Source organism: Lysobacter sp. TAB13 (assembly GCF_052113885.1).
GTDB classification, from domain to species: Bacteria; Pseudomonadota; Gammaproteobacteria; order Xanthomonadales; family Xanthomonadaceae; genus Lysobacter; species Lysobacter gummosus.
In genome coordinates this window covers 630,961-733,591 of the sequence record NZ_JBFRDR010000001.1, presented here as the reverse complement: position 1 = coordinate 733,591, position 102,631 = coordinate 630,961, and the positions used below count along the sequence as shown (strand labels likewise).

88 protein-coding genes and 1 tRNA gene (1 of these 89 cut by a window edge) are annotated in these 102,631 nt (G+C 65.8%); 43 read left to right on the top strand and 46 right to left on the bottom strand.

Annotated elements, in window-relative coordinates; translation table 11 throughout:
* Positions 1–1,103 precede the first annotated feature (1,103 nt).
* A complete protein-coding gene (locus tag AB4Y92_RS02825; RefSeq protein WP_441818260.1) occupies positions 1,104–3,410 on the top strand; it encodes a hypothetical protein in 2,307 nt (768 codons plus the stop codon).
* Between the two features lie 30 nt (positions 3,411–3,440).
* Here the strand turns inward: AB4Y92_RS02825 and AB4Y92_RS02820 are convergent, their stop codons facing one another.
* Positions 3,441–4,778, bottom strand: a complete 1,338-nt coding sequence (locus AB4Y92_RS02820) for an MFS transporter (RefSeq protein ID WP_441818259.1) — start codon at positions 4,776–4,778, stop codon at positions 3,441–3,443.
* A 49-nt stretch (positions 4,779–4,827) separates the two neighbouring features.
* Complete coding sequence (locus tag AB4Y92_RS02815) at positions 4,828–5,526, bottom strand: methyltransferase domain-containing protein (RefSeq protein WP_441818258.1); 699 nt, start codon at positions 5,524–5,526, stop codon at positions 4,828–4,830.
* Positions 5,527–5,912: 386 nt separating this feature from the next.
* Between AB4Y92_RS02815 and AB4Y92_RS02810 the strand changes: the two genes are divergently transcribed.
* Both AB4Y92_RS02810 and AB4Y92_RS02805 read left to right on the top strand, forming a co-directional pair.
* Complete coding sequence (locus tag AB4Y92_RS02810; RefSeq protein ID WP_441818257.1) at positions 5,913–7,103, top strand: glycosyltransferase family 2 protein; 1,191 nt, start codon at positions 5,913–5,915, stop codon at positions 7,101–7,103.
* A 10-nt stretch (positions 7,104–7,113) separates the two neighbouring features.
* Positions 7,114–7,779 (top strand): polysaccharide deacetylase family protein, encoded by a 666-nt coding sequence (locus AB4Y92_RS02805; protein WP_441818256.1) that lies wholly within the window; start codon positions 7,114–7,116, stop codon positions 7,777–7,779.
* A 50-nt stretch (positions 7,780–7,829) separates the two neighbouring features.
* Here the strand turns inward: AB4Y92_RS02805 and AB4Y92_RS02800 are convergent, their stop codons facing one another.
* The 7 genes from AB4Y92_RS02800 to AB4Y92_RS02770 all read right to left on the bottom strand — a co-directional run bounded on the left by AB4Y92_RS02800 (position 7,830) and on the right by AB4Y92_RS02770 (position 14,627).
* A complete protein-coding gene (locus AB4Y92_RS02800; protein ID WP_441818255.1) occupies positions 7,830–8,258 on the bottom strand; it encodes a hypothetical protein in 429 nt (142 codons plus the stop codon).
* Between the two features lie 59 nt (positions 8,259–8,317).
* Entirely contained in the window at positions 8,318–9,481 is a 1,164-nt protein-coding gene (locus tag AB4Y92_RS02795) for an OmpA family protein (RefSeq protein WP_441818254.1), read from the bottom strand.
* 37 nt (positions 9,482–9,518) lie between these two features.
* The gene (locus AB4Y92_RS02790; RefSeq protein WP_441818253.1) at positions 9,519–11,435 is read right to left on the bottom strand and encodes a hypothetical protein; all 1,917 of its coding nucleotides are present in this window, start codon (positions 11,433–11,435) and stop codon (positions 9,519–9,521) included.
* A gap of 3 nt (positions 11,436–11,438) precedes the next feature.
* Entirely contained in the window at positions 11,439–12,071 is a 633-nt protein-coding gene (locus tag AB4Y92_RS02785; RefSeq protein WP_441818252.1) for a DUF3617 domain-containing protein, read from the bottom strand.
* A 479-nt stretch (positions 12,072–12,550) separates the two neighbouring features.
* On the bottom strand, positions 12,551–13,489 hold the full coding sequence (locus tag AB4Y92_RS02780) for an XVIPCD domain-containing protein (RefSeq protein WP_441818251.1): 939 nt from the start codon (positions 13,487–13,489) through the stop codon (positions 12,551–12,553).
* A gap of 15 nt (positions 13,490–13,504) precedes the next feature.
* Positions 13,505–13,942, bottom strand: a complete 438-nt coding sequence (locus tag AB4Y92_RS02775) for a DUF6393 family protein (RefSeq protein ID WP_441818250.1) — start codon at positions 13,940–13,942, stop codon at positions 13,505–13,507.
* Positions 13,943–14,550: 608 nt separating this feature from the next.
* Positions 14,551–14,627 (bottom strand) — tRNA-Pro (locus tag AB4Y92_RS02770).
* A gap of 246 nt (positions 14,628–14,873) precedes the next feature.
* Between AB4Y92_RS02770 and hisS the strand changes: the two genes are divergently transcribed.
* The 3 genes from hisS to AB4Y92_RS02755 all read left to right on the top strand — a co-directional run bounded on the left by hisS (position 14,874) and on the right by AB4Y92_RS02755 (position 19,164).
* A complete protein-coding gene (gene hisS, locus AB4Y92_RS02765; RefSeq protein WP_441818249.1) occupies positions 14,874–16,262 on the top strand; it encodes a histidine--tRNA ligase in 1,389 nt (462 codons plus the stop codon).
* Between the two features lie 330 nt (positions 16,263–16,592).
* On the top strand, positions 16,593–18,491 hold the full coding sequence (locus AB4Y92_RS02760) for an HAL/PAL/TAL family ammonia-lyase (protein ID WP_441818248.1): 1,899 nt from the start codon (positions 16,593–16,595) through the stop codon (positions 18,489–18,491).
* 115 nt (positions 18,492–18,606) lie between these two features.
* Complete coding sequence (locus tag AB4Y92_RS02755) at positions 18,607–19,164, top strand: prolyl hydroxylase family protein (RefSeq protein ID WP_441818247.1); 558 nt, start codon at positions 18,607–18,609, stop codon at positions 19,162–19,164.
* On the opposite strand, the gene AB4Y92_RS02750 is transcribed toward AB4Y92_RS02755, so the two are convergent.
* Positions 19,109–19,255: a DUF6053 domain-containing protein gene (locus tag AB4Y92_RS02750; RefSeq protein ID WP_441818246.1), complete on the bottom strand. Its 147-nt coding sequence runs from the start codon at positions 19,253–19,255 to the stop codon at positions 19,109–19,111. The genes AB4Y92_RS02755 and AB4Y92_RS02750 overlap by 56 nt on opposite strands.
* 42 nt (positions 19,256–19,297) lie before the next feature.
* Positions 19,298–21,163: a sensor domain-containing diguanylate cyclase gene (locus AB4Y92_RS02745; protein ID WP_441818245.1), complete on the bottom strand. Its 1,866-nt coding sequence runs from the start codon at positions 21,161–21,163 to the stop codon at positions 19,298–19,300.
* A 308-nt stretch (positions 21,164–21,471) separates the two neighbouring features.
* Here AB4Y92_RS02745 and AB4Y92_RS02740 point away from each other — a divergent pair, with 308 nt between their 5' ends.
* The 9 genes from AB4Y92_RS02740 (at position 21,472) to hisIE (ending at position 29,339) form a co-directional block, all read left to right on the top strand.
* A complete protein-coding gene (locus AB4Y92_RS02740; RefSeq protein WP_057942509.1) occupies positions 21,472–21,783 on the top strand; it encodes a YerC/YecD family TrpR-related protein in 312 nt (103 codons plus the stop codon).
* 84 nt (positions 21,784–21,867) lie between these two features.
* Entirely contained in the window at positions 21,868–22,782 is a 915-nt protein-coding gene (gene hisG, locus AB4Y92_RS02735; RefSeq protein WP_057942510.1) for an ATP phosphoribosyltransferase, read from the top strand.
* Positions 22,783–22,790: 8 nt separating this feature from the next.
* Positions 22,791–24,110, top strand: a complete 1,320-nt coding sequence (gene hisD / locus AB4Y92_RS02730) for a histidinol dehydrogenase (RefSeq protein WP_441818275.1) — start codon at positions 22,791–22,793, stop codon at positions 24,108–24,110.
* Between the two features lie 68 nt (positions 24,111–24,178).
* On the top strand, positions 24,179–25,282 hold the full coding sequence (gene hisC, locus AB4Y92_RS02725) for a histidinol-phosphate transaminase (protein ID WP_441818244.1): 1,104 nt from the start codon (positions 24,179–24,181) through the stop codon (positions 25,280–25,282).
* Positions 25,283–25,287: 5 nt separating this feature from the next.
* Positions 25,288–26,535: a histidinol-phosphatase gene (hisB, locus tag AB4Y92_RS02720; RefSeq protein WP_441818274.1), complete on the top strand. Its 1,248-nt coding sequence runs from the start codon at positions 25,288–25,290 to the stop codon at positions 26,533–26,535.
* On the top strand, positions 26,535–27,143 hold the full coding sequence (hisH, locus tag AB4Y92_RS02715) for an imidazole glycerol phosphate synthase subunit HisH (RefSeq protein ID WP_057942512.1): 609 nt from the start codon (positions 26,535–26,537) through the stop codon (positions 27,141–27,143). The genes hisB and hisH overlap by 1 nt, the downstream gene beginning before the upstream one ends.
* Before the next feature lie 2 nt (positions 27,144–27,145).
* A complete protein-coding gene (gene hisA / locus AB4Y92_RS02710) occupies positions 27,146–27,895 on the top strand; it encodes a 1-(5-phosphoribosyl)-5-[(5-phosphoribosylamino)methylideneamino]imidazole-4-carboxamide isomerase (RefSeq protein ID WP_215059148.1) in 750 nt (249 codons plus the stop codon).
* Entirely contained in the window at positions 27,889–28,680 is a 792-nt protein-coding gene (hisF, locus tag AB4Y92_RS02705) for an imidazole glycerol phosphate synthase subunit HisF (RefSeq protein ID WP_235109723.1), read from the top strand. The genes hisA and hisF overlap by 7 nt, the downstream gene beginning before the upstream one ends.
* A complete protein-coding gene (gene hisIE, locus AB4Y92_RS02700; RefSeq protein ID WP_441818243.1) occupies positions 28,680–29,339 on the top strand; it encodes a bifunctional phosphoribosyl-AMP cyclohydrolase/phosphoribosyl-ATP diphosphatase HisIE in 660 nt (219 codons plus the stop codon). The genes hisF and hisIE overlap by 1 nt, the downstream gene beginning before the upstream one ends.
* A 185-nt stretch (positions 29,340–29,524) precedes the next feature.
* Here the strand turns inward: hisIE and AB4Y92_RS02695 are convergent, their stop codons facing one another.
* Positions 29,525–30,319, bottom strand: a complete 795-nt coding sequence (locus AB4Y92_RS02695; RefSeq protein ID WP_441818242.1) for a hypothetical protein — start codon at positions 30,317–30,319, stop codon at positions 29,525–29,527.
* A 248-nt stretch (positions 30,320–30,567) separates the two neighbouring features.
* Here AB4Y92_RS02695 and AB4Y92_RS02690 point away from each other — a divergent pair, with 248 nt between their 5' ends.
* The 4 genes from AB4Y92_RS02690 to AB4Y92_RS02675 all read left to right on the top strand — a co-directional run bounded on the left by AB4Y92_RS02690 (position 30,568) and on the right by AB4Y92_RS02675 (position 33,783).
* On the top strand, positions 30,568–32,232 hold the full coding sequence (locus AB4Y92_RS02690; RefSeq protein WP_441818241.1) for a calcineurin-like phosphoesterase C-terminal domain-containing protein: 1,665 nt from the start codon (positions 30,568–30,570) through the stop codon (positions 32,230–32,232).
* Between the two features lie 35 nt (positions 32,233–32,267).
* Positions 32,268–32,822: a YdeI/OmpD-associated family protein gene (locus AB4Y92_RS02685; RefSeq protein ID WP_441818240.1), complete on the top strand. Its 555-nt coding sequence runs from the start codon at positions 32,268–32,270 to the stop codon at positions 32,820–32,822.
* A gap of 194 nt (positions 32,823–33,016) precedes the next feature.
* Complete coding sequence (locus tag AB4Y92_RS02680; RefSeq protein WP_237049860.1) at positions 33,017–33,481, top strand: type II 3-dehydroquinate dehydratase; 465 nt, start codon at positions 33,017–33,019, stop codon at positions 33,479–33,481.
* Between the two features lie 14 nt (positions 33,482–33,495).
* Positions 33,496–33,783: a hypothetical protein gene (locus AB4Y92_RS02675; protein WP_441818239.1), complete on the top strand. Its 288-nt coding sequence runs from the start codon at positions 33,496–33,498 to the stop codon at positions 33,781–33,783.
* Here AB4Y92_RS02675 and mtnC read toward each other — a convergent pair.
* The 5 genes from mtnC to AB4Y92_RS02650 form a co-directional block, all read right to left on the bottom strand.
* On the bottom strand, positions 33,744–34,439 hold the full coding sequence (gene mtnC, locus AB4Y92_RS02670; RefSeq protein ID WP_148648808.1) for an acireductone synthase: 696 nt from the start codon (positions 34,437–34,439) through the stop codon (positions 33,744–33,746). The genes AB4Y92_RS02675 and mtnC overlap by 40 nt on opposite strands.
* A 135-nt stretch (positions 34,440–34,574) precedes the next feature.
* On the bottom strand, positions 34,575–35,132 hold the full coding sequence (locus tag AB4Y92_RS02665) for a 1,2-dihydroxy-3-keto-5-methylthiopentene dioxygenase (RefSeq protein WP_441818238.1): 558 nt from the start codon (positions 35,130–35,132) through the stop codon (positions 34,575–34,577).
* Entirely contained in the window at positions 35,129–35,767 is a 639-nt protein-coding gene (locus AB4Y92_RS02660; RefSeq protein ID WP_215059165.1) for a methylthioribulose 1-phosphate dehydratase, read from the bottom strand. The genes AB4Y92_RS02665 and AB4Y92_RS02660 overlap by 4 nt, the downstream gene beginning before the upstream one ends.
* 115 nt (positions 35,768–35,882) lie before the next feature.
* Positions 35,883–37,319, bottom strand: a complete 1,437-nt coding sequence (locus AB4Y92_RS02655; RefSeq protein ID WP_441818237.1) for an amino acid permease — start codon at positions 37,317–37,319, stop codon at positions 35,883–35,885.
* Positions 37,320–37,569: 250 nt separating this feature from the next.
* Positions 37,570–39,066 (bottom strand): amino acid permease, encoded by a 1,497-nt coding sequence (locus tag AB4Y92_RS02650; RefSeq protein ID WP_441818236.1) that lies wholly within the window; start codon positions 39,064–39,066, stop codon positions 37,570–37,572.
* A 185-nt stretch (positions 39,067–39,251) separates the two neighbouring features.
* Between AB4Y92_RS02650 and AB4Y92_RS02645 the strand changes: the two genes are divergently transcribed.
* The 4 genes from AB4Y92_RS02645 (at position 39,252) to AB4Y92_RS02630 (ending at position 42,648) form a co-directional block, all read left to right on the top strand.
* Entirely contained in the window at positions 39,252–39,905 is a 654-nt protein-coding gene (locus tag AB4Y92_RS02645; protein ID WP_441818235.1) for an NUDIX hydrolase, read from the top strand.
* The gene (locus AB4Y92_RS02640) at positions 39,902–40,240 is read left to right on the top strand and encodes a hypothetical protein (RefSeq protein WP_441818234.1); all 339 of its coding nucleotides are present in this window, start codon (positions 39,902–39,904) and stop codon (positions 40,238–40,240) included. Before AB4Y92_RS02645 ends, AB4Y92_RS02640 begins: the two co-directional genes overlap by 4 nt.
* Before the next feature lie 175 nt (positions 40,241–40,415).
* Complete coding sequence (locus AB4Y92_RS02635; RefSeq protein WP_441818233.1) at positions 40,416–40,838, top strand: GFA family protein; 423 nt, start codon at positions 40,416–40,418, stop codon at positions 40,836–40,838.
* Between the two features lie 502 nt (positions 40,839–41,340).
* Positions 41,341–42,648, top strand: a complete 1,308-nt coding sequence (locus tag AB4Y92_RS02630) for an esterase/lipase family protein (protein WP_441818232.1) — start codon at positions 41,341–41,343, stop codon at positions 42,646–42,648.
* Between the two features lie 52 nt (positions 42,649–42,700).
* Here AB4Y92_RS02630 and AB4Y92_RS02625 read toward each other — a convergent pair whose 3' ends face one another.
* The 10 genes from AB4Y92_RS02625 to AB4Y92_RS02580 form a co-directional block, all read right to left on the bottom strand.
* Positions 42,701–43,318: a class I SAM-dependent methyltransferase gene (locus AB4Y92_RS02625; RefSeq protein WP_441818231.1), complete on the bottom strand. Its 618-nt coding sequence runs from the start codon at positions 43,316–43,318 to the stop codon at positions 42,701–42,703.
* A gap of 33 nt (positions 43,319–43,351) precedes the next feature.
* The gene (locus tag AB4Y92_RS02620) at positions 43,352–44,185 is read right to left on the bottom strand and encodes an AraC family transcriptional regulator (RefSeq protein ID WP_441818230.1); all 834 of its coding nucleotides are present in this window, start codon (positions 44,183–44,185) and stop codon (positions 43,352–43,354) included.
* Positions 44,186–44,350: 165 nt separating this feature from the next.
* Positions 44,351–46,468, bottom strand: coding sequence for a phosphocholine-specific phospholipase C (locus AB4Y92_RS02615; RefSeq protein WP_441818229.1), 2,118 nt, complete (start codon positions 46,466–46,468; stop codon positions 44,351–44,353).
* A gap of 277 nt (positions 46,469–46,745) precedes the next feature.
* The gene (locus AB4Y92_RS02610) at positions 46,746–47,207 is read right to left on the bottom strand and encodes a GNAT family N-acetyltransferase (protein WP_441818228.1); all 462 of its coding nucleotides are present in this window, start codon (positions 47,205–47,207) and stop codon (positions 46,746–46,748) included.
* A 150-nt stretch (positions 47,208–47,357) separates the two neighbouring features.
* On the bottom strand, positions 47,358–47,924 hold the full coding sequence (yeiP, locus tag AB4Y92_RS02605) for an elongation factor P-like protein YeiP (RefSeq protein ID WP_441818227.1): 567 nt from the start codon (positions 47,922–47,924) through the stop codon (positions 47,358–47,360).
* A 135-nt stretch (positions 47,925–48,059) separates the two neighbouring features.
* Positions 48,060–48,830: an SDR family NAD(P)-dependent oxidoreductase gene (locus AB4Y92_RS02600; RefSeq protein WP_441818226.1), complete on the bottom strand. Its 771-nt coding sequence runs from the start codon at positions 48,828–48,830 to the stop codon at positions 48,060–48,062.
* 271 nt (positions 48,831–49,101) lie between these two features.
* Complete coding sequence (locus tag AB4Y92_RS02595; protein WP_441818225.1) at positions 49,102–49,668, bottom strand: hypothetical protein; 567 nt, start codon at positions 49,666–49,668, stop codon at positions 49,102–49,104.
* Between the two features lie 4 nt (positions 49,669–49,672).
* Positions 49,673–50,284: a hypothetical protein gene (locus tag AB4Y92_RS02590; protein WP_441818224.1), complete on the bottom strand. Its 612-nt coding sequence runs from the start codon at positions 50,282–50,284 to the stop codon at positions 49,673–49,675.
* A gap of 187 nt (positions 50,285–50,471) precedes the next feature.
* Positions 50,472–50,954 carry a GNAT family N-acetyltransferase gene (locus tag AB4Y92_RS02585; RefSeq protein WP_441818223.1) on the bottom strand — a complete coding sequence of 161 codons (483 nt, stop codon included), beginning with the start codon at positions 50,952–50,954 and terminating at the stop codon, positions 50,472–50,474.
* Between the two features lie 112 nt (positions 50,955–51,066).
* Positions 51,067–51,624, bottom strand: a complete 558-nt coding sequence (locus tag AB4Y92_RS02580; protein WP_441818222.1) for a hypothetical protein — start codon at positions 51,622–51,624, stop codon at positions 51,067–51,069.
* 342 nt (positions 51,625–51,966) lie between these two features.
* On the opposite strand from AB4Y92_RS02580, the gene AB4Y92_RS02575 reads away from it, so the two are divergent.
* The 4 genes from AB4Y92_RS02575 to AB4Y92_RS02560 all read left to right on the top strand — a co-directional run bounded on the left by AB4Y92_RS02575 (position 51,967) and on the right by AB4Y92_RS02560 (position 55,490).
* On the top strand, positions 51,967–52,893 hold the full coding sequence (locus tag AB4Y92_RS02575; protein WP_441818221.1) for a hypothetical protein: 927 nt from the start codon (positions 51,967–51,969) through the stop codon (positions 52,891–52,893).
* Between the two features lie 91 nt (positions 52,894–52,984).
* Positions 52,985–53,203: a DUF4287 domain-containing protein gene (locus AB4Y92_RS02570; protein ID WP_441818220.1), complete on the top strand. Its 219-nt coding sequence runs from the start codon at positions 52,985–52,987 to the stop codon at positions 53,201–53,203.
* 164 nt (positions 53,204–53,367) lie between these two features.
* Positions 53,368–54,786 carry a hypothetical protein gene (locus AB4Y92_RS02565; protein WP_441818219.1) on the top strand — a complete coding sequence of 473 codons (1,419 nt, stop codon included), beginning with the start codon at positions 53,368–53,370 and terminating at the stop codon, positions 54,784–54,786.
* A 188-nt stretch (positions 54,787–54,974) separates the two neighbouring features.
* Positions 54,975–55,490 carry a hypothetical protein gene (locus AB4Y92_RS02560; RefSeq protein WP_441818218.1) on the top strand — a complete coding sequence of 172 codons (516 nt, stop codon included), beginning with the start codon at positions 54,975–54,977 and terminating at the stop codon, positions 55,488–55,490.
* Positions 55,491–56,026: 536 nt separating this feature from the next.
* On the opposite strand, the gene AB4Y92_RS02555 is transcribed toward AB4Y92_RS02560, so the two are convergent.
* The 4 genes from AB4Y92_RS02555 to AB4Y92_RS02540 all read right to left on the bottom strand — a co-directional run bounded on the left by AB4Y92_RS02555 (position 56,027) and on the right by AB4Y92_RS02540 (position 63,458).
* Positions 56,027–56,272, bottom strand: coding sequence for an XAC0095 family protein (locus AB4Y92_RS02555; protein WP_441818217.1), 246 nt, complete (start codon positions 56,270–56,272; stop codon positions 56,027–56,029).
* A gap of 628 nt (positions 56,273–56,900) precedes the next feature.
* Complete coding sequence (locus AB4Y92_RS02550) at positions 56,901–57,464, bottom strand: energy transducer TonB (protein ID WP_441818273.1); 564 nt, start codon at positions 57,462–57,464, stop codon at positions 56,901–56,903.
* A 228-nt stretch (positions 57,465–57,692) separates the two neighbouring features.
* Positions 57,693–58,061, bottom strand: a complete 369-nt coding sequence (locus AB4Y92_RS02545) for an STY0301 family protein (RefSeq protein ID WP_441818216.1) — start codon at positions 58,059–58,061, stop codon at positions 57,693–57,695.
* A 621-nt stretch (positions 58,062–58,682) separates the two neighbouring features.
* Positions 58,683–63,458 (bottom strand): RHS repeat-associated core domain-containing protein, encoded by a 4,776-nt coding sequence (locus tag AB4Y92_RS02540; RefSeq protein WP_441818215.1) that lies wholly within the window; start codon positions 63,456–63,458, stop codon positions 58,683–58,685.
* A 419-nt stretch (positions 63,459–63,877) separates the two neighbouring features.
* Here AB4Y92_RS02540 and AB4Y92_RS02535 point away from each other — a divergent pair, with 419 nt between their 5' ends.
* From AB4Y92_RS02535 to AB4Y92_RS02525, 3 genes are all read left to right on the top strand, one after another.
* A complete protein-coding gene (locus AB4Y92_RS02535; RefSeq protein WP_441818214.1) occupies positions 63,878–64,504 on the top strand; it encodes an energy transducer TonB in 627 nt (208 codons plus the stop codon).
* Between the two features lie 350 nt (positions 64,505–64,854).
* Positions 64,855–65,040, top strand: coding sequence for a DUF6229 family protein (locus tag AB4Y92_RS02530; RefSeq protein ID WP_057942542.1), 186 nt, complete (start codon positions 64,855–64,857; stop codon positions 65,038–65,040).
* 109 nt (positions 65,041–65,149) lie between these two features.
* Positions 65,150–68,020, top strand: coding sequence for a type 2 lanthipeptide synthetase LanM family protein (locus AB4Y92_RS02525; RefSeq protein ID WP_441818213.1), 2,871 nt, complete (start codon positions 65,150–65,152; stop codon positions 68,018–68,020).
* Positions 68,021–68,167: 147 nt separating this feature from the next.
* On the opposite strand, the gene AB4Y92_RS02520 is transcribed toward AB4Y92_RS02525, so the two are convergent.
* The 3 genes from AB4Y92_RS02520 to AB4Y92_RS02510 form a co-directional block, all read right to left on the bottom strand.
* The gene (locus tag AB4Y92_RS02520; RefSeq protein WP_441818212.1) at positions 68,168–68,845 is read right to left on the bottom strand and encodes a class I SAM-dependent methyltransferase; all 678 of its coding nucleotides are present in this window, start codon (positions 68,843–68,845) and stop codon (positions 68,168–68,170) included.
* A gap of 92 nt (positions 68,846–68,937) precedes the next feature.
* Entirely contained in the window at positions 68,938–70,398 is a 1,461-nt protein-coding gene (locus AB4Y92_RS02515) for an FAD-dependent monooxygenase (protein WP_441818211.1), read from the bottom strand.
* 231 nt (positions 70,399–70,629) lie between these two features.
* Complete coding sequence (locus AB4Y92_RS02510) at positions 70,630–71,028, bottom strand: RidA family protein (protein ID WP_441818210.1); 399 nt, start codon at positions 71,026–71,028, stop codon at positions 70,630–70,632.
* A gap of 141 nt (positions 71,029–71,169) precedes the next feature.
* On the opposite strand from AB4Y92_RS02510, the gene AB4Y92_RS02505 reads away from it, so the two are divergent.
* Positions 71,170–72,096 carry a LysR substrate-binding domain-containing protein gene (locus AB4Y92_RS02505; RefSeq protein ID WP_441818209.1) on the top strand — a complete coding sequence of 309 codons (927 nt, stop codon included), beginning with the start codon at positions 71,170–71,172 and terminating at the stop codon, positions 72,094–72,096.
* 40 nt (positions 72,097–72,136) lie between these two features.
* On the opposite strand, the gene AB4Y92_RS02500 is transcribed toward AB4Y92_RS02505, so the two are convergent.
* From AB4Y92_RS02500 to AB4Y92_RS02485, 4 genes are all read right to left on the bottom strand, one after another.
* Positions 72,137–73,192 carry an alpha/beta fold hydrolase gene (locus AB4Y92_RS02500; RefSeq protein ID WP_441818208.1) on the bottom strand — a complete coding sequence of 352 codons (1,056 nt, stop codon included), beginning with the start codon at positions 73,190–73,192 and terminating at the stop codon, positions 72,137–72,139.
* A 193-nt stretch (positions 73,193–73,385) separates the two neighbouring features.
* The gene (locus AB4Y92_RS02495) at positions 73,386–74,276 is read right to left on the bottom strand and encodes an RNA polymerase sigma-70 factor (protein ID WP_441818207.1); all 891 of its coding nucleotides are present in this window, start codon (positions 74,274–74,276) and stop codon (positions 73,386–73,388) included.
* An 87-nt stretch (positions 74,277–74,363) separates the two neighbouring features.
* A complete protein-coding gene (locus AB4Y92_RS02490) occupies positions 74,364–74,780 on the bottom strand; it encodes a cupin domain-containing protein (RefSeq protein ID WP_441818206.1) in 417 nt (138 codons plus the stop codon).
* Positions 74,781–74,879: 99 nt separating this feature from the next.
* Positions 74,880–75,359 carry a carboxymuconolactone decarboxylase family protein gene (locus AB4Y92_RS02485; protein WP_441818205.1) on the bottom strand — a complete coding sequence of 160 codons (480 nt, stop codon included), beginning with the start codon at positions 75,357–75,359 and terminating at the stop codon, positions 74,880–74,882.
* Positions 75,360–75,541: 182 nt separating this feature from the next.
* Between AB4Y92_RS02485 and AB4Y92_RS02480 the strand changes: the two genes are divergently transcribed.
* The 7 genes from AB4Y92_RS02480 to AB4Y92_RS02450 all read left to right on the top strand — a co-directional run bounded on the left by AB4Y92_RS02480 (position 75,542) and on the right by AB4Y92_RS02450 (position 81,250).
* Positions 75,542–75,802 carry a sigma factor-like helix-turn-helix DNA-binding protein gene (locus tag AB4Y92_RS02480; protein WP_441818204.1) on the top strand — a complete coding sequence of 87 codons (261 nt, stop codon included), beginning with the start codon at positions 75,542–75,544 and terminating at the stop codon, positions 75,800–75,802.
* 5 nt (positions 75,803–75,807) lie between these two features.
* The gene (locus AB4Y92_RS02475; protein ID WP_441818203.1) at positions 75,808–76,842 is read left to right on the top strand and encodes a LysR family transcriptional regulator; all 1,035 of its coding nucleotides are present in this window, start codon (positions 75,808–75,810) and stop codon (positions 76,840–76,842) included.
* 167 nt (positions 76,843–77,009) lie between these two features.
* The gene (locus AB4Y92_RS02470; protein WP_441818202.1) at positions 77,010–77,780 is read left to right on the top strand and encodes an SDR family oxidoreductase; all 771 of its coding nucleotides are present in this window, start codon (positions 77,010–77,012) and stop codon (positions 77,778–77,780) included.
* A 97-nt stretch (positions 77,781–77,877) separates the two neighbouring features.
* Positions 77,878–78,387, top strand: a complete 510-nt coding sequence (locus AB4Y92_RS02465) for an Ohr family peroxiredoxin (RefSeq protein WP_441818201.1) — start codon at positions 77,878–77,880, stop codon at positions 78,385–78,387.
* 159 nt (positions 78,388–78,546) lie between these two features.
* Entirely contained in the window at positions 78,547–79,689 is a 1,143-nt protein-coding gene (locus tag AB4Y92_RS02460; protein ID WP_441818200.1) for a putative glycoside hydrolase, read from the top strand.
* A gap of 114 nt (positions 79,690–79,803) precedes the next feature.
* On the top strand, positions 79,804–80,091 hold the full coding sequence (locus AB4Y92_RS02455) for a hypothetical protein (protein WP_441818199.1): 288 nt from the start codon (positions 79,804–79,806) through the stop codon (positions 80,089–80,091).
* A gap of 97 nt (positions 80,092–80,188) precedes the next feature.
* Positions 80,189–81,250 (top strand): DUF5694 domain-containing protein, encoded by a 1,062-nt coding sequence (locus AB4Y92_RS02450; RefSeq protein WP_441818198.1) that lies wholly within the window; start codon positions 80,189–80,191, stop codon positions 81,248–81,250.
* A 238-nt stretch (positions 81,251–81,488) separates the two neighbouring features.
* Here AB4Y92_RS02450 and AB4Y92_RS02445 read toward each other — a convergent pair whose 3' ends face one another.
* Positions 81,489–82,412, bottom strand: coding sequence for a LysR substrate-binding domain-containing protein (locus AB4Y92_RS02445; RefSeq protein ID WP_441818197.1), 924 nt, complete (start codon positions 82,410–82,412; stop codon positions 81,489–81,491).
* Here AB4Y92_RS02445 and AB4Y92_RS02440 point away from each other — a divergent pair.
* The 5 genes from AB4Y92_RS02440 (at position 82,390) to AB4Y92_RS02420 (ending at position 94,153) form a co-directional block, all read left to right on the top strand.
* Complete coding sequence (locus AB4Y92_RS02440; RefSeq protein ID WP_441818196.1) at positions 82,390–83,334, top strand: hypothetical protein; 945 nt, start codon at positions 82,390–82,392, stop codon at positions 83,332–83,334. The genes AB4Y92_RS02445 and AB4Y92_RS02440 overlap by 23 nt on opposite strands.
* A 221-nt stretch (positions 83,335–83,555) precedes the next feature.
* A complete protein-coding gene (locus AB4Y92_RS02435; protein ID WP_441818195.1) occupies positions 83,556–84,164 on the top strand; it encodes an NAD(P)H-dependent oxidoreductase in 609 nt (202 codons plus the stop codon).
* Positions 84,165–84,462: 298 nt separating this feature from the next.
* Positions 84,463–85,011 carry a fasciclin domain-containing protein gene (locus AB4Y92_RS02430; RefSeq protein ID WP_441818194.1) on the top strand — a complete coding sequence of 183 codons (549 nt, stop codon included), beginning with the start codon at positions 84,463–84,465 and terminating at the stop codon, positions 85,009–85,011.
* A gap of 182 nt (positions 85,012–85,193) precedes the next feature.
* Complete coding sequence (locus AB4Y92_RS02425) at positions 85,194–93,923, top strand: GH36-type glycosyl hydrolase domain-containing protein (RefSeq protein WP_441818272.1); 8,730 nt, start codon at positions 85,194–85,196, stop codon at positions 93,921–93,923.
* Positions 93,920–94,153, top strand: a complete 234-nt coding sequence (locus tag AB4Y92_RS02420; RefSeq protein WP_441818193.1) for a hypothetical protein — start codon at positions 93,920–93,922, stop codon at positions 94,151–94,153. Before AB4Y92_RS02425 ends, AB4Y92_RS02420 begins: the two co-directional genes overlap by 4 nt.
* A gap of 28 nt (positions 94,154–94,181) precedes the next feature.
* On the opposite strand, the gene AB4Y92_RS02415 is transcribed toward AB4Y92_RS02420, so the two are convergent.
* From AB4Y92_RS02415 to AB4Y92_RS02385, 7 genes are all read right to left on the bottom strand, one after another.
* A complete protein-coding gene (locus AB4Y92_RS02415; RefSeq protein ID WP_441818192.1) occupies positions 94,182–94,514 on the bottom strand; it encodes a hypothetical protein in 333 nt (110 codons plus the stop codon).
* Positions 94,515–94,601: 87 nt separating this feature from the next.
* Positions 94,602–97,160, bottom strand: a complete 2,559-nt coding sequence (locus AB4Y92_RS02410; protein WP_441818191.1) for a sensor domain-containing protein — start codon at positions 97,158–97,160, stop codon at positions 94,602–94,604.
* The gene (locus AB4Y92_RS02405; protein ID WP_215057708.1) at positions 97,157–98,056 is read right to left on the bottom strand and encodes a hydroxymethylglutaryl-CoA lyase; all 900 of its coding nucleotides are present in this window, start codon (positions 98,054–98,056) and stop codon (positions 97,157–97,159) included. The genes AB4Y92_RS02410 and AB4Y92_RS02405 overlap by 4 nt, the downstream gene beginning before the upstream one ends.
* A complete protein-coding gene (locus AB4Y92_RS02400) occupies positions 98,053–98,712 on the bottom strand; it encodes a hypothetical protein (protein ID WP_441818190.1) in 660 nt (219 codons plus the stop codon). Before AB4Y92_RS02400 ends, AB4Y92_RS02405 begins: the two co-directional genes overlap by 4 nt.
* A gap of 9 nt (positions 98,713–98,721) precedes the next feature.
* Positions 98,722–99,390 carry a hypothetical protein gene (locus AB4Y92_RS02395; protein ID WP_441818189.1) on the bottom strand — a complete coding sequence of 223 codons (669 nt, stop codon included), beginning with the start codon at positions 99,388–99,390 and terminating at the stop codon, positions 98,722–98,724.
* 124 nt (positions 99,391–99,514) lie between these two features.
* Positions 99,515–100,267, bottom strand: coding sequence for a hypothetical protein (locus tag AB4Y92_RS02390; RefSeq protein ID WP_441818188.1), 753 nt, complete (start codon positions 100,265–100,267; stop codon positions 99,515–99,517).
* A gap of 633 nt (positions 100,268–100,900) precedes the next feature.
* A protein-coding gene (locus AB4Y92_RS02385) for an acetyl/propionyl/methylcrotonyl-CoA carboxylase subunit alpha (protein WP_441818187.1) crosses the window boundary here: on the bottom strand, positions 100,901–102,631 show its 3' portion. The gene runs 288 nt beyond the window's last position; 1,731 of the gene's 2,019 nt are visible here — the last part of the coding sequence; its start codon lies beyond the right edge, outside the window; its stop codon occupies positions 100,901–100,903.

Here is a 102,631-nt window from a genome sequence, read left to right as displayed (position 1 = left end):
ATGCCCAATGTGGCACCTGCCTGCGTCGGCATCGCACTCGTGGCTTTTGACTCGAAACAGCCAAAGCGTTTTCTTTGGTTACTTTCTTTGTCGCTTTGGACAAAGAAAGTGACCCGCCGCTCCATGGCGGAAGCTTTAGGCGTTTGATCCTGCTCTCGCTCTCGCTCCCGCTCTTGCTCTTGCTCTTGCTCTTGCTTGAGGCTTCTTTTGCTCGTCATTCCCGCGAACGCGGGAATCCAGTGCCTTTCGTGCGAGAACGCTTGAAGTCGCTGGATTCCCGCGTTCGCGGGAATGACGGTAGGTGGGAGTGCACAGGTTTGGTTGTTTCGATCAGGGGCTTTCCGGTTCCTTAGAAGCTTCAAGCAAGATCAAACGCTAAAAGCGAGAGCAAACGCTAAACGCTTCCGCCATAGAGCGGCGGGTCACTTTCTTTGTCCAAAGCCACAAAGAAAGTAACCAAAGAAAGGGCTTTAGGCTGTTTCGAATCAAGAGCCACGAGTGCGGTGCTTGCGCAGGCAGGTCCCGCAGTGGGCATCCTGCCCACGGCGGGACCCGGCGCACGTCCATGTGCGCCGCCCTTCGGGTGTCCCTGGTCTCGCGAGTAACAAGCTGCGCCCAGCCAGAGCAAGTGCAAAGTCACAGCCAGAGCAAGTGCAAAGTCGCAGCAAAAGCAGAGCCTGGGCAAGAGCAACGTCACAGCAAGAGCAAAGCCGGGGCAGGTGCAAAGCAGGTGCAGGTGCAGTGCCAGAGCAAGTGCAGCATCGGAGCAAGTGCAGAGCCGGCACGATTGCAAGGCCAGCGCAATCTCAGATCCAGCCGAACTGTTAGCCCCTCATTACGCCCTGTGACGCCCTACGCGGTTTAACGCCAATCCTAGACGCCGGTCGCGACCCGTTCGATCGCCCGCTGCGAATCCTTCCCGCGATGTCCCGATATCGCCCCCTCTTGTTCCTACGAACGCACGCGCGAGCGCGCTAGTGTCGGACGGTCAAACGCCGCCGCGCACCGCGCGACGCGCTTTGTCGGGGACGCTCGATCGACGGCGCTTTCGTTAGGGAAGCGTTCGACCCACCACGCGGAACGATTCCGCAAACGAGGCTGATATGGATACCACGGGACGTAAACGTTCCAGCCTGCGGCGCTATGCCGTGGCGCTGGCGACGAGCCTGCTGTTCGCCGCGCCGCTGGCGCAGGCGCAGAATTTCGAGGCGGTCTACGGCGAGGCCGACAGCAGCGAATTCGGCGAAGACGTGAAAGCGGTCAATGTCTGCGGCGGCGGAGGCTCGGTGCTGGTCGGCACGCGCAATCGCGGCGACCTGCAGGACGTGCAGGTCAGCCGCGTCGATAACAACGGCGTCGAGCTGTGGCAGAAGACCTACAACATCGCCGGCAGCAAACGCTCGCTCGGCCAGGCCATCACCGAGCTCAGCACCGGCCGCGGCTTCGCCGTCACCGGCGGCGTGTGGCTCGGCGAGGGGCGCTCGATCTACGTGCTGCAGATCGATTGCGAAGGCTTTCCGAAATGGACCACGGTGCTCGAAAACGTAAAGCGCGAGCAGTTCGCCAGCGGTTACGACATCATCGAAGGCCTGGGCGATCGCCACTTCGACCTGATCCTGGTCGGCGAGGAAAACTCGCGCGACAACAAGCGCAAGTGGGGCCGCATCGCGCGCCTGGACAACGGCGGCGGCGTGCTGTGGAACCAGTTCTACGATGGTCTGGACCGCTGGCCGGAACTGCGTTTCCGCGCGCTGACGGAAAACATCGCCGCCAGCGGCGCGCCGACCGATCTGGTCGTGGCCGGCAATTCGGTCTCGCCCAGCGGCCTGAGCAGCGGCCTGATGTTCCGTACCGATTTCAACGGCACGCCGGTGTGCAGCACCGCGCTCAACAACTCCGATCAGTCGCAGGCCTTGTTCCATGGCGTCACCGCCCTGCGCAGCCGCCAGTTCACCGGGCAGTCGGTGCTGGTCGGCCTGAATTCCAAGATCGACAACACCGGTGTGCAGGCCTATCTGACGAGGTTCGCCGCCGGCTCGTGCGCGGTGGTCATGCAGACGCTGTGGGCCGACCCCAGCGGTCAGGCCTTCCGCGCCTATGACGTGCTGGAAACCAACGACGTCGGCGGTTCCGGGCCGCAACTGGCCCTGGCCGGCACCCTGGGCCAGCCGCAATACGGCGCGGTGTTCGCCGCGTCGATCGGCAACCTCGACGACACGCCGCTCAACGTCAATCGCTTCGGCATCGGCAAGGAGATGCTGGTCGCGATCGACCTGAAGTCCAGCGACCGCGTCGTCGCCGCCGGCTCCACCTTCAGCGACTACGTCGGTGTCGGCGATCCGCAGGACATGTACCTGGTGCAGACCGATCCGACCCTGGGCACGTTGTGCGACAAGCCCTGGGACCCCAAGGTCAAGCGCGTGGAGTTCAAGCCGCAGGACGTGCAGGCGCAGTTCGCGCGGATCGAGCCGTTCGAGCGCGTGGACACTCCGTACGTGCCGGTGCACGGCGCCGACATCGTGTGCGAAGTCGATCCGCCGGAGAATTGCCCGGGCGTGATCAACAACGGCATCGTCCAGCTGGGCGTGCACAACACCGGTTATCTCAATATCGAATGCCCGGCGATTCCGCGTTCCAGCGGCACCAACGGCGGTTCCCTGGTCGGTCTGCGCTACATGCCGACCAACGGCGACGCCGCTTCGCCCGGCTCGCCCTGCGAGGGCTGGGGCGTGGCCAGCGCCGATCTTGGCATCACCGGCGATACCTCGCGCTGCTACGGCGTCAACAACATGGCGGTGGTGTCGTTCGTCTACACCACATCGACCGCGACCTCGGTGGTGGACGTGGGACCGAGCAAGACCTTCCGCGTCACGCACAAGTTCACTCCGGTGCCGGCGACGCCGTATCTGTACCGCGTGGACGTGAGCATCCAGAACAACGGCAGCCAGAACGTCGCCGATCTGCGCTACACGCGCGGCATCGATTACGACGTGCCGCCCAATACGTTCTCCGAGTACATCACCCTTGCCGGTTCGTCCAGCTATGTGCTGGCCTGGAACAACAACGGCTTCAATGTGTTCAATCCGCTGGGCGGCAACAGCGGCACGTCCGGGCCGTTCACCGACTTGGGCGCGGGCGATCAGGGCGCGCACATCGATTTCAAACTCGGCGCGCTGTCGCCCGGCAAGACGCTCAGCTTCGTGACCTACTACGGCGCCGCGCCGACCGAGCCGCTGGCGTTGGGTGCGTTGTCCACGGTGGGCGCGTCGGTGTACTCGCTGGGTCAGGCCAATTGGAACGGCACCGGCAATCCGCTCGACAATCTGCCCGATCCGTTCGGCAACTACGGTTTCACTTCGGGGGAACCTGCGACCTTCATGTACGGTTTCGACGGCAAGTCGCCGCGCTGATGCGCGGTCGGCGGTCGCTATAGATCGAAGTCACGCCGCTCCGGGGACGCGAGTCCCCGGAGCTTTGTTTTGGTGCAGGCTTGGCAGATGCAGCAAGGCCAGCAGCGCCACGCCGAGGATCGACCAGGCCAGCGTTTGCGCGGTCTGCGCCCAATGCAGGCGGTCGATCATCGCGCCGGTGGCCAAGGTCGCCAGCGGCATCGCGCCCATGGTCGCGGCCGAGAACCAGGTCATCTCGCGGCCCATGCGCCGCGCGTCGGCGCTGCGTTGCAGCCACGACAGCGATTGGATGCCGTAGTAGTTCGAAGCGCCGGCCAGCAGGCCGAACGCCAGCAGCGCCGACGACAGCGGCCACCACGATTGCGCCGCGGCGTAAGCGCTCCAGGCGAGCAGGCCGTAGGCGAAGGCGGCGACGGCCCAGCACAGCACAATCCTGCGCAACACCGCCGCCATCGTCGGCGGCACGCCCGGCGCGGACAGGCCGGCGGCGGCGAAGATGCCGGCGAACTGGGCGAGGTAGATCCACAGGTAGCGCGTGTCGTGGCGTTGCACCAACAGCACGGGCAGCAGGATCTGCACGGGACCGAACACCAGCACCGTGCTGGACAGCAGATAGAGGTAATAGCTGCGCGGGATAGCCGATGCAGGCGCCGCCGCGACGTGGTCGGCGACCTCGGCCGCATCGTCGTCGCGCACGTCCGCCACCCGCCGCCGCACCGGCCCGCGCCGCCGCACCGCCGCGATCAACGGCAACGACAGCGCCACGCAGACCGCATCGATGGCGAAAGCGATGGCCAGCCCGCGTTCGCCGTCGGCAGACAGGATCAGGCTGCCGGCCAGCATCGGCAGCGCCATCGTCGCAAGGCTGGAGGCGACCGCGAACACGGCGTTGCCGGCGGGCAACAGGCCCTTGCGGATATACAGGCCGAAGCAGGCGCGCCCGGCCGGATACGCCACCGCCCAGACCAGTCCGCCGATCAGCGCCAGCAGATAAATCAATTCGATAGTGATCAGCCCGAACCACGTCGTCGCCGCCAGCGCGGCGTTGATCGCGACGTACAGCGCGCGGCAGCACCACAACACCCGGGCCGGATCGGCGCGGTCGAGGAATCCGCGCAACGCGAACAGGAAGGCCAGACTCGGCAAGGCTTCGAGCGTCGCGGTCAGGCCCAGGTCCAGCGCGTGTCCGGTCAGGCGCATGACCAGGAACGGCAGGGCGATGAGGGTGAAGCTCGCGCCGAGCGTGGTGATCAGATTGTCCAGCAGCAGCCAGCCCAGGCGCGGGTCGCGGCGGCCGAGCCGCCACAGCCGCGCGGCGTCGCGCAGGCGTTGGCGCGGGCCGCGGCGGCGGAGCGCGAGGGTATTCATCGTCCGCAGTGCGACGGTCGCGGCCGAGCCGATCGCCGCCGCCGCGCGTTCAAGACCGCTTGGCGGCCGCGCTACGCGCGCGGCGCAGGAAGAACAATTCGTCCTCGCGTTCGACGCTGAGCTGGTAGGCGGCGGCGATCGCGCGCAGCTTGCCCGCATCCAGGCGCCAGACCGGTTCGACATCGTCCACGCCGACATCCAGCGTCCACTGCATGCCCAGCCAATGGGTCAGCACGAAACCCTCCGGCTTGAGCAGGCGCACCAGCGCTTCGAAATAGCGTTCCAGGTGGCGCTGGCAGCAGGCGAAGCTGGCCAGGTTGTTGTCGAGGATGCAGTCGAAGCTGGCCGGCTCGAACTGCTCCGCGAAGGCCAGGCTGTGTTTGTTGAGCAGATGCACCGAGTAGTCGCGCAGGCCCAGGGCGCGGCCGTGCTCCCATTCGTTGCGCGCCACCGTCACCGACACGATCCGCCGCGCCTTGCCGGCCAGCAACCGGGCGACCGAGGAATTGCCGGTGCCCACGTGCAGCACGTCGCGGCCGTCGAGCGCGGCGCCGGCCAGCCAGCGGTTGATCGCGGCCTGGTCTTCGGTGGGCTCGCAAGCGGAGTAATCCAGCAACGGCCAGCTCGCGCGCTGGTCGGCGGCTTCGTGCGTGTCCACGTGCGGCTCGCGCCCGCAATCGATGCGCTGCGCGCCGATATCGAAGCGCGGACTGAACGCGGACGCGCGGAGGGAGGCGGACTCGGTCATGGTTGGGTTTCGCGAAGAAGACGATGCATCTTGATTCTTCATCGATCGGCGAGGACATGTCGAGCGACCGCGCACGCAACGATCGCGGAACTGCATGGCGACGTCACAGATTAAATCGGTCTCAGCTTTCATTCTTGCTTGCGAAAGCGCGGCAACGCATCGCGCTCGTGTGGTCGAAGTCGTTTCAGTTGAAATGTTCCGCCTGCAAGTTTTCAAGTCACCTCTCCCAACCCGTTAGTTCTAGCACCTGGCGTGCGGGCCCGCGAACGCGGCCACCCGTATCGACGCGTCCGGTCTGGCAATCAGATTTGCGAGTTCGCAGCCTGTGGCCGCGCGCATGCGCGCGCGCCGACGGCGGCGCTCGTACTGCCGGATGCGCGCCGCCCATGTTCAGCCAGTTCGTCCTGACCGGTTTCGTCGGTTTCTCCACCCTGGTACTGCTCGCCTGCCTGATTTTCCTGGCCGGCTGGGCGTGTTTCCGATTGCTGCGGCGGCCGGCCTCGCGGACGCTGGCGCACTATCCGTTCGTGTCGATCCTGGTGCCGTTCTACAACGAGCCGGTGGAGTCGTTTCTGACCACGTTGGAGGCGATCGAGCACAACGTCTATCCGGGCCGGTTGGAAGTGTTACTGGTCGATGACGGTTCGACCAATTCCACCGCCGCCGCGGTCGCGCAGTGGCTCGCGCAACCCAGGCTCAAGGATTACCGACTGCTGTCGCGCGAACGCAACGGCGGCGCCAAGGGCCTGGCGCTGGATGCGGCCTTGCCGCAGATATCGCCCGATTCCGACGTGGTCACGGTGATCGACAGCGACACGGTGATCCTGCCCGGTGCGCTGCGCAACGCGGTCGAGGCCTTGTACTCCTCGCCGCGCCATGCCGCCGCCTGCGGCCTGATCGTGCCGGCCGGGCGCAACACCTCGTGGCTGCACCGGCTGCAGTTCTACGAACACATCGGCGCACTGGCGGCGATCCGTTACGTGCAGAGCAAGATCGGCGTGGTCAACGTGGTCGGCGGCGCGTTCTCGTTGCACCGCACTTCGGTCATCCGCGAACTCGGTGGCTGGGGCGAGTGGCTGGTGGAAGACATCGCCTGGACCTGGCGCGCGTTGGCGCACGGCTATTCGATCGCCTACGCCTCCGATGCGATCGCCTACACCATCTGTCCCACGACCTTCCTCGGCCTGTTCCGCCAGCGCCGGCGCTGGGCGCGCGGACGCCTGGAATCGTTCCGCGTCGCCTGGGGCATCTCGCGCGCGCGGACCATGAAGATGCTGCCGTGGTGGCTGCTGTGGGCGCAGTCGGCGCTGGTGCCGACCTTGCTGCTGCTGATCGCCGGCGCGCTGGTGTATCGCAGCCATCATCTGCTGGTGGTGGCTGCGCTGAACTGGCTGCTGATGGCGGTGCTGAATTTCATCTCGGTGCTGCATTCGCGCACACTGCTGCAACTGCGGCCGCGGGACATGCTGCTGGTGTCGGTCTACAACACCGTGATGGACGTGCTGATCCTGCCAGCCAACGTGATCGGATTGATCGACGAACTGCGCGGTGGGCGCAAGAGCTGGATGACTCGCTGAGGCCGCTGGCATGGAATGGCATCGATTTCTGCACTCGCGGCCGCGGGCTTATCTGGGCCGCGGCGACGGCTCGCGACGCGCGCTCGCGTTGACCTTCGACGACGGCCCCGGCCGGGCCACGCCGGCCTTGCTCGATGCCTTGCGCGAGCTGCGGGTGAGTGCGAGTTTCTTCTGCACCGGCGCGGCGGCGAGCGAGCATCCGCATTTGATCGAACAACTGCTGCGCGAAGGCCACGAGGTCGGCAATCATTCGCAGACCCACGCCGATGCGCGCGGCTTCGGCGCCCAGGACTGGTTCGCGCGCGAAGTCGCACCGGCGGCCGTCTCGTTGCGCGCAGCCGGGCTCAGTGAGAACCCGCGCCTGTTCCGTCCCGCCTACGGCGAGATCGACGAAGCCCAGTTCGATGCCTTGGCCGAAGCCGGCTACGCAGTGATCGGTTGGTCGGTGGACCCGCGCGACTGGCTGGAACCGGGCGCGCCCGGTTATGTGTCGTGCGTGGTCGAATCGGTGTTGGCGCGCATCCATCCCGGCGCGATCGTCCTGCTGCACGACGGCGACGATGAGCAGGGCCGCAGCCGCGAGGGTATCGTCGATATCGTGCGGCAGCTGGTGCCGGCGCTGCGCGGGCAGGGTTATGAGTTCGTGCGGGTGAGCGAATTCCTGCCGGCCGGCTGAGATCGCCGCCGAGGTATCGGCCGCCTCATCGCCAGCGCCCGCGGCACTTATCAGCGGATCGGCGACAAGCGGCCCGCACGCACACGCACGCGATCGCCCTCGCGCAGGCGCTCGGACCGCTCATCCTGCCGCAACTGCATGCGGCGCCCGTCGTCCATGCGCACGGTGATGTCGTAGCCGCGCGCACGCTCATCGTCCCGATCGTCGTCGTCTTCATCGCTGGCGGCATCGCGCGCCGCACTGGCGACGGTGGCGACGTCGCTGTCGATATGGCCCAGGGCGACATCGCCCAGGGCATTGCCGACCGCGTGCATGACCGCGTTGCTGCGTTGGCGCCGCGCCGCCGGTTCGATGCGGGCGATGGTGCCGCAGTCGCGGCAGGAGGCGTAGTCGTCCGCGTCGCGGCTGGCGGCGGATCGGTTGGCGGCGCCGGCGCTCGCGCTCAGGCACAGCAACAGCAGGACACTGGATACACGCATGATCGGGCGCTCCTGGCAAAGGCGCTTGAAGGGGGAGGGGAGCGGATGAGCGGCGGCGCTCACAGCTTGGCCAGTTCTACGCGCCGGTTCTTGGCGCGACCGGCGTCGCTGACGTTGTCGGCGACCGGCTGGGTGTCGCCCTTGCCCTGCGGAAGCAGGCGCGCGCCGGCGATGCCGTAATCGCGCGACAGCGCCAGCACCACGGCGTCGGCGCGGCGCTGCGACAGCGCCAGGTTGTAGGCCGGCGTGCCCTTGTTGTCGGTATGTCCGATCACCGCGACCTTGAGCGAGGCGTCGTCCTTGAGCAGTTGCGAGATCTGATCGAGCTGCGGCTTGGACTCGGGCTTGATCACGGACTTGTCGAAGTCGAACAGGATCCCGTACACGGAGATGTTGCCGGTGTGGGCGATGGCGCGGGCCATCTCGGCGGCGCTGGAGGTCTTCACCTGCACCGGCGTTTCCTTCACCTGGGTGGGATGCTCCTGGATCTTCGGCTCGCGGTCCTGGATTTTCGGTTCGCGATCGGTCACCGCCGGTTCCTTGCGCTCCACCACCGGCGCTTCCGCCGCCTTCGTCGCCGCGACCGCTTTCACCTTGTCCGCGTCCATCGACTTGGTCTCGACCACGTCCACCAGCACGCGCGGCAGGATGTGGCCTTCGTCGCTGTCGCCGGCCAGCAGCGCGACATAGGCGACGCCTTCCGGCCGCGTCGCCTTGTACAGGCCGTAGCGCGCGTGATTGGCGTAGTGGCGGCCGTTGTCGGCGATGTCGAAGTTGTCGAGCAGATCGCCGAGCTGGCTCGGGTCCTTGCGCGAACCGGCCAGACAGGCGTTGTCGTTGCAGGCGTAGACCTGTTCGAAGCCGTTGGCCTTGAGCTTGGCTTCGTAGTTGCGGAACAGTTCCAGCGAAGAACGCTCGGCCGGCGCCTCGTAGCGGATGCGGGTGTGGCGGCCTTCCAGCTTCAGCCATGCCGCGCCGGAGCGGTCTTCCAGCGCGTCGCGTTCGACCATCGATTGGTAATCGACCGGTGCCTGCAACAGCGAGGCTTCATCGAACTGCTGTTGCTTGTAGGCGCGGATGGTCGCGCCTTCGTAGCGGCCGACCAGCGGATGGTCCTGGCCGGTCTCGGCCGAATCCTGCGCCTGCGCGGCGAAGCACGCCGATACCGCCAGCGCCAGCCCGAGCAGGCCGGCAAGACGAGAGGGGGAAGTGAGCGTGGTCATATCGCGATGATTCCTGGGTTTGATGGAAGAAGGATCGTTACGGGCAAGAGGGGTTGCAGGCCGTCACGTCCACGGTGAATTCGCCATGGGTCCGGTTGGTGTCCCGTTGGCGGGCGAAGTGCTGCTTGATCTGCATGACGTCTTTCTTCGCGCCGACCCGGGTCACCACGAACTCGGCCGGGCCGTCGTTGAAGGCGCGCTGGAAAATCGTGTACGCGCCGGGGTAGGGCAGTTCGTAGTCGGTCACGTTCGGGAACATCGACAGCGGCGAGAGCGTCACCTGTCTCACCGTCGTGTACTTGTCCTTGAAGTCCATGACCGCCGGCTGCAGTTCGATGCGCAACCGGTCGCCGCGCAACTCGCCGCGCACCGGAATGCGGAAGAACGCCGGCGCCAGCGAACGCACCATCGTGCCGCCCTTGTCCATCATGATGCTGCCCGGGTCGTAGCCCGAGTAATCGCCGTCGTTGAGCATGTTGCCGGCGAGCGGTTCGATGCGGGTCTGGTGGAACACGGTGCCTTTCGCGAATTTCGGGAACAGCACGCGGATGGCGTCGTCCTTCGACTTGAACAGCGAAGCGTTGCCGATCAGTTCGCCGCTCAGCGCGATCGCCTCCCCCGTGGCGCCTTTGGGATAGCGAAGGACCAGCAGCCCGCTGGTCTTGATGCGGAACCACCACCACGGCGTGCCGATCTTCGACACGATGCCCTTCATTTCCGCCGCGACCGGGCCGGTGAAGGTCTGGCAGTAACGGTCGAAATAGCGATTGGCGGCGTAACCGACCAGATCGTTGGCGACCTTCGGCAAGGCCAGGCCGCTCCAGCCCGAAGCGTAGGTCAGCGAAAGCTTCCACAGGCTTTCGATGGTTTGCTGCACGGCCGGCACTTTGTCCGCGCCCGAGATTTGGCCGATCAGCTTGGTCGGCACGTTCTCCTTCAGCCAGCCCTCGATGAGTTGCCCTGGCGTGGTGACCAAGCCCAGGCTGAAGTCGACGAACTTCAGCGCATTGATGACGATATCGAGCTGATCGCAGACCACGTTGCCGTGCTGCAGCTTGGCCAGCACCTGTTTGGATTGCTGGTTGGACTGTTTGGCTTTCTCCTGCCATTCGCTCAGCTGGCGGCGCAGCGGCTCGGCGGCTTCGCGAATGCGCGGACTGAGGCTGCGCAGGCGGTTGAACGGTTCGACCGATTTCACCCAGCCCGGCGCTTGTCCGCGCGGCTGCGCGGACTGCATGGCCTTGCGCAACTCATCGAGCTTCTTCTTGAACTCGTCCTTGGCCGGCGAATCGGGCAGCGCCTGGATGTGTTGATCCACCAGATCCACGGTCTGGTACGTGGTCTCGGACAGTTGTTTGGCTTCCTGCTCGATTTCCTGCGGCGACAAGGGTTCGCACAGCGTGACCGGGTCGACCACGTCGAATTCGCTCTTGGCGCTGACGGCGCCGGCATTGGCGAGGATCTGATGCGTGCCGGTGACGCTGGGCGTGTAGACGGTTTCGAACGTGCCCGAGTTGCGGATCGCGACCTGCAAGACGGTCGGCGGTTGCGGGCGCGTCTGCTCGCTCATGGTCTGCGCGCCGGTGTCCAGTTCCTGCGTGCCGGCGGGGCAGCCTTGATCGGGCGGGCCGGGCGGTTCCTTCTTCTGCCGCGAGGTGACGGTGACCGACAAGGTTTTGCCGGCCAGCGCCAGCGAGGCGACGCCACGGATCTTGACCGGCCTGCCCATGGCGGTGGTGTAGGGCTGGCCGGGCACCGGCGCGGTCCAGGCCTGGCCCAACGCGAGATCGCCCGGGACGGCTTCCACATACAGATCGACATCGCGCGGCTGCATCGCCTGGACGCCGTCGTCGGCGCCGTCCGCGGGCGGCTGCGCCATGGCGGCGGGCACGGTCAACAAGGCGCCGGCCAGGCAGGCGGCGATGCGGGCGCTGATGCGCGAGGTCGTCGTCATGCCTCAGCTTCCGCTCGCGGCCGAGATCAGCGCCGCCGGCAGTTCGGCCGCATGCATCTCGTCCTGGCCGTAGGCCTGGGTGTAGACCTGGCCCGGGGCTTGCTCGGGCCGGCAGCGGCCGACCCATTCGGCGAAGTGGCTGCTCTTGTCGCTGCTCTCCACCGCCGCCGTGCCGCGTTGGACGACGACATCGCGGAAGTAGAGGTTGTTGCTGTCGATGCGCACGCGCGAGGTGACGGTGCGATCCGGGTAGCGGCATTGGGTGGTGCCCAGGTACAGGTCGGGCTTCGGGGTGGCGTCCTCGATGCTGCATTGGGCCTGCCTCGCCGGCGGCGGCGGCGGGTCGATCAGCGCGGCGCTGGCGGCGTCGATGCACAGGTAGACCTTGCCGCGTTCGCTCAGGGCGTCGAACTGCGCGCCTTCGATCCGCCACAGGCCGGGCTTGAGCCGGGTCTTGGTCGCGCCGGCGGCGGCCGAGGCGAGCGTCTGCGCCGATGCGGTCGCCGCTTCATGGATCTTCCAGCCGATTCCCGCCGGCGCCGGGTTGGCGGCATCGGCTCCGAGCTGACCGCAGCCCAGGCCGGAGGCGGCGATGGCCAGCGTCAGGACGAGGGCGGAACGGGTCTTGGCGGTCATGGGAGTCTCCGGGAGCGGCGGCGCGGGGGAGCCGTCGATGGGCGCCACCGTAGTGAGCGGCGTCGGCGCCGGCCCGGAGGAAAATTTCCTTTTTTTGTGATTTTTCTTTTGTTGGAGCGGGAAATACGCGCGCATAGCGACCGGCCGCACGTTTTCGCGGTGACGGCGGGATGGGGAGATGCGGCCGGGTGCGGGCGACTTGCTGGCGAAGCTGCGCGGCATTCCGGCGGTGGCGCCGGCTGAAGCAGGGACTATGAATCCGCGCCGCGGTGCCGATGGCTACCGATGCGCGGCGGGCGGGTTCATGAGTTCATCGGGGCGAGCAGGGCTTGCCTGCCCGCCGGGATCGCCGGTGCGTCTCGGCAATCGCGCTCCCGGCATTGCACCGGGAGCGAATGCGGCGCTCGCGACGGCATCGCTTCAGCGACCACCGCGCGCAACCCGCGGGAAAGGGCGGGCGTTCAGCGCCCGCCCGTTTCTCAGCCGCTCATCCGCGGTCCGCTGCGGCTGGGTTCGTCCGCGTTTTGCGACAGCGCCAGCGAGCGTTGCTGATCCTGCTGCTGGTTGGCGGCATCGAGCTTGTGCAGGTTGTCCGCCAGCGGCTGCTTGACGGCCTCGGCCTTGTCCACATGCGGCCGCAACACGTCCATCTCGTTGCCCGGGTTGGTCCACATCGCGAACACGTTGCCGTTGGTGGGGCTGGGGCGGACTTCCTGGATCTCCGGCAGCGGCGGCGTATGCAGCTTGGCCTTCACGGCCAGGGCGCCGGCGATGCGTTCCTTGTCCTGCTGGTTGTCGTAGACGCCCGCGCCCGGGCCGAGCTTGTCCAGGCCGGCCAGGGCCTGCTTGAACAACGGGTCGTCGCGAAGCGCCGCTTCGCGCTGCGCATCGGCCGGATTGGCGTCGTTGGCGCTGAAGGTGCGTCCGGAATTGCCCAGCCCCGGCACCGTGGGCTTGATCGATTCGTCCAGCGCGCGACCGGAGGCCGGCGCCCAATGGCCGAAAAAGCCGTCGTTCTTCGGTTCGGGCTGGCGCGCGTCGCGCAGCACGCTGTCGGCCAGGGTGTTGGAATTCTGCAGTTGCGGGTCGTAGGGGTACTTGTCGTCCTTGGCCTGGGCGTTGGTCACCATCTGTTCCCAGGTCTTGGACAGATCCGGCCCGCTGGCGATCAGCTCGTGATACTGCTTCTGTCCCGCCGCGTTGGGATTGGTCGGGTGGTCGGGATTGGTCGCATCGAAAGGCAGATTGGTCTCGACCTGCATGCGTCCGTAGGGCAAGCCCGCCTCGGGCTCCCCGGTCCAGCCGCTGATGGTGTGCTGGTTGCCGTCCTTGTCGGTGTAAAGAAGGTACTTGTGGTGATAGTCCTTCCCCAGCGCCGATCCGATATTGCGGTATCCGACTTCGATTTTCTCGTCCATGGCCGGCTGCCTTCCTTATTGATTCTTGAGATGGACCGCGGCGACTTTCGCCAGCTTGCCGCTGGGGTCGAAGCTGAAGGTCATCACGACCGAGCGGGCGTCCGGATCGAGCATCGCCTGCCCCTTGTTGTCTCGCACCACCAGCTTGTCGGCCGAGTCTTCGATGATCTTCGAGCTCGGCGAGGACTTGAACGAATCGGCGACCGCGGCCTTTTCGGTTCCCAGCGGAATGTGCTTGACGACGATGGCGCTGACGTCGAGTTGCTCGAAGCGAACCGGCTTCGGCGAGGAATAGATTTCTTCCAGCATGTCGTGAACTCCTGATTTCATGGCCCTATCCCGCGTCAGATTAGCGTTTTGCGCGCCCGCCATCCCGCAGGACGACAGCGGCAGCATTGCGGCGGCGGCGATCGCGAAGGACATCGTCCAGCCGGGTAACTTGCGTGTTGCCATTGGGATCTCCTGCCGCATTACGGGCAATGCGTACGCCGAGTGTAGAACCGCTTCGTCGCGCTTGCCCAGGCGCCGGGCTCATTGTCGTGGCCGCAAACGCCCAGTGCGATACGCAAAGCGCGAGAACTGCGAGCGATGTCTCGCCGCGCCGGATCAGCTCTTGCGCACGCACGCCGCGCAGGCCTGTGCGTACACGCGGACCAACTCGCGCTTCAGCGCGGCCTGTGTCTGCGCGATCTGCGCTGTATGCGAGGGCGGCGCGCTCGAAGCGGCGGGCAGAGCGTCGTGCCGCTGCGCTGACTGTTGGCCGGACCGAGCCGGCTCGTGCCTGGGCAATTCCTGGAAGGGATCCGGTCGCCGTGTCATGCGCCTGTCCGTCTGGGAGGTGAGTCGAATCTAGCACCGGGGCGGGGCGGTATGCGGCGATGGTCTTGCCGCACACGGCCTCTGCGTTGACGTGTCTTGTCGTGGCTGGCGGACGAGGCGGATGTTGCCTCGCTCGCGCGTTGCGGGAGCGACATTCGCGACGAGGAATGCGCGATCGATCGATTGATCTGGGCCGGAAAACAAAAAAGCCGGCGCAAGGCCGGCTTTTCGCTTGAATCTATTGGTCGGGGAGACAGGATTCGAACCTGCGACCTCTACGTCCCGAACGTAGCGCTCTACCAGACTGAGCTACACCCCGACTTCGTGAGCCGCAAATTCTAACGATACCCACGGGGCCGGCGCAAGGGGGCGGTGCGAAGAAAATCGCGGCGACGCCCCCAGAGCCAGCTGCGACGGTGTTTTTTGCCTGGATGCCGGCCGCGGCGCGAGCCATGGACGGGGGCGGACGTTAGACTATCGGCGGCGCTCAATCCGCCGGCGCCAGCGCTGACAGCGCCGCCGGCCACGCCCCGGCCCGCAATCGACGTACGTATTGGAGTTTCGCTTGATCAAGCCTCGCACCCCGCCCGGGGTCATGGAGCTGTTGCCCCGTGACCAGATCGCGTTTCAGCGCATGCTCGACACGATCCGGCGCAATTTCGAGCGTTTCGGCTTCCTGCCCGTGGAAACGCCGGTCATGGAACTGACCGAGATGCTGCTGACCAAGTCCGGCGGCGAGACCGAGCGGCAGGTGTATTTCGTCGAATCCACCGGTTCGCGCGAGAAGAGCGCGCAGGCCGGCGGCGCGGCGCTGCCGGAACTGGCGCTGCGCTTCGACCTGACCGTGCCGCTGGCGCGCTACGTCGCCGAGCACGAGCATCACCTGGCTTTCCCGTTCCGCCGCTACCAGATGCAGCGCGTCTATCGCGGCGAGCGCCAGCAGGCCGGCCGTTATCGCGAGTTCTACCAGTGCGACATCGACGTGATCGGCAAGGACTCGCTGAGCGTTCGCTACGACGCCGAGCTGCCGGCGGCGATCTATGCGGTGTTCTCCGAGCTCGACATCGGCGCCTTCACCATCCAGCTCAACAACCGCAAACTGCTGCGCGGCTTCTTCCAGGCCCAGGGCGTGGAAGACGGCGAGCTGCAGGCGCTGGTGTTGCGCGAGGTCGATAAGCTCGACAAGCGCGGCGTCGAGTACGTGCGCGACACCCTCACCGGCGCGGACTTCGGTCTGTCGGCGGACGCGGTCGCCACCATCCTGGGCTTCGTGGAAACGCGTTCGACCTCGCACGCCGACGCCCTGGCCAAGCTGGCGGCCCTGGGCGAAGGCAACGACGCGCTGCGCGAAGGCGTGGCCGAACTGCGCGAAGTGCTGGAGCTGATCCGCGCGCTGGGCGTGCCGGAGCAGAACTACGCGCTGAATTTCTCCATCGCGCGCGGCCTGGACTACTACACCGGCACCGTCTACGAAACCACCCTCAACGATTTTCCGGGGCTGGGGTCGATCTGTTCGGGCGGGCGTTACGAGAATCTGGCCAGCAACTACACCAAGTCCAAGCTGCCGGGCGTGGGCATCTCGATCGGCCTGACCCGTTTGTTCTATCAACTGCAGAAGGCCGGCATCGTCAGCACCGCCGACAGCAGCGTGCAGGTGCTGGTCACGCAGATGGACGACGCGCTGCTGCCGCACTGCCTGGCCCTGGCCAACGAGTTGCGCCACGGCGGCCTCAACACCGAAGTGGTGATGGAAGCCTCCAGGCTCACCTCGCAGTTCCGCTACGCCGACCGCGCCGGCATCCGCTTCGTGGTCGTGCTGGGCGAGGACGAAATCGCCAAGGGCACCGCGACGGTCAAGGATCTGCGACGCGAAGACCAGTTCGAAGTGCCGCGCGCCGAGCTGGCGCGCACGCTGCGGGTCGAGCTGGAACAATCGCGGGTCATGAAGAAATAGGCATGCTGCAAGCAGGCATGCGCAAGTCGGCCGGATGCGCGGGCCGTGCCGTCGTCGCGGATCGCACGATCCCGGCGCCGGCCGTTCGCAAGTCCGGTCATCGGAGCCACGCACGCGCAGGCGCGCGCGGCTCCCGTCACCTGGTTCGCCTTGCGCCGGATCGCGATCCGGCATCGGGGCGGGCCGATTCCACGCCGCGGCGAGCACCTGCCGCCGCGGTTCCCAATGTTGCATTGACGCACCGACTCCCGAGTACGCTCGGCCGGGTTTAACCGTTCGCGGTCAGACCCGCCGTTCAGATGATCGCCAGGGTGCGAGGCGAGGTTACAAATGAACAAGATTCAGCTCGACGGCCGTTCGCTGACGCGGTCGCAACTCGTCGCCGTGGCTTACGGCGCCCAGGTCGAACTAGCCGCGGCGCAGCTGTCGGCGGTGGCGCGCGCGGCGGATTTCCTCGCCGAGCAAGTGCGCCGCGAGGAACCCATCTACGGCGTGTCCACCGGCTTCGGCAGCAACGCCGACCGCCTGCTCGGTTCGCATCATCTGCGCGATCAGCTGCCGGGCGCGAAGCGCTCGCAGGAAACCCTGCACGAAGAACTGCAGCGCAATCTGATCGTCACCCACGCGGTCTGCGTCGGCGACGCGTTCGCTCCCGAGATCGTGCGCGCGATGCTGTGCATCCGCGTCAACACCTTGATGCGCGGCCACTCCGGCATCCGCGTGGAGACCTTGCAGGCGCTGACGGCGATGCTCAACGCCGGCATCGTGCCGGTGGTGCCGCAGCTGGGTTCGGTCGGCGCCAGCGGCGATCTGGCGCCGTTGTCGCATCTGGCGATCGTGCTGCTCGGCGGCGGCGAAGCCTTCTTCGAAGGCGAGCGCATGCCCGGCGCGCAGGCGCTGGAACGCGCCGGCCTCAAGCCGGTCAAGCTGTCGTACAAGGAAGGTCTGGCGCTCAACAACGGCACCGCGCAGATGTTGGCGTGCGGCGTGCTCGCGCTGGCGCGACTGGAAGACATGCTCGACACCGCCGATCTGGCCGCGGCGATGACCATCGACGCCTTCGCCGGCCGCCTGGGCGCGTTCGCAGAAGAAGTTCATGCGCTGCGCCCGCATCCGGGCCAAGTGCAGGTCGCGGAGAATCTGCGCAAGCTGCTCGACGGTTCCACCCTGGCCGATATTCCGTATCACCTGGTGCCGCGTTTCCGTCCCTGGCTGCCGCAAAGCTGGGACACCGAGGCGGCGCAACAGCTCAGCTTCGACATCGGCTGGGACTGGGTGCCGTTCGGTCAACGCCACGGCCGTGAGAAGTTCTACAACCGTTTCCGTCCGTTCCGCGGCGGCAAGAAGCATCAGCCGCAGGACAGCTACTCGCTGCGTTGTATCCCGCAGGTGCACGGCGCGGTGCGCGACGCGATCGCGCAGGCCGCGCGCGTGCTGGAGATCGAACTCAACTCGCTGACCGACAACCCGATCGTGTTCCCGGACGCCAAGGCCGAGCACGTCGAGCAGCAGGTGATCTCGGCCGGCCATTTCCACGGCATGCCGCTGGCTCTGGTGATGAGCTACGTCAAGGCCGCGATCCCGGTGTTGGCGAGCATCTCCGAGCGTCGTCTCAACAAACTGGTTGATCCGGCCACCAACGACGGCCTGCCGGGCTTCCTGATCGGCAACGAAGACGCGACCGAGTCGGGCCACATGATCGTGCAGTACACCGCCGCGGCGATCGTCAACGATCTGGCCAGCCGCGCCCATCCGGCTTCGGTCTATTCGATTCCGACCAGCGCCAATGCCGAAGACCATGTGTCGATGGGCGCCAACGAGGCGCGTCATGTGCTGGCGATGGCGGACGATCTGGGCAAGGTGCTCGCGCTGGAGCTGTACACCGCCGCGCAGGCGCTGGATCTGCGTCGCGACATGATCAACGCTGCGCGCGATCTGGCCGATCGCGCCGACGCCGCCACCTTGGCTGCGAAGGTGTTCGGCGGCCCGGCCGCCGATTCGGCCGAGCATGCCGGCTTCATCGCCGAGGTCGAAGGCTTGCGCGCCGAGTTGTCGGCGGCGGCCGAGTTCCGTCCCGGCCGCGCGGTGGCGATCGCGCATGCGAAGCTGCGCGAGGCGATCGCGTTCCTGGATCACGATCGCGCGCTGGACGGCGAAGTGGCGACGGCGGTGCGGCTGGTGCGCGACGGCACGGTGTTGTCGGCGGTGCGTGCAGGTATGCGCGACTGACGCAGCCGCGTGCGGTTACCGGGCCCCTCTGCCGCTGGCGGTAGAGGGGCCGGGTTGAGAGGCGTCCCGCGTTCTTGCTCCGTGTCCATCATGTTCGCCCCGCTTCGAGGCTGTCATGAACACCATCCGCCACAACGATCGCGTATTCACGGTAGAAGCCCTGCTGGCGCCGGAAGAATGCGCGCAGTTGATCGAACTCGCCGAACAGCATGGCTTCGAAGCCGCCGGCGTGCGCACGGCGGCCGACAGCCAGAAGCCGATGCCGCATGTGCGCAACAACGAACGCGTGGTGTTCGAATCGGCGGAGTGGGTCGAGCGGCTGTGGCAGCGCTTGCGCGCGGTGGACTTGCCCGAGCTCGACGGCCATCGCGCCGTCGGCCTGCCGCGCGCATTGCGCTTCTACAAATATCACCCGGGCCAGCGGTTCCGCATGCACAAGGACGGCCCGTGGATCGAAGACGGGCTGAGTAGCCGGTTGACCTTCCTGGTCTATCTCAATGAAGGCTTCGTCGGCGGCGATACCGACTTCCGCCAGTTCCGCGTGGTTCCCCGGACCGGCGATGCCTTGTTGTTCGTGCACGACACCTGGCACGAAGGCGCGGCGGTGGAGACGGGGATCAAGTACGCGCTGCGGTCGGATGTGATGTACGCGCCGCTCCGAAGTCTTTTGTAGGAGGGGCTTCAGCCCCGATGCTCTTTTCTCGGATCGCCGGAATGATGCGCCTCAAGCAACGAAGCTTGGTGGCTATCTGAGCGAAAAGCATCGGGGCTGAAGCCCCTCCTACAAAAGATCTCGTGCTTTCAGCTCAAGCCGCCGCCGCGCCCCAGACCCGCACGCAATCGCGCCCCTCGGCCTTGGCCAGATACAGCGCCTGATCGGCGAACTGCAGCGCCGCTTCCACGCCCATGTCAGAGTCCGGGGTGATCTCGTGCACGCCGATGCTCGCGGTCACCGGGATGTCGTGGCTGCGGCTGGGGCAGGGCTGCGAACGCAGGCGCAGGCGCAGGTCTTCGGCCACGCGCGCGCCGCTGTCCAGGTCCAGGTCGGGCAGCACCGCGACGAATTCCTCGCCGCCGAAGCGGGCCAGCAGGGCGTGTTGCGGAATCAACACTTGCGCGATCAGGCCCGCGGCCCAGCGCAAGCATTCGTCGCCGACCAGATGGCCGTGGTGATCGTTGATCTGCTTGAAGTGATCCAGGTCGATCATCATCAGCACCAGCGGCCGGCGTTGGCGCCGCGAGCGATGCAGCAAGGCCTCGAAGGCTTCGCGGAAATGACTGCGGTTGTGCAGGCCGGTCAGACCGTCGCGCTGCGAAGTCTCGCGCAGGCGCGTGTGCGCGTCCTCTAGTTGCTCCAGCGTGCTGCGCAGCTCCATGGTGCGTTGTTCGACCTTGTGCTCCAGTTGCTCCTTGGCCTCGCGCACCACCCGCTCGTTCTCGTTGCGCAGCGAGGCGTAGCGATAGCCCAGCGCCACCGACAGCAGCAACATCTCCAGCGCCGAGCCGATCTGCACGCCGTATTCGGTGATGAACATCTTCGGCAGCAGGTCGAAGGCGATCGCCGCGAACATGCCGGTGCCCAGCAGGAACGCCGACCACGCCAGCAAGAACAAGCGCGCCGGCTTGTAGCCGCGGCGCAGCACCACGATGGTTTCCACCGCGATCCAGGCGATGCTCACGAACACCGCGGCCGAGGCGATCGGCGTGGCGATGCGATACGGAATCTGCGTGGCGGCCAGCCCCAGCAGCACGAAGAACGCGATCATCCCCAGGCCGACCCGGTCGCCGAAGCGCCATCGCTGCGCGAGCCCGAGGAAATTGCGCGCGAACTGCTGCATGCCGACCTGGGCCAGGCAGATCGACAGCGGCACCGAGTGATCGGCCAGCCACGGCGAGTTAGGCCACAGGTATTCGAAGCCCAGGCCGTTGAGGGTCAGCAACACCAGGCCGAACGCGCAGATATGCAGCAGGTACCAGAAATAGCTGCTGTCGCGCAGGCTCAGCCATAGCACCAGGTTGTAGAAAAACAACGCGACCAGGATGCCGTAGTACAGGCCGATACCGAATTGCGCATCGCGCGCCAGTTCGGTGAAGGCATTGGGCGTGTACAGCGTCAGCGGCACCTGCATCGAGCTTTCGCTGCTCACCCGCACATAGATATCGACGATGCGGTCCGGCGGCAGATCGATCTGGAAGTTCGGATGGCGGTAGCGGATGGTGCGCGAACTGAACGGCAGGCTGTCGCCGCCGGCCTGATGCGCCACCGCGCCGTCGCGCGGCCGGGTGTACACGTCCAGGCGGTCGCTGAGGGCGAAGCCCTGCACCAGCAACCAGTGCGGCACCTCGGCGTTGCGGTTGAGCGCGGCGATGTGAAACCAGTAGGCGCCGCGCTGGAAACCGAACGAGCTGTTGTTGTTCGGCACCGGCTTGAAGCGGCCCTGCGCCTGCAGGCGTTGCGCGCCGGCCAGATCGAGCGTGCCATCCAGGTCGTGGTGGTAAGCGGTGAACGGCGCCAGCGCGACCTCGCGGGTGGACCGGTCCAGGTCCAGCACGCTCTGGGCGAGCGCCGCCGGGGTCCAGCATGCGGCGAGCAGGCACACCAGCGCGAGCAGCCACGCGCGCGAAACGGCGTGGCGCGGGCGGCGCGAGGTGGGGGAGGGGATCGTATTCATCTTCCTTGGTCGGTTCCGACGCAGGCCATTGCGTCGCGGCGGGGCGGGGCGTTCGGGGCTGAGGAAGGTATGGCTCGGGCGCATGCCTGAATTCTTAACGCAAATTCATCGCCAATCAGGCCGTCTTGACGACCGTTCGGCGGATCGTTAATGTATTAACGCGTTAGTACATTAATGCGCTTGTGCGGGCTCGGGCCAAGTCCCGGCCCCGAAGCAGGCGCCTTCCCACCGTCTTCCACGCTCCAGTCCGGCCGGCCGCAAAGCCCGACGGTCCGCTCCGAAAGCCACGCCGGCAAAGGTTCTCCACGATGAAGCGCCGCTCCACCGACAGCGACCAGATTGAAGATTCCATCGCCGACCTGGCGATGGCGCTGGCCGCGTTGCGCACGCCCGAACAGGTGCGGGCCTTCCTCGAAGACCTGTGCACGCCGGCCGAGCTGGAAGCGATGAGCGACCGCTGGCGGGTGGTGCCGCTGCTCAGCGAAGGCGTGCCTTACCGCGAAATCCACGACCGCACCCAGGTCAGCGTGACCACCATCGGCCGCGTCGCGCGGGTGTTCGAACGCGGCGCCGGCGGTTATGCCGCGGCCCTGCACCGGCGTGCGGCGCGCCATCGCTGACCGCCGCGCACTTACCTATCGCGCGCGCCGCCGGCCCGCCGCCTGTCTTCCCCCATCGCCCGATCTTCTTTCCGAGACCCGTTCATGAGCCCTCCCGCCAGCGCCGCAGCGCGTGACCGCCTGCGCATCGCGATCCAGAAGTCCGGCCGTCTGGCCGAACCGGCGCGCGCCCTGCTCGCGGCCTGCGGCCTGAGCTGGCGCGAAAGCCGAGACCGCCTGTTCTGCTACGGCGAAACCCTGCCGGTCGACCTGCTGCTGGTGCGCGACGACGACATCCCCGGGCTGATCGCCGACGGTGTCTGCGATCTGGGCGTGGTCGGCCGCAACGTGCTGCTGGAACAGGACGGCGACCGCCGCGGCAGCGGCCGCGCGCCGGCGTTCCGCGAATGGCGCCCGCTCGGCTTCGGCGGTTGCCGGCTGGCGCTGGCGGTGCCCGACGCGTGGCAGTGGGAAGGCCCGCAGCAACTGGCCGGCAAGCGCATCGCCACCAGTTATCCGGCGCTGCTGTCGCAATGGCTGGCCGAGCAGGGCGTCGATGCGCAGGTGGTGCTGTTGTCGGGCTCGGTCGAAATCGCGCCGCGTCTGGGACAGGCCGAGGCGATCTGCGATCTGGTTTCCAGCGGCGCCACTCTCGGCGCCAATCAACTCAAGGCGGTGCAGACGCTGATCGAAAGCGAGGCGGTGCTGGCCGGGCCGATCGACGGCTTCGACGACGTGCGCGGCGAACTGGCCGACCTGCTGCTGCGCCGCCTGGACGGCGCGATGCGCGTGCGCAACAGCAAGCTGCTGATGTTCCAGGCGCCGCGCAGCCTGCTCGACGAATTGCTGCCGCTGCTGCCCGATGCCGAAGCGCCGACGGTGATGCGCCTGGACAGCAGCGACGACATCGCCCTGCAGGCGCTGTGCCACGGCGCGGTGACGTGGCAGCGGCTGGAAGAACTCAAGCGCGCCGGCGCGCGCGGCCTGATGGTGCTGCCGGTGGAGGGCATGCTGGCATGAGCGGGTTGATGCAGCGCTACGACTGGAACGCGCTGGACGCCGGCCAGCGCGCCGGCGTGCTGCGCCGGCCGGCGCAGGAAACCCGCCAGACCACCGCCGAGGCGGTCGCGGACATCCTGGCCGCGGTGCGCAGCGAAGGCGACGCGGCGCTGCGCCGTTACGCGGAACGCTTCGACGGCGGCGCGCCGGAGCGCTTCGGCGTCGGCGAGGACGAATTCGACGCCGCGCAGGCATCGCTGTCGCCGCAATTGCGCGCGGCGATCGACGAAGCCGCCGAGCGCATCCGCCTGTTCCACCAGGCCGGCATGACCCAGCCGTATGAGTTGGACACCGCGCCGGGCGTGCGCTGCGAACGCGTGCTGCGGCCGATCCGCCGCGTCGGCCTGTACGTGCCGGCCGGCTCGGCGCCGTTGCCGTCTACGGCGCTGATGCTGGGTGTGCCGGCGTTGCTGGCCGGTTGCCGCGAGGTCTCGCTGTGCACGCCGCCGCGCCGCGACGGCAGCGCCGATCCGGCGGTGCTGTACGCGGCGCGCTGCTGCGGCATCACCCGCGTGTTCAAGGTCGGCGGCGCGCAGGCGATCGCGGCGATGGCCTTCGGCACGCAGAGCATCGGCCAGTGCGACAAATTGTTCGGCCCGGGCAATGCCTTCGTCACCGAGGCCAAGCGTCAGGTCGCCCTGATCGAAGGCGGTGCCGGCATCGACATGCCGGCCGGGCCGTCGGAAGTGTTGGTGATTGCCGATGCCGGCGCCTATCCGGATTTCGTCGCCGCCGATCTGCTGTCGCAGGCCGAACACGGGCCGGATTCGCAGGTGATTCTGCTCAGCGACGATGTCGGCCTGCTCGACGCGGTCGATGCGGAGCTGGAGAAGCAACTGGCCAATCTTTCGCGCGCCGACACCGCGCGGATCGCGCTGCGCTCCTCGCGTTCGATCCGGGTCGATTCGATCGACACCGCCCTGGAGGTCAGCAACCGCTATGCGCCCGAGCACCTGATCCTGGCGCTGCGCGACGCGCGCGCGTGGCTGCCGGCGGTCGAGGTCGCAGGCTCAGTGTTCCTCGGCGACTTCGCCCCGGAAGCGCTGGGCGATTATTGCAGCGGCACCAACCACGTCCTGCCGACCAGCGGCGCGGCGCGTTACGCCGGCGGGCTCAATGTCGCCAGCTTCCAGGTCGCGATCACCGTGCAGGAAGTGCAGGCGCACGGCCTGGAGGCGATCGGCGGCTGCGCGATGGAACTGGCCGCGGCCGAAGGCCTGGACGCGCACCGGGCGGCGGTGGCGATCCGCCGCGAGCATCTGCGCCAGGGCGCCGGCTCACGCGCCTGAGCGCGCCGGACCGATACGATAGGCACGCGGCAACCCCACGCTTCAAGATCGGGCACGAAGAACCAGACATGATCGACGACAACCCCATGAACCTGTTGCGCGAAGACCTGCGCGATTTCGCCGGCTACAGCTCGGCGCGCAGCGAAAAGCGCAGCGGCCGGGTCTGGCTCAACGCCAACGAAGCCGCCTGGCCCAGCGTCGCCGACGGCGAGGGCGCGGTACGCCGCTATCCCGATCCGCAGCCGCAACGCTTGCGCGAATGTCTGGCCGAACTGTACGGCTGCGCGCCGGAGCAGTTGCTGGCCGGCCGCGGCAGCGATGAGGCGATCGATTTGCTCGTGCGCGGCTTCTGCCGCCCCGGCGGCGACTCCATCGTGATCACGCCGCCGACCTTCGGCATGTACGCGGTCAACGCGCGCCTGCACGGCACCCGCATCGTCGAAGCGCCCTTGCGCGACAGCGCCGAGGGTTTCGTCTGCGATTTCGCCGCGATCGCGGAGGCGGCCGAACGCGAAGCGGCCAAGCTGGTGTTCCTGTGTTCGCCGGGCAATCCCTCCGGCACCTTGTTGCCGCTCGATCAGATCGAAGCGCTGGCCCAGCGCCTGCGCGGCCGCGCGATGGTGGTCGTGGATGAGGCCTATATCGAATTCGCCGACGGCGACTCGGCCGTGAGCGCGCTCGCGCGCCGGCGCAACATCGCCGTGCTGCGCACCTTGTCCAAGGCGCATGCGCTGGCCGCGGCGCGGATCGGCAGCGTGATCGCCGATGCCGGCGTGATCGCCGCCCTGCAACGTTGCCAGGCGCCGTATCCGCTGCCCACGCCGTGCGTGAATCTGGCGCTGCGCGCGCTGGCCGAGGTGCCGCGCAATACCACCAAGGCGCGCATCGCCACCGCGATGAGCGAGCGCGAGAAGTTGCTGCAGGCGCTGCGGGCGATGCCCGGCGTGCGCCGGGTGTATCCCTCGCAGGCCAATTTCCTGCTCGCGCGCTTCGACGATCCGCAGGCCGCGTTCGACGGTCTGCTGGACGCCGGCGTGGTGGTGCGCGATTTCCGCCACGCGCCGCAGCTCGGCGACGCGCTGCGCATCAGCCTGGGCACGCCGGAGCAGAACGCGGCGGTGATCGAAGTGCTGAACCGGGTGGCGCGCGCTTCCTGCGGAGCGGCGGCATGAGCGGGTTGACGCCGATCGTGTTCGTCGATCGCGACGGCACCTTGATCGAGGAGCCGGCCGATTTCCAGATCGACAGCTACGCCAAGCTGCGGCTGGTGCGCGGGGTGATCCCGGCGATGCTGAAACTGCGCGACGCCGGCTATGAGTTCGTCATGGTCACCAATCAGGACGGCCTGGGCACCGACTCGTTTCCGCGCTGGAGTTTCGACGGCCCGCATCAGCTGATGATGCAGATCTTCGAAAGCCAGGGCATCGTGTTTCGCGAAGTGCTGATCGACACCAGTTTCCCCGCGGAGAACCTGCCCACGCGCAAGCCGGGCATCGGTCTGGCGCTGCCGCTGCTGAAAGATCGCGGCATCGATTGGCAGCGCTCGGCGATGGTCGGCGATCGCGAGACCGATAACGGTTTCGCCGCCAACCTGGGCATCCGCGCGTTCCAGCTGCGCACCGAGCAGTTCGGCGGCGAGTGGGACTGGGCCGGCATCGCCCATGCGCTGGCCGACCGTCCGCGCACCGCGCGGGTGCGGCGCAATACGCGCGAGACGCGGATCGAGGTCGCGGTGGATCTCGATCGCGTCGCCGATCCCAAGGTGCACACCGGGCTGGGGTTCTTCGATCACATGCTCGAACAGATCGGCAAGCACGGCGGTTTCGCGCTCGAGCTGCGCTGCGAGGGCGATCTGCATATCGATGAGCACCACACCATCGAAGACAGCGCGCTGGCGCTGGGGCAGGCGCTGCGCGAAGCGTTGGGCGACAAGCGCGGGATCGGGCGTTATGGGTTCGATCCGCGGGCAGGGATTGGCGGCGAGGCGGTTGCGGCTGAGAGCGAATCCCCCCTGGCCCCCCTTTTTCAAAGGGGGGAAGGCGATCTGGGTGGTGCGCAGGGTGGGGAAGGCGAGGTGGGCGATACGCAAGACGCGCAGGGCGACGCGAGCACGCCGCAAGCGCAGGAATTCGTGCTGCCGATGGACGAAACCCTGGCGCGCGCCGCGCTGGATTTTTCCGGGCGGCCGTATTTCGTGTTCAGCGGCAGCTTCGCGCGCGAGCGGGTCGGCGACTTCCCGACCGAGCTGCTGCCGCATTTCTTCCGTTCACTGTGCGAAACCGCCGGACTCAATCTGAACCTGAACGTGGAAGGTGATAACGATCACCACAAAATAGAGGCCTGCTTCAAATCGGTGGCGCGCGCACTGCGTCAGGCGATCGCTCGTCAAGGGCGTGAACTGCCGAGTACCAAAGGAGTTTTGTGATGACGGTTGTAGCTGTCATCGATTCAGGGGGGGGGAACATCGGCTCAGTGCGTTATGCATTGGAGCGGCTGGGTGCGCGTTCGATTCTGACCGCGGACCCCGCGACGATCGCCTCCGCCGATCGCGTGATCTTGCCGGGTGTGGGCGCCGCCGCCCCCGCGATGGCAAGACTGCGCGAACTGGAACTGGTTGCGACGATCCGCCGCTTGCAACAGCCGCTGCTCGGGATCTGCCTGGGCATGCAGCTGTTGTACGAGTCCTCGGAGGAGGGCGAGGTCGAGTGCCTCGGGCTTCTGCCGGGCCGGATCACCAGGTTGCAACCAGGACCAGGAGTACGTGTGCCTCATATGGGATGGAATCTCCTTCAGAAGCATGAATCGGCCGGCGCCCAGCGCCTGCTTGCCGGCATCGGCGAGCACGACCAGGCCTATTTCGTCCACAGCTATGCCGCGCCACTGACCCCAGACACCCTGGCCAGCGCCAGCTACGGCACCCGCTTCACCGCCGTGGCCGGACGCGGACGCTGCTTCGGTGCCCAGTTCCACCCGGAACGCTCGGCCGCCGTGGGTTCGCGCCTGCTCGCCAACTTCCTGGCGCTGGAGGCGTGAACATGGGCAACAGCACCTTGTATCCCGCGATCGACGTTCGCGACGGGCGGGTCGTGCGCCTGCACCAGGGCGACTACACGCAGGAAACCCGTTACGAGACCGAGCCGCTGGCCCTGGCCACGCGTTACGCCGAAGCCGGCGCCAAGTGGCTGCACCTCATCGACCTGGACGCCGCGCGCTACGGCGGCTACACCCTGGCGCCGCTGCTGCGCGCGATCACCACCTCCAGCTGGATGCGCGTGCAGACCGGCGGCGGCGTGCGCAGCGAAGCCGATGTCGAGGCCATCATCGACGCCGGCGCCGACCGCGTCGTGGTCGGTTCGCTCGCGGTCAAGGACCCGGACCTGGTCATCGGCTGGCTCAAGCGCTTCGGCTCCGAACGCATCACCATCGCCCTGGACGTGCGCCAAACTGAAGACGGCGCCTGGGAACTGCCGGTCGCCGGCTGGACCGAGGACAGCGGCGTGCGCCTGGAACCTTTGCTGACGCGTTACGCCGCGGCCGGCCTGCGCCATCTGCTGTGCACCGACGTTTCCCGCGACGGCACCATGACCGGGCCGAACCTCGACCTGTACCGGCACATCCACGAGATCGCTCCGGACGTGCAACTGCAGGCCTCCGGCGGCATCCGCGACATCGCCGACATCGTCGCCGCCGACAACGTCGGCTGCAGCGGCGCGGTGCTGGGCAAGGCGCTGATCGAAGGCCGTTTCCAACTCACCGACGCATTGAAGCAGGTACGACGTTGCTGACCACCACACCCTTGAGCCGGCGCATCGTGCCGTGTCTGGACGTCCGCGACGGCCGCGTGGTCAAGGGCGTGCGTTTTCGCGATCACGTCGATATGGGCGACATCGTCGAACTCGCGCTGCGTTATCGCGACGACGGCGCCGACGAACTGGTGTTCTACGACATCACCGCCAGCCCGCAGGGGCGCAGCGTGGATCGCGGCTGGGTGGAACGCGTCTCGCGCGCCATCGACATTCCGTTCTGCGTCGCCGGCGGTATCCGTTCGGTGGGCGACGCGCGCGGCGTGCTCAACGCCGGCGCCGACAAGATTTCGATCAACACCCCGGCATTGGAACGGCCCGAGCTCATCGGCGAAATCGCGGATGAGTTCGGCGTGCAGTGCGTGGTGGTCGGCATCGACAGCCTGCGCGATCCCGACGGCCAATGGCGCGTGCGCCAGTACACCGGCGATCCTTCGCGTACCCAGGCCTTGCCTAAGCGCACGCTGGACTGGGTGGTCGAAGCGCAGCGGCTGGGCGCGGGCGAGATCGTGCTGAACTGCATGGGCAGCGACGGCGTGCGCAGCGGTTACGACATCGAGCAGCTCAGCGCGGTGCGCGAAATCTGCCAGGTGCCGCTAGTGGCCTCCGGCGGCGCCGGAACCATCGAGCACTTCGGCGCGGTGTTCCGCGAAGCCGACGTCGATGCGGCGCTGGCGGCGAGCGTGTTCCACTCCGGCAGCATCCGCATTCCGGCGCTGAAGCAGGCGCTGCGCGAGCAGGGCGTGCCGGTGCGGGAACTGCACTGATGAGCGCGTTGACGCCGCAGCAGATCGATGCGCTCGACTGGGACAAGCAACTGGGCCTGATCCCGGCCGTGGTCCAGGACGCGGCTAGCCTGCGCGTGCTGATGCTCGGCTACATGGACCGGGCGGCGCTGCAGGCCACCCTGGACAGCGGCCACGTCACCTTCTTCAGCCGCAGCAAGCAGCGGCTGTGGACCAAGGGCGAAACCTCGGGCAATTTCCTCGACCTGGTGTCGATGGAAACCGACTGCGACCGCGACACCTTGCTGGTGCGCGCGCAGCCGCACGGGCCGACCTGTCACCTCGGGCGCGAAAGCTGTTTCCCGAATGCGCCCGGCCATCCGGGCGATGCGCTGTCGTTCCTCGCCGAGCTCGATGACTTGGTCGAACAACGCGAACGCGAACGCCCGGCCGGCAGTTACACCACCCATCTGTTCGACAAGGGCGTGCGTTCGATCGCGCAGAAGGTCGGCGAAGAGGGCGTGGAGACCGCGCTGGCCGCGGTCGTTCAGGACGATGCCGCGCTTTGCGGCGAAGCCGCCGATCTGCTGTTCCATCTGCAGGTGTTGTTGCGCGCGCGCGGCCTGTCGCTGGGCGATGCAGTCGCGGTGCTGCGCGCGCGGCATGGCAAGCCGCATCGCGGCGTTGCGCCGTCTGAGTGATGCGGTTTGTCGTCGGTACGGCGCAGGCCGCGGATCAACCGAAGCGACGTACGCAAGCGCAGTAACCGAAGCCCACGCAGCCTGAGCGCTCAATATCGAGCGCTCAATGCTGGACGTTCAATACAAAAACCAGTTGCAGACTGCCGCTTCGGTTCAACCGGTGGCCTTCATATCTTCGGTTCGCGTCAACTCACATCGTTTTCGAACGCAGCGCGAGCCAACCCGCTGATGGTCACCGAGTTGTCGCTGAGGAAGCTCTTCTCGAACCAGTTCAAAGTATTCCACTGATCCTCGACGCCCTTGTGCATGTATTCCTTCTGCAACTCGGAATACGGCGACACCGGGCCGGGGCCGTTCTGCGGAATCTGGTTGTTCTGCTTCTTGTCCAGATACACATCGACCATGATGCCGCCGACGATGTTGTTGGACTTCTCGGTCTCCCAGCGCGCGCGCAGATAATCCGCGCCGATCGCCAGGTTGGTGTCGTAGAAGTGTCCCGGCGTCCAGCGCAGATCGCGCAGTTCCTCGAACGCGGCCTGGATGTTGCCGGGATGACGGTCCATCGCGCCTTTGATGTAGGCATCGACCTTGCCGCGATCTTCCGGCGTCCATTGGGTGGCGGTGGTCTTGTAGTCGTCGATCGCCCCCTGAACCAGTTCGCGCGTCGCCGCCGGATCGTCGGCGTGACGGTCGATGATGGCCTTGCCGTACTGATCGACCAGTTGCGCGACGGTGGGTTCGCGCTGGGTTTTTTCGCGCCCGGGCAGTTGCAGGATCTGCAATTGCACCTCGACCTCGACGGCTTTGCCGATCGCGACGCGATCGTCGGCGAGATCCGACGGGCTGGCGCCGTTCTTGACGTCGAGTTCGTATTTCGCGATCGCCTTGTCCGTCGCCTCGGCGGCGGTCGGCGGTTCTTCCGGGATGGGACGTTGCCGGTATGCGGTCACCGGCATCGAAGCGTCGATGGGGTTGAGCATGGGAGACTCCACGCGTGGGTGGGTGTGACTACGCTAGTGCATTCGCACGCCCGCGACCATTGGGGCCGACCCTAGGAAAAAGTCGCGCAAAGCGCTGATACGGCTAGCATTTTGACGATTTCAGCAAATCGCATCGGGCAATGCGCAGGCGCTCGGCGGCGATGCCGGAGCGGGCGGCCGCGAGGCGAGGGCGCGGCGGCCTGCGCAGTGCGCGCAGGCATAATGACCGCATCGTTTCGGAGCCTGCCATGCGTCTGTCCGCCATCGCCGTCGCACTGTCGTACCTGTTCGTCCCGATCGCCTTGGCCGAGTCGCTTCCTCCGCCGTGCCAGGGCGGCAGCGTGTTCGAGGACCGCAACGGCAATGGTCGGCGCGACCCGGGTGAACCGGGCATGGCCGGGCAGCGCGTCTCCGACGGCGAAACCATCGTGCGCACCGACGCGCAGGGCCGCTACACGCTGCCGCTGCGCGACCGTCGCAGCCAGTTCCTGATCAAGCCGGCCGGTTATCGCATCGCTGCGCGCGGCGACAGCGGCTTGCCGGATTACTGGCTCAACGTAAGCCTGAGTGCGCCGCCGCCGCTGAAGTACGGCGGCATGCCGCAGGCCGCGCCGAGCTGTCGCGACTATGCGCTGGTGCCGCAGTGGCGCGGCGCCCCCGATCTGCGCGTGCTGGTGTTCGCCGATCCGCAGACCAAAAACGCGACGGATGTCGATTACTACCGCCGCGATATCGTCGAGCCGCTGCTGGCGCAGCGCGAAGGCAAGGCCGCCGTCGCCGATCTGGGCCTGAGCCTGGGCGACATCACTCACGACGATCTGTCGCTGTATCCCAAGCTCAACGCCGTCACCGCCCGCCTCGGCGTGCCGTGGCTGCATGCGCCCGGCAATCACGACCTGGATTTCGACGCCACGCGCGATGAAGATTCGCTGCTGAGCTATCGCCACATCTACGGCCCCGACACCTATGCCTGGGAAGAGCCGCAGGCGAACTTCGTCGTGTTCGACGACGTGGTGTATCAGCCCGGCAGCAAGCCCGACTACATCGGCGGCCTGCGGCCGGATCAGTTCGCCTTCCTCGAAAGCTATCTGGCGAGCGCGGACAAGCGGCGTTTGCTGGTGTTGGCCATGCATATCCCGTTGTTCGACGCCGCGCCGGGGCGCGAGACGTTTCGTCATGCCGATCGCCAGCGTTTGTTCGATCTGTTGCGTGAGTTCCCGCATGTGCTGGTGCTCAGCGGACACAGCCATGCGCAGCGCCATGTGTTTCACGACGCTTCGGTGGGCTGGAAGGGCGCCCGGCCGCTGCACGAATACAACGTCGGCGCGGCCTGCGGCGCGTTCTGGTCGGGGGTGAAGAACGACGACGGCATTCCCGACACCACGATGAGCGACGGCACGCCGAACGGTTATGCGCGGCTGCAGGTGAAGGCCAATGCCCAATACGAATTGAGCTGGTACCCGGCGAAAACCGGGGCCAAGCCGCTCGCGCAGGCGGCCGCCGGCGCCGAGACGATCCAGAACAGAGTGATGAACCGGTACATGAGCCTGTACGCGCCCAAGACGCTGCGCCGCGGCTCGTATCCGATCCGCGGCGTGTTCGCGAACGTGTTCATGGGCCGCGACGACAGCCGGGTCGAGTACCGCCTCGACGACGGCGAATGGAAAGCGATGAAACGCGTCGATCAACCCGATCCGGCGCTGCAGGCCGAGAACGCGCGCGACGATGAAGCCACCAGCCTGCGCGGCTACGACCGCGCCGCGGTCGCCACGCCGAGCGCGCATCTGTGGAACGCGCCGCTGCCGACCGACAGCGCCGCCGGCGAGCATGCGATCGAAGTGCGGGTGTTCGACGCCTGGAAGGGCGAGCAGCGTCTGCGCACCTCGTACCGTTTGCTGGAGGCCGCGCCGTGAGTCCGACGCCGAAAGGGCCCGCGGACGATTTGCCGGTGATCGCGTTCGCAGACCCGGCCGCATTCGAGCGTTGGCTGGAAGCCCAATCCGAGGCCAGGGGCGTTTGGCTGAAGATCGCCAAGAAAGGCCAGGCGGTGGTCACGGTGAACTACGAACAAGCGCTGGACGTGGCCTTGTGCCACGGCTGGATCGACGGCCTCAAGCGCGGCCTGGACGAGGTGTATTTTCTTCAGCGCTTCACGCCGCGGCGGCCCAAGAGCCTGTGGTCGAAAATCAATATCGGCAAGATCGAAAAGCTGATCGCCGCCAGCCGCATGCGCGAAGGCGGGCAGCGCGAGATCGATGCGGCCAAGGCCGACGGCCGCTGGGACGCGGCTTACGATTCGGCGAGCAAGATCGAAGTGCCGGAGGATCTGGCCAAGGCCTTGGCCAAACAGCCCAAGGCGCGCAAGTTCTTCGAGACCCTGGACAAGACCAACCGCTACGCGGTGCTGTGGCGAGTGCAGACGGCGAAGAAGGCGCAGACGCGCGCCGATCGCATCGAGAAGCTGGTGGCGATGTTGGCGCGCCGGGAAAAGATTCACGGCTGAGCCCGCGCCACCGCGCACCGAGCCCCTCTCCCGCGAGGCGGGAGAGGGGTTGGGGTGAGGGCCCGCATCGCTCCATACGCCCAACCCCCGCCAGGAATTGACGCGGGATTTACGCCCCGCGCCCGCCCGCGCATAGCGCCTTTACGCCCCGTCTTCCTACAGTGAACTCCAAGGCGCGCCACCCCGAGCGCGCAGTGAGTCCCGACGTGTCGATCCTGATTCTGCGCGGCCCCAACGCCGGCACCGCCGTCGATTCGATGGTCCCGCCGCTGGCCGGCGAAGTGCGCGCGACCCTGGTCGAACGCGCCGCCGACGCCGGCAAGGCGATCGCAGTGCGCAGCTGCCGCAACGAGGGCGAGCTGATCGAGTGCCTGCGCGGCATGCGCGCGGCCAATGCCGAACTGCTGCTGCTCGATCCGGGCGCCTGCCTGCCGGTCAGCGACAACCTGCGCGGCGCGCTGGAACAATTGTCGGTGCCGTACATCGAAGTCCACGACGACGACATGAACGCGCTGGAGCCGTCGATCGCGCCCGATTGCGGCCAGCGCCTGCGCCTGATCCACGGCTACGCCGCGCAGAGCTACACGCTCGCGCTGGCGATCGCGCTGGAACACCTGGGCTGCGCGGAAAGCGGCAACGACGTCCACGTCGGCACCTGAGCCGCGGCATCGCCATGAGCGTGCATTACTTCTATTTCGCCGACTACGAAATCCTGGTCGGCGGCCGCTTCATCGTGTGGGGCCAGACCACCCTTGACTACGCGCCGGCCGAGCCCGGCGCCTTCGATCCGGCCGAACTGCTCAACCGCATTCGCGCCCAGGCCGCGAACGAACACGCCGCTCCTACAAGTCGCTGTAGGAGCGGCGCGAGCCGCGACCGCGAAAGCTCAGTTGCGGCGAATGCGATATTCGCCAGCCGAAATCAGACCTCGATCTGGTCGAACGATGTCGCGCGCGGATGATCGTTGGTGGCCGCGCCTTCGCGCGGCGTCGGGTAATCGTCCAGGCGATCGATCAACACCGTTTCCAGTCCGGCCTCGCGCGCCGCGTCGAGTTCCTCGATCACGTCGGACAGGAACAGGATTTCGTGCGCGGGCAGGCCGATCGATTCGACGATGCGTTCATAGCTCGCCGCCTCGCGCTTGCCGCCGACTTCGGTGTCGAACCAGCCCGAGAACAGCTCGGTGAGATCGCCGGCGTCGCTGTGGCCGAACAGCAGACGCTGCGCGGGCACGCTGCCGGAGGAATAGACATACAGGCGCAGGCCCTGGTCCTTCCACTGGCGCAGCGCCGGTGCCGCGTCGGGGTACATGTGCGAGGTGAAATCCGCGCTCTTGTAGCCGTCGGCCCAGATCATGCCCTGCAGCGCCTTGAGCGCGGTGTGCTTGCGGTCTTCGTCGATCCAGCCCTGCAGCACTTCGACGATCACCGAATCCTGACAGGCGCCGCCGTTCTCCAGCGCGACCGTGTCCAGCCATTTGCGCACGCCCGGCTCGCGGCCGCGGGTGGCGACGAAGCCCGGCAGGGCGCGGCGCGCGTACGGAAACAGGACGTCCTTGACGAAGGAGATCGAACTGGTCGTGCCTTCGATGTCGGTGAGGATGGCGCGGATGGGCATAGGGCTAGGAATCAGTGGGCAGGAGTGAGTAGACAGTGGGAAGCATAAACAGCTGAGCAAACGACTGGGGCGGGATAAGGAAAATAGAGCGAGCTTTTTTACTCGTTCCTCACTCCTCTGTCTCACTCCTCAGCCTCAAGCAGCCTGCCCTTCCTCATACCGAGGAAACTGCTGCGCCAGATCGCTGCCGGTGAAATGCCCCACCCAGCCGTCCGGCTCGGTGAAGAAACGGATCGCGACGAAGCTCGGCTGCGGCCCCATGTCGAACCAATGCAGGGTGCTGTCGGGCACCGAGATCAGATCGCCGGTCTCGCACTTGATCTCATAGACGTTCGGCTCGACGTGCAGCGTGAACAAGCCCGAGCCGGCGACGAAGAAACGCACTTCGTCTTCCTTGTGATAGTGCTCATCCAGGAACTTGCTGCGCATCGCTTCGCGCTGCGGGTTGTCCGGGGCGATGCTGACCACGTCCACGGTCTTGAAGCCGCGCTCGGCGACCAGGCGATCGATGTCGCCGCGATAGGCCTGCATGATCGCCTCGGGCGTGTCGCCCGGCTTGACCGGCTGGCTCGCGCGCCATTGTTCGAAGCCCACGCCGATCTTGGCCAGCTCATGCGCGATCTGCGCTTGGTCGGACGTGCTCAGGTTCGGGGTATCGGGTTGGTCTTGCGGGAAAATGCGCAGCCGGCTCATCGCTGTAGCCTCCTGAGTTCCAGTTCGCATCCCAGCAGGAATTCGAACGCCTCCAGATGGCGTCGGGCTTCGGGCATGTCGCGGCCCCAGGCGTACAGGCCGTGGCCGTCGATCAGGTAGCCCCACATCGCCTGCTTGTCGAGCGTGGCATCGACCTGGGCGGCGAGGGTGGGCATGTCCTGGGTGTTGGGGTAGACCGGCAGGTCCAGCTCGGTGTCGTGCGTGGTGGTGCCGGCGAAGGCTTTCAACAGTTCGTAGCCTTCCAGGTGCACGTGACCCTGGCCGGCGTACAGGCGCGAGGCCACGGTCTGGGTCTGCGAATGGGTGTGCAGGACGCAGCCGATCTCCGGGTAGCGCTTGTACAGCTGGGTATGCAGCAGGGTCTCGGCCGACGGGCGGTGGCTGGTGGCGACCGGCTGGCCGTCCAGGTCCACGACCATGATGTCGGCCTCGGTCAGCCGGCCCTTGTCGCGGCCGGAGACGGTGATGGCGACGTTCTGGGCGTCGATGCGGCGCGAGAAATTGCTGCTAGTGGCCGGAGTCCAGCCGCGCTGCGACAACTCGCGCACGTTGACGATGATCTCGCCGGCGCAATGGGCGAGGCGTTGCGGATCGTAGGGCAGGGCGCTGTTCATGGGCCCAAGTTTAGCGCCCGGACGTGTGGCTTGCCTCGTTTCTGCGGCAACGCAGCGTTGCCGCGGGGCCGGGATCGGGGCGGCCGGGGCCGCTGCCCGAATCCCGGCGGCTCGGCTATTGCCGGTTCTGCCGGGCCAGCTTGCTGTGGCGCATGCTGTAGGCGAAATAGATCACGAAGCCGATCAGCGTCCACACCGCCATCAGCATCCAGTTGTGCGCGGTCATGGTGGACAGCAGGACCAGGCAGCTGATGATGCCGGCCAGGCAGATCGGCCAGGCGAAGGGAATCCGGAACGGGCGCGGCAGGTCGGGCTGGGTGCGGCGCAGGATCAGCACGCCGGCGCAGACCGCGGCGAAGGCGATCAGGGTGCCCATCGAGGTCATGTCGCCGAGGATGTCCAGCGGGAACAGCGCCGCCAGCAGGGCGATGCCGATGCCGGTGATCACCGTGTTGATGTGCGGGGTGCGGTACTTGGGATGGATCTTGGTGAACACCGGCGGCAACAGGCCGTCGCGCGCCATGATCATGAAGATGCGCGGCTGGCCGATGATCATCACCAGCACCACCGACGACAGCCCGACCAGGGCGCCGACCTCGACCACCACCCGCAGCCAGTTCAGGCCGGCGTGGCCGGCGATCGCGGTCACTACCGGTTCGTCGGTGCCCAGGGTCGCGTACGGCGCCAGGCCGGTCATCACCGCGGCCATGCCGATGTAGAGCACGGTGCAGATCGCCAGCGAAGCCAGCATGCCGATCGGCATGTCCTTCTGCGGCTTGTGCGACTCCTGCGCCGCCACCGACACCGCTTCGAAGCCGATGTAGGCGAAGAACACCATCGAGGCCCCGCGCAGCACGCCTTCCCAGCCGTATTTGCCGTGGCCTTGCGATTCGGGGATGAACGGGTGCCACAGCTCGGGATTCACGTACTTCCAGCCGACCACGATCACCAGCACGATCAGGCCCGACTTCAGCAGCACCATCGCCATGTTCATGGCCGATGACTTGCGGATGCCCACGTAGCACAGCCAGGTCAGCAGCAGCACGATGATCGCCGCCGGGACGTTGGCGATCGCGCCGGTCGGGCGCAGCTTGGCGTCCAGCGGCGCCTGCACCAGCGCCGCCGGCAGGGTTATGTCGAAGTGTTGCAACAAACTCAGGAAATACCCGGTCCAGCTGACCGCCACCGCGGAGGCGGATACGCCGTACTCCAATATCAGCATCCAGCCGATGAACCACGCGGCCAGTTCGCCCAGGGTGGCGTAGGTGTAGGTGTAGGCGCTGCCCGAGACCGGCACCATCGCGGCGAATTCGGCATAGGCCAGCGCGCAGAAGGTGCAGCAGATCGCGGCCAGGACGAACGACAGCATGATCGCCGGGCCGGCGTGTTCGGCCGCGGCCTTGCCGGTGATCACGAAGATGCCGCCGCCGATGACCGCGCCGATGCCCAGCGCGGTCAGGCCCCAGGGCCCCAGCGTGCGGTGCAGGCTCAGCCCTTCGGCCTCGGTGTGGGCGGCGTGCGGGTGTTTGGTCGCCCGAAGTTGTTCCAGCATGCGTTTGGTCCTGGTGCTGCTTGCGGCCCGCGCCGACGATCTTCCATTCCGTCATTCCCGCGAACGCGGGAATCCAGGGCCTTTGATGCGAGAACCTTTGAAGTCGCTGGAATTCCCGCGTTCGCGGGAGCGACGATCAAAAGCCCGCGGGCCTGATGACTCGAATCCGATCGCCGATGCGATGCCCGTTACGTGAAATGGAAAAAGGCCGGCGGGAGCACTCCCGCCGGCCTTGACTGCTTCGTGCCGATCAGGCCGCGTTGGACGCGAGCCTGCGCAGCTTGCTGTTGCGGTAGCCGTAGATGATGTAGATGAACACGCCGATCGCGGTCCAGCCCACCATCAGGCGCCAATGCTCGGCGAAGGCCTGCCAGAACAGGAACAGGCACGCGGCGGCGCCGAGCGGGCAGACGATGAAGGGGAACGGCACCCGGAACGGACGCTGCAGGTCGGGGCGGGTATAGCGCAGCACCAGCACGCCGATGCAGACCGTGGCGAAGGCCAGCAGGGTGCCCATCGACACCAGCTCGCCGAGCACGCTGATCGGAAACAGGCCGGCCAGGACGCAGGCGAAGATGCCGACGATGATCGTGCCGACGTAGGGCGTCTGGAACTTCGGATGCACCTTGGAGAAGATCTTCGGAATCAGGCCGTCCTGCGACATCGTGAAGAAGATGCGCGGCTGGCCCATCAGCATCACCAGGATCACCGAGGACAGGCCGGCCAACGCGCCGATCACCACGATGAAGCGCAGCCAGTTCAGCGCCGAATAATTGCTGAGCGCGGTGGCGACCGGCTCGGGCGTGTTGAGGGTGCGGAAATCGGCGATGCCGGTCAGGGTCAGCGAGACCAGGATGTACAGCACCGTGCAGATCGCCAGCGAGCCCAGGATGCCGATCGGCATGTCGCGCTGCGGATTCTTGGCTTCGCCGGCGGCGGTGGAGACCGCGTCGAACCCGATGTAGGAGAAGAACACGATCGCCGCCGCGCGGGTGATGCCTTCCCAGCCGAACTTGCCCGGGCCCTCGTTTTCCGGAATGAACGGGGTCCAGTTGTCCGGATTGATGTACTTCAGCGCGAACGCCAGGAACAGCAGGATCACGATCAGCTTGATGGTGACGATGATCGAGTTGACGAAGGCCGACTGAGTCACGCCGACGTAGCACAGGCCGCTGAGCGCGGCGACGATGCACACCGCCGGCAGATTGATCAGGGTGCCGGTAGCCTGGATGTGGCCGTTGACGAATTCATACGGCGCCGACGCCAATGCCTTTGGCAGCGATATGTCCGTGCCTGTCCATCCGCCAACTAAATGCAATAGCTCGCTGAAATAACCCGACCACCCGACCGATACGGTGGAGGCCGCGAACAGATATTCCAGCACCAGGTTCCAGCCGATGAACCAGGCCACGCCCTCGCCGAGGGTCGCATAAGAATAGGAGTAGGCGCTGCCCGAGACCGGCAGCATCGCCGCGAACTCGGCGTAGCACAGGCCGGCCAGGGCGCAGGCGAAGCCGGCGAGCATGAAGCTGATGACGACCGCCGGGCCGGCATGTTGCGCCGCCGCCTGGCCGGTGAGGACGAAGATACCGGCACCGATCACGCCGCCGATGCCCAGCATCACCAAGTGTTTGGAAGTCAGTGCGCGCTTCAGCGAATCTTCGCCGCCCAGACTGCCGTGAACTTCCCCGGCGTCTACATGCGGCGCGGCTTGCACCGGCTTGGTGATGAACAGGCCTCTCGACATCGAACTCCCCTCTCTCTCGTAAGAAGTGATCTGTACCCGTCGTTCTGGCGACGACGATGACCGGCCTCCAGAGCGGGGCGGCGGGCCACCTTAACCTAGTGTTGAAATGGGCGGCAAGCGGATACGGTCATGGTTCCTGCGCGCATAATCACAGTCCGTATCACCCGTCGAGCACCTTTTTACGCATGTCCGCGAAACATTCCGACGCCATAGCCGAACTTCGTTCCAATCTCATCGAATATGCGCGACTTTGGCCGGAAGAGGCCGAACATACGCAGCCGTTCCTGGAACTGCTCGACGAAGCGCTGCAGGCCGATCGCGGGCCCGGCGGCGCGGCCGCGGGCGCCGATGGCGCATCGCAACATGCGATCGCGGGCGCCGCCGACCCGTTTATGCGCGAGCGGCTGGCCGGCCACTTCACCGGCGGCGCCTGGCTGATCGACCGCGCCGGCCGCCGCGTCCTGCTGACCCATCACCGCAAGCTGGGCCGCTGGCTGCAACTGGGCGGCCACGCCGACGGCGACCGCGACCTCGCCCAGGTGGCCCTGCGCGAAGCCGAGGAAGAGTCGGGCCTGACCGACCTGTCGGTGGACCCGGACTTGTTCGACGTGGACCGCCACTGGATTCCCGAACGCCGCGAAGTGCCGGGCCATTGGCATTACGACCTGCGCTACGTCGTGCGCGCCGGCGACAACGAGGACTACGTGATCAGCGAGGAATCGCTGGACCTGGCCTGGCGCGAGATCGCGGAACTGCCCGAGGATCCGGGCACCGACGACTCGATGCGGCGGATGGCGCGCAAGTGGTTGGCGCGCGCCGCGCTGACTGTGCCGACATGATCGTCGTCCACACCAAGACCTGCGCTCACTGCGGCGCCAGCGTGCCATTGCGCGCCGGCGATGTCGTCGGCACTTCTGCCTCGGTCAAGTGCCCCGGCTGCGGCAAGCAGATCCGCAATTCGTCCGCCGTCGCCCTGATCGCCCAAGCCAGCGGGTTCTTCGGCGGCGGCTACGTTGTGTTCGCCGCGTTCCGCGCGATGGAAGCCGCGTGGGGCGCGCCGGTCGCGCTGTGGGCCTGGGGCGTCCTGTTCGTCGTCGGGCTGCTGGCGTGCGTCGCGATCACGCGCGTCGTCGGCGGCTTGTGCTACGCCCTGTATTCGCTGCTGCGTCGCTGAGCGGGCGTTCGCGCGCACCGCGGCCTGACAAGAATCACTGGCCGCCGCCCGCGCCGCGCGCGAGGCTGGCCGCCAGTCGCGCCAGCATGCGAATCCGCACGAAGGTGCGCGGGCGATAAGGCCTGCGGCCAGGCATTCGCCGATGATTTCATCACGCACACCGCCGAGGCTCGCCATGACGCTCAAAACCTACCAAGCCAGTTGCCACTGTGGTGCTGTGCGCATCGAACTCGATCTGGATCTGCAGGCCGGCACCCAGCGCTGCAACTGCTCGTACTGCGCGAAGAACCGCAACTGGTTCGCCTTCGTGCCGGCCGCGCAAGTGCACGTGGTCGATGGCGAGGCCGCGCAGACCGAATACCAATGGACGCCGCCGGGCCGCCCGAACCCGTTCTTGCACCATAACTTCTGCGCGACCTGCGGCAGCCGCACCTACGCCTGGGGCGATCACGAATCGATGGGCGGCAAGTTCTACGCGATCAATCTGGCTTTGCTCGACGATGCCTCCATCGACGAACTCGCGGCCGCGCCGATTACCTATCGCGACGGCCGTGCGGATCGGTTCGAGCATGAGCCGGCGGATAAGCGGTTGATGTAAGCGTCTGCAGCGTCATCCTTCCAGCCCGTCATTCCCGCGAACTCCAAGTCCGTCATTCCCGCGAAGGCGGGAATCCAGAGACTTCAGCGCCACCCTTCCAGTCCGTCATTCTCGCGAAAGCGGGAATCCAGAGACTTCAGCGCCATTCTTCCAGACCGTCATTCCCGCGAAGGCGGGAATCCAGAGACTTCAGCGTCATCCTTCCAGACCGTCATTCCCGCGAAGGCGGGAATCCAGAGCCTTCAGCGCCATTCTTCCAGTCCGTCATTCCCGCGAAAGCGGGAATCCAGAGACTTCAGCGCCATCTTTCCAGACCGTCATTCCCGCGAAAGCGGGAATCCAGTGACTTCAAACGTTCTCGCACGAAAGGCCCTGGATTCCCGCGTTCGCGGGAATGACGAGCAAAAGCGTGGCCGCATTCCGACAGCGCGCCCCACCCGCAAACACCAAGCCCCCACCGACTGCGTTAGTCTGGAGCCCCAAGCCCCCCGACCGCGCGGCAATGCCCAACAAACGCTTTGCCAGCCCCGAGGCCGGCCACGGACACGGCACCGACTTGCGCGGCATCGGCCGCCTCACCATCGACGCCATCACCGGCGTCGCCGATCTGGTCGAATCCGTCCACGCCACCATCGCCGCCTTGCCCGCGCCGCTGGGCAATCCGGTGCGCGACCCCACCCGCGGTATCATCGGACAGGTGTATCGCAGCGTGCGCGGCATCACCCGCTTCGTCGGCGACGCGCTCGATCTGGCCTTCGCCCAGGTCGCGCCCCTGCTGGACCGCATCGATTCGCTGCCGCAACGCGACGCGGTGATCGCCGCGCTCAACGGCGTGCTAGGCGACCATCTGGCCGCGACCGACAATCCGATGGCGATCGACATGCGCCTGCGCAGCCACGGCCAAGCGCTGCGGCTGGGACGCAGAGCCTTGGCGGCGGCGTTGCCGCAGGCCAGCGGCAAGATCGTGGTGCTGGTGCACGGCCTGTGCATGAACGACCTGCAATGGAACTGGGACGGTCACGACCACGGCGCCGCATTGGCGCAGGACGACGGCTGGACGCCCGTGTATCTGCACTACAACAGCGGCCGGCATATCTCGGTCAGCGGCCGCGAATTCGCCTCGCGCCTGGAGCGCCTGCTGCGCGAGTGGCCGGTGCCGGTGGAGCGGCTGGCCATCGTCTGCCACAGCATGGGCGGACTGGTCGCGCGCAGCGCCTGCTATGCCGCTGAGCAGGCCGGGCATCGATGGCTGGACCAACTCGACAGTCTGGTGTTTCTCGGCACCCCGCATCAAGGCGCGCCGCTGGAGCGCGCCGGCAGCTGGTTCGACATGCTGATCCAACTCAGCCCGTACACCGCGCCGTTCGCGCGCCTCGGCAAAATCCGCAGCGCGGGCATTCAGGACCTGCGCCACGGCAATTTGCTGGATTCGGACTGGCGCAAGCATGCAGACCGCGTGCGCACCGATAAAAAACGCGGAGGAGGCGACGAGCGCGCGGACACCCGCACGCCGGTTCCGTTACCGCAAGCAGTGCGCAGTTACGCGATCGCGGTATCGACCGACAAGCGCGGCTCCGCGAAACCTGCCGCTTCAAAAAACGCGCACGCCGCCGATGCCGATCTGCCGTCCGGCGATGGCCTGGTGCCGGTCGCCAGCGCGCTGGGCTATCACCGCGATCCCGCCTTCGATCTGCATATTCCCAAGTCGCGGCAATGGGTGGGTTACGGCTTGCATCATCTGGACCTGCTCAGCGATGCGCAGGTGTACGCGCACCTGCGGCGTTGGCTGAAGCCGGCGCCGGATCGATGAAGGCGCAGCGATAGCCATCGGCCGATAACCGCGAACGCAGGCGCGTCGCCGATCAACCGCGCTTGCGCGCCAGCACCCGGCGCCAAGGCCGTTCCTCGCTTTCGCTTTCGTCGAAGTTCTCCCACTCCACCGCGAATCCGGCTTGCGCCAGGCGTTCGTCCAGCGCCTCGCTCGACCAGCGCACGAAGCGATAGTCCTGCGCATCGCCTTCCCAGGTTTCGCCCTCGCCGAGAAAATGCGACAGCAGCAGCGCACCGTTCGCGTTCAGGCCGCGAGCCAGTTTGCGCAACACGCCGTCCAGTTGCCCGCGTTCGAAGTGTTGCAGCACGTACAGCATCAACATGCCGTCGTAGGTATCTGCGATCTCATCGCTCAGCACATCGAACCGGTAGGCCGCTTTGCCGCGCTCGATCTGGAACTGGATAAACGATTCGGTCACGTCGGTGCGGCGAACCTGCAGGCCGAGGGCTTCGAGGAAGTCGGCCTCCCAGCCCGGCCCGGAGCCGATATCCAGCACGCGGCCGGCCGCCGGGACGGCCGCGGCCAATCGTCGCAGGCCTTCGGCCTCGCCGGCCGATGGCGTCGCTGAGACCGCCTGCGCATAGCTGCGCGCGTAATCTTCGTAAGCCGCCACGGTGCGGCGGTTATTGGCGTTGTCGGGATCGGTCATCTCGTCGCTCTCGCATGAAGATTAGATAGCGGCTCATAGGCTCAACGGAATCCACAACGCGATTCCGCCTTCGCCGGTATCGGGGTCGAACGAGGGGTGATGCCGTTCAAGCACCGGCGCATCGGCCGGGCTCAGTCCGGCCTGTGCCAGCCCCTCGTTCCAGATGGCGGTATAGGTGGCGAAGATCGTCGAAACATGCGCGCGATGCTCGAACACCGCATAGCGACGGGCCGGGATCTCAACCCGGATCAGCCGCGCCGGCACGCGCTCGAACTGCGCCACTTCCGCCGCGCACACGTACTCGAAACCGCCGCTTTCGTCGGCCGGGCCGACGATACCGATCGGCATGCTTTCGATGCGATCGCGGATGTCGGCATAAGCGGACATGAAACTCTGCCATTGGATCGGAATGCCGACGACCGAGTCGAAACCGTGGCGCCGGCTCAGGCCCACGGCGCGTATCGCGTCGCCCTCGGCCAGCCGCGGCGGCTCCAGCAGCGGTTGCGCGCTCGCCTGAAACCGCAGCGGCGGCACCAGCGTCAGCCCCTGCGTGGTGGCGCGCTCGCGCACGCTTTCGGGCGTAGCCGCGAACAACTCGGTGAAGGCGCGGGTGAAGGCCTCATGCGAACCGTAGCCGGCATCGAGCGCCACATCGAAAATGCTCGCCGCGCCGCCGGCGAGCGTCTCGGCCGCTCGGGTGAGACGGCGCGCGCGCAGGTACTGGATCACCGGTCGCCCGGTGGCGCTGCCGAAGGCGTTGGCCAGATGCGATCGCGACACGCCGCAGGCCGCCGCGACCGCGGGCAGGCTGAGTTCGCGGCTGGAATTGCGCTCGATGATCCACAGCGCTTTGTCTACGACCGTCATCGGCGGGTCCTGGCGTCGGCTGCGCAACACCGTAGCAAACCCCGCGCGGACGGGCTTGATCGTTCGTCCACGGCCGCCGCGGCCGCGCGATCAAGCCCCGGCCGTCGCCGCTTCAGGCCAGCCGGCCGTCGCCTGCGCGACGACCGGCCCTGGCGAAGACGCGACTCAGGCGCCGATGGCCGGATCGCTGACGCTGTCCGATCCGTTCTCGGCATGGCCGGCGAAGCGGCGCAGATAACCGGCGTCGGTGTTGGAGGTGACGCTGAAGTCGTACCAATGACGGCTGGTCGCCAGCGGCCAAGTCGCGGTCTTGCGCGCGCCCGGAGCCAGGTCGAAAGTACGCGCGGCCGCGCTGCTGTAGCGGTTGGGCTTCAAGGTCAGCCGGCATGCGGCCTTGCCGGTGTTGACCAGGGTCATCGTCAGTTGCTCGGCGGCGGCGTCGTGGCGAACCGAGACTTCCGGATTGGCCCCGGTCGCCGTCAGCGCCTTGTTCAGATCGCCGCGGAACACGCGCAGGAAACCGTTCGGGCCGTAGGCCGACAGGTCGTAGATTCCCTTCGTGTATTGCTTGGCGCTCCAGTAATCCGACAACTGCGTGCCGGCATCGAGCGTGTAGTACCACGGGCCGTCGGTGCGATTGCCAGCGTAGACGTTGTAGCAGGCGCCGGCGATGCCGTCGTTGCCGAAGTCCAGCCAGTAGCGGCCGTTGGAGGCTTCGATGCGGCCGTCCACGCGCAACTCGTACGGCAGCGCGCGCGCCAGGCGTTGGCCGCGTTCCTGCCGCGGCATGCTCGGCTGCGCCGGCGCGGTGGGCTTGGCGAGCTTGCAGCTGGCGTCGGCGTTGGCCATCGTCGCGCTGGTGCTGGGCAGCGCCGGGAAGCTGGTGTTGGGCGTGTCGAAGTCGAAGGCGGTGCTCAGATCGCCGGCGACGGTGCGCCGCCATGCGCTGATATTGGGCTCGGCGATGCCGAAGCGCGATTCCAGGAAACGCAGCACCGAGGTGTGGTCGAACACCTGCGAATTGACCCAGCCGCCTTTGCTCCACGGCGAGATCACGAACATCGGCACGCGCACGCCCAGGCCGACCGGGATGCCGTTGTAGTTCTCGGTCGCGGTATCGACCGTGCTCTTGCCCAGGTTCGAATTGATCGCCGGCAACGGCGCCGGCACGTGATCGAAGAAGCCGCCGTTCTCGTCGTAGTTGATGATGAACACCGTCTTCGACCAGACCTCCGGATTGGCCACCAGCGCTTCCAGCAAGCGCGCGGTCAGCGATTCGCCGTAGGCCGGCGTCGCCGCCGGATGCTCGCTCATGATGTACGGCGGCACGATCCACGACACCGCCGGCAACTTGTTTTCGCGCACGTCCTTGGCGAAATCGGCGATCAGATACTCGCCGCGCGACTTGGTGGCGTTTTCAGCGGTGGAACCCGGCGCCCAGGCGCGACCGCGCTTGTACAGTTCCGAATTGGTGTCGAGCTTACGGAAGTTGGCGAAGTAGGGCAGCGAGTTGTCGCCGTAGTTGTCGTGTTCCTGGTACACGCGCCAGGCGATGCCGGCGTTCTGCAGGCGCTCGGCGTAGGTGGTCCAGCGATGCCCGGCGAAGTTCGGGTTATCGCGCGCCATGTCGGCGGTCCAGTTGCCGTCGTCGGCGTTGTTGACCGCCTGCGGGCCCAGGTCGCCCACGGTCATGCCGCTGGTGCCGGTGAACAAATGCATGCGGTTGGGATTGGTCGGGCCGTGATGCGAGCAGTAATAGGCATCGCACACGGTGAACGCATCGGCCAACGCGTAGTAGAACGGCATGTCCTCGCGGGTGAAGTGGCCCATGCACATCGGGCCCTTGACCGAGATCCAGGCGTTGTAGTCCTTCCAGCGCGAATACGCGCCCTTCCAGCTGTGATCGATGTCGGCCAGGCAATGCGCCGCGGTGCTGGCGGTGTCCAGATGGAACGGCAGCACCACGTTGTTGGGGCTGGTCGCCGACTTGGGCTGCTCGAACACGGTCTTGCCGCCGGGCAGGGGAATCGGCCGCGGATCGTCGAAGCCGCGCACGCCGCGCAGCGCGCCCAGGTAATGATCGAACGAGCGGTTCTCCTGCATCAGGATCACCACGTGCTGGACGTCCTGAATCGTGCCGGTCACGCGCGCGGCCGGCGTGGCCAGGGCGGCGCGGATCGAAGGAGGCAACAGGCTCAGCGCGGCGGCGCCGCCTGCGAGTTTGAGGAAATCGCGACGATTCGAGGAGATCAAGGCCTTGCTCCAGGGCTGGGCGGGCGGCATTGCGCCGCGCTTAAACAATAAAGCCTGGACATGGCAGGTTGCAGCAGTGTGGCAGCGTTCGCAGCGTGTGCGGATTCACACTCCTGCAAGTGCACCGCGCGAATTCTCCGGAAATTTTTTGTGATTCCGATCGCTGCTATCGATGTCCTGGTCGATCGTGCCTCGCCGTGCGCATGCTGCGTTGCGCGAGGCCATGCGCAACCGTATCGCGTTCATCGGCATGAACGCCGTAGGATGCATGCGGGATATGACGCGTTCTACGCATGCGTGAACCGAATCAGTCGCGCAGCCACAAAGTCATCAACCGCCGCGGATGCACGATGTAGCCCGCGCGTTCGTAGATGCCGCGCGCATGCGTGTTGTCGTCGTTGACCTCAAGGCGCAGCGCATCCAGGCCTTCGGCGCGACACAGCGCTTCGACTTCGGCCAAGGCGCGCTTGGCCAATCCGCCGCCGCGATGCGCCGGCAGCACGAACAACTCATCGAGCAAGCCGAAGCGCCCGCCGAATTCCAGGCTGAAACAAAATCCCAGCACGAAGTAGCCGGCGATCTCGCCGTCGCGCACGATCAAACGCAAGCGGCCGGCGTTGGGATCGGCGATCAACGCCGCCAGCGCGCACCGCAGTGCCGGCTCATTCCAGGGTAGATGCTCGACCTGATAAAAATCGTGCAGCACCGGCAGCAGACGCGGCAAGTCGGCGTCGGTGGCGGGGACGAATCCGTACGTGTGTTGCCTCATGCCAACTCCTTCACGAACACGCCGGCCCGCGTGCGGACCGGCGTTTGAAGCGACGCATGCTACGTGTCGTCGCGCGAAGGCTCTGTCGAAGGGCGCCCGCTTGCGCCGGCGCCGGACGAACCCCGGGCCGCGTTGGCCCGGGCGGATTGATCAGTCGGCGCGGCCGGCGAATTCGCCGGTGGCGGTGTTGACCAGCACGCGCTCGCCGTTGCCGATGTACTCCGGCACCATGATTTCGATACCGGTCTGCAGCTTGGCCGGCTTCGGACGCTTGGTCGCGGTGCCGCCCTTGAGTTCCGGCGGCGTCTCGATGACCTGCAAGGTCACGCTGGCCGGCAACTGCAGCGCGACCGGCTGGTCGTCGATGATCTGCACATAGCAACCGCTGAGGTCATCGACGATGTAGCCGGCCGCGTCGCCGACGACATCGGCATCGAGCGTGTACGGCGTGTAGTCCTCATCGTCCAGGAACACGAACGCGTCGCCGTCCTTGTACGAGTAGGTGACCTGACGGCGCGACAGCTCGACTTCCTTGAGTTCGTCGTCGCCGCCGACGCTGAGGTCGTACTTGGTGCCGCCGGGAACCGAATACATGGTGAAGCGGAACTTGACGTTGCCGCCGCGGCCCTGCGGCGAGCTGCGTTCGATGTCGCGCACCTGGTACACGGTGTTGTTGTGCTCGATTACGTTACCTTTTTTGACGTCGTAGGCTTTCATTGGTGTGTGGCCGGGAATTGGGAATGGGGAATCGGAAATCGGAAATCGGAAATCGGAAAAGCAGTGGCGCGGAGATCCGGGAGTGGAGACGGAATCGCTTTTTACGATTCCCGATTCCCCATTCCCGATTCCCGGCTACTTCGGCGCCAACCGCGTCGCGCCATCCAGGCGAATGGTCTCGCCGTTGAGATAGCGATTGCCGAGGATGTACGCGACCAGATCGGCGAATTCTTCCGGACGGCCCAGGCGCGAAGGGAAGGGGATCGAGGCGCTGAGCGACTGCTGCACCGACTCGGGCATGCCATCGACCATCGGCGTCCAGAAGATGCCCGGCGCCACGGTCATCACGCGGATGCCGAAGCGCGACAGCTCTCGCGCCATCGGCAGGGTCATCGCGACCACGCCGCCCTTGGACGCGGAATACGCGGCCTGGCCGATCTGGCCTTCGTAGGCGGCCACCGAGGCGGTGTTGACGATCACGCCGCGCTCGCCGTCCTCGCCCGCCTCGTTGCCCTGCATCAGATTCGCCGCGGCCTTGGCGACATTGAAGCTGCCGACCAGATTCACCATCACCGTGGTCTGGAACTGCGACAGCGCCATCGGCGCGTCCTTGCCCAGCACCCGGCCGGCGCCGAGGATGCCGGCGCAGTTGATCGCGACATTGAGGCCGCCCAGGAATTCCTTGGCCGCGTTCAAGTTCTCGGCGACGCCGGCCTCGTTGGTGACATCGGTGCGGAAATAGCGGGCCTTGTCCTCGCCGAGCGAGGCCACGGCCTGCGCGGCCTTGTCGTCGTTGACGTCGAACAGCGCGACCTTGCCGCCGCGGGCGACCAGGTGCTGGGCCACGGCCAGACCGAGGCCGGAGACGCCGCCGGTGATCACGGCGCGGACGTTGTCGAGTTGCATGGGCGGTCCTGAAGGCGGAAAACCGCCATTCTAAAGGACTGCGGGAATCGTCGCCCGGACCGGCGGCGAACGGCCGGGGCAGGGGCAGGGGCGGGCATGCCGGTTCAGCGGCGGATCGGCCGGGCCGGGAGCGCGGACACGGGGTTTTCGCGGGCGGACAACCGGCGGCCTTGCGCCGCCGGTCTTTCAGCTCAGTCCAACCGGGCCGCCCATCGGCGCACCCGGTCGAATCCGATTGCGGCCGCCGAGGCGGCGTCGCAACGGACCGGGTTCAACGCGAGGTCGCGCGTTCGAACTCGGGATCGGAGAACAACTGCTGGAACAGCTTCTGGATCGTCACCGGGTAGTTGTCGAACGCGGCCGGTATCGCGATCGCGCCGATGAACGATGAATCCCACTCGTGCTGGGCACTGAGCGTGCGGTCGTAAACCTGAGTGCCATCGCGCTTGATCACGAAGCGTGCCTTCACCGACGCGTTGCCGGTGGACATGCCGCTGCCGTTGAGCTTGTTTTCCAGCAGCTCGCCAGTGATCTCGCTGTTGGCCTTGTCGTCCAGGCGTCCGGCGGTTTTCAGCTCGGCCATGAGCGCATCGCGCAGATACGTCGAGTATTTGCCGTCGTCGCCGCCCTTGAGCGTCGAGCCGCGCACGCTCAGCGCCTTCTTGTCGAGCTTGGCGTCGGCGGTGAACGCGCCCACCTTCAACGGCGCGCCGTTGCTCTGGCGACCCAGGACCTGACTGTTGGCCATGCCCGACTGATATTTGGGCGCGACCATGGTCACGCACGCGGTCTGCAACAACAAAGCGGCGACCAGCGCAAAACGAATCATCATGCGCATGAGGTCACTCCGACTCGAACGCATGTTTTTCGTTCAACTGCTTGAGGCCGTTCCAGACGATCTGATCCATTATCAGATGCACGGCCGATTGCGCCTCCATCGGCGTCAGGCCCGGCGGGCCGGCCTTGTTGCCGATGGTGGAGTGGATGGCGTGCTTGACCACGGTCTCGGTGGTCTTGCCGTCGGCGGTGTAGCTGACCGTCGCGTTGTAGCCGTCGGTGACCATCGAACCGGCCAGGCCGAGGGTCAGCCCGGTGCCGAAGCCCTTGGCGGCGGCGTTGTCGGCGACGATGTTGTCGATGACGATCCGCAGTTGGCCGGCGCCCGGCGCGGCCTCGGCACTGACCCGGCTGAACAGCCCGGACTCGTTGACCACCGCCAGCGCGCGCGGACGCAACTCGGCGGTAGCGCGGGCATTGGCGTTGCCCTTGGTGCGGAACTCGGCCAGCAACTGCACCGGCTTGGGCGTCGCGACCGGCGCGATGTCCTTCTTGGCGACCGTCGGCAGCGTCGGGTCCACGTACATCTTCATGCTCAGACAGCCGGTCAACGAAACGCAGACGGCAAGCGCCGCCGACGCCGCACGCAGAGCGCGCAGCCGGTTCGCAATGGACATCGGTAAATCCCCTGTTGGTTGGTTGCTTGATTTCCCCAGTACCGCGCGGAGCGGCACGAAGGGATTTATAGCGCGACTACGTCACATTTCCAACCGGAGATCGGTCGCTATTTTCGGCGGCGGGCAAGGGCCCGGTCAGGCGGGCGGGGGCAAAAGTGGGAGGGGCGAGGGCGGCCCGGCCGGGGTGTTACAAACTGCGCAAATACCAAGTATTGACGCCGCGCAACCCGCCGTAGCCCATCGGCGCTTGCAGCAGTTGGAAACTGTTCGCCTCCAGCACCCGCTGCGCCTCGCTCATGCGATCGAGTACCTCGACATAGCACTGATCGAAGCCGAACCCGCGCGCGGTCAACAGGCAGCGATCCAGCAGCGCCTGTCCCAACCCCAGCCCGCGCACCGACGGCAGCAAGTAGAACTTGCGCAACTCGCAGATGCGGTCGGTGCCGCCCAGCAGTGGGCCGACGCCGGCGCCGCCGCCCAGGCGGCCCTCGCGTTCGACCACGAAGTAGGCGCTGCGCGGCAGGCTGTAGGCGCGCTGCATCGCGTCGACCTCCGGATCGCTGATCGCGCCGGCACCGAACTCGCTCATCACCTGACGGATGATGGCCGCCGCGGCGGCATCGTCGCGGGCCTGGATCGGACGCAGTACGACACCGGGAGGCAGGGCCATGAGGTGAATCTCCTGATCGCGAGGCTGTCATCCTCGCTCAGACCGCCGCGCTTGCGAAGCGCGCCGCGGCCGATGTGGGAACGAAAGCCGCCGGGGCGGCCGCGATGTCCGCTCAGCGCGCCGTAACGCGTTTGAACTCCGGGTCCGAGTACAGCTGCCGCAACAAGGTCTGCATCGCCGTCAGCAAACGATCGGACGTCAGCGAGCGCGAGATCCACGGCGTGCCCGCATGCGGCCATACCTGCTCGATGCTCAGATCGCGTTCCATCAAGGCCGCGCCGTCGCGGCGCAGGCTGACGTGCAGGACGACGCTGGCGCGGTTGATGCCCGACGACGGCGCCGGGCCGACCTGATAACGGCGCAGATCGCCGTCGATATCGATCGTCGCCTGCGCGCTCAACCGGCCGGCGGCCTGCAGTTCGGCGGACAAGGCATCGCGCAGATACAGCGCCGCCTCGGCCGCGTCCTGCGTGGCCTGATCGTCGGCGCCGCGCGCGGCGGTGAATCTGCCGACCCGAAGCGACGCCGCGTCGGCCTGATGGCTGAGGACATCGGTGTTGGCGACCGAGACCCGATACTCGGGCAAATCCGCCCACGCCGGCGCGGACAACGCCGACGCCGCGACAACAAAGCACAACGCGAATACGCGCAGCGCAGGCAGCCGACGCACGCGCGCCGGCCATGCGAGCGCACGCGGCGCACGCGATCGGATAGCCAGATTCATCGAACTCCCCCTATGGTGCACGGCCGCGAAAATCCAGCGATTGTGTCGGCGAGCCGCTGGTCTTTATAACGCGCGGCCAGCGGGTTTCCAATGGCGTTGATCGGGGCGGCTGGCGCGCGATACCCATCGCCCCACACAATGGGGGAGGTCGCACGCCCGGGCTCTCCCCAGCCACCTCACTTCGGTTCCTCTTCCATGCTCGACCGCTTGCGCAATCTGTTCAAAACGGCCTCGCCGCCATCGCCGCAAACCTCACCATCCGTCCCGGTTCCGGTGCCAGAAGTCGCGATGCACTGGTGGGGCGATACCCGCCAACCGCTGCCGGACTGGGAGCGTATCGCCGAAGCCGAGCGCCAGGACTGGTCGGATGCCGAACGCGATGCGTTCTGGACCGCGGCTGCCGATCGCTGGCTGCAAGCGCTGGCGCAGTCGTTGGGGCCCGACTACCGCGTGCTGTCGTCCGAGCGCTTTTTGCTGCTGACCGCATTGGAATCCGCCGATGCGCAGTCGTTCCTGAAGTTCTGCGAATCGGCACGGCGCTGGATCGTGCGCAACCTGGGCCCGCTGGCGCAGCCCATTGGCGGCGGCAAGCACGTGTGCCTGATCTTCATGGAAGACGATCAGTACTACGACTACATCGCCCACTACTACCCCGAAGGCGGCGAGTACGCGATGTCCTCGGGTATGTTCGTCAACGCCGGCTACGGCCATTTCGCCCTGTGCGAAAACGATGCCGACGCCATGCACCCCACCATTGCCCACGAACTCACCCACGCCTTGCTGGCGCATCTGCCTATTCCGACCTGGGTCAACGAAGGGATGGCGGTCAACACCGAACACAGCCTGTTCCCGCGCCTGGGCGACCCGCGCGCCTCGCTCTACACCCCGAAGGAAATCGCGCAGAAACACGCCGCGTTCTGGACTTCCGAACGCGTCCAGGAATACTGGTCCGGCGCCGCCTTCCACCGTACCGACGACGGCAATCTGCTGTCCTATGATCTTGCCAAGAAAATGATCGGCCTGGCCGCGTGCGACCACGATGCCTTCGTCCCCTTTGTCCTGGCCGCCCACCGCGACGACGCCGGCCAAGCCGCCGGTGAGCATCTGGGCTACCCCGTGCAACACCTGCTCGAAGCCGTGCTGGGGCAGGGCGATTGGACTCCGCAGCCGCAACAGTGGAACGGCTTGGGTGCGGCGGGGAGCACCGGGGCGTGAGGTCTGATCGCCGCCGACGCTCACCTAATCCAGAAGATATAAAACCGACTTTCGATCCGCCATCGTGGCGGTTACCCAAGGAGACCCCGCAATGGCGGACGACGCAAAAGTAAAAGGCCCGGCCTCGTACTTCCCTTCGATCGAAAAGACCTACGGCCATCCGGTCGCACACTGGTTCAAGGTGATCCAGGCCTTGGGCGACAAAAAGCACATGGAGCTGGTGGCCCACCTCAAGAGCGAACACAAGCTGGGCCACGGACACGCCAACGCACTGGTGGCCTATCACCTGGCGCAGGCGAAGAAAGCCTGATCCGCCGCCGCGCACGCTGCGACAAAGCACCGTAAGCCCGCGCGGCCGATCCTGCGACCGGCCGCGACCACGATCACAACTCGCGCGCCCGCCCGCGAATCCCGCAAATCCATGGCCCCTTCCGCCCCGCCATCGCGTTAAGGACGGGAAACAGGGAGCGGATCATGAAAACAGCGCTGATCGCAGTGGGTTTGATCGCGGCCACGGTGGCCACGGCGGTATCGCAGGAACGAACCGCGGGCGCAGCCGGCGCCACGCCGGCCGCTGCTCCAGCCGCGGCGGCCGCCGACGCCCCCGTGCGCTTTCCCAGCTACGACCCGCACTATCCGCCGCCGGCGGGTGCGCGCGATGTCTTCCAGCTCAGTCAGGATTACCCGACGACTTTCGCCGACGACACCTTCCCGTGGATGGCGATCGACTTCAAAGCCTTCCCCACCGAATACCTGCGTTCGGTTCTCGACTATTGCCTGGAAGGCAATGTCGATGTCGATTTCAAAGTGCAGAACAACCGCGTGCGCAAGTGGTACCACGCGCCGTGGCTGCACGACGACGGCGCTCAGTTCGGCGGCGGCCGCGAATGGCGCCGCGGCCTCACACGCGAACGCATGGCGCGCCCGTTCGACCTGCACCGCAAACAGACCGAGCGCGCGCAGAACTGGGCGGTCGGCTTCTACAACGACCGCGGTGCGGTCAGCCTGGGCAAAGTCTGGCGCACCGCCGACGGCCGCCCCGATCCGTCGAAATCGACCTTCGCGGACAACTCGGTGGCCTGCAAACTGTTGTTCACCGACGCCAGCACCGCGCAGATCCCGTACCTGAGCCGGACCAAGACCTGGACCGCGAACATCTACCCCGACGTCAACTACAACAAGCCGCGCGTGGACCGCACCGTGCGCCTGTTGCAACTCGATGTGGCGGTCAAAGACCCGCGCATGGCCGATACCACCGGCTGGGTATTCGGCACCTTCATCTACGACGGCGGCGCGCCCGGCCCGACCGTGTGGGACCGCATGATCCCGGTCGGCGCGAGTTGGGGCGACGATCTACCCGTGCGCACCGACGCCAACCGCGACGGCGTCTTCGTCAACACCGCGCTGACCCAGGCCCGCATCACTTCGTCCTTGGTCGAACGCACCGGCTGGAACTACGGCAACCGCGCCTACGTCCTGCACCACGGCCTCGGCGGCCGCCTCAACGGCCCCATCGACAGCCCGGTGTCGTCGTGCATCTCCTGCCACGGCCGCGCCGGCACCTACGCCGGCCCCACCGCGAGCAAGATGGGCCAACCGATGGTCATGGCCGTCTTCAGCGCCGCCAAGCCCAGCGTCTACCCGATGGCGCAATTCGACGAATTCTTCAAGCCCATCCCCGGCGGTTCGCACATCGAAACCCAGACCGGCGACCGCTACATGACCACCGACTACTCGCTGCAACTCAGCGCCGGCATCCGCAATTACTACCAAAGCCTGCGCGCACCGCCGCCGGTCGCCGACGCCGCACCGCGCGCCGGTCGCGTCGGCGCGACCAGCGTCAGTGCGCCTGCGCAGGAGCCGTTGCGCACGGTGGATCGCGACGGTAATTGAGGGCGTCGGCCGATGCGGCACGTCCTGTGAAAATGCAGCCTTCGATGGGTTCCGGTGCAAGCCGGAATCCATCGACGTTGCCGCTGCGCCCAACTCGCAGCCACGCCTGATACTTCACCTTCGCTTCGTACCCAACCCACGAGCGCCGACTACCGTGCCGCGATATTCAATCGCAGGGGAAAGGCGCCGTGGTCACCGTGGAAAAAGTCGAACGAGTCGAAAGACTCGTCATCGCGATCGCGTGCGTGCTGTTGTCGCTGTATATCGCCTGGTGCTTGTGGGAAGCGTGGTGGATGGCCGGCGTCATTCCCGAACCCATCGGTATTTCCTACCCGACCTTCATCGACGGCGAATCCGACTTACGCGAAGGCTGCGGCGTCGCCATCTTCCGACTAGACCGCGCCAGCGCGAACGCGATAACGAAACAAGGCTTGCGCTTCTTCGACAACGCGCGTTACTCGCGCAAGTCCCACGACTACTACCACACCTTCGAGCCGTGGCGGCCGACCCCGCATGCCCCCGATTTGAACGACGACCAGAGCCTGCTTTCGCTAGGGCTGTACTGCGCCCATGCCGACATGGCGCTAAGCGAGGAACTGGAGCAAGCGGTTCGCGAGCCGGGCAACTTCTACACCCATGGCCCGGAGAAAGTGCTGGTGGTATTTCCGAAAAAGCGCCTGATTGTGCTGGCGTACTTCGGCTAACCCGGATACCTGTTGGCGACCGGCGCGATGCTTCCAGGAAGGAGGCGTGCGTTGCATCGCAGCGCCCGACAGCGCCCGCGATAGCGCTCCAAGCGATTCGTATGAGCCTTCTTCCGATCTGCGAATCTGAAAAAGATTCAGCGCAGCGTCAAAACGGCTCAACGCAAAGCTGCCGAGTTATTCGCGTAAGCCGTTTTCGATCTTGCGAGTCGCAAAAGGCCTTAACGCAGTCCCGAAATCCTTCAACGCAGAGCCATCGAGCGACTCGTATGAAGCGATTTCGTACTCGCGAACCCGAAAAAGACGCAATGCAATCCCGAAACGGTTCAACGCAAAGCCAACCCGCGACTCGCACAAAGCTTTTTCAGACTCGCGATTCTGAATTTCATACTCGCGAGTCGCAAAAAGCCTCAACGGAACGCCAAAAAGTCATTCGAGGATGTAAAAAATACATATCGATGGCACGCAAGCGCTTACATCGATCGCCGGACCCAGCAAGACCAAAGGCGTGGGCTGCACCGCCTCCGCCGCGGCAACTACGGCGAGCGCACCGCGCCCAGACTGTGATCTATCTGATCCGCCCACACACGGAATACCGACGCCAACGCCCGATGGCGGGCCTGCTCGGGTTTGCGAAGGGACGGGCAGGGCGAGGTGGCGGGATCGAGCGTATGCGCCGCGCTCAACAATTGGTCTTGAAACGCCCGCAACTCGAAAAACGCATCCAGCGGCAACGCGACACTGTCCGCATCGCCGGCGGACGACGAAGCTTTGGGGGGCATAGACGGCACTCCTTTTCCTTGGATACACCAGGGCCCGCGCTGCGCGAAGTCGCAGGCGGGAAGTCGGGAGGCTCAAAACCGCACAAAGACGGCGGGCGTATTCCCCTTGCGGGTATTGTATTAGCCGCCCTCCCGACGCAGGAGCGCGCCGAGCTTGTGCCCGGACAGCAGGCACAAAAAAACCACCGGATATTTCGGAGGTGGGGACCGCTTTGTGAGGAGTTTTGAGTCTCCGTGGACTAGCCTGTGCTTATCCGCTTTTGTCGTCAAATGACCGTTCGATATAAGGACGGAATTATTTACTCCAGCCCTCGATGTCCCCATCAACGGAGCGCTCCGCATCGGGCGGGCGATGGGACGACAGTGTCGCTTTCTACGAAAGCTAACCAAAAGGGGCCTCATTGCTGAGGCCCCTCATTTACTACGCCTGGAGGTGAGTGGAAAATTCCCAGCGACCCAATCCGAAAAATGTTCGCCAGAGCGATTCAGCGAGAGTGGACTGCCCAGGGAAATATAGACACTTCCGGCCTATGCGGCTTTGCCCCTCCCTTGCGACTAAAGCCCTGAAACGTAGTGATCAGCCATCAACTTCTGCTGCCACCCTTTACATTGCCGTCCGTTCTAGCGCTCACCTATCACAGCCCAAAGTCGTGACAAGCCGAATCGGCGTCTTCCTGGGGGGAAACTTCCAGCTTTCCACGCGAGCTCTGGCCCGCACGTCGCACTTTACGTTCTTCGACGATCTCTTAAATCTGGCGTCGGAGACCTTGCCATCCGGCGAGACCGTAAACTCAATCTTTACTGCAGAAACGGAGGTTGGAACAACCTTTGTGTCGCCTCTATTAACGGGTGTTGGCGCAGGCTCCTTCGAACTCACCAGCGAAAGTAGATCAACGGTGGGGCCTTTGCTCCACGAAACCTTTCCGGAATGCTTGCCCACAAGGATTTTATCCTTGTCGGGCGCCCCATCGATTCCCGTACGAGCAGTGATTTGCCAACGAGAGGTCTCACTAACGGGTGCGTCTGTCGTGCCACAACCGCCTACGTGCCGCTCACAATAGAACAGAGCGATCGCGCCAGCTTGTTTCTCCGTAACCCCAGTTTTCAGATCGATCGAGCCGACCTCGTCTGCCAAATCCCGTTCTATTGTTTTGATCTCTTGCGCGTTTGCGATAGTGCAAACGCTGAGCATCAGAGCTGCCAATGCCGTTCTCATCAGTTCACCTGTGCATGTAAGGGCGCTGGCTTGTGGTGCTCAGGCGCAAGTTGGGAAAAGTAACCCGGTGTGCGTTTGTCCAGCCCGAACAGCCCAGCGCAGCCCCGCCTGTATTCACCTGTATCACTGATCAACGACGAAGCAAGGCTAATCAGAGCGGCTGAGGCCAGAGCGAGAGAATGGCCCCGCTTCCGAGGCCTCTTCTCATTTGATACAGGTAAATTTTGCTGGGCCCGTGGTCAACTGCGGAGCAGGCGTGAATGTGCAACGTCGAACAGCCCCAAGATTCCGACGGAGCACCGCAGCTGAGTGAGAGTATTTGCACTCAACCCACATTTCTCTTCCCGTAGATGACCACTGCGTCGCCCCCGACTTTAGGTCACTGCCGATCAACAGCCTCATTTCATTCGGTGGGCCGCTATAGACGTCCACCTCGGATAAATTGTGCTTCGTATAGGGAAATCGGACGCTCCACTCGGCAGGTGGGGCGTTAATGGTCTGCTTACCCTCAACAACTTCCGGGCAACCAAGAATTTGAATCGCTGACGCTAACACTGCGGCATAAATTGTCATGTGCTCACCAGACGATGGTTGAGAGTTTGCTTGCTGAATTTACATAATTCTCATGATAGTCGTTGCCGCTGATATTCAGTATTTTTTGAACAGGGGGTGCGGCCGACGCGATTGCGGCTTGATTCCGCGCCAAAGAAAAGGGCCTCGTTCTCCGAGGCCCTTTTTTGCAAGTGCGACTAAGATCGCTGAGTTCCGGCCCACTAAATTTGTGGGCAAGAAAGTGGGCGCTGAAGTCGCCGCGGCTACCCGAACGGGCGTTCAGTACCAATTTGCTCAAGGAACTACGATTTGTTCTTCCGATGCTCCATTTGAGTTGCGCACAAATAGATTCTTTGAAGTTACGAAACCGAGCTCCGCTTTGCCGTCCTTACTGTTTCTGACAGATAACTCTGATGAGGGAACGCAGTATTTCTTTGGCACAACCGGTCTGGAGTGTCGGAAGCATAATCTGTCTGAGTCAATCTTATATAAATACCAGGATGAATAGGCATGCACTACCTCGGAGATGTATATCGACCTAAATTCATCCCCGGAAACATTGTCAGTTTTTAGAACTAGCCATGCTGGTAAAGACAGCGCAATCACTACGGTAAGAAGTAAAAGCCATTTATTCATGGTTGCTTACTCGTTGAAAATTGCGGGATTGGTTAAGCTGTTCTTCTCGAACTGTTTATTCTCTTTCCAAATTTCAATGCTGCCTTGGATATATCTAGGGGTATCTGCGCCAACTGTCCAATCATCTACGTTAATTTTCGCGCCTTTGATTGTATGCTCAAAGGCCTTTTTGATCCATGATGCGCAATTTCCCCGCAGATCACTGTATTTCCAGCGTTGCCTTGTCATTTCCCGGAATCGAGTCAGCTGTATTTCGGACAGCTTTATATAAAAATTAGTGGCTTCTACGTCCTTTGGATTGTACCTTGTTGGATGGACCTTCTCTACGTTCTTATAGAGGTTATTGCCATGGCCATCTAAGTCTTTTGTGAATTCATGGCCAGGATTCCAGGCTCCCCAGGTTTCTTTGAGTACTCCATCATCTGAGTAGATCGCGATCCACGCATGGCCACTTGTCGGCCCCCACCAAACAGCATTGGTATGTATTCCCATAATATCGAGTCCAAACGCATCAATAAAGGAAACTGGGTTTGAGGCCGCATAGGCGAATGTACTTAGTCCGCCAGAAAGGCCGATAGGATCGCTTTGGATATAACGACCGCTAGCTGGGTCGTAGTCGCGAAAATAGTTGTAAACCAGGCCGCTAGCCGCATCGTATCGCTGCCCCGGAAACCGCATGTTGAGCACGAACGCCGTGCCGTCTAGATCGGGGTCTTGATTCGGCGGGCTGTTGCCGAATGCCTCACCTTTCGCATCCCACGTCCAGATCGCGACATTTCGACTTGGATCGATGACGGCTCGCGGCGTGCCCATATGATCGGGCTCCACATACTTCAACGACTGCGCCGTGCCCGCACCTGACAACAGGCCCACGGGCGCGTTATCCATCCAGATTGCCTGTTGAACGGCTGTGCCGCTGCTGTCGTAATCTCCGATCCAGTGTCCGGCCTCGTCGTGCAGGGTGTATGTCGTCACTGGGCCCGTATCAGCATTGATCGCTGCGACCCGCTCGCCCTTGGCGTTATAGCGGTAGCCCATTGTCACTACGCCGTTCTGCTTGACCTGCTTCATGCGGTCGCTGGCGTTGTAGACGAATTCCTTCGCGGTGCCGCCGATGGCGACGGTGTTGCCGACGGCATCGTAGCTTCGGCTCACACCTCCGACACTATTCAGCCGATGGCTAGTGGCCGAAACATCGTAGTTATCGGTGATCGTGCCGCGCAGTAGCTTGGTACGGTTGACCTTATCGCCGTAGGTGTACGTTTCCAGGGGCGTGCCGGTCGGTCCATCGCGTGTCACCGTTAGGTGTCCAAGCGTGTCGTAGTCGTACTTCGCCAAGCTTCCACTCAGCAGGCCGTCCTTAAGGTCGGTCAATTCGCCGACGGTGTTGTAGCCGTAACCCAGCGACAGGCCGCCGCTAGCGGTGTCGCGGATGGACTTGGGGCGGTAGTCAAGGTCGTAGGTCCGTTGCAGGCTGCGACCATTGCCGTAGTTCCAGCCGGCGACCGGGCCTAGCGGGTTGTAGAAGGAAGCTGTCAAGAGCGTAGTACGCGCGCCCGCTGCCGGTGTAATGCCGATTTCTTTGATCCTGCCCTGAGCATCGCGGATGTAATCGGCAATGGCGCCGTCGGGATAGGTCAGTGACTGTAGGCGGCCCGTTCCCGTATAGGCATAGCGCAGTGTGAAGCTCTGCCCGCCTAGGCTCTGAACCTTACGCACCAACTGGCCGAAACGATCGTAGCAGTACTTAAGTTCGGTGCCTTCCGCGCGCATGGCCGTAACGCGGCCAATGGCAAACGTCTCGTCGGCTGCGCAGCCACTATTGACTGTGTCGTAGTCATACTCAACATCTGGCCCGCCGGTGGCGGTGTACGAAATGGTCTTCGGGCGGTTAAGCGCATCGTAGGTATAGCGATGCGCAGCCGCATCGTTTGCATCCTTTTTGGTGACCAGCAAGCCTGCAGTGTCGTAGGTGAAATCGGTGACGCCTGTGTCCGGACTGGTCAACCGGGTCTGGTCGCCAAAGCCGTTATAAACATAAATCGTGCTTAGACCCTTCGGATCTTGGACCCTTGTGACCTGGTCGAGCGCGTTGTACTCAATGATGGTTTTCGCTTCTGCGCCACCGACGTCGGCCAAGGTCTGAGTCAGACGATTAAGGGGGTCGTAGAACTGATCGGTCTTTCGTCCCAAAGCATCTGTAACGCGATCCACATTGCCGTTGGCGTCGTAGCGGATAACGGTGGCGTTCTGCGAGGCATCTTTGAGTGCTTCCAGTTGCCCCAGGACGTTATAGACCCGCGACAAGGTATGCGCTATCGACCCATTTGCGCGCTTGTTATCTTCCACCTTCCGATTTCCGGCCTTGTCGAGCGTAAAGCGCAGGCTGCCTCCGCTGTTATCAGAAACACTAACCAGGCGATGCGCGGAGTCGTAGTTGTAGGAGGTCATCGAGCCGTCAGGCAGGGTGATCGTCTCCACCAAGCCGGTGAAGTAATACTTGAAGCGAGTAATTCGATCATCGGATTCGCTGCTATCGTTTGCCCCGCGTTGTTTTACGGTCGCCACCGAACCGCGAGGGTCGTAGCCGTAGTCAGTGACCACGCCGTTAGCATCAACTATCGATAGCAATCGACCTTGTGGGTCATAGCCCAGCACTTCCGTAACACGGCCAAGCGCGTCGATGGTCTTGCGTAGATCACCCTTTCGAAAGGTGCACAGCGCAGGATCAGTGGCGCAGGTGCTGTCGTCATTGCCAAAGTACTCAAGTCGCGTGATGTCGTTAACATCGGTGCGGGGGCCGTCAACAGCCTTCAATAGGCCCAGAACAGGGCATGTGCTGTTGCTGGCCGAAACGTCAGAAGCTTCGCAGTACGTGTAGGTCGTAGCGCGGGTTTGGTTCGTAGTGGTGTCGCGGACCGTGACATTGACCGGTTGGAAACGGGGATTGCGCGCGATACGCGTCTCACGGTCGCCAACTTTTGTCAGCAGTACCCGATTGCTGGCGTTGTCGCGACGTTCCTCACTGACCCGCTGCTGCGGAAGCCCAAAGGCTTCAGTCGTAGTGTGCGTCCAAGATGGCTGCGTCGTGACGGGATCATCGGACTCGCTGTAGCTGTGTTCGGTTGTGACTCCGTTTCGGTCGGTGATCGTCTTAATGCGGCGACGGAAGTCATCATAGTAATTGTTGTAGCTACGTTGGACGGTTCCTTTGCTGTCGCTCAGATTGCCGGCCTTGCGCGGCTTGCTGTCGTCTCCAGAGTCGGTTACTGCGTAGTTGGTTGCATTGCCCAATGCGTCGGTGACTACAGCCCCTCCCTCTGGCGAATACGTCACGGAAACGCCATCGACCCCGTCCGCGAGCTGGGCGCTTATGGACCGTCCTCGCGAATCGTACGCGAAGGTACTGAATCTGGCGCCGCCTTCCGCGCTGATGCCAGTCAGATTTTGCGGGAAGTTTGGATCTTCGTAGTGATAAGTCCGAGTGTGGACCGCGCCAGGATATGTGGCCGATTCAACCTGCCAGTGAGCATTGTAGGTATAGGTCGCCAGGGCTTGTCCGGCCGAAGACACGGAGGCGATGGCTGCGTTCTCTGTGTCTCCATTTCCGGAGTAGGTAATGACCAGTGAGCGGCCGGTCGAATGCGTGATGGTCGATAGCCGCTTAAAAGCGTCGTAGGCGTAGCTCAGCGTTTCGCCGTTGTCGCCACGCTGTTCCAGCAATTGTCCAGTGGAGTTGAAAGTCAACGTGTTGTGGGACCGCTGTAGAATCCAGTTGGTGCCTGAAGCCACAATTCGATCGCCGCTGCCGTCGGCCGCTTCGTAGTAGCCACCCATTTCAACGAACGGAAGATGTGAGCCATTGGCTTGGATCAAACCCAACCCCGGCGGGTTGTCGTTCTCAATGGCCAAGCGTATGTCGTGCGAATGCGTCCAGCCGTAGCCGAATCCGCCGGTCGAACTGGATGCGGCCGAATGATAGTAACGAGTGAAATTTATCCAGCTCAGATCAATATCGGTCTCCGTCTCGAACTGATCACCAGTGGTGAAATCCACTGGGTCGCCGACCAAAGAGCACGCGTCGCAGTACAGAGGCGGAGCAAGCAACTCCGCAACATAGAAATCATTGCCGCACGTATTATTGCTGGCGTCGTAGATGAAGTCTTCGTTCGAGCATCGGTCTCGCGCACGAATGATGTATTCGTCGTCGTCATGGATTCCACAGATTCCTGACGATTTATAATTCCATTTGAACGAGTAGTTCACCATTTGGCGAGCGGCCACATGGTCGGGCCATTCGTTCAATGTAAGCCACTCACCGGTTCGCACCGCTGCTGTAGTGTTTGGAGCGCAACCTTGGTCGATACTCTTTTGGTCGTACAGTGCTTTGAACGCAGCGATAAAGTTCTCTTCCGTTCCCTTGAAGTCTAGGCCGAAAGTGATGTATGTCCATTCGTTGACCTGAGATATCTCGCGCGGTATGCCGTAGGTAAGGCGAATCCGATCCTCAGCTATCTCACGCTTCTTGAGCGCCGTGACCAATTGATAGGGATTGCCACGTGTCTGCGCGAAGGCAAGCGCTTCTTGCTGCGTATTGAACTCTGTGTCGTACCCGTAGACCTTCCAGCTATGCCCGCTCTCCTGCGCAAGTGCGGTGCCAACTTGAAGAGCGGCGAACAAGACCAGAACCATTGACCAAAAGCGCGTGGTCCTGGTTAAAGCAAAAGACAGGGTAGGACGGGAGGAGCCCGGTCCTACCTGCGTGCTGGATATGTCTTTCACAATGCAACTCCTTTTGTCACAGCTACTGAGCAGGCAATCCGCCTGCGCTGGGTGATGCGTTAGTGTCGTGATGACATGCAAAAGCGAACCGCAGCGCGATGCGCCGGGTTGAACTATTGGGGGACGAGAGCGGGCACGGCAACCTATCCTTGTTTGCGTGGGGCGGCCAGGCTTCCTGCGGGGACCCAGGCGTGATCATTTACCATAAATATTGTGACACGCAAGCCTCTCAGGCTCTGAGACATTGCGAGAGAGCCGCCAATGCCGCTTGGGTCCGCGGCCGGCCGCAATCTCATCGGCGCGCCGCGCTATCAGGCGCGCAACCTCCGCGACCTCCCGCTGCATGCCCGAGGATAGGGCAGGTCTTGCAGGCCCCAAACACCAAGCGCAAAGTGCCGGAAAACGGTTGGGGACCGGCCATGGATCGAACCGCAGACCCAGATGCGTATTGGAGCCCGGTGCGGGTCGGAGTCATTTCCGGAGTGATGGCCCTGCACGCGGCCTTGCTGCTGGCGCTGACGCTGCCGGTGGCCGCACCGATCAGGCGCGGCGTCGAGTTCTTCGTCCCTTACGAGTTCAGCAAGTGCACGGGGCTCGGTCTATGCACTGTGCCGCCTTATCGCGGGCCGCGTTACTACCATTACTCCACGCAGGGCATGAAGATCGCGGCCGTTGTCGCAGAGCCCCTGGCAATCGACGGCCGCGACGCAGCGTTGCCGGACATCGCCGCCAAAGGCGATCGGCTGCCTGTCCCGGTCGTCGCCTATGCGAAGACCTTCGACAGTCGGCCACGCGCGGTCGAACTTCGGATTCTGGTATCCGAAACAGGTAGGCCTCTGGATGTCGAGGTCGTGCGCGGAAGCGGCGACGCGCTCTTGGATCAAAACGCCGCGGACTACGCGCAGGAGCGTTGGCGATTCAAGCCGGCGTTCGATCGCGGACGGAAGGTGCGTTCGAGCGTGCGGGTGACGATGGAGTTCGACTTCCTCGGGCAGAGCGAGAAAGAAGTTCGCTACGAACCCTTGTTTGACCATCCGATTCCTTGAGCGGTGGCGCCCCACAGCCACCGGAGCTGCGAGCCGAATCCGCGCAAGTGTTCCGCAGCAGCTGCGCAAAAAGACGGAAGCGATGACGGCTGGAGCCCGCGCGAGGCCTGCGTTCCAGTCCCGCTATCGCACAGAACGCTCCCTCCCGAACTCTGCTGCACTGCACATTTGACAGTAGCTCAGCGCCCTGTTTAGAGTGCCAAAGTGGTATCTCTTGAAACACGTCGCCGATGCGAATCGGTTTGCGAGGGAGAGGCCGCGAGGTTGAAATCGATGTCCGGTGCGACGGGGTTTCGACACATGGAGCGGCCGTCTGCTGGGCGACATTCAGTACTCAAGGAGGACTAGCAATGCAAAGCAACGATATCGTCTCGGGCTGGCTCAATGGCGCCGACAGCGTCGATGGCTACGAGAATCCGGCGGGTCCGCTGTATCTGGAAGGCGAAAGCGCGGTAACCGATGCCATGCGGGCTCCGGTGACGCATTCCACGTCGGTCTCCACTTGCCCCAACGGCCGCTGCTACTGCTGCATCTGAGTTAGCCACGCGTCATCGACGCGCAGCCCGGCACGGGTTGCGCGTCGTCGCTGGTCCATCCGCGCGCGCCATCCTCGCGCCGCCGCCCAAATCCCAGACCGGTATCGCAATGACCGAAAGCCGTATCCACGAGGGCTTCGGTCCGATCACCGATCATTTCACCGCCGCCGCGCGCGAGGCCTTCGAGGTCCGCCTCGCGGCCCTGGCTACCGGCCTGGATGCGGACGAATCGCAGCTGATCCGCGAGGCCGTCGCTCAGGCTCTGTACTCCAATGCGCGGCTCAAGCTCAATCGCGTGCTGCTGCTGGAATTGCATGCGGCGAAGCTGGCCGGCGAGCTCACCGCCGAGGATGAGCCGGGCCGTTTCGCGCAGTTCGTCGCCAAGGCGCTGCGCCCGGAATTTTCCGAACTGCTGTACGGCCGTTATCCGCCGCTGCGCGAGCGCCTGGAGCGCACGCTGAGCCAGCAATGCCTCGCCATCGAAACGTTGGTCGTGCGCTTGATCGCCGATCGCGCGCAGTTGGCGACCTTGCTCGGCGCCGCGCCCGGCCGATTGATCTCGATCACGCTCGACCAGGGCGATCTGCACGAAGGCGGGCAGACCGTGGCGCGGCTGAGTTTCGAGGCCGGGCAAGTCATGTACAAACCGCGTTCGCTGCGCATCGACGCGGTGCTCGACGGTTTTCTCGCACGCGTCTTCGAAGGCGACGGACGCATTCGCGTGCCGGCGGTGCTCGACCAGGGCGACTACGGCTGGGCCGCTTTCATCGAACATCGCTATTGCGACGGCGATGAAGAATTGCGCGGTTTTTATCGCGGCCTCGGCCATTGGCTGGCGATACTGCGCCTGCTCGGCGGCACCGACATCCATCTGGAGAATCTGGTCGCCGCCGGTCCAGTGCCGGTGGTGGTCGATGTCGAGAGCCTGTTCGCCGCCGCGCTGCCGGTGACGCCGTCGGGTTACGGCCAGGCCTACGATCTGGCGCAGACGCTGATTCAAAGCTCGGTGCTGCGCACCGGCATCGTGCCGTTCCGTTCGCCGGTACTGGGTTTCGGCCGCGCGGATTTGTCCGCCGCCGGCGCATTGCCGGGCGAGCAGCCGCAGTTGCAGGTGCCGGTCATCGCCGACGACGGCACCACCGATGCGCGGGTGAAGATCGTCGAAGCGGAAATGGCGATGTCGCAGAACCATCCCAGCCCGAATCCGGATGTGTCGCGGTATTGGGATGAGATCAGCGACGCCTTTCTAGATGCCTCGCGACGGCTGCGCCGGCTCGATGCCGACGGCGCGCTGGCGCCGCTGCTGGCCGCGTTCGAAGGCTGCCGCGCGCGCGAAGTCCGCCGCGCGACGCAGATCTATGTGGAAATCGGCCGCATGCTCTGGCATCCGGCGTCGCTGTACGACGAGCCCAAGTCGATCGAGCGCGCGCACAAGCTGTTCTCCAGCAGCGTCGGCATGGTGGCGTTTTCGGAAGAGGAAATCGCGCGCGAAATCCACGATCTGCGTTATGGCGACATTCCGATCTTCGCGCTGTCGTTGTCGCCCGAACGCATCGCGCAGACCTTCGCCAATTGGCGCGCGATGCGGATCGAACTGGAGGAAATGACGATCCGCAGTTCGCTGGTCGTCACTCAGCTCAACAGCGGCGCCGACGGCCCGAGCGAACGCGACAGCCGTTCGCACTACGCCCGCCATCCGCATCGCGACCGGCTCGACGAACGCAGGCGCAAGCTCGCCGCCGATACGACCGAGCGGCTGCTGAAGCTGGCGGTGCACGGCGAGGACGGTTCGACCACCTGGATCACGCCGGAAAGCTTCGGCAGCCAGGGTTGGCATGTGCAGCCGCTGGGCGGCGACACTTATTTCGGTCTCGGCGGCGTCGCCGTGGCCTTGGCCGGTTACCAGCACGAAGTGCGCAACGGCCGCGCCGATCCGGTGGCGGGCGTGGATGAGGCGCTGGAAGGCGCTCTGGTCGCATTGCAGAGTCTGGTCGAGGCCGAGCCGGCGCCGGCGACGGTGGGCGGCTTCACCGGCGACGGCAGCCGCATCTGGGCGTGGCTGGTGCTGCACGATCTGCTCGGGCGGCCGCAGTTGCTGGCCAATGCCTGCGCCTGCGCGCAAGCGCTGGAGCAAAAAGGCTTCGACGACGATCGCAGCCTGGATATCACCGACGGCAGTTGCGGCGCGATCGCGCCGCTGCTGGGCCTTGCCGAGGCCACCGGCGACCGGCGTTGGCTGGCGCTGGCCGCGCGCGCCGCGACGCGCCTGCAATCGGCGGTGCGCAGCGATGAGCGCGGAACTTATTGGCAGACGCTGGAACTGGCCGATCCGATCGGCGGCTTCGCCCACGGCGGTTACGGCATCGGCTGGGCTTTGGCGCGTCTGGCGCGCAGCGATGCCGGCAGCGAATCCGACCGCAAGCATTGGAACGAACTCGCCGATGCCGCGTTCGCCTTCCAGGATTTGTTGTTCGATTCTTCGATCGGCAACTGGCGCGATGTGCGCATGCAAGACACGGTGAACTTTCCGACCTGGTGCAACGGCGGCGTCGGCATCGGTCTGGCCGCGGCGGATCTGTATGCGCGCAGCGGCGATCCGCGCGATCTGCGCGACATGCGCCGCGCGGTGGCGGCGGCGCGCGGGCAGTGGGGCTTTACCCACACGCTGTGCCACGGCGATTTCTCGCTATGGGAGTTGCTGGTGCGCGCGTCCTTGCTCGATCCGCAGGCCAGCGCCATCGATCGCGACGACGCCACTGCCGAAGTCGTTTCGGCGATCGAGGAGCACGGCATCGTCGGCGGCATCACCAAGCAGGCGTTCACGCCGGGACTGATGACCGGTCTGGCCGGGGCGATTCACGGGCTCAACCGCATGCATCCTGAGTGCGATCTGGCTTCGCCGTTGTTGCTGGAATGCAAGCGGCAGGCCAAGTTGAAGGCACGCACGTCGGCGGATGCGGAAGCGCTGGCGGTCTCGTAGAACCTGAGGGTCTCTGCTTCGGTGCGGAGCCTCTGTTTTTGCTCGTCATTCCCGCGTTCGCGGGACTGACGAGCTGGGTGGTCTAAGCAAGCTCGCAAACGTGGCTATTCGTACCCAGCCCACTCGATCTTGACGACCGAGACCGCTTCAGACCGGGTTGCAGGCGACCCAACCCTTGAAGGTAAACCCTGCGTAGAACAGTTCGATCCGTTCGAAGCCGGCTTCTTCCAGCAAGGCCGCGTCCTGCTCGGGCGAAAGCATGGGCAGGCGGCTGTTGATCGCGGCGACGGCGTTGGCGGCATCCACCGTGGGCACGCCGGACGCCGCCGCGAAGGCGGCGTAGCGATGGAGCCAGCGCAGCCTCTGGTCTTGCGCTTGCGGAACGCTGTGATGGGCGACGATGAGCGGCGCGCCGGGTTTCAAGCGCCGCCTGATTTCGCGCAGCGTATTCAAGCGCTCATCGCTGGGCAGGAAGTGCAAGGTCAGCAGGCAGGTGGCGCCATCGAAGGGGCCCGGCGGCGCGGTGTCGATATAGCCTTCGACCAACTCGACCCGCGTCGCAACGGGCCCCAGGGTGGCGTCTGCGAGTTTCAGCATCTCCGCCGACGGGTCCACGCCGACCAGCCGCCATTGCGGATGCGCTTCGGCGAAGACCTTCAACTCCAGGCCGCCTCCGGCGCCCAGAACCAGGACGTGGCCGTCATCGGGAACGGTCTCGGCCAGCAGTAGCTCGGTCATCTGTTGCAGAGCATGAAAGCCCGGCACCTGCCTGACGGGGCCTTGCGCGTAACGCGCGACCGCTTGGGGATCGGAGAACGACGACACAACCGGGCTCCAGCGTGGGGTTCGGGCGGTTCATGCTACTGCAAGGGCTTCGTCTGAAACCAAGCGCGGCGCAACATCAGGCGCCGGCTGCGCTAATTGGTCGCAGTTGATCCAAACCAAGTGGCGAGCGCCTCCGCGAGGCCCGTCTGGTTTTCCTCACCGACCCAAGCCACATAGCCATCCGGCCGGATCAACACGGCGCTCGGCGCCGCGACGATACCCAATGTCGGAAGCTCCCACTCGCCTGCGTACTCGGCATCGACAGACCGCACCCGCTCGCTCCAGCCACCAAGGTCGTAACCGCCACGCCCGGCGAAGTTGATCAACAGCGGCCGCGCCTCGTGGAGCAAGCTGAAGACCCGCAGCGGACCCTCGGCGGTGATCACGTCGAGATCGGGCATACGGCGTCCCAGCAGTGGATGTCCCGCGCCGAAGTCGTAGTGAATGTTCAAGCCGGCCATCTCCGCGGCGAATCGCTTGCGCGCCTCATCGGTGCCGAGCATCTCGGTAACCGCATCGCCCACGGCCTTGCTGCGCGCGTCGGTGCGGCGCAGCACGGTCTGCGCCATCGTGTTGCGCAGCACGCGCGCGCCGACCGGATGGCGCTCGGCGTGGTAGCTGTCGAGCAAGGTGTCCGGCGATATCCGCTTGATCACCTGGGCCAGCTTCCATCCCAGGTTCACCGCATCCTGCACGCCGGTGTTGAGGCCTTGGCCGCCCATCGGCGGATGCACGTGGGCGGCGTCGCCGGCCAGCAGGACGCGGCGGTCGCGGTAGGCGGCGGCCTGGCGGACCATGTCGGTGAAGCGGGAAATCCACGCGAAATCGTGGATGCCGTAGTCGCTTCCATAGATGCCGGTCAGTGCGGCGCGAACCTCGTCGTCGTTGGGTTCGGCATCCAGGCGCAGTTCCCGTTCGGTCAGCACCAGCCGCACTGTGTCGTTGTCGCCCTTGCCGATGCCGTGGATGCCGGCGGCGTCCTCGTGAAAGCCCCACTTCGGTTCGTCGGTCATCGCCGCTTCGGCGATCAGCCAACTCGTTGTCGCATCCCAGCCGGCGAACTCGATGCCGGCGGTCTTGCGCACGACGCTGCGGCCGCCGTCGCAACCGATCAGGTATTGCGCGCGCAGCGAGCGGCCGTCGGACAGCATCACCTCGACGCCGTCGTCGTCCTGCGCGAAATCGGTCACCTCCAGGCCTCGATAAAACTTCACCGGCAGTTCGCCGACCCATTCGGCCAGGATGCGTTCGATATGTTTCTGCCACAGCCCCAGCACGTAGTTGTGGCGGGTAGGGCAGTCGCCGATATCCAGGGGAACATGGAAGTGGACTTGGGAATGCGGCCGTCCTTCCGAGACGAAGCGCTCGACGATGCCGCGTTGATCCAGAACCTCGAGCGTGCGCGAATGCAGGCCGCCGGCGCGCGAGCCCTGCAGATCCTGGCTGGCGCGCCGCTCGACGACGGCGACATCGATGCCGGCCAGGGCCAGTTCGCCCGCCAGCATCAGCCCGGTCGGGCCGCCGCCGGCGATGACCACCGCATGCGCCGTCATGGCCGTGCTCCGATCGCCTGTTCAGTGTTCCGGCGTGACGCGTACATCGATAGCGGCAGAGTCATTGCGCACCTCCTCGTTGCTTGAGTTCGGTGGGCGATTGAGCATCACGACGGGGGGCTTGCCACAAGCCCGGGGTGGTTTAGGATAGTGATAGGGAAGAGCCGCGAATTATCGCTACGGGTTCATCCAGCACGGACGAAACCCCTTCCAGCCCGGCCCCGGCCGCGATCACTCGCCCTGCGGCAGCCTGGCGATCACCTTGATCTCGAAATCGAACCCATACAGCCAGGTCACGCCGATGCCGGTCAGGGTCGGGTGCGGCGCTTCGCCCCAATACTCGGGCAGGACTTTCCAGATCGTGTCGAACTTCGATTCGGGATCGACGATGAACACGGTCGCATCGATCACATCCTCGAAGCTGCAGCCCGCCGCTTTCAAAATCGCGTTCAGATTTTCGAACGCGAGCCGCACCTGCGCCTGCAGATCGGGCTCGGGCGAGCCGTCTTCGCGGCTGCCGACTTGCCCGGATACGAACAGGAAACCGTTCGAGCGGATCGCCGGCGAATAGCGATTGCGTTCGTACAGCGCTTGCCGTCCGCTCGGAAAAACCACGTCGCGCTTGCTCATGCACACCTCGATCCATGGGCCGCAACCGGCCCGTCGTTGACGATGCCAGGACTCTAGGCCGGCCCGGCGCGCGGATAAACGCGCGCGTCCACCCATCACTGTTTGTAGAATCCAAACAATCTTCGAGCGCCTGGAGCGGTGATGGACCGTATTGATGCGATGCAGGCGTTCGCGCGCGTGGTCGAAACCGGCAGCTTCACCAAGGCGGCCGACACGCTGCACATGAGCAAGACCAGCGTGACCCAACTGGTGCAGCAGTTGGAGGCGCGGTTGCGGGTGAAGCTGCTCAACCGCACCACGCGCAAGGTCAACGTCACCGCCGACGGCGCGGTCTATTACGAGCGCGTGGTGCGGTTGCTGGCCGACATGGACGATGCCGAAACCAGCCTGTCCAGCGCGTCGGCCTCGGTGCGCGGCAAGCTGCGGGTGGACGTGCCCAGCCCGCTGGCGCGGATGATCCTGGTGCCGGCGTTGCCGGGGTTTCATGCGCGCTATCCCGATATCCAGATCGACCTGGGCGTCAGCGACCGCATGGTGGATTTGATCGGCGAGAACGTGGACTGCGTGGTGCGCGGCGGCAAACTCACCGATCAATCGCTGATGGCGCGTCACGTCGGCGACCTGCAACTCGGCGCCTACGCAGCGCCAGATTACCTGCAACGCGAGGGCATACCCGCGCATCCGCGCGAACTGGAAGACAGCCACCACCGCATCGTCGGTTTCCTGTGGTCGCGCACCGGCAAGACGTTTCCGTACGCCATGCATCGCGATGGCGAGAGCATCAGCGTGCAAGGCCGCTATGTGTTCGCGGTGGATGACGGCAACGCGTATCTGGCCGCGGGTTTGGCGGGCCTGGGCGTGCTGTGGTTGCCGGACTACATGGCGAAAGCGCATCGCGCCGCGGGCGAGCTGATTGTGGTGTTCGAAGATTGGCGCTTCGATCCGATGCCGTTGTACCTGGCCTTCCCGCCGAACCGGCATGTCAGCGCCAAGCTGCGCGTGTTCATCGACTGGATCGTCGAGGTGATGGCGCAGCATGCGCCGGTGGTCGATCCGCGCCGACGCTGAGGCTGCGGCGCGGCGAAGACCGCAGCGCAGACGGCCTGATTCAGAACGCCGCGACGTCCACCACCGCCTGCGCGAACGCGGCCGGAGCTTCCTGCGGAAGATTGTGGCCGATGCCGCCGCTGATCAGCCGGTGCGCGTACTTGCCGGTGAACTTGCTGGCATAGGCACTGCTGGGCGGATGCGGCGCGCCGTTGGCGTCGCCTTCCAGGGTGATGGCGGCAACGCCGATGTTGGGTTGCCGCGCCAGTCGCGCTTCCATTTCGTCGAAGCGCTTTTCGCCTTCGGCCAGGCCCAGGCGCCAGCGGTAGTTGTGAATCACCACGGCGACGTGATCGGGATTGTCGAACGCGGCCGCGCTGCGCAGGAAGGTGGCATCGTCGAAACGCCACTGCGGCGAGGCGAGTTGCCAGATCAGCCGCGAGAATTCGCTGCGGTTCTGCTCATAACCCAGGCGGCCGCGCTCGGTGGCGAAATAGAACTGATACCACCACTGCAGCTCGGCCTTCGGCGGCAGCGGCGCCTGATTGGCCTGCTGACTGCCGATCAGGTAACCGCTGACCGAGACCAGGCCCTGGCAGCGTTGCGGCCACAGCGCGGCCATGATGTCGGCGGTGCGCGCGCCCCAGTCGCAACCGGCGAAGATCGCCTTGTCGATATGCAGCGCGTCCAGCAATGCGATGGCATCGGTGGCGAGCGCGGCTTGTTGCCCGTTGCGCGGCGTATCGGCGGACAAGAAAGTGGTCGAGCCGTAACCGCGCAGGTACGGAACGATGACGCGGTAGCCCTTTGCCGCCAGCAGCGGCGCGACCTCGGCGTAGGTGTGGATGTCGTAGGGCCAGCCGTGCAGCAGCAGTACCGGCGGACCGTCTTCCGGGCCCATCTGCGCGTAGCTCACGCGCAGCACGCCGGCGTCGATCTGCCGCAGCGGACCCCACATCGGCTTGCCCGCGGAGGCGGGCGCCGTGCGCACCGACGCCGGCGCGGCGAGCGCGGACCCGATCGCGCCTAAGGGGCCGGCGGCGAAAGCGAGCGCCGCGCCGCCCAGCAGGCGGCGACGCACGGGGTTGGCCGGGGAAGCGGAAGGGCCGGTGTTCATGGACTGTCTCCTGATGAAGGCCGATCCGCCGGCGAATGCGGCGGCGTGGCGGGATGGCGTTCATTACGCGCCGGCGGCGTATCCGCCGGGTGTCGGCGCGACAGTCGATTCGTATGCGAATACGCGGGCGATGCGCCCGGATACATTGGGATACAAACCGGCGCCGCGCGGCAGGCGCCGGCTGGCCCCGGCGTCAGCTGAGCAACGCCGCCTGAGCCGCGGCGATGCGCCGCAGCTTGTCCGGATTGCGCTGGATGTAGACGCGCACGATGCGCTCGCCGTCGGTGTCGTAGGACTGCACCGATTCCAGTTCCGCGCCGATGTAGCGCAACAGGCCCAGGCGGCCGTTGATCCAGGCCGGTTCGATACGTAGCTCGTGCTTGTAGCGCAGGCGCGCGGCGTACAGCAGCTGGGCGATGCGCGGCCCGCCGACCATCGGTTCGGCGAAACTGGTGACGATGCCGCCGCCGTCGCCGACCAGGGTCGCCGACTCGGCCATCATCTGTTTCATGCCGTTGAAATCGCCGCTGGACAGCGCCTGCGCGAAGCGAAGCATCAGCTGTTGATGCGCCTGCGCCGACACCACGTAGCGCGGCCGCTGCTCGCGCAACTGGGCCTTGGCCCGGTGCACGATCTGGCGGCAGGCGGCTTCGCTTTTGTCCAGGGTCCGCGCGATGTCGCCGTAATCGGCATCGAACACTTCGCGCAGCAGGAACGCCGCGCGCGCTTCCGGCGCGAGCCGCTCCAGCACCATCAAGAACGCGATCGATAAATCGCTGGCCGCTTCCTGCAATTGCTCGGGCGTGGCCTCGGCGGCATCGGTGAGGATCGGTTCGGGCAGCCAGATGCCGACGTAGTGTTCGCGGCCGGTGCGGGCCAGGCGCAGGCGGTCGATCGAGCGGCGCGTGGTGGCGGTCACCAGCCAGGCTTGCGCATCGTCGATGCGTTCCGGGTCGGCCTTGTGCCAGGCCAGCCAGACGTCTTGCACCACATCCTCGGCTTCGGCCACCGAGCCGAGCATGCGGTAGGCAATGCCACGCAAGCGTGGTTGCAGTTGGGTGAACAGTTCGGTCGCGCCTTCCATGCATATCATGTCGGGACAGCAGGCCCGATTGTGACATGGCGCGCTCGACAGCCACCCCGGCCGCCGAGCGCCGAGGCCGGGGCCGGATCACGGAACCGGAATCAGCGCCGGCTTGCCCACGTCCTTCAGCAGCAGCACCACGAACTTGGCCGGCTTGTCACGGCTGGCGTTGCGGCCGACGGTGTGGATGTCCTTCGGGCCTTCGTAGAAGCTCTGGCCCGCGGTCAGGGTGACTTCCTTGCCGCCGGCCACGCCCATCACGATCGAACCTTCCAGCACGTAGACGAAGGCCTCCGCATCGTGGCGATGCACCGGGTCGGCGCCGCCGGGCGGGTATTCGACGGTGATCATCAGCGCTTCCTTGCCCGGGTAGGCGGACAGCGGCTGGGTCATGACGGTGGTGACCGCAGGCAGCGGCGCGGCGCCCGCGGCGGCGGGGCCGTGGGCCGACGCGGCCGCGGGTGCGAGCAGCAACAGCAGGGCGAGCGAATGGCGGATGCGCATGGGGAGACCTCGTTGTGTCGCCGCTCGCGGCGGAGCGGCCTTGGCGAAAGCAGGAAAACCGTTCGCCGCCGCGGTCGCGGCGGCGAACGCGGCGCGGACTCAGGCCAGATTGGCCTTGTCCAGTCCGAAGGCCTTGTCCAGGCTGCCCGGAACGGTCTGGAAACCGATGTTGACGCGGTTCCAGGCATTGATGTTCATCACCACGAAGCTCAGATCGGAAAGTTCTTTCTCCGACAACTGCGTGCGCACGCGCTCATAGATGTCGTCGGCCACGCCATGCGCCGGAATGTCGGTCAGCGCTTCGGTCCACGCCAGCGCGGCGCGTTCGCGCGGGGCGAACAAGGTCGATTCGCGCCAGATGGCGAGGTGATGCAGGCGCAGCGGGCGCTCGCCGTGCAAGGTGGCCTGCTTGATGTGCATGTCCACGCAGAACCCGCAGCCGTTGATCTGCGAGGCGCGGATCGAGACCAGATCGCGGATGGGCTGCTCGATCGAGGACTTGTCCACGAGCATGCTGAACTCGATGAGTTTCTTGAACAGTTCCGGGGATTGCTGCTGGTAATCCAGGCGTTGACTCATGGCGAAGCGTCCTTGGGTTGGCATCGGTGGGGGAGAGCGGCCGGGGGTGAGCCGGGTTGCCGATCCAGCCTAGGCAGCCTGCGCGCGGCTCGGTAGGCACGCGCACGGACGCGCGGTGTTGAGCGCAGGGCACCAGTGAGGCCGGCGTGTCACAGGCCGATGCGCTGCGCCGACCTTGGAGCATGACCATTATTTTTCACCACCGGCCCGGCGACGCCGCGCCATCGCAAGCCGAGCGGATCTGGCTGGATTTCCTGCGCGCGCTGCAGGCGCTGGCGCCGGAAGCGCAGGCGGCGTTCGTGCTGCATGTGATCTTCGAGACCAGCTACGCCGACATCGCCCGCATGATCGGCCAACCGGCGGAGCTGTGCCGCCAGCAGGTCGAACACGCCCGCGCCCACGCGTTGGCGCAGCGGCCCCGGCGCGGGCAGGGCGAGGCATGACGACCATGAACCTGGTAACGAACGCGACGACGCAGACTCCGATCGACGGCCACGACGCGCTGCCGTGCAGTTTCTCGGCCAGCTACGCCGGCGTGGTGGCCTTCATCACCGTGGCCACCGAGGGCAGCTTCGCGCGCGCCGCCGATCGCCTGGGCGTCGGCCGCTCGGCGGTGAGCCGCAGCGTGCAGAAACTGGAAGGGCAGTTGGGCGCGCGGCTGTTCCTGCGCACCACGCGCTCGACCTCGCTCACCAGTGAGGGCGAGTTGTTCTTCGAGAACTGCCGCCCCGGCGTGGAGCGGATCACTCAGGCGCTGGACGAAATGCGCGACCTGCGAGAAGGCCCGCCGCGCGGGCAGTTGCGCATCAGCTCGACGCACGGCTTCGGCCGCAATGTCGTCGCGCCGCTGCTGGCCGAGTTCCGCCTGCGCTATCCCGGAATCGGCGTCGAGCTGACCCTGGAAGAACGGCTGGCCGATCTCGCTGTGGATCGCGTCGATGTCGCCTTCCGCGACGGCCGCATGGACGACAGTCAGGTGATCGCCAAGCAGCTGATCCCGATGCGCATGCTGGTGTGCGCATCGCCCGATTACGCGCGCCGGCGCGGCCTGCCGGCGTCCATCGGCGAGTTGCAGGCGCACGCCTGCATCAACCGGCGGCTGCCGAACGGGCGCCTGCGCAGTTGGGATTTCAAGGTGGACGGCGTCGCCCAGTCGGCCACGCCGCCGGGCGATCTGGTGTTCAACGACGACGATCTGCTGCTGCAAGCGGTGCTTGCAGGCCAGGGATTGGCGCAGATGCCGGCGTATCAGGTCAGCGCGGCTTTGCGTTCGGGCGCGCTGCTGGCATGCCTGAATCCGTTCGCGCCCGACGACCGCGGCCATTACCTGTGCTACCTGAGCCGGCGCCAGCTGCCCAAGCGCATCCGTGTGTTCATCGACTTCATCACCGCACAGGTGCGGGCGTTGAATCTAGATCCCGTCGCCGAGGCGCCGCCGCCGCTCGCGCCGGCCTTCGGCCTGCGCACGGACGCTGCGGCCTGACCCGCCCGCCGTTGCCGTTCGGTGGGCATTGGTGCATGCCGGGAAACATCGCGCATCCGCGCGCAGGCCTACTGCGATCGATGCCCGGCTTCTAGCATGGCCCGGCGTTACCCGCTGTTCCCGTGCCAGGGACATCGGCTCCCCTTCATCAGGCGCAGAGGTGCAACATGAAATTCGTCGTCATCGGCGGTACCGGGTTGATCGGCAGCAAGGTGGTCGCGCAACTGCGCGCCCAGGGCCATGAAGTCGTCGCCGCCGCGCCTTCCACCGGGGTCAATATCCTCACCGGCGAAGGTCTGGACGCGGCCATGGCCGGCACCGACACGGTCGTGGATCTGGCCAATTCGCCCTCGTTCGAAGACGCCGCGGTCATGGATTTCTTCCGCACCGCCGGTCACAACCTGCTGAGCGCGGAAGCGCGCGCCGGTGTGAGCCATCATGTGGCCTTGTCGGTGGTGGGCACCGACAAGCTGTCGGCATCGGGCTATTTCCGCGCCAAGATCGCCCAGGAACAGCTGATCCGCGAATCGGCGATTCCCTACACCATCGTGCATTCCACGCAGTTCTACGAATTCCTGCCAGGCATCATCCAGGCCGGCACCGACGGCCAGACGGTGCGGTTGCCGCCGGCGCTGGTGCAGCCGATCGCTTCGGAGGATGTCGCCAACGCGGTCGCGCGTGTGGCCGTGCAGAAGCCGGCCAACGGCATCGTCGAGATCGCCGGGCCGCAGCGCGAGCCGATGGCCGATCTGGCGCGGCGATTCATGCGCGCCGTGCAAGACCCGCGCGAAGTCGTCAGCGATCCGGGCGCGCTGTACTTCGGCGCGAAACTGCAGGACGACACGCTGGTGCCGGTCGGCGCGGCGTGGCAGGGCGCGTTGAATTTCGAGAGCTGGCTTGCACAATCGCAGTTCGCCCGTCAGGCGCCGCGCGCCTGAGCGCGGCCGCACCGGTTCACGTCGGCGAATCATGCCGGCCACTTCATGGCGGCAACGCCGACCCTGCGATCCACACCGGGACGACGCCCGAACGCCCATGAGCCCGTTGCGACCGCCCCCGCCGATTTTTCTCGACAAATACCACGGCGAACAGGCCCGCGCGCTGTACACCGGCCGGGTGCGGGTGAGCGGCGGCGAGGCCATGCACGGGCGCGCCTCGGGCGTGGCGCGCTCGGACGACGGCGCGCTCGAGGTGGATCTGCGCTTGCCGGTCGAACTGGGCGGGCCGGGTGGCGGCAGCAATCCGGAGCAACTGCTGGCGGCGGCCTACGCCGCCTGTTTTCATGGCGCGCTGGTGTTGCTCGCCAATCGCTCGGGGCTGGCGTTGACGCAAGTGACGGTGGATGCCGCGGTGACGTTCGCGCGCGATCCGATGGATGGATTGTTCGTGCTGTCGGCGGAAATCAGCGTCGATCTTCCCGGCGTGGAGCGCGCGGTCGCGGCCGAACTGGTGCGCAACACCGAGCGGATCTGTCCTTACGCGAAGATGTTCCGCCAAGGCATCGACCATGTCGTGGCGGTCGCGCACGACGGAGATCCTTGCTGATCGATTTCACGTTTCAACCGCGCGCAAGGCGCGACAGCGCGAAAACATTACGGCTGTCATGCCGCGCCGGATGTGTGATCCCAGGCGCAGGTCGCACCCGATGGCCGTGATATCTGTGGCGTCGCCGGGCCCTGGCGGCCGTCGATCACAGGAGACGCCATGTCGAATTCCGCATCCGCGTCGTTCGTCCGGGCGCGCGCGATCTTCGCCGGATTGATCCTGGCTCTGCTGCTGCCGGCGACGGCATCGAGCGCGCCGCACAACGGCCAGCTTTACCTCGACTACGCCGAAGTGCCGTTGATCACGCAGCACCCCGGCGCCTACTCGTGGATGGTCATCCAGAGCTACATGCGCGTGCACGTCGATATTCCGCGGCTCAAGGCCGCCAATCCCGGCATGCGTCTGTATATGTACTTCGACACAGCGGGCGCCTACGACCTGCCGCCCGCCGACGAACCGTGGCCTTCCGGCATGTCGTATCGCTGGGTCAAGGCCAATCATCCGGACTGGATCGTCAAGGATCGCAGCGGCCGTCCGGTCACGTTCTGGGGCGGCGATCTGCATCTGTACGACGTCGGCAACAAGGCCTATCAGGACGAATGGGCGCGGCGCGCCATCGACTACGCGAAGACCGGCGGCTTCCATGGCGTGTTCGCCGACGACGTCAACATGGGCGAGAGTTTTCGTTCGAGTTGGTCGGCGATCCCGTCGAAGTACCCGACCGATCTGGCGTGGACGCAGGCGGTCGAATCGTTCCTGAAAAACGTTTCGCCGCAACTGAAGGCCGCCGGCATCGCGCTGATGCCCAACGTGGCCTCTGCATGGAACTCCGACCGGCCTACGCAAGTGCGTTGGGCGAAACTCGCCGGCGCTTACGCGCGGGAGCATTACGAATCCTGGCCCAGCGGCGATGCGCCCGGCGAAGACGACATCGACAAGGGCTTGCTCGGCGGCGCCGACTGGGCCTGGATGGCCTCGCTTCATCGCGACATCGCCCAGGCCGGAGTCGGCTTCTACGCGTTCCCGCATGCCGGCGGTTGGCAGGCCATCGACAAGATGCGCTACACCAGCGCCTCGTTCCTGCTGTGGCACGATCCTGGCGCGGCCGGCGGCGGCTACGCCTATGCCACCGGCGGCGGCCCGGATACCGGCCAGGACCCGTACAACAGCGCGTGGACCTTCGACCTGGGCGCGCCGTCGGCGGCAGCGGTGCAGCAATCGCCCGGCGTGTGGACGCGGCGGTTCGCGCGCGGCTCGGTGGTGGTGGATTCCAACGCGAAGACCGCAAGCGTCTTGCCCTGAGCGCCGCGGGAGGCACGCACCGCGAATTGGTCCGACCGCCGCGACGACCACCGGCCGGCGCTAAACTGCGCCCCAGCCCGGTGCCTGCGCACCCGGAATCATCAGGGGAATCGTATGAGACGGATGGTCGCGCTGTTGGCGCTGAGCCTTGTGAGCGCGTGTTCGGTGGGACGCGGGACCATTTCGGCCGACATCGATCGCATGTATCCGGGTTGCAAGTTGAAGGAACTCAATTCCACCGGTTTCCTGAAAGACAGCGATCGGTTCGTCCTGGCCAAGTTCACCTACACCTGCCCGGATCACAACTATCTCAAGTACGGCAATCTGGTCTACACCAAGACCATGGATACCGGCTTCACCATCTACTGCTGCGCGCGCGAAGCGACCGCGGAGGAACTCTGACGCAGCCGGGGATGCGGCCACTGGAGGCCTTCGCGACGCGCAGGTAGGCTATCGCGACGCCACCCCGGTTCATGCCATGGAGAGTAATGCCTTGCGAATGACATCCGTAATCTGCGCGCTGGCCCTCGGCCTGACCGGCGCCGGCAGCGCGCAGGCGCAAGTGGATCTGTCCACGCTCGACGACAAGATGGCCGGGCCCTCCACGCAGGTGCTGGTGCTGGGCACGGTGCATCTGAGCGCGATGCCGAAGGATTTCGATCGCCGCTCCCTGCAGCCGGTGATCGACCGTCTGGTCGAATTCCATCCGCAGATCATCACCATCGAACAGATCTCCGGCGAGCAATGCGACACGGCCGAGCGCCATCCGGCGATCTATGGCGAGCAAGGGCTGGCGCCTTACTGCCGCAAACCCGACGCGGCCAAGAAGGCGACGGGGCTGGACGTGCCGGCGGCGATGGCCCAGGTGCACAAGACCCTGAAGACATGGCCGGCAGCGCCGACCCCGGCGCAGCGGCGCCATCTGGCGGCGTTGTTCATGGCCGCCAACGACGATGTGTCGGCGCTGGTGCAATGGCTGCAACTGCCGTCGGCGGAGCGCCGTGCCGGCGACGGGCTGGACGCCACATTGGTCGCCGCGCTCGAAAAATCCACGCGCGCCAACAGCGAAAGCGAACTAATCGCCGCGGCCGTGGCGGCGCGTCTGGGCTTGCAGCGCGTGTACGCGGCCGACGATCACACCGGCGACAACGTCGATGTCGCCGATGGAGCGGCCTTCGGCAAGGCGATCCAGCAGGCCTGGGACGCGGCCGCCGCGCCGATGCGGCCGATCCGCGAGCGCCAGGACGCTTTGATCAAGGCCGGCGACATGTTGGGCCTGTATCGCTACATCAACAGCCCCGCGGTCATGCGCGCCAACATCGACAGCGACTTCGCCGCGGCCCTGCGCGACCGCTCGCCCGAGCACTACGGCCAGATGTATGTCGCCGGCTGGGAAACCCGTAACCTGCGCATGGTGGCCAACATCCGCGCGGCCGCGCGCGAGCGTCCCGGCACGCGCGTGCTGTCGATCGTCGGCGTCTCGCACAAGCCCTGGTTCGACGATCTGCTGGGCCGCATGCAGGGTTTGCGCATCGTCGATGCGCAGGAAGTCTTGAAGTGATAGTGCGCGCATAGTCGGGCCGCGCGTTCGCGGCCGGCGCATCGATACGGCCGGCTTGGCGAGGCTCTCGGCGGCACCATCGTGCATGAGATCGAATGGGCGGGGCCGCCGGGAACGCAGGCTCGATGGCTGATCGAGGCTTCGGATGTGCGGATGGAGACGTTCCCGCTGTACCGCGCGGAGTCTTCGTCCCAATCACAATCCGCCGCCGGCGCGGCTTGAGAGCGCGCCGTCGCGATCAAGGCGTCGCCGGTAAATCCGTCTGACCAAGCAGCCATTCGCGAAACGCGAGGATGCGCGGATCGTCGCGACTGCTGTCCGGATAAACCAGGTGATAGGCGTACTCGGGCGCAACCTGGACCTCGATGTCGAATACGCGCACCAGCCGGCCTTGAGCGAGATCGGCGCCGATCATCTCCAGGTCGGCCAAACCGACCGCGCCGCCGTCGATGACCGCTTGCACGACATGCGCCGAATCCGCGAACGCGAGACAACGGCTGTCGTCGAAATCCTCGATGCCGGCCGCGGCCATCCACATGCGCCAGGTCGGCCAGACCATGCCGTCGGTCTTCCAGTCCACATGGCACAAGGTGTGCTGGAGCAGGTCGCGCGGGTGTTCGAGCCGCAGTCCGGTCTGCAGCAGGGCGGGGGCGCATACGGCGACGATGCGGGTATCGAACAAGCGCTGCGAGCATGTGTGCGGATAGCGTCCGGTGCCGAAGCGGATCGCCGCGTCGATATCGTCCACGTCGAAATCGCGCAGCTCATCGCTGATGTCGAAGTCCAGTTGCAACTGCGGGTGCGCGGCGCGGAACTGCGGCAGCTTGGGCAGCAGCCAGTTGCTGGCGAATCGCGCGCTGGTCGAAATGCGCAGGCCGCTGCGTTCGCGCGCCATGCGCCGGGCGCGGCCGACGGCGCGCTGCAGCGTGTCGAGCGCAGTGATGGTGGCCTGGAACAGTTCCGCGCCGGCCGGGGTGAGCTGGATGCTGCGGCTGGTGCGGGTGAACAGCACCAGGCCGAGTTGATCCTCGATCTCCTTGATCTGGTGGCTGACCGCCGCCGGCGTCAGCCCGACCTCATCGGCGGCGCGGGTGAAGTTCAAATGCCGCGCGGCCGCCTCGAAGGTTCGCAGCGCGCGCGTGCCCGGCAACATCCGGTTCATCGATCTTCAAGCCAGCTTAGAGAATGCGGCGAGAATCACCGCTTTTCCGCACCCGGTCAACGGCCGCGCCGGCCTTCGTGTCGCTGCCGCGCAGTGGGTGATCTACCATGCGTGGTATCGACGCCGGACATCAGGAAGTCCCATGTGCATCTTCTCGCAACCGGTTGAACGTGTGTGCTCCACGCGCATCTTCGCCCGCCACGCCGGCGAGCGGCAGATGCTGGTCTACGAAATGCGCTTGGTCTCGCAGACGGATCAGGCGATGATCTTGCCGCTGCCCACGCGCGGAACCGACGCAGAGGCCGTCAGGTTCATCGATTTGTCGGCGCGGCCGCAGTTCTTCGAGGATCTGCACCGATGCTTTCCAGTCGCCGCGTCCGCAGGCTGCCGATCGCCGGAAGACGACAGCCGCGCCGCGACCCTGGCCGTGCATCGGGTCGGCGCCTTCGAAGCCTCCTTCGTGCCCACGCGCGCCGATTTCGTCCGCCTGGACCCGCGCTTCCGCCTCGACGACGCGGTATGGGACCAGTTTCCCGCGTATGAGGGCTTTGGCTTCGCGGTGTTCCAGCTTCGCGCCGGCGACGCACGCGTGCATCCGATGGCGCTGTCGTTCCGCACTCGCGATCCGGAGCTTCTGTTTTATCCCACCGCGCACGTTCACGACGGCACGGTTCGCCCCACCGCCGAATACGATCATCTGCTGTATGCCCAGCGCAGCCCGCAACCGCAGGGCTGGCGCGACAGCGGCATCGTTCTGCGCGATGCCCTGGAAGCGGAGTTCTTCGCCGCGCCCGGCGTGCTCGATCTGGTCGATCCCGATGGCTCGGTGGCGGGGCGCGCGCTGTCAGGGGAACTGCCGAACCAGGACATGTGGGTGGATGGCTCATGGGCGGGAGCGTCGGCGAGTGTGCGCAACTACTGAAGGCCGGCCGCGGTCGATCTTCAAACCGCGCTTGTCGATCCGTTGAAAACAATTGGTTTCTCGGCCGCGGCATGGGCGCGGATGATTCCTGTATCGCGTTCGCGCATGTTCCGGAGTAAATCGATGTCAGCTTATCTGGTGGGTCGCGTGGTTCCATCCAGGGCCCAGGCCGAAGAACCGGCGCGCCGCCGCGATCGATATCGCCCGATCGGGAGCGCCGCATGCACGCGTTGATCGTCCTCGCCCATCCCGACCCGCAATCGCTCAGCCACGCCATCGCCGCGCGGATCGGCGAGGGCATCGCGCACGCCGATTCGGCGCACAGCTTCGAAATCGCCGATCTCGCCGCGGAAGGGTTCGATCCGCGTTTCACCGCCGACGATGTCGCCGTGCATGTCCGGCTCGCGCCGGCGCCGGCCGATGTGGCCGCCGAGCAGGCGCGGATCGATCGCGCCGACGCGCTGGTGCTGGTGTATCCGGTGTTCTGGTGGTCGATGCCGGGCTTGCTCAAAGGCTGGATCGATCGCGTCTTCACCAACGGCTGGGCCTACGGCTCCGATGCCGACACGGCGTTGGTGAAGCGGTTGCGCGGCCGGCACGTGCATCTGCTCGGCATTGGCGGCGCCGACCTGCGTACCTACACCCGGCGCGGCTATCTGGACGCGATGAAGACCCAGATCGATCACGGCATCTTCGACTACTGCGGCGCCAGCGTGCAGACCTCGGAACTGCTGCTCGATTCGGTCAACGACGCGGCCTCGCATCTGCAGACCGCGCACGCCATCGGCCTGCAATTGTTCGACCCGTCGCGGCGATCGGCGGCGGCCTGATCGGCAATCCATCGCCTCTCGCGCCCGCGATCGCGCGAAGCTTGACCGTCAGCAAGTGCAAACGACACCCTCGCGGCCTCGCAATCGCCGCCGCGAAGCCTCATGCTGACCAAGATGGTCTCCCGGATTGATCGCAACGGGCGCTAACGCTCGGTTCGCGACATGAATCGCGCCAGATCACGGTCAGCTAACACAAGGCGGCGCACTGTAGACGGACACCACGACGCAATGTCGTGGCGCAAATCGGCCGTGGCGATCTTCATCGCCCGGCCGTACCAGCCTGGAACTCCCAGTCTCCATGGGAGATACGGCCCAGACCGTTGATCGGCCCGCACTGCGCGAGCCGTACTTAAGGCGAACCCAAATGACCAGCACTACGACTGCGGCCGGCACGAGCGCCGCTTCTTCCCCTCTCGCGATGACGGAGACGGCGCCGAAGAAGCTGCTCGAAGTCGCCGCGGCCGAAGGCTCGTTCGCGATTTTCTGCGAAGCGGTGGAACGCGCCGGCATGACCGAATTCCTTAACGGAAACGGCCCGTTCACCGCTTTCATTCCCACCGACGCGGCCTTCGGCGAACTGCCAGAAGGCACGCTGGCAAGCTTGTTTCTGCCCGAAAACAAGGCGCGTTTGAACGATCTGCTCAACGGCCACCTGATTCCGAAAAGGAAGACCGTGGTCGAGTTCGAGCGCTGGGACGCACTGAAGACGGTGAACGGCCGCAACGTGGCGATCCAGTCGCTCGACAAGCAGGTCAGCTTCGGCGTCGGCAAGGTGGTCCTGCCCAATATCTATTCGAGCAATGCGGTGATCCACGGCATCGACCGGGTCAATCTGCCCGCCAACTAGCGCGGGCTCCGCCCGCCGCCGGGGCGCGGTCTGATCGCGCCCTTCACCCGGCGATAGCGAAGCTGGGTTCAAAAATATATCGAGTCCGCAGGCCAGGACTTACTCACCCGTCGAATGGTTCAAGTCAGGCCCGTCCTGACGGCCGATCTATTTTTGGATAGCGTATGGCCCGTGTGTGGAGAATGCTGAGTCAGTGGTTACGCTTGCACCGTCGCTTGTGGCGCTGGGGCCGAAGGGCGAAGGGCAGGCCGTGGCTCGCCGAGGAACCATTGCGATCGCGACTGCTCAGCGCCGAGCAGATGGAACTGCACGGCAAGTCGCTGGCGCAGGCGCATCGCGTGCAGGCCGCGGCGGGCTCGAACCTGCTGCTGGCGCGGCTCAAGGACAATGAAGGCGTTCTCGACGACGCCAGCACCTTGCTCACCAAGATGGTGCACGACGAGGTGCGCATCACCCCGGCGGGCGAGTGGTTGCTCGATAATTATTATCTGATCGAAGAACAGATCCGCACCGCGCGCCGCCATCTGCCCAAGGGCTACAGCCGCGAACTGCCGACGCTGAGCGAAGGCGCCTCGGCCGGCCTGCCGCGCGTCTACGATCTGGCGATGGAGGCGATCGCGCACGGCGACGGCCGTATCGATGCGGAAACCATGACCCGCTTCGTCGCCGCGTATCAATCGGTGACGCCGCTGAAACTCGGCGAGCTGTGGGCGATTCCGATCATGCTGCGGCTGGCGCTGATCGAGAATCTTCGGCGCATGGCGGTGCGGGTGATGCGCGACGGCCTGGACCATCGCCGCGCCGCGGAATGGTCGGATGCGCTCAACGAGACCGCCGACCAGAATCCGAAGAACGTGGTGTTGATCGTGGCCGACATGGCGCGCTCGCATCCGCCGATGACCGGCGCATTCGTCGCCGAGTTGGTGCGCGGGTTGCAAGGCCGCAGCGCGGCGCTGGCGATGCCGATCAGCTGGATCGACCAGTGGCTGACCGACAGCGGCCGCAGCGTGGAAGAGCTGGTGCGCGCCGAAAGCCAGCAGCAGGCCTCCGATCAGGTGTCGATCAGCAACAGCATCGGCAGCCTGCGCTTCCTGGCCAATATGGATTGGCGCGAATTCGTCGAGACCATGAGTCTGCTCGATCAGACCCTGCGCGAAGACCCGCTCGGCGTTTACGCGCTGATGGATTTCAACACCCGCGACATGTACCGGCACGTGGTGGAGAAGCTCGCGCGGCGCAGCGGCGCCGATGAGCTCGACGTCGCCCGCATCGTGCTGAATCTGGCGCGCGAAGCCGGCGAGGCGCGCGGCAGCAAGGCGCACGTGGGCTATTACCTGATCGACGACGGCACGCAGCGCATCAAGAGTGCGCTGGCCGAGTCGGGCCGGGCGCGCACGCCGGTGGGCCTGAGCCGGCGGCGGGTGCCGTTGCTGGCGTATCTGTTGCCGATCGCGACGGTGGCGACCGGCTGCGCCTGCGGCCTGTTGTGGCAGGTGCGCGGTGAATCCCTGAGCGCGGCCGCGCTGGTCTTGCTCGCGGCGCTGGCGTTCCTGGCCTTCAGCGAGCTGGGCATCCATCTGGTCAACTGGCTGGCGACGGTGTTGATCGCGCCCAAGCCGCTGCCGCGCCTGGACTATTCCAAGGGCCTGCCGTCGAATGCGCGCAGTCTGGTGGTGGTGCCGACCATGCTCGGCGATGTCGATGCGATCGACCGGTTGGTCGAAGGCCTGGAGGTACGCTTCCTGGCCAATCGCGACGCTTACCTGCATTTCGCTTTGCTGACGGATTTTCTCGATGCCGATCAGCAGACGCTGCCCGGCGACGACGCGCTGGTGGCGCATGCGGCGCGGCAGATCGAACGTCTCAACGGCCGCTATGCCGGCGAGCGCGGCGATCTGTTCTTCCTGTTCCATCGCCCGCGCGTGTGGAACGCGCAGGAACGCAAATGGATGGGGCTGGAGCGCAAGCGCGGCAAGCTGGCCGCGCTCAACCGACTGTTGCGCGGCGGCTCGCACGAGGCGTTCTCGCAGGTCGCCGGCAACACCGACGTGCTGATCAACGTGCGTTATGTGATCACCCTGGACACCGACACGCGCTTGCCGCGCGACGCCGCGCGCGAGTTCATCGCCACCTTGGCGCATCCGCTGAATCAGGCGCGCTTCGACGAACGCCGCAAGCGCGTCACCCGCGGCTACGGCATCCTGCAGCCCAGCGTCGGCAGCGGCATGAGCGAGCGGCGCGGTTCGCGTTATGCGCGCATGTTCGGCAGCGAGGCCGGCATCGATCCTTACACCCGTACCGTGTCCGATGTTTACCAGGACCTGTTCGCGGAAGGCTCCTTCGTCGGCAAGGGCATCTACGACGTGGACGCGTTCGAGCACGCACTGGCCGACCGCCTGCCCGACAATCGCGTGCTCAGCCACGACTTGCTGGAAGGTTGCTACGCGCGCGCCGGCTTGATCAGCGATGTGCGTCTGTTCGAGGACTATCCCTCGCGCTACGCCGCCGACGTCAAGCGCCGCTACCGCTGGATCCGCGGCGACTGGCAATTGCTGCCGTGGCTGCTGCCGTGGGTGCCGCGCATGCGCGGCGGCTTCGAGCCCAATCCGCTGTCGTGGCTGTCGCGCGGCAAGCTGCTGGACAATCTGCGCCGCAGTCTGGTGTCGCCGGCGGCGCTGGCGCTGCTGGTGTGGGGCTGGGCGACCTTGCCGCAGCCGCTGGTGTGGACCTTGTGGCTGCTGGCGCTGTGGCTGGCGCCGATGCTGGTGCTGGCCGGCTGGGAAGCGACCCGGCGGCCGGTGGACATGGCGCTGGAAACGCATCTGGTGCAGGTCGGAAGCTCGCTCGCGCGGCAATTGCAGCGCGCCTGGGTGACCTTGGCGTGTCTGCCGTTCGAAGCCTTCTTCAGTCTCGGCGCGATCGCCCGCACCTTGTGGCGGATGACGATCAGCCATCGCCGCCTGCTGCAATGGAATCCGTCCAGCGAGGTCGAGCGCAGTCTCGGCGACCGCTTCGGCGCGGAGCTGCGCGACATGTGGTTCGCGCCGGTGTTCGCCGTCGCGGTGGCGCTGATGCTGGCGCGCGTGCAGCCGGCTTCGCTGTGGATCGCCGCGCCCTTGCTGGTGTCGTGGTTGATCGCCCCGGGCCTGATGGCGTGGCTGGGACGCCCGCCCAAGCAGCGGCGCGCGGGTTTGTCGCAGACGCAACTGCGTTTCCTCGGCCGGCTGGCAAGGCGAACCTGGGCGTTCTTCGAGGTGCATATCCGCGAAGAGGATCATTGGCTGCCGCCGGATAATTTCCAGGAACACCCCACGCCAGTGGTGGCGCGGCGCACCTCGCCGACCAATATCGGCCTGTCGCTGCTCGCCAATCTGAGCGCTTACGACCTGGGCTATGTGCAGGCCGGCGCGTTGATCGAGCGCACCCGTCTGGCCTTGGCCACCCTGGAGACTTTGCCGCGCCATCGCGGTCATTTCTACAACTGGTACGACACCGCGACCTTGCTGCCGTTGCCGCCGCGCTACATCTCCACGGTGGACAGCGGCAATCTGGCCGCGCATCTGCTGACGTTGCGCCAGGGCCTGCTGGCGCTGGCCGATGAGCCGCTGATCACGCCGACGCTGTTCCAGGGGCTGGCCGATACCTGCGGCGTGCTCGAAGAAAATCTGCGCGATGCGCGCGCGCCGGTGAAGACCGTGGCGCAAAGCCAATCGGTGGCGGCGTTCCGCGAGCATATCGACGCGATCATGGCGGCACCGCCGCAAGCGCCGCGCGAAATCGAGCGCTGTCTGGCGGAACTGTCGCGCCTGGCGCAAGCGATCGAATCGGCCTGGCCGGTCGCGGAAGGCGCCGACGCGGATATCGCTCTGCGCTGGCCGCGCGCTCTTAGCGAAACCTGTCGCGGCGCGATGCAGGAGTTCGAGGAATTCCTGCCGGCGCCGTCGGACACTGCGTCAGATGCACCGGCGCATGCCGATGCAACCATGCCCAGCCTGCGCGATCTGGCCAAGCGCCCGAACGACGACGGCGGCATTCGCGACCGCGCGCGCCGGCGCATTCACGAGCTGGAGCACTTGGCGCATATCGCCGGCCAGCTGTCGTTGATGGAATACGAGTTCCTCTACGATCGCGCCCGCCATCTGCTCTCGATCGGCTACAACGTGGAAGAACGCCGCCTGGATGCCGGCTTCTACGATCTGCTGGCCTCCGAAGCGCGCCTGTGCAGCTTCGTCGCCATCGCCCAGGGCCAGTTGCCGCAGGAGACCTGGTTCTCGCTGGGCCGGCTGCTGACCGAAATCGACAGCGGCGCGACCTTGCTGTCGTGGAGCGGCTCGATGTTCGAGTACCTGATGCCGCAGCTGGTGATGCCGAGTTATCCCGACACCTTGCTGGATCAGACTTCGCAGCACGCGGTGCTGGCGCAGATTCACTACGGCCGGCAACGCGACGTGCCCTGGGGCATTTCCGAATCGGGCTACAACACCGTCGACACCCGCATGAACTATCAGTACCGCGCGTTCGGCGTGCCGGGGCTGGGGCTCAAGCGCGGGCTCGGCCAGGATCTGGTGATCGCCCCTTACGCCAGCACGATGGCGCTGATGGTGATGCCCGAAGCCGCCTGCCAGAACCTGCAACGCCTGACCGAACTGGGATTCGGCGGCGAATTCGGCCTGTACGAGGCGATCGACTACACCCCGGCGCGAGTGCCGCGCGGCCAGACCCACGCGGTGGTGCGCTCGTTCATGGCCCATCATCAGGGCATGGGACTGCTGTCGCTGGATTACCTGTTGCGCGATCAGCCGATGCAGAAACGCTTCGTCGCCGACGCCGAGTTCCAGGCGACCTTGCTGCTGCTGCAAGAACGCATTCCGCGCACCGGCGTGTTCCATCCGCACGAGGCCGAAGCCAGCGGCGGCCGCGCACCTCCGCCGGCCACCGAAACTCAGTTGCGGGTGTTCCGCAATCCGGCCACCGCGCGTCCGGCGGTGCAATTGCTGTCCAACGGCCGTTACCACGGCTTGTTGAGCAGCGCCGGCGGCGGCTACAGCCGTCTGGGCGACATGGCCGTGACGCGCTGGCGCGAAGACGCCACCCGCGATCATTGGGGCGCGTTCTGTTATCTGCGCGATGTCGACAGCGGCGAGTTCTGGTCGGCCACGCATCAACCCACCTGCGTGCCGGTGGAGCATTACGAGGCGATCTTTTCCGACGCCAAGGCCGAATTCCGCGGGCGCAAGAACCGTTACGAGACGCATCTTGAGATCGCGATCTCGGCCGAGGACGACATCGAGCTGCGCCGCTTGCGGGTGAGCAATCGCTCGCGCCGCACGCGCACCATCGAGATCACCACCTACGCCGAGGTGGTGCTGGCCTCGGCCTTGTCCGACGAACTGCATCCGGCTTTCAGCAATCTGTTCGTGCAGACCCAGATCGAGCGCGACAAGCAGGCGCTGCTATGCACGCGCCGTCCGCGCTCGAGCGATGAGATTCCGCCGTGGATGTTCCATCTGGTGGCCGTGCACGACGCCGACATCAGCCAGATTTCCTACGAGACCGATCGCTCACGTTTCCTCGGCCGCGGCAATACGCCGCGCACGCCGCAGGCGATGACCGGCGACGACAAACTGTCGGATTCGGTCGGATCGGTGCTCGATCCGATCGTCGCGATCCGCACCCGCATCGAGCTGGCGCCGGACCAGACCGCGATCATCGACATGGTCACCGGCGTGGGCGCCGATCGCGCCGCGTGCGGCGCGTTGATCGACCGCTATCGCGACCGGCGCCTGGCCGATCGCGTATTCGATCTGGCCTGGACCCACAGCCAGGTCGTGCGCCGTCAGATCAACGCCTCGCAGGCCGATGCCAAGTTGTACGAACGCCTGGCCGGCTCGATGGTGTACGCGCATCCGTACCTGCGCGCCGAACAGGCGGTGCTGTTGCAGAACCGGCGCGGTCAGTCGGGACTGTGGGGGCATTCGATCTCGGGCGATTTCCCGATCGTGCTGCTGCAGATCGCCGAGTCCGCCAACATCGAACTGGTGCGGCAGATGGTGCAGGCGCACGCCTACTGGCGCTTGAAGGGGCTCAATGTCGATCTGGTGATCTGGAACGAAGAACAAAGCGGCTATCGCCAGCAGTTGCAAGAACAAATCCTAGGCTTGGTGTCGGCCGGGCCGGAAGGCAGCGTGCTCGATCGCCCCGGCGGCATCTTCGTCCGGCCGATCCAGCAGATGTCGCAGGAAGATCGCATTTTGCTGCAGTCGGTGGCGCGGGTGATCATCAGCGATCAACGCGGCACCCTGGCCGCGCAGGTCAGCCGGCACATGCCGCCCGAACGCGCGCAGGCCTTGCTGTGGCCCGACGGCGCTCCGTTGCTGGCCGAACCGGTGGCCGTTGCGGCGCCCACGTCGATCGAACCGCCGCCGTTGCTGGGCCTGCCGCCGCCGCAACCCAGCGACGACGACACCTGGCCGTTCGAGGCCGTGGCCGAGTCGGTGAATTTCGACAACGGCACCGGCGCGTTCGCCGCCGACGCGCGCGAGTACGTGATCGTGCTGCGCGAAGGCGCGCCGACGCCGGCGCCGTGGTCGAACGTGATGGCCAACGCGCGTCTGGGCACGGTGGTCAGCGAAAGCGCGCCGGGCTACACCTGGTTCGAGAACGCGCACGAGTACCGGCTGACGCCGTGGCATAACGATCCGGTCGCCGACACCGGCGGCGAAGCGTTCTATCTGCGCGACGAAGACAGCGGCCGGGTGTGGTCGCCGATGCCGCTGCCGTGCCGCGGACGCGGCGCCTACCGCACCCGGCACGGCTTCGGCTACAGCGTCTACGAGCATGTCGAAGACGGCATCGCCAGCGAGCTTTGGGTGTATGTCGGTCTTGAGGATGCGGTGAAGTATTCGGTGCTGCGCCTGCGCAATCGCTCCGGCCGCGCGCGGCGCTTGTCGGCGGTCGGTTATGTCGAATGGGTGCTGGGCGATATCCGCAGCCGCTCGCAGATGCACGTGGTCAGCGAGATCGATCCGGCCAGCGGCGCCTTGACCGCGCGCAATCCGTACAACACCGAGTTCGAAGGCCGCGTGGCGTTCTTCGACACCGACGCCGACGGTTGCAGCTTCACCACCGACCGCAGCGAGTTCATCGGCCGCAACGGCGATCTGGGCCATCCGGCGGCGTTGCTCAATCAACGTTTGTCCGGACGCCTCGGCGTCGGCATGGACCCGTGCGCGGCGATCCAGGTGCCGGTGGCGCTGGCGGCGGAGGAGAGCATGGAGATCGTGTTCCGCCTCGGCGCCGCCGACGATGCGGGCGGCGCGGCGCAACTGGCGCAACGCAGCAAGGGCCTGGCGACCGCGCACGATGTGCTCGACGCGGTGCGCATGCACTGGACCCGCACCTTGGGCGCGATCCGCGTCGAGACGCCGGAGCCCGGCGTGGATGCGCTGGTCAACGGTTGGCTGCCGTATCAGGCGCTGGCCTGCCGCTACGTGGCGCGCAGCGGGTACTACCAGTCCGGCGGCGCATTCGGCTTCCGCGATCAGCTGCAGGACACCATGGCCACGGTGCACGCGATGCCGGCGCTGAGCCGCGAGCATCTGCTGCTGAGCGCGGCGCATCAGTTCCCGCAGGGCGATGTGATGCACTGGTGGCATCCGCCCTTGAATCGCGGCGTGCGCACGCGCTGCTCGGACGATTTCCTGTGGTTGCCGGTGGCGGCGTGCCGCTATCTGCAGGTCACCGGCGATCTGAGCGTGCTCGACGAACCGGTCAGCTTCGTCGAAGGCCGCCCGCTCAACGTCGATGAGGAATCCTATTACGACCGCTTGTGGAGCACCGATCGCCGGCAACCGTTCTACGATCATTGCGTGCTGGCGCTGGAGCGCGGCACGCAGTTGCTGGGCGAGCGCGGGCTGCCATTGATCGGCAGCGGCGACTGGAACGACGGCATGAACCGGGTCGGCGAAGCCGGTCGCGGCGAAAGCGTGTGGCTGGGCTTCTTCCTGTTCGATGCCTTGAACCGCTTCGGCCCGATCGCGCGCGCGCGCGAGGATCATGTGTTCGCCGATTTTTGCGCGCAATCTTCGCAGCGTCTGCGCGAGAACCTGCAAGCCCAGGCCTGGGACGGCGAGTGGTACCGGCGCGCGTGGTTCGACGACGGCACGCCGCTGGGTTCGCACGAGAGCGACGAATGCCGGATCGATTCGATCTCGCAAAGCTGGTCGGTGCTGTCGGGCGTGGCCGATCCGGCGCGCGCGCGGCAGGCGATGGACTCGCTCGACCGCCATCTGGTACGGCGCGAGGCGGGCCTGATCCAGTTGCTGGATCCGCCGTTCGACCGCACCGAGAAAGATCCCGGTTACATCCGCGGTTACGTTCCCGGCGTGCGCGAGAACGGCGGCCAGTACACCCACGCGGCGGTGTGGGCGGCGATGGCCTTCGCCGAGTTGGGCGACGGCGCGCGCGCCTGGGAACTGGCGCGGATGATCAATCCGATCCATCACAGCAGCGATGCGGACTCGGCCGCGCGTTACAAGGTCGAGCCCTACGTGCTGGCCGCGGATGTCTACGGCGTGGCGCCGCACGTGGGCCGCGGCGGTTGGACCTGGTACACCGGTTCGGCCGGCTGGATGTACCGGCTGCTCACCGAATCCTTGCTGGGCCTGCATCGCGAGGGCGACCGCATGCGCATCGCGCCGTGCATTCCGGCCGATTGGCCGGAGTATCAGCTGCACTACCGTTTCGGCGACACGCGCTATCAGATCCGCGTGCGGCAATCGCAGTCCGAGGCCGGGCAGGGCGGCGGCCGTTTGACGCTGGACGAGGTGGCGCAGGACGGGCTCAGCTTCGCCCTGATCGACGACGGCAACGTGCACAAGGTTGAGGTGGAATGGCCGGGAGCGCCGCGATGACATCGCGCCTGCAACTGGACATCGAACTCGCTCGTCTGGAGCGGATGCTGCCGCACTGGCGCTCGAGCCTGCGCGATGAGGCGCAGTTCTGGCCGCAGTTCAAGGCCTTGGTCGAACCGATCGTCGAAGGCCTGAATCCGGAAGACCGCCGTTATGCGGAAGAACGGATCGCGCGCATGCTGACCTTGAATCACTGCGATCCGGGGCGGCGGCATCTTCCGGACGAATGAGCGGCGGGCGCTGTTCGACGACTGCGTTTTATCCGGGATAGCCACAGCCGCAGTAGCATTTGTCGATAGTTGAGACTAGGTACTGGGCCGCGGCCGCGAGCGCCGCGCCGCTCAAGGTCAGGCCGACGATGGTCAGCGGCCGGCGATAGATCGAGACGACCGCGCAGATCGTCGCGGGCAAGCAGAACAGCAACACGCCGCCGATCAGCAGCAACAGCGCGGCGAAGCAATTGCTGCGGTTCGACAGATAGTAGAAGGTCAAGGCCGCGCACCAGAACCCCAGCGCGAGCGCGAACGGCACGATCCATGGCTTGGGCGCGGGCTTCGACGCGGCCGCGGCGGGCGGTGGTTGCTGAGTCATTCGGTCACTCCGTTGTCCGCTGCCGCGATCACTGCGCTTGGCAAGAATCGCACGAAGCCGTCCGTGCCAGCCACGCCATGCGCGCGCTCAGTTCGGCCGCTGCGCCCGGCAGTAATCGCGCAGATCGTCCGGCAACAAACCCGGCGCGAACAGGAAACCCTGGCCGATGACCACGCCCAGCTCGCGCAGGAACGCGCGCTGGCGTTCGGTTTCCACGCCTTCGGCGACCAGTCCCAGACCCAGGCTGCGGGCGATGCCGGTTACGGCCTGACACACCGCCACATCGGACTGATTGTCCGGCACGCCCTGCACGAACAACTGGCTGAGCTTGAGGCCGTGGATGGGCAGGCGGCGCAGGTAATTGAGCGCGCTGTAGCCTTCGCCGAAATCGTCGATCGACAAACTCACGCCCAGCTCGCGCAATCGCGCGAAGGTGCGCACGGTGTCGGGTGCGTCTTCGATCAGCACCCGCTCGGTGAATTCCAGTTCCAGTGCGGTGCCGGTGAGGCCGTATTCGGCCAGCGCGGCGGCGACATTGCTGGCCAGATCGTCGCCGAGGAACTGGCGATAGGAAACGTTGACCGCGACGCGTTCGATCTTCAGGCCGTCGTCGCGCCACTGCCGCAACTGCCGGCAGGCTTCGTGCAGCACCCATCCGCCGATGCCGACGATGTCGCCGGTGGTTTCGGCATGATCGATGAAACGGTCCGGGCGCATCTCGCCGAGCGAGCGGTTGCGCCAGCGGATCAGCGCTTCGACCGCGATCACGCGGCCGTCGTTGAGGTCCACCTGCGGTTGATAGACCAGATGGAATTCGTCGTTGTGCACGGCGCGGCGCAGATGGGTTTCCAACTGTAGACGGTGCAATTGCTGCTCGGCCAGTTCCGGCGTGAACGCCTGCCAGCTGTTGCGGCCGCGGCGCTTGCTGTCGTACATGGCCACGTCGGCGCTCTGGATCAGCTGCTGCGCGGTGCGGCCGTCGAGCGGTGCCTGGCTGATGCCGATGCTGGCGGTGATGCTGAATTCTTCTCCGTCGACGCGGAAGCTGTCGCCGAAGATGTCCAGGATCGCGTCGGCCAGGCGTTCGCCGCGGGTCGGATCGCTGTCGAGCGAGCACACCACCAGGAATTCGTCGCCGCCGAAGCGCGCGATCTGGGCTTGATCGCCGACCGCGTGGCGGATGCGGCGCGCGGCCGAAGCCAGCAGGCGGTCGCCGGCGGCATGGCCGAGCACGTCGTTGACCACCTTGAAGCGGTCCAGGTCGATGTACAGCACCGCCAGGGGCGAATGCGGAAACGTGTCCAGGCGGCGTTCGAGTTCGGCCTGCACCGCGTCGCGGTTGAGCAGGCCGGTCAGGGGATCGCTGCGCGCCTGGATGCGCAGGTGTTCTTCTTCGTGCTTGCGCTCGGTGATGTCCTGGAAGGTTCCGGTCAGCACCTGCCGCACCACGTCGCCCACGCCGGCGTCGGCGATCGCGCGCACCCAGAAGCCGCTGCCGTCGGGACGCAGGCCCTGCAGTTCCAGGTCGATGCCGCGGCCGCCGGCGAGGGTGCGTTCGAGCGCGTTGCGCAGGCGATGGCGGTCGAGCGGCTGCAGGCATTCGAGCAGTTCTTCGATCCGCGTCGGCGAGCTGTCGCGGCCGAGGATGCGTTCGGCTTCCAAAGTCAGATACAACCGGTCGCGGCCGGCGTCCCATTCCCAGCCGCCGATGTGGGCCAGGGCCTGGGCGCGGTCGAACAGGGCGCTGTCGCGCTTGAGCGCGGTGACATTGGAGAACAGCGCGAACACTTGATGCGGGCGGTCGCCGCCGGGCGGGAACTGCGGAACCGCGGTCACCGACAGCCAGATCAGTTCGCGGCGGTCGCGGTGATACAGGCCGAGCACGGTGCTTTCGACGATACGTCCGGTGGTCAGGGCGAGTTGTGATGGGTATTGCTCGGGCTTGAGTTCGTGGCCGCGCTCATCGACCACCATCCAGTGGCCGCTGCGCAGTTCGTCGGCGATGCTCTGGCCGTTGTGCAGCGACAGCAGGCGCATCGCCGCGCTGTTGGCGTAGATGATGCGCAGGGCCTTGTCCTGTACGATCACGCCGCGGTCGATGGTTTCGACCAGTTCGCGGAAACGCAGCTCGGTCTCGGCGCGGTTGCTCAGGTCGCGGGCGATCGCGATGATGCGCCGCTTGCCTTCGAATTCGAAACTGGCCGAATGCACTTCGACCGGGAAGCGGGTGCCGTCGCCGCGTTTGTTGGTGACCTCGATGATGTAGCTCTCGCCGCGGTTCAAGCTCTCCCACACCGGCGCCATGTGATCGCGCGGCAGTTCCGGATTGAGCACGTGGATCGGCTGGCCGATGATGTCTTCGCGCAGACGCCGGTGCGCACCCATGCCGTGGCGGTTGATCTCGACCACGGTGCCGTCTTCTTCCAGCACCGTGACCAGGTCGGGAATCGCGTCGAACGCGGCGCGGTGCAGCGAAGCCGGTTCGCGCTGCAGCGCGGCCAGCGCGTCGTCCAGCGTCGCGCGCAGCGTCGCGGGCAGGGATGGGTCTTGCAGCGCGCGTTGCAGCGCCGCGATGGTGTCCGCCGTCGTCGCCGCCTGCGCGGCGGGCGAGGTGGGAGAACCGCCGGCGGGCGCGTCGGAATTCACGCCGCCGCCAGCGCCTTGCCGACCTTGCTGCCGGTCTCGCGGCCCAGCAGCCCGGCCAGCCAGCGGCCGGTGTCGGCCAGTGCATCGAGATTCACGCCGGTCTCGATGCCCAGACCATGCAGCATGTAGACCACGTCCTCGCTGGCGACGTTGCCGCTGGCGCCCTTGGCGTAGGGACAGCCGCCGGTGCCGGACACGGCCGAATCGACCACCGCCACGCCTTCTTCCAGGCAGGCCAGGATGTTCGACAAGGCCTGGCCGTAGGTGTCGTGGAAATGCACCGCCAGCGCCTGCAGCGGCACTTCGGCGGCGACCGCCTTGAACATGGCCCGCGCCTTGCCCGGCGTGCCGACGCCGATGGTGTCGCCCAGGGAAATTTCGTAGCAGCCCATCGCGTGCAGGGCCTTGGCCACGCGCACCACGTCGCTGACCGGCACTTCGCCCTGATACGGGCAGCCGAGCACGGTGGAGACATAGCCGCGCACCGCCACGCCGTCGGCCTTGGCCCGCGCCATCACCGGCGCGAAGCGCTGCAAGGATTCGTCGATGCTGGCGTTGATGTTCTTGAGGTTGAACGCTTCCGAGGCCGCGGTGAACACCGCGATCTCCTCCACGCCGACCGCGCGCGCGCGCTCGTAGCCTTGTTCGTTCGGCACTAGCACCGGGTAATGCACGCCGGCGCGGCGATGGATTCCGGTGAACACTTCGGCCGCGTCGGCCAGCTGCGGCACCCACTTGGGGCTGACGAAACTGGTCGCTTCGATGCTGCGCAGGCCGGTGGCCGACAGGCGATCGATCAAGGCGATCTTGTCGGCGGTGGCGATCTGCGATTTCTCGTTCTGCAGTCCGTCGCGCGGACCGACTTCGACGATGCGTACGGAAACGGGTTGGGTCATGGGGAATCCTTTGAGGCCGGGGCGAGGACGCGTTCGAGCACCATCGCCTTGTTCGCTTCGGTGTTGTACAGCAGGGCGCCGCGTTGCGAGAGGGTATCGCGGATGGCCTGGGCCGAGCCCTGCACCAGGGGGAATTTCTCGTCGAGTTTGCGCCCGTTGAGTTCGCCGGTGGCGATCGCGGCCAGCACGCGTTGCGAATCGGGCAGCCAGGCGCTGGCCCGGCCGTTTTCGACACGGTACAGGATCACGAACACCGAGCCGGGCGGCGCGGCCTTGACCAGCGATTCGCCCTGCGCACCGATCGCGCGCTGGGCGTCGGCCGGCGACAGCACGATGTAGCGGTCGCGGCCCAGGCTGAAGCCGGTCAGGTCCAGCGCGGTGGGCTGCTCGTGCAGGCCCGGCCAGTCCTCGGTGTGGCAGCGCGCGTCGATGCGCAGGGTCTTGGCGACGCCCTGGGCCTTGAGGTTCCAGGTGCCGGGCAGGTCGGGGTCGCAAGTCGGGGATTCGACCGGCGAGTGTTCGAAAGCGACGCAGCCGCCGAGGCCGGCGAGGGTGGCCGCGGCGATCACCGCGTTCGTCCACCAGCGGCGGCGGCCGATCGGCGCGGGCCCGGCGGGGCGATCGGCGGCGCGGAAGCACGGATCGGGCGGGGTCATGGCGGCCTCTCAGTGCGCGGCGGGGGGTATACGCTTGAAACGATAAAGGGTACTGCGATCGGGCGCCGCGAACAGCTGCGGATGTTCACGCAGCTGCCTGGCGATCGCGCCGCGCTCGCCGGTCAGGAAACCGGGTGCGTCCGGGCCGGAGAGGCCGCTGCGGGCGTTGCGCGCGGCGACCACTTGCCTGAGCTGATCGGGATTGCCCAGGTCGAGGGTCACGAACCCGGGTTCGGTCTGATAACGCATCAGGCTTACGGTGTGCGGATACTTCGCCATGAGCGCGTCGCCGGCCACTTCTTGCGCGCCCTTCTTGCCGGTCAGCAGCACCGCCACGTCGGCCAGGGGCAGCGCCAGATAGCGATGGCCGTTGGCCTTGTATACGCCGAGTTGGACTTGATGCGGCTCGTACTTGGCCGGCAGGTGGGCGCGGCATTGCGCATCGATGCGCAGCCGGCGTTCGTCGTCGTCGGTGAAGTCGTCGTCCGCGGCGGCGTGGCCGGATGGGCCGAGGATGGCCTCGCCTTCGATCAGGCCCCAGTCGCCGACCAGGGCGCGGTCGCAGGGCAGGGGCGCCGACGGCGGGTTTTCGGCGATCAGGCAGCCGGTTAGCGAGACGGACAGGGCGATGGCCGCTATCAATGCGCGCCAGACGATGGAATGGGAGCGAGCAGTCATTGCGGGAATCTCTGCGAATGGATGGCGACGGGCGGTGCGCATTCAAGCGGCATCGCGTTCGCCGACAGGAACGCGGCGTTGCGCGAATCGCTGCGATCCGCGCACGCCGGCCCTATGAGCTGCGTCAGCGGTTCGCGCGGGGCGAGGGTTTGGTCGCGGCTTTGCCCGGCGCTTTGCCGTCGCGGCGCAGGACGACGCCCGGCTTGGCGAAGAACAAATCCTTGCGCGAAGCCAGCAGCGCATCGATCTGCGTGCTGCTGCCTTTCACCGACGCGTCGATCTGCGGCTCGTCGTACTTCGCCTTGGTTTCGCGCAGCGCAGCGTCGAGTTGCTTGACCGAGGTGATGTCGGGGTGTTCGGCGTGGTTGTCGGTGTTCTTGACGGTGCCGGGGACCTTGCCCGCGGCGATCAGCCTCGCCATTCGCAGCGTATCGACGCTGTGGATCGCGATCCGATCCGGAGTGACGACATAGCGCAGCAGCATGTAACGGCCCCGATGCGATTCGCTGTCGTCATCGGAGTCTTCCCTCTGCATGCGCTGGCAGGTGGCGGGTTGAGTCGCCAGCGTGGCGTCGGTCGCGACGATGTACCCGCCGGTGGCATCGGGCAGATACGTAAAGCGGTAGCCGATCAGGTCGGAAGGGCACTCGCCGGTGTTGCGGTCGATCAATCCGCAATCCTTGGGCAAGATGCTGATCCGGTCGGTGTCGTCGAGTTGGCGGCTGTGCCATTGCCCGACCAGGCGCGGATCGCAGGCGACCTGGGTGCCGCTCGGCGGCGATTCGAAGGTGGTGACGCTGCACCCGCTCAGCAGGGCCAGCATGAGGCCGGCCGCAAACAGCTTTCGTACCCGCGACGACAGCATGGGTAAACGCATGGGATTTCCCTCCATAGAACACACAGACCAGGGGCCGCCATGGTTCGGCGGCCGAGGAATCCGGCGCTCCCAGCCGGGATTGACGCGTTTGCGGCGCCATTATTCGGCGCGGATGGGGGTTGCGGTCAAGCAGCTGGGGGGCGCCGGTCTTTCAAGGGCGTTATTCCTGCGTTTCCCTCAAGGCCGTCATTCCCGTGAAGGCGAGCTGTACTTTCCTTCGGCGAAGCCGAACATCCAGAGACCTCAGCGTCATCCTCTAGAACGTCATTCCCGCGAACGCGGGAATCCAGCGACTTCAAACGTTCTCGCACGAAAGGCCCTGGATTCCCGCGTTCGCGGGAATGACGGTAGGAAAGGGCGTGCGGACTTGGTAGGTGCGCAGAGCCTTCGTCGTCATCCCCATGCCGTCATGTTCGCGACGGAGGGAGTCCGCAGCCTTCAGCGCCATCTCTCAAGAACGTCATTCCCGCGCAGGCGGGAATCCAGAGACTTCAGCGTCATCCTTCCAGACCGTCATTCCCGCGAAAGCGGGAATCTAGCGACTTCAAAGGTTCTCGCACGAAAGGCACTGGATTCCCGCGTTCGCGGGAATGACGATAGGAAAGGACGTACGGACTTGGCCGGCAGACAAAATCAAACCGTCTCCAACGTCACCAACACCGCATCGGCCTCGACGAAATCCCCCGCCGCCGCGCGCACTTCGGCGATCTTCCCAGCGCGCGGCGCCTTCAGGCTCAGCTCCATCTTCATCGCTTCGATCACCATCACTTCCTGGCCGGCTTCGACGCTGTCGCCGGGCGCGGCCTTGACCACGACCACGCGGCCGGGCATCGGTGCGTTGACGTTGTTGCCCGAGCCGGCGGCGGCGCTGGACTGGTGGTGGTACATCGGCACCGCTTCCAGGCGCAAGCGGCGCTCGCCGTCGTGCATGACCACGCGATGGCCGTCGCCCAGCGTGCTCAGGCGGCGCGCGCGGCCGTCGATGCGCAGACTCAGTTCGCTGCCGTCCATGCGCGCGCCCTGCACGTTGTAGGCGGCCGCGTCGTTGGCGGGAATTTCGATGCGGTAATCGCCGCCGCTGCCGTGCGCCTGCAGTTCCAGGCGCTGGTCGCGGCGCAGGAAGGCGAGGCTGCGGCGGCCGCCGTGGCCCAGGCGCCAGCCGTCGGCGATCGCCCACGGCGAGCTGGGATCGTTCGACGCGGCCGCGGCTTCGCGGGTGCGCTGTTCCTGGCTCAGCAACTCGGCCACGGTCGCGCCGATCAGCAGGTCGCGGTCGCCGGCTTCGTCCGGATTCGCCGCCGGCATGAATTCGTCGAGATGACGATCCAGGTAGCCGGTGTCGATGGTGCCGCCGACCACCGCCGGATGGCGGGCCAGGCGTTCGAGGAATTCGATGTTGGACTTGGGCCCGACGATCTCGCACGCGGCCAGCGCGCCGCGCAGCCGCGCCAGCGCGCGCGGACGGTCGCTGTCGAACACGATCATCTTCGCGATCATCGGGTCGTAGAAGATCGTCACCGTGTCGCCTTCGATCACGCCCGAATCCAGCCGCACATGCGCATCGGCCTGCGGCAGGCGCAGGCGTTCGAGCTTGCCCGAGCCCGGCAGGAAACCGGCTTCCGGATCTTCCGCGTACAAACGCACTTCGATGGCGTGGCCGCGCTGGACGATCGCGTCCTGGCCCAGCGGCAGCGGCTCGTTCGCGGCGACGCGCAACTGCCATTCGACCAAGTCCAATCCCGTCACCAGTTCGGTCACCGGATGCTCGACCTGCAGGCGCGTGTTGATCTCCATGAAGTAGAAGCCGCCGTCCTGGCCGACGATGAACTCCACCGTGCCGGCGTTGACGTAATCGATCGCCTGTCCGGCCTGCACCGCGGCCGCGCCCATCTGCGCGCGCAGCTGCGGCGTCAGGAACACCGACGGCGATTCTTCCAGCACTTTCTGATAACGGCGCTGCGCCGAGCACTCGCGCTCGTTGAGATGGATCACCTGGCCGGCGGAGTCGCCGAAGATCTGGATTTCGATATGGCGCGGGCGTTCGACATAACGTTCCAGCAGCACGCGGTCGCGGCCGAACGCGTTGCGCGCTTCGCGCTGGCAGCTTTCCAGGTTGGCCAGGAATTCACCGCTGTCGCGCACGATGCGCATGCCCTTGCCGCCGCCGCCGTGCGCGGCCTTGATCATCAGCGGATAGCCGATGGCGTCGGCCTGGCGATGCAGATGCGCGGGGTCTTGATCCTCGCCGGTATAGCCCGGCACCACCGGCACGCCGGCGGCCTGCATCAGTTCCTTGGCGCCGGCCTTGCTGCCCATCTTGCGCATCGACGCGGCTTTCGGGCCGATGAAGGCGATGCCGGCGGC

Coding starts and splice junctions, on each gene's coding strand:
- AB4Y92_RS02825 (WP_441818260.1), top strand. CDS start 1,104: ATGGATACCACGGGACGTAAACGTTCCAGCCTGCGGCGCTATGCCGTG.
- AB4Y92_RS02820 (WP_441818259.1), bottom strand. CDS start 4,778: ATGAATACCCTCGCGCTCCGCCGCCGCGGCCCGCGCCAACGCCTGCGC.
- AB4Y92_RS02815 (WP_441818258.1), bottom strand. CDS start 5,526: ATGACCGAGTCCGCCTCCCTCCGCGCGTCCGCGTTCAGTCCGCGCTTC.
- AB4Y92_RS02810 (WP_441818257.1), top strand. CDS start 5,913: ATGTTCAGCCAGTTCGTCCTGACCGGTTTCGTCGGTTTCTCCACCCTG.
- AB4Y92_RS02805 (WP_441818256.1), top strand. CDS start 7,114: ATGGAATGGCATCGATTTCTGCACTCGCGGCCGCGGGCTTATCTGGGC.
- AB4Y92_RS02800 (WP_441818255.1), bottom strand. CDS start 8,258: ATGCGTGTATCCAGTGTCCTGCTGTTGCTGTGCCTGAGCGCGAGCGCC.
- AB4Y92_RS02795 (WP_441818254.1), bottom strand. CDS start 9,481: ATGACCACGCTCACTTCCCCCTCTCGTCTTGCCGGCCTGCTCGGGCTG.
- AB4Y92_RS02790 (WP_441818253.1), bottom strand. CDS start 11,435: ATGACGACGACCTCGCGCATCAGCGCCCGCATCGCCGCCTGCCTGGCC.
- AB4Y92_RS02785 (WP_441818252.1), bottom strand. CDS start 12,071: ATGACCGCCAAGACCCGTTCCGCCCTCGTCCTGACGCTGGCCATCGCC.
- AB4Y92_RS02780 (WP_441818251.1), bottom strand. CDS start 13,489: ATGGACGAGAAAATCGAAGTCGGATACCGCAATATCGGATCGGCGCTG.
- AB4Y92_RS02775 (WP_441818250.1), bottom strand. CDS start 13,942: ATGGCAACACGCAAGTTACCCGGCTGGACGATGTCCTTCGCGATCGCC.
- AB4Y92_RS02760 (WP_441818248.1), top strand. CDS start 16,593: ATGAACAAGATTCAGCTCGACGGCCGTTCGCTGACGCGGTCGCAACTC.
- AB4Y92_RS02755 (WP_441818247.1), top strand. CDS start 18,607: ATGAACACCATCCGCCACAACGATCGCGTATTCACGGTAGAAGCCCTG.
- AB4Y92_RS02750 (WP_441818246.1), bottom strand. CDS start 19,255: ATGCTTTTCGCTCAGATAGCCACCAAGCTTCGTTGCTTGAGGCGCATC.
- AB4Y92_RS02745 (WP_441818245.1), bottom strand. CDS start 21,163: ATGAATACGATCCCCTCCCCCACCTCGCGCCGCCCGCGCCACGCCGTT.
- AB4Y92_RS02740 (WP_057942509.1), top strand. CDS start 21,472: ATGAAGCGCCGCTCCACCGACAGCGACCAGATTGAAGATTCCATCGCC.
- hisG (WP_057942510.1), top strand. CDS start 21,868: ATGAGCCCTCCCGCCAGCGCCGCAGCGCGTGACCGCCTGCGCATCGCG.
- hisD (WP_441818275.1), top strand. CDS start 22,791: ATGCAGCGCTACGACTGGAACGCGCTGGACGCCGGCCAGCGCGCCGGC.
- hisC (WP_441818244.1), top strand. CDS start 24,179: ATGATCGACGACAACCCCATGAACCTGTTGCGCGAAGACCTGCGCGAT.
- hisH (WP_057942512.1), top strand. CDS start 26,535: ATGACGGTTGTAGCTGTCATCGATTCAGGGGGGGGGAACATCGGCTCA.
- hisA (WP_215059148.1), top strand. CDS start 27,146: ATGGGCAACAGCACCTTGTATCCCGCGATCGACGTTCGCGACGGGCGG.
- hisIE (WP_441818243.1), top strand. CDS start 28,680: ATGAGCGCGTTGACGCCGCAGCAGATCGATGCGCTCGACTGGGACAAG.
- AB4Y92_RS02695 (WP_441818242.1), bottom strand. CDS start 30,319: ATGCTCAACCCCATCGACGCTTCGATGCCGGTGACCGCATACCGGCAA.
- AB4Y92_RS02690 (WP_441818241.1), top strand. CDS start 30,568: ATGCGTCTGTCCGCCATCGCCGTCGCACTGTCGTACCTGTTCGTCCCG.
- AB4Y92_RS02675 (WP_441818239.1), top strand. CDS start 33,496: ATGAGCGTGCATTACTTCTATTTCGCCGACTACGAAATCCTGGTCGGC.
- mtnC (WP_148648808.1), bottom strand. CDS start 34,439: ATGCCCATCCGCGCCATCCTCACCGACATCGAAGGCACGACCAGTTCG.
- AB4Y92_RS02665 (WP_441818238.1), bottom strand. CDS start 35,132: ATGAGCCGGCTGCGCATTTTCCCGCAAGACCAACCCGATACCCCGAAC.
- AB4Y92_RS02660 (WP_215059165.1), bottom strand. CDS start 35,767: ATGAACAGCGCCCTGCCCTACGATCCGCAACGCCTCGCCCATTGCGCC.
- AB4Y92_RS02655 (WP_441818237.1), bottom strand. CDS start 37,319: ATGCTGGAACAACTTCGGGCGACCAAACACCCGCACGCCGCCCACACC.
- AB4Y92_RS02650 (WP_441818236.1), bottom strand. CDS start 39,066: ATGTCGAGAGGCCTGTTCATCACCAAGCCGGTGCAAGCCGCGCCGCAT.
- AB4Y92_RS02645 (WP_441818235.1), top strand. CDS start 39,252: ATGTCCGCGAAACATTCCGACGCCATAGCCGAACTTCGTTCCAATCTC.
- AB4Y92_RS02640 (WP_441818234.1), top strand. CDS start 39,902: ATGATCGTCGTCCACACCAAGACCTGCGCTCACTGCGGCGCCAGCGTG.
- AB4Y92_RS02635 (WP_441818233.1), top strand. CDS start 40,416: ATGACGCTCAAAACCTACCAAGCCAGTTGCCACTGTGGTGCTGTGCGC.
- AB4Y92_RS02630 (WP_441818232.1), top strand. CDS start 41,341: ATGCCCAACAAACGCTTTGCCAGCCCCGAGGCCGGCCACGGACACGGC.
- AB4Y92_RS02625 (WP_441818231.1), bottom strand. CDS start 43,318: ATGACCGATCCCGACAACGCCAATAACCGCCGCACCGTGGCGGCTTAC.
- AB4Y92_RS02620 (WP_441818230.1), bottom strand. CDS start 44,185: ATGACGGTCGTAGACAAAGCGCTGTGGATCATCGAGCGCAATTCCAGC.
- AB4Y92_RS02615 (WP_441818229.1), bottom strand. CDS start 46,468: ATGCCGCCCGCCCAGCCCTGGAGCAAGGCCTTGATCTCCTCGAATCGT.
- AB4Y92_RS02610 (WP_441818228.1), bottom strand. CDS start 47,207: ATGAGGCAACACACGTACGGATTCGTCCCCGCCACCGACGCCGACTTG.
- yeiP (WP_441818227.1), bottom strand. CDS start 47,924: ATGAAAGCCTACGACGTCAAAAAAGGTAACGTAATCGAGCACAACAAC.
- AB4Y92_RS02600 (WP_441818226.1), bottom strand. CDS start 48,830: ATGCAACTCGACAACGTCCGCGCCGTGATCACCGGCGGCGTCTCCGGC.
- AB4Y92_RS02595 (WP_441818225.1), bottom strand. CDS start 49,668: ATGCGCATGATGATTCGTTTTGCGCTGGTCGCCGCTTTGTTGTTGCAG.
- AB4Y92_RS02590 (WP_441818224.1), bottom strand. CDS start 50,284: ATGTCCATTGCGAACCGGCTGCGCGCTCTGCGTGCGGCGTCGGCGGCG.
- AB4Y92_RS02585 (WP_441818223.1), bottom strand. CDS start 50,954: ATGGCCCTGCCTCCCGGTGTCGTACTGCGTCCGATCCAGGCCCGCGAC.
- AB4Y92_RS02575 (WP_441818221.1), top strand. CDS start 51,967: ATGCACTGGTGGGGCGATACCCGCCAACCGCTGCCGGACTGGGAGCGT.
- AB4Y92_RS02570 (WP_441818220.1), top strand. CDS start 52,985: ATGGCGGACGACGCAAAAGTAAAAGGCCCGGCCTCGTACTTCCCTTCG.
- AB4Y92_RS02565 (WP_441818219.1), top strand. CDS start 53,368: ATGAAAACAGCGCTGATCGCAGTGGGTTTGATCGCGGCCACGGTGGCC.
- AB4Y92_RS02555 (WP_441818217.1), bottom strand. CDS start 56,272: ATGCCCCCCAAAGCTTCGTCGTCCGCCGGCGATGCGGACAGTGTCGCG.
- AB4Y92_RS02550 (WP_441818273.1), bottom strand. CDS start 57,464: ATGCTCAGCGTTTGCACTATCGCAAACGCGCAAGAGATCAAAACAATA.
- AB4Y92_RS02545 (WP_441818216.1), bottom strand. CDS start 58,061: ATGACAATTTATGCCGCAGTGTTAGCGTCAGCGATTCAAATTCTTGGT.
- AB4Y92_RS02535 (WP_441818214.1), top strand. CDS start 63,878: ATGGATCGAACCGCAGACCCAGATGCGTATTGGAGCCCGGTGCGGGTC.
- AB4Y92_RS02530 (WP_057942542.1), top strand. CDS start 64,855: ATGCAAAGCAACGATATCGTCTCGGGCTGGCTCAATGGCGCCGACAGC.
- AB4Y92_RS02525 (WP_441818213.1), top strand. CDS start 65,150: ATGACCGAAAGCCGTATCCACGAGGGCTTCGGTCCGATCACCGATCAT.
- AB4Y92_RS02515 (WP_441818211.1), bottom strand. CDS start 70,398: ATGACGGCGCATGCGGTGGTCATCGCCGGCGGCGGCCCGACCGGGCTG.
- AB4Y92_RS02510 (WP_441818210.1), bottom strand. CDS start 71,028: ATGAGCAAGCGCGACGTGGTTTTTCCGAGCGGACGGCAAGCGCTGTAC.
- AB4Y92_RS02505 (WP_441818209.1), top strand. CDS start 71,170: ATGGACCGTATTGATGCGATGCAGGCGTTCGCGCGCGTGGTCGAAACC.
- AB4Y92_RS02500 (WP_441818208.1), bottom strand. CDS start 73,192: ATGAACACCGGCCCTTCCGCTTCCCCGGCCAACCCCGTGCGTCGCCGC.
- AB4Y92_RS02495 (WP_441818207.1), bottom strand. CDS start 74,276: ATGGAAGGCGCGACCGAACTGTTCACCCAACTGCAACCACGCTTGCGT.
- AB4Y92_RS02490 (WP_441818206.1), bottom strand. CDS start 74,780: ATGCGCATCCGCCATTCGCTCGCCCTGCTGTTGCTGCTCGCACCCGCG.
- AB4Y92_RS02485 (WP_441818205.1), bottom strand. CDS start 75,359: ATGAGTCAACGCCTGGATTACCAGCAGCAATCCCCGGAACTGTTCAAG.
- AB4Y92_RS02480 (WP_441818204.1), top strand. CDS start 75,542: ATGACCATTATTTTTCACCACCGGCCCGGCGACGCCGCGCCATCGCAA.
- AB4Y92_RS02475 (WP_441818203.1), top strand. CDS start 75,808: ATGAACCTGGTAACGAACGCGACGACGCAGACTCCGATCGACGGCCAC.
- AB4Y92_RS02470 (WP_441818202.1), top strand. CDS start 77,010: ATGAAATTCGTCGTCATCGGCGGTACCGGGTTGATCGGCAGCAAGGTG.
- AB4Y92_RS02465 (WP_441818201.1), top strand. CDS start 77,878: ATGAGCCCGTTGCGACCGCCCCCGCCGATTTTTCTCGACAAATACCAC.
- AB4Y92_RS02460 (WP_441818200.1), top strand. CDS start 78,547: ATGTCGAATTCCGCATCCGCGTCGTTCGTCCGGGCGCGCGCGATCTTC.
- AB4Y92_RS02455 (WP_441818199.1), top strand. CDS start 79,804: ATGAGACGGATGGTCGCGCTGTTGGCGCTGAGCCTTGTGAGCGCGTGT.
- AB4Y92_RS02450 (WP_441818198.1), top strand. CDS start 80,189: ATGACATCCGTAATCTGCGCGCTGGCCCTCGGCCTGACCGGCGCCGGC.
- AB4Y92_RS02445 (WP_441818197.1), bottom strand. CDS start 82,412: ATGAACCGGATGTTGCCGGGCACGCGCGCGCTGCGAACCTTCGAGGCG.
- AB4Y92_RS02435 (WP_441818195.1), top strand. CDS start 83,556: ATGCACGCGTTGATCGTCCTCGCCCATCCCGACCCGCAATCGCTCAGC.
- AB4Y92_RS02430 (WP_441818194.1), top strand. CDS start 84,463: ATGGGAGATACGGCCCAGACCGTTGATCGGCCCGCACTGCGCGAGCCG.
- AB4Y92_RS02425 (WP_441818272.1), top strand. CDS start 85,194: ATGCTGAGTCAGTGGTTACGCTTGCACCGTCGCTTGTGGCGCTGGGGC.
- AB4Y92_RS02420 (WP_441818193.1), top strand. CDS start 93,920: ATGACATCGCGCCTGCAACTGGACATCGAACTCGCTCGTCTGGAGCGG.
- AB4Y92_RS02415 (WP_441818192.1), bottom strand. CDS start 94,514: ATGACTCAGCAACCACCGCCCGCCGCGGCCGCGTCGAAGCCCGCGCCC.
- AB4Y92_RS02405 (WP_215057708.1), bottom strand. CDS start 98,056: ATGACCCAACCCGTTTCCGTACGCATCGTCGAAGTCGGTCCGCGCGAC.
- AB4Y92_RS02400 (WP_441818190.1), bottom strand. CDS start 98,712: ATGACCCCGCCCGATCCGTGCTTCCGCGCCGCCGATCGCCCCGCCGGG.
- AB4Y92_RS02395 (WP_441818189.1), bottom strand. CDS start 99,390: ATGACTGCTCGCTCCCATTCCATCGTCTGGCGCGCATTGATAGCGGCC.
- AB4Y92_RS02390 (WP_441818188.1), bottom strand. CDS start 100,267: ATGCGTTTACCCATGCTGTCGTCGCGGGTACGAAAGCTGTTTGCGGCC.